This is a genomic window from Microbacterium sp. EB106-03-03-XG65 (assembly GCF_058791955.1).
On the sequence record NZ_JBYTEB010000001.1, the window covers coordinates 198560 to 310846 of the forward strand.

Consider the following 112287-nt stretch of genomic DNA (forward strand, 5'->3'; position numbering starts at 1 on the left):
ACAGCCCCTGCGGCTCTGCGGCGAGCAGCGCCGCCTTCTCTTCGAGGCTCGCGACGCGCACGGCCAGCACCGGCCCCTCGGGCCACTCGAGCCCGAGGTCGGCGAGCTGACGCAGATCGACCTTGCTGGGGCCGCGCACCCACGCGATCTGACCGCTCGGAAGCTGCCAGGAGGGTTCGCCCGTGTGACCGCCGACGCGCTCGGTCACACCGGGCAGCGCGAGAGCGATCTCACGGACATCGTCAACGGTCACCATCCGCCCATCGTCCTCCCACGGGGCGACCGCCACAATGGCGTCATCACCTCTGCGTCGCGGGGGCGCTCAGCGCACGATGCGCAGTGTTCGCACCTCGAACGGCCTCAGACGCAGCTCACCGCCGACGCGCGCTTCGTCGAGCACGTCTTCGATCAGCGAGACCTCGCGGATCTCCTGATGGTCGAAACCGGCTGCGAGCGATCCGACGACCCGACGCCCCAGGGCCTCGTAGAGGCGCACGATCACGTCGCCCGACCCGTCGTCGGCGAGCTTGATCCCCGACACCACGATGCCTTCGCCCTCGACGGTCACGAGCGGGGCGACCTCCCGAGCGCCGCGCACCATCGTCGGCAGCGAATTGAGTCGGATGCCCTCGGCAGTCGCGATCGCGGCATCCGCACCGATCACGAAGCCCACCTCGATCGCATGGTGACCATGGTCGGTGTCGGGGTCGGGGAACCGGGGCGCGCGCAGCAGCGAGAGCCGCACCGTGGTCGTGACCGCGTCGTCGGACACCTCGCGCGAGGTGTCGTAGCCGTAGATCGAATCGTTCACGAGCGCGACGCCGAAGTCCTGCTCGCGGACCAGCACGAACCGGTGCATCGAGGTCTCGAACTTCGCCGCTTCCCAGCTGGTGTTCGTGTGCGTCACCCGCGACTGGTAGCCGAACTGCGTCTCGGCGTCGGTGTGCGTGGCCTGGATGTCGAGCGGGAACGCGAGCTTGAGCAGCTTCTCGGTCTCGTGCCAGTCGATGTCGTTGCGCAACGCCACCGTGCGGGATCCGGGAGCGAGGATGATCGTCTGCTCGATCGTCGACTCCGAGAACGACCGGGTCACGACGACGGTCGCGGCGCCGTCGACGACGGATGCCGTGATCGAGTCGACGGCGGTGATGTCATCGACCCTGTTGCGGTAGTAGCGGTCGATGTCCCACGCATCCCACATGTTGGGGAAGTCCTGGTGCAGCTGGAACAGATTCGCCGCGCGCCCCTCGGCCACCGTCTCCCGACCGGTCGCCTTGTCGACGGCCGAGACGATGAGCCCCTCGGCAGAGATCAGCACCGAGACCAGCTCGTTCTCGAGCCGCCATCCCCCGTCTTCCCCGGAGAGGAGTACGGATGCCGGGGCAGGCGCCTCGACGAAATCGGCGCCCAGCGCGCGACCCGCGCCGCCGACCGACGTCGGCACGAACAGCAGCTCTCGGTCGCCGTCGCCCGCGAGCGACCGGCGGGCCGCATCCGCCAGATCCCGCGCATCCGAGAGCACCGCGGAGAGCCCCTCGACGGCCTCGCGGTGCACCCAGGCGATCGACGTGCCGGGAAGGATGTCGTGGAACTCATGCAGCAGCACGGTCTCCCACAGGCGATCGAACTCGGCCTGCGGGTAGGCGGCGCCGGTGCGCACGGCATCCGTCGCGGCCCACAGTTCGGCCTCGACCAGGGCGTGCTCGGCCCAGCGGTGCAGCGCCTTCGTCGCGTGCTGGCTGGTGAGGGTTCCGCGGTGGAGTTCGAGATAGAGCTCGCCGACCCAGACGGCCGGGTTCGTCAGCTCGGCGCGGGCGGCCTCGAAGAACGTGTCGGGGTGCTCCCAGACGACCCGTGCGCTGCCCTCGAGGTTCTCGAGTCGCCTGGCCTTGCCGGTCATCTCGCGGGTGGTCCCGCCGCCGCCGTCGCCCCACCCGACCGGGGCGATCGACCGCGAGGTCATGCGGTTCTCCTTGAACTGGCGCGCAGCCTTGGCGACCTCCATGCCGCTGAGCTGCGAGTTGTAGGTGTCCATCGACGGGAAGTGCGTGAACACCTGCGAGCCGTCGATGCCCTCCCAGAGGAAGCTGTGGTGCGGGAACACGTTCTGTTGGTTCCACGAGATCTTCTGCGTGAAGAACCATTCGAAGCCGGCTCGGCGCATGAGCTGCGGCAGAGCAGGCGAGTATCCGAAGCTGTCGGGCAGCCACACGCCCTTCGAGCGGATGCCGAACTCCCGCTCGAAGAATCGCTGCCCGTACGAGAACTGCCGCACGAGCGACTCGCCGGTCGGCATCACGGTGTCGGATTCGACCCACATGCCGCCGAGCGGCAGGAATCGGCCGTCCTCGACCGCGGCCTTGACCCGGGAGTAGACCTCGGGCCGGTGCTCCTTGAGCCAGGCGTACTGCTGGGCGCTCGACATGCCGTAGAGGAAGTCGGGCTGCTCGTCGATCAGGGTCGCCATCGACGACGTGGTGCGGGCGACCTTGCGGATCGTCTCGCGCACCGGCCACAGCCAGGCCGAGTCGATATGCGCGTGACCGATCGCCGAGATGCGGTGGGCGCTGGCTTCTGCGGGCGCGGCGAGCGCGGGCGCCAGTCGAGCACGGGCATCGGCGGCGGTCTCGACGATGTGCTGCAGGTCGAGCACGTCGAGGGCATCGTCCATCGCCTGCAGGATCTGCATCCGTCGGGGCGAGGTCGCGGGAAGCTCGGCCTGCAGCTCGAACAGCACCTCGAGGTCGAGGGAGAGCTCGAACACCTCCCGCTCGAACACCGCGAGGTCGATGCGCCGGGTGCGGTAGAGCGGCTCGCGCGAAGACGTCTGGATGTCTCCCTCCTGCGTGGGCAAGAAGGGGTGGTAGTCGAGCAGAACGGGGTTGGCGGCCGCCTCGAGGTAGAGCTCGACGGGCTCGTCGCCGTGTGCCTCCTCGGTGATCGGCAGCCACTGATTGCGCGGGTTGATGCTCTTCACCGGTGTTCCGTCCGGTCGGTAGACGAGCGCCTCGCACTGGAAGCCCGGCATGTTGATGTCGAACCCGAGGTCGATGACGGCCTCGACCCGACGGCCCGCCCAGTCGGCGGGCACGCTGCCGGTGATCTTGAACCAGGTGGTCGACCATGCCGGTCCCCACATGCTCGGCACGGATGCCGGGGCGAACTCGAGAGCGAGGCCATCGACCGGAGCGATCGGCTCACCCGGAAGCTCGTTCACCTCGATCGTCAGCGGCGCAGCCGCCGAGTGGATCGCCGGGCGGATGCGCTCGTCGAGCACGCGCTTGACGCGTCCGACGGTGAGCGAGGTGTCGTCATGCATGGGTGCGGTTCTCCGGGCTCGACGGTGAGGGACGTGTTTCGCGCCCGGGGAAGGGCGGCTGCCGTCAATGCTATCTGATTTACTAAAGCGATCTAGTACCGCTTTTCGCCGTGCATCATCCGGCTTCCGAGCTGCTAAACCGATCAAGTAGGGTGAGGGCCATGACAACCGGCAAGCGCGTGACGATCGCGGACATCGCGCGCATGGCCGGGGTCTCCCCGGGGGCCGTGTCCTTCGCCCTCAACGATCGCCCCGGCGTCAGCGACGAGACGCGTCAGCGGATCCTCTCGATCGTCGAGGAGAACGGCTGGCAGCCGAGTTCGGCCGCCAGGGCTCTCGTCGGCGCACGGGCCAACACCGTCGGCTTCGCCCTCGCCCGCCCCGCCCGCTCTCTCGGATCCGAGGCGTTCTTCACCGATCTCATCGCCGGAATCGAGTCCCGGCTCTCCGAGAGCAAGGTCAGCCTCCAGCTGCGACTGGTCTCCGACATCGCCGAAGAGATGGAAGTGCATCGGCAGTGGCGGTCGTCGAACCAGGTCGACGGCATCATCCTCATCGACCCCCGCGACGACGACCCCCGGAGCGACCGCATCGCCGCACTCGACGCCCGCGCCGTCATGATCGGATCGAAGCCCTCACCCGAAGGCACGGTCCCGAGCGTGTGGATCGCCGACGATGAGGTGGCCGAGACCCTGTTCTCATACCTCGCCGCCCTCGGCCACACGCGCATCGCCTACATCGCGGGGCCGGCCGAGCTCGAGCACACGCGGTTGCGCGCCGAGGTGCTGCGCAGCATGGCGTCGGACGGCATCAGCGGCGAGGTGATCTCGACCGACTTCTCACCCGCTCGGGCGTCGTCGGTGACACGGACCCAGCTGTCCGGTCGACTCCGGCCGACGGCGATCGTCTACGACAACGACGTGATGGCCGTGGCGGGACTCCGCGTCGCGCAGGAGATGGGCCGCTCCGTGCCGCGCGACGTGTCGATCGCCTCGTTCGACGATTCGGTGATCGCCGGCCTCATCAACCCGTCGATCACCGCGATGACCCGCGACACCTTCGAGCTCGGCGAGCAGGCGGCGACACTGCTGCTGCAGCAGATCATCGCCGGAGCCACTCTGTCGAGCGCCCAGGGGCCGACGCCGACTCTCACCGCACGCGAGAGTACGGCTCCCCCGGCATCCGGGTCCTGACGCCGGCCCAGCTCCGACGCCGCGTTCAGTCCCCGACGACGGTGTTGACCGAGCCGTAGGGGTCGACGGCACTCGCCGTGGCATCGGGACGGATCAGTCGACGGATGCCGCGCGCGGCCAGCGCCTCGTCGTCGCGAGCCGTGTGCGAGGTCACGAACGCGGGATCGAGACCCTCGGTGCACGCATCGACCCAGGCCTGGAAGATCGCACCGCCAGGGCTGAGCGCTGCCCGACTCACCGGCACCTCGCGCTCATCGACCTCGATCACGATCGCGGTGTCGCGCACGGGCACCGCGACGCGCTCGCGCAGTCCGGGGATCAGCTCGGCGAACCGGCGGCCGAGGGGCTTGGCCGCGCCGCTCTGGTCGATCAGGCCCAGCGAGTACTCCAGCTCGGGGAAGTCCGCCAGCTCGCGGCTCACATCGTGCGAGCACCACCACGTCACGCCCCAGAGATTCTCGGTGCGAAGAGCCGATCGCAGCGTCGCCTCGAGGAAGCCGGGCATCTCATCCGCGTCGAGGCAGTTCGACGGCGCACCGACCTCCTGCAGCCACACGGGTCGGTCCAGATCGGTCGCGAAGGCGCGGGACAGTTCGATGAGGTACTCCGCGTGCCGGTCGGAGGCGATCGAACGGCCTCCGTAGCGCTGCGCGGTGCCGTTGAAGATCCAGGAGTGGATCGTGGTCATCGCCCCCAGCCGTGAGGCGTGCGCAGGGGTGAAACCGTGGCCGTCCATGTACCAGACCGCGTCGTACTCGCTGTGCACATGCGGCAGACCTGGCGCCGCTCCCTCGGCGGCGCCGAGCAGTGACTCGATCCAGGTGCCTGCCTGATCGGTCGTGACAGGCCAAGGAGAGGGGTGGGTGTGCGCCGAGAACTGATTCGTCTCGTTGCCGAGAGTGAGCCCGAGGAAGTTCTCCGCGTCACCCAGCGCACCCGCGAGTGTCTTCACGAGCTCGACCTGCCCGCTGAGGGCCTTCGGGTCGGTGAACATGTTGCGGTCATGCCACGTGTACAGCCACGAGGGCACGAAATCGAAGCTCGAGAGATGCCCCTGGATCACGTCGACGCTGACGTCGAGACCGAATTCGGCGCCGATGTCGACCATCGCGCGCACGTCGTCGATCGCCTTCGTGCGGATCAGGGTGCGATTCGGCTGCAGCACCGTCCACAGGGGGAAGACCCTGACATGATCGAGCCCCAGTTCGGCGAGCGCCCCGAAGTCGCGCCGCACATCGTCGGGCGTGAAGTCGAGCCAGGAGTGCATCCAGTCCTTCGACGGCGTGTAGTTCGCCCCGAATCTCAGGCGAGCATCGAGAGCGCGGCGCTGCGTCATGTGTCCGGACCTTTCCGACAGAGCCCTCCGGCGAGGGCGATCGCATTACTATAACGCTTGAGCACAGTCGCGACTACGTAGATCCCATGCCGTGCATGGAAGAGCGGTTGCAGCCCTTGACAGGGGGAATATCGGATGGTTACATCTGCTAAAGCGTTGTAGTCCATCAGACGGACACCGCTGATCGCCCGCCTCGAGGAAGAAGCACGATGAAAGTTCCCGCACGCATTGTCGCTCTGGCAACATTCACGATCGGCGCCATGGCGCTCGCCGGCTGCACCGGAGGTGGTGCCACCGCGGGTGCCGACGGTCCGATCGACACGTCCGGTGAGCTGAGCGGAACCATCCAGTTCCAGACCTGGTCGCTGAAGAACGAGAAGTTCACCCCCTACTTTGAAGACCTGATCGATGCGTTCGAGAAGGAGCATCCGGATGTCACGGTCGAGTGGCTCGACCAGCCGGGCGACGGCTACCAGGAGAAGATCCTGAGCCAGGCGAACGCCGACACCCTGCCCGACGTGCTGAACCTGCCGCCGGACATCGCATACCCGCTCGTCGCCGCCGGCAAGCTGGTCGACCTCGAGACGGCCGACCCCGACCTGAAGTCGGCGTACAACACCGGGGCGTGGGACGCCTACAGCCAGTACCCCGGTGTCGAGGGCACGTACGGTCTGCCGTGGTACCTCTCCAGCGATGCGTCGTGGTGGAACCTCGCGCAGCTCGCCCCCTACGGGGTCACCGAAGACAACCTGCCCACGACGGTCGACGAGCTGCTCACCCTGGCGAAGGACGTCGCGACGGAGTCCGGCGGCAAGGTGCAGCTGCTGTCATCGATCCCCGCGCTCGACACGTTCACGTCGGCGGGCATGGAGGTCATCAACGCCGACGGCGAGTTCGACTTCAACACCGACGAAGCGGCGGCGATCATCGAGAAGTACGCCGACGCGTATGCGGCAGGGGCCATGCCGGCCGAGGCGCTGACCGGCGACTACGGCGGAAACGCCGAGGCCTACATCCAGGAGAAGGTCGCGTTCACCACCGGCGGCACGGGCTTCACGACCGACCTCGCCAAGGATGCGCCCGCACTGCTCGAGACCACGGTCGCCACGCAGCGACTGGGAATCCCGCCGCTCTACGTGCAGGGGCTGAACGTCTCGGCCGACTCCGACAACAAGGAGGCCGCCCTCGCGTTCGCCGAGTTCGCGACGAACGAAGAGAACCAGGTCGCGTTCTCGTCGCTCGCGGTCGGCACCGCGCCCGGCACCTCCGCGGGTGGCGACGCGGTCGTCGAGAACATCTCCTCGTCGATCACCGACGAGAAGCAGCTCTCCGCGATCGACACCGTGTTCACGGCCATGGAAGACGCCAAGGCGATCCCGTTCCAGTGGACCTCCGACATGGCGACGTACATGACCCAGCAGATCGCGCTCGCCGTCAACGGCGAGGCCGACGCGCAGGCGCAGCTCGACAAGATCGTCGAGTACGCCAACGCGAACCGCGTGGACCAGTAAGCCATGAGCGCGGACACCAGCATCCGGAGCCGGAGCCGGAGCCGGAAGACGACCATGCGATCGCACCGGTGGTTCACGCCCTGGCTGCTCCTCGGCCCTGCCGTCGTCTGGGTGCTGGTGTTCGCGCTCTGGCCGTTCCTCAACACCGTCTTCCTGAGCTTCACCGACGCGAAGCCGCTGCGGACTCCCGAGTTCGTCGGAGTCGCGAACTACGAGCGGATGTTCGGCGATGAGATGTTCTGGAACGCCCTCACCACGTGCATCATCTACGTGGTCGTCTGCGTGCCGCTGCTCACGATCCTCCCCCTGCTTCTGGCCCTGCTGGTGCAGAAGAAGCTGCCGGGCATCGCGTTCTTCCGCACCACGTTCTACTTCCCCGTCATCGCCTCGGTCGTCGTGGTCGCCCTGATCTGGACCTGGCTGTTCGACAGCCGCGGCATCATCAACCAGACGCTCGAGTTCCTCGGCCTCGTCGACAAGCCCATGGCGTTCCTCGTCGATCGGTGGCTGCTGCTCGGCTGCGCGATCCTGCTCACGGTGTGGAAGGGTCTCGGCTACTACATGGTCGTGTACCTCGCCGCGCTCGGCAACGTCGGCAAGGAGCTGCACGAGGCCGCCATGCTCGACGGCGCCGGCTCGTTCCGTCGCTTCCTGTCGGTGACGATCCCGTCGGTGCGCGGAGCGATGCTCCTGATCGCGGTGCTCATCGCGGTGTCGGCCATGAGAGTGTTCGCCGAGCTCGACGTGCTCTCCAAGAGCACGGGCGGTCCCGGTGGATACGACATGTCGCTGGTCATGCTGATCCGCCAGGTCGGCTCGGGCCTCAACGGCAACATCGGCTACGCCTCGGCGATCAGCGTCGCCCTGTTCCTCCTCACCCTCATCCCGCTGGCCGCGATCGCCTTCATGAATCGCGAGAAGAAGGCGAAGGTCTCCGCATGAGCACCCTCACTCCGCCCCGCATCGATCACGACCCTCGCCCCGACGATCAGCCGGCTCCGACCGCGCGCGAGCCGCTCTTCCGCCGCCGCGGCTCCGGCGACTTCAGCAAGCCGACGCTCGGCGGGCTCATCGGCCGCTATGCACTGCTTCTGTTCGTGCTGGTGATCGTCATCGGCCCCTTCCTCTGGCAGCTCTCGACCTCGTTCAAGGGTCCGCAGGAGAACATCTACTCGTTCCCGCCCGAGCTGATCCCCCGTGAGCCGACGCTGCAGAACTATGCCACGGTCGCCGAGGTCGTCCCGGTCTACCTCTACGCGTGGCACTCGCTGCTCGTCTCGGTCGGCACGGTCGTGAGCAACGTGGTGCTCGCGACGTTCGCGGGCTACGCCCTCGGATGCATGCGGTTCCGCGGCAAGTGGATCGTGATGGCGATCCTGCTCTCGACCCTGCTCTTCCCCGGCGAGGTCACGGTGACGAGCAACTTCCTCACCATCCGCTCGCTCGGCCTCGCCGACACCCTGTGGGGCGTGTTCCTGCCTGGGGCCATCAGCGCCATGAACGTGCTGCTCGTCGCCACCGCCTGCCGGATGATCCCGAAGGATGTGCTGGATGCCGCGACGGTCGACGGCGCCACGACCTGGCAGCGCATCCGTCACATCGTGTGGCCCAACATCCGCGGCATGGTCTCGGTGGTCGCGATCTTCGCCTTCATCGGCGCGTGGGACGACTACCTCTGGCCCCTCATCGTGCTCTCCGATCCGTCGAAGTACACGTTGACCGTCGGCATGGCCTACCTGAACAGCAGCTTCTCGGTCGACCCGCGACTGATCGCCGCCGGCACCATGATCGCCCTCGTGCCGATCGTCATCATGTTCTCTTTCACGCAGCGGTTCTTCTTCAAGGGCGTGCAGGAGGGCGCGGTCAAGGGGTGAGCGGTCAAGGGGTGAGCGGCGCGCACCTCACGCCCGCCGACGGACCGGCCGATCCTCCGTCGTCCCGCCCTCGCGCCGGCGTGCTGCGAGGCCAGGTGTTCGCCTACGCGTTCGATCCGTCGGCAGGCGAACAGCGGATCGACGTCCCCGGACTCGCGGACCTCGCGATCACCCCCGACACCGTGCTGCACTGGGCTTTCTATGCCGACGGTGACGCGGCCACCCTCGCCCCGCACGCGGCGCTGGCGGTCTCGGTCGACGTTCGCGGCGCCGACGGCACGCGGATCAGCGACATCGCCGCGGTGCGCGATCGATACGACTTTCCGATCACCGCAGAGGCGCAGTTCACCGCCCGCTGGAGCATGCCGGAACAGTGGAACGCCGATACGGTGTCGCTGGCCCCGCTCGCACCCGCGACAGAGTCTCCCGCCTCCGGCACCGTCGAGCTCGTGTTCGGAACCGGCATCCTGGTCGACGCGACGGACCTGCCCTCGCGGGTCACGGGTTTCGTTCAGGTCGTCGCCGAGGAGCGGGCAGCGAGCGACGGCGATGCGCTCTCTCCCGTCGACCGCGTCGACACCCGCCGCGGCACCCACTCCGGTCCGCGCTTCTCGCGCGGCAACACGATCCCTGCGGTGGCTGTTCCGCACGGCTTCACCTTCGTCACCCCCGCCACGGATGCCGCCGACACCCGCTGGCCGTATCGTGCCGGCATCCATGACGATCCACCCGGGCGACGCCTCGAGGCCCTGCAGTTCTCGCACCAGCCGAGCCCGTGGATCGGCGACCGCTCGGTGCTCCAGCTCATGCCGTTCGACCGACACCCGACGTCGTCGCGACCCGGACGGCGGCGCTGGATCACTCCCGGCACCGAGCGCGCACACCCCCACGAGTACGCGGTCGATCTCGGTGGCGGTCTGCGCGCCGAGATGACGGCGACCTCGCATACCGCGGCGTTCCGGGTACACGGCGACGGCCCCGACTCCGTCGTCGGGTTCGTGATCGATCAGCCGACCGACGAGGGACGACTCGTCTGGACGGACTCGGGAGGTTTCGAGGGCTGGATGCCGGAGGGCACTGAGGCCTGGGGCAACGCCCCGCGCTGCTATTTCGTCGGGATCGTGCGGCATCAGAACACCGGTGCGGGCGGCTCCCGGGGTGCTCTCGACGACGACGGACGAGGCCGCGTCGCGGGATACGTCACAGGGCTCGGGTCACTCGAGGTGCGGGTGGCGGTGTCGTTCCTCTCGATCGACCAGGCTCGGCACAGCCTCGAGCTCGAGGCACCGCAGGAGTCGACGTATGAGGAGCTGCGGGAAGCCTCCGCAGCATCCTGGAACCGGATGCTGGGTCGAGTGACCGTCCCGCCGCTTCCCGTCATCGAGGCACCGTACCGGCGCCTGGCCCATGACGAGAACCGCGATCGGATCGCCGCCGCGCTGTATCGGATGCACCTCTATCCGAACACCGCAGCCGAGAACGCCGGCACGACCGATGCTCCGGCACTCCGCTTCGCCGACGTGTTCGCGCCGCGCGAGCCGTTCGGCGAACGGGCGACGAAGGCGCCGTCCGTCGACGGCGAGCTCATCGTGAACAACGGCTACTGGGACACCTATCGCACCGAGTGGCCGGCACTCGCGCTGCTCGACCCGGCACTGACGGGCAGACTGCTCGACGGACAGCTCGAGCAGTATCGCCGCGGAGGCTGGATGGCCCGGTGGAGTGCGCCGGGGTACGTCGACAGCATGGTCGGCACGTCGAGCGACCAGATCTTCGCGGATGCCGCCCGCTGGGGTGTGGAGTTCGACCGCGCAGCGGCGTTCGAGAGCGGATGGCGCAATGCGTGCGAGGCCGGACCCGATGCGCTGCGCGGCCGCAAAGGGATCGCCCGAGGGCGGTTCACCGGGTACATCGCGTCCGAAGTGCCCGAGGGGATGAGCTGGACCATCGAGAACGCGGTGAGCGATGCCGCGCTGGGGCGCTTCGCCGCCCAGCTCGCCACGGATGCGGCACGGACCGATGATGCGCGGTCGCGGCACGATGCCGCCCGCTACCGCGCGTTCTCCCGATACTTCGCCAACCGCGCGCTGTCGTACCGAACGTTGTTCGATGCGGACTCCGGCTTCTTCCGCGGCAAGGACAACGCCGGGGACTTCGCTCCTGGCTTCGATATCGGCTTCGACCCGCGCACCTGGGGCGGCGACAACGTCGAGACCAACGCGTGGGGCATGTCGGTCGGCGCCGTGCACGACGGGGCGGGCCTCGCGGCGCTGCACGGCGGCAGCGGTGCCTTCGGCCGGCATCTCGACGCGCTCTTCGCCGAGGCCGAGACGGCCGACGAGCGATTCGGCGGGGCGTACGGCACAGTGATCCACGAGCAGCGCGAGGCGCGGGCGCTGCGCTCGGGCATGTGCGCGATATCGAACCAGCCCGCCCACCACATCCCCTTCATGTATGCGTTCAGCGATCGGCCGTGGCGCAGCGGCGAGATCATCCGAGAACTCGCGGGCCGCCTGTTCGCGGGCGCCCACATCGGGCAGGGCTTCCCCGGCGACGAGGACAACGGCGAGATGAGCGCCTGGTGGCTGTGGGCCGCCCTCGGTCTGTATCCGCTCGAACTGGCGTCGGGGGTGCTGCGGATCGGATCCCCCCTGCTCGACGACATCCGGGTCGATCGGGGCGAGGGCTCGTCGCTCCGCATCCGCTCCCGACGCAGCGAGCCGTCGGCTCATGTTCTGACGAGCGCCCGCCTCGACGGGATCGAGCTCGCCCGGGCAGAGCTGCCGATCTCCGCGCTCGTCGGCGACGCAGACCTGGAGCTGACCTTCGGCGCAGACCCCGCGCACGCTCTCGAGGCGGGCGCCCCTCCGGCACCGGACGTCAGAGAGTGGTGCCGCGATCTGACGGATGCCGGCGGCGACGTGATCGCGTCAGCATCCGTCATCGACCCCGGATGCGTCGTCGACGACGGCGATCCGAACGGGTCGGCCGGCGTCGCCCTGGCACCCGGGGAGTGGGTGGGATGGCGTTTCGCCGAGACTCGCGCCGTGTCGGACGTCACCGTGACGGTGGTCGGGGAGAGTGCGTCTTCGCGGCTTCGGTGGGAGATCATGGACGACCGCGGGGACTGGGCCGAGGCCCCCACCACGTACGCCACCGACCTCGCCGCGGATCGTACGACTCCGTTCACGCTGGCGTCACGGGTCGTGGCCAGGGCGATCCGCGTGAGGGCGCAGGCGCGGGTCACGATCCGTCAGATCGAGGTCTTCGACCTCGGTTGATCACGGCGAGGCGGCCCTGCCGAGGGCGACGGCCCGTTCAGTCGGCCAGCATCCGATCCCTCACCTGACGGCGGAGCACCTTGCCGATCAGGGAACGGGGCAGCTCGTCGACGACGGTGATGCGCTTCGGGACCTTGTAGGGAGTGAGCCGCATACGGCAGAAGTCACGCAGCGCGCCGGGATCGAGCGTGGCTCCCTCGCGCACCACGATCGCGGCGGCGATCTCCTCTCCCCCGCTCGCCCGCGGGAGGCCGACGACCGCGGCCGCCAGCACATCCGGATGCGCCTCGAGGGCGTCCTCGACCTCGCTCGGCGACACGTTGAAACCGCCGGTGATGATGAGCTCCTTGAGGCGATCGACGATCGTGACGAAGCCGTCGACCGAGACCTCGGCGATGTCGCCCGTGCGCAGCCACCCGTCCGCGAGCAGGACGTCGGCGGTGTCGCCGGCTCGACGCCAGTACCCGTGGAAGACCTGCGGACCGCGGATGAGCAGTTCACCGCGCTCGCCGACGGGGAGATCGACATCGGTGTCGGCGGGGTCGACGACACGGATCTCGGTGCTCGGGAAGGGCACCCCGACCGTGCCGGGACGCCGGCTCGTGCCGATTGGATTGCCGAGCGCGACAGGCGAGCTCTCGGTCATGCCGTATCCCTCGACGAGCAGACCGCCGGTGGCCTCCTCCCATCGCTGCACCGTCGCCACGGGAAGGCTCATGGCCCCGGAGATGGCGAAGCGGACGGTCGAGAGGTCGATGGCCCCCCGCGACGCCGCACGAGCGAGCTGGTCGTAGATCGGCGGGACCGCAGGCAGGAACGTGGGCGGACTGGTGCGGGCCGCCTTCGTGACGAGGCCGAGGTCGAACGTCGGGAACAGCACCAGCTTCGCGCCGATGCTCATCGCGAAAGTGAGACACAGTGTCATGCCGTAGGCGTGGAACAGCGGCAGGACGCCGTAGAACGTCTCCTCCCCGTCGACCAGACCCGGCACCCACGCCTGCCCCTGCATCGCATTCGCGCGCAGGTTCGCGTGCGTCAGGACAGCCCCCTTCGGCGTACCCGTGGTCCCGCTCGTGTACTGCAGCAGCGCCGTATCGCCGAGCGCGGGGCCCTCGACCTTGCGCGACAGAGCGCGATGGTCGACGAGCTTCTTCCAGGCCAGTGCGCGCCGCGTCTTCGGTGTGCCCGTCAGCTTCGCCCGAGCTGCGCGGGCCTTCGGGACGGGCAGCCGCAACAGCATCCGCTGAGAGGCCGGCATGGCCTCGGTGAGGTCGACGCTCACGATGTGCTCGACCCGCAGATCCGAGGGGAACTCGGCGATCGTGTCGACCGTCTTGTCCCAGACGATCGCGACCTTGGCTCCGTGGTCCTCGAACTGGTGGCGCAGCTCCCTCGCCGTGTAGAGCGGGTTGTGCTCGACGACGATCGCCCCGAGGCGCAGCGCGGCATAGAAGGCCACGACGTGCTGCGGGCAGTTGGGCAGCACGAGTGCCACCCTGTCACCCTTGTGCACGCCCAGACGCCGCAACCCCTCGGCGGCGCGGAGGATCTGCTCGCCGAGCTCGCGGTAGGTCGTGACCGCCCCGAAGAACTCGAGCGCAGGTCGACGCGCGAACGTCGCGATGCTCGCCGACATCATCTCGGGCAACGTCTGCGTCGGGGCGTCGATCTCGGCGGGCACGCCGTCGGCGTAGGAGTCGAGCCAGGGACGGGAAACGTACGGGGATTCGGACATGACTCCATCCTGCCCGGGTCACCTGTGCCGGTCATCGGGGTTGCGCGGATGCCGCTTCGCCCTCACGCCGTCGCCTTCTTCATCGCCTCCTGCACCACACGGCGGAGCTGTTCCGGGTACTCGTACATGATCGAGAAGCGCTTCTCAAGGATCGGCGTGAATCCACCGCGAGGGCCCTCGTTTCGTTCCGGCGTGATCGTGACTTCCGCGATGTCAGTGTTGTCGTACGACGCCCTCACACTCAGTGTGCGCACGCCTCTCATGTACTGCCCGTATGTGCGCAGTCCCAGCCACTCGAGGAGCTCGCGATCGGGGGGATCGATGCGGAGATTGCGGTTCGGAGGCGGCCTATGGTTGGAGGCATAAAGCGCCGCCACGATCGATGAACCCAGAACTTGCGCGTCAGCCGTACTCGCGATCACCGCGGGTAGCCCGTCCGCGATACTCGCTCCCTCGACCGTCTTCGAGTACGGCTGGACGAAAACACGTCCATCCCTTTGGTGCTCGACACTCACCGAGCGATCTCTCACTATCTCGCCTTCCTCATCGCCTCCTGCACCGCCCGACCGAGCTGCGCAGGATTCTCGTAAGCGACCGAGAAGCGCTCCTCGAGGATCGGCGTGAAACCTCCGCGGGGTCCCTCGTTACGCGACGGAGTGAGCTCCACCTCTCCGATGTGGTCATCGAAGAATGCGAGAACCCCGACATCACGAACCTTCCGCATGTACTGGCCGTACGAACGTAGGCCCAACCATGCCAAGAACTCCCTGTCTGGGGGATCGGTCCGCAGATTGCGGTCGGGCAGAGAGCGCCGATTCGATGCATGTAGCGCCGCCACCAGCGCCTCACCGAGGATCTCAGCATTCTCAAGACTCTCCACGACATCCGGAAGACCGTCCATGATCCTGAATCCCGACTGCGTGAGCGAGTACGGGTGCACGAAGACCCGACCGTCACGCTGAGCGGAAACTTGGAGCGAGTGTTCCCTCACCTGACGACCTCGACTTCAAGCGTTACTCCGGCGCGTTCTGCGTACTCAGCCATATTCGCGAACACTTGCTGCTGAGCTGGTGTTTCGTTGCGTGGTACGCCAATGAGGAGGGCGCGCTCGTGGATCTCCCAATCGAATATCCGGTAGCCGCTGAAGGTGTCGCCCTTGAACCCCGCCACCTTGTCGATGTACCTCTTCACCAAACTCTCCAATCTCGCCGGATTCTGATACGTCTTGGCCGCGAGATCCACCGTCTTGATGCTCGTGGCGATCCCGTCTTTCTTGGCCCATTTGTCGATCGTCGGGAACCCCGGCGGTAGATTTCCGCCCAGCCGGTCCTCGATCGCGAACCCGCGGGGCGAGGGAGGCAGGGGCCAGGGCGAGTTCGAGAGACGGTTCGCGAGGTCGTCGAGCGCCTTGAGCGTGCCGGCGACGGGCGTGACCTCCGCCGCCCGCGGTGTCAGGGTCAGGATCTTGCGCAGGTTGTCGCCGACCGCGTCCGCGCTCTTCCACACGAGCGATGAGCCGGTCAGCGTCGCCATGTTCAGCAGCCGCGAGATGATCAGCGACATGCGCGCGCCCGCTGTGAGCACAGCGCCGTAGGCGGCGCCCTGCATCGCCACTGCCCCGATGCCCGCAGTCGCCGCGGCGGCCAGCCCCGCCGCGACCTCGATCGCGATGATCGAGGCGAACATGAGGTTGACTTCGGTGATCAGCTCGGAGCGCGCCGAGTCGATATGACCGGCGAGGTCGTCGCAGGCGGTCCCGATCGCGCGGCACTGAGCCGCCAGCTCGCTCAGGGTCTCGCCGAGCAGACGGCACACACCGCGCGCGCTCTCGATCTCGGGCGAGTCCTGCTCGTCGAGCGCAGTGATGCCCTGTGAGACGAGCATCCATCCCGCGTCGAGGTCGTCGGCGGCGCGCGCCCACGCCGCACCCATCTCGCGCAGTCGGCCGGGGTCGCCGTCGGGCGAGATGAGCCCGCAGACGTCCTGCAGCCACTCCCATCCGGCGGGCGGATCCGCGATCGCGCCACCCTCGGCACTCGGCAGATCCACCGACATCGGCGCATCGGGCGCGAACGACAGGGTCTCGGGCGGCAGCGCACCGCCACCCGTGACATCGGAGTACGCCTCAGCCTTCGCATGATTGAAGCCCGCCTGCTGCAGCAGTGCGCCCACGCTGACGCTCGCGCGACTGAGCTGGTCGATCGCCTGCACCGTCTGGGGCGCGACGGCGTCGTATGAATCCGCCCAGGCCGTGCCCGCCGGGTCATGACCGGCGACCGCCCCCATGCCCGAGAGCGCGCCGGTGAGCCTCTCTGCCACACGGCGCACGTCGCTCGCCAGATGGTCTCCGAAGGTCTCGGCCGCCGAGGCGTAGGCCGCGGGGTCGACGCAGATCAGCATGCGCTCACCCCCACATCGCGAGGTTCACGGATGCCGCAGACGAATAGTTCGCGTGCGCGCCCTGAAGTACGCGGCGCATCTCGTCGAGGGCCTCGGCCATACGTCGCGCATCATCGCGCCAGTGCTCGTGCGCGCCACCGTGGGCATCCGCCGTCTCACCCGCCCACGCGATGCCCAACCTCGCGGCCGCCGCGTCGGCATCGTCGAGGGCAGCGACGAGGGCGGTGCTGGTGCGCAGGGTGTCGTCGAGCATCTGCTCGGGCCGCGCGACGTGGAACGCGAACATCAGCGAGCTCCCATCAGGCGTGCGAACACTGCACTGACGTCGGGCACCGCCGCGTCCGACACCTGCGCATTGGACTCCTCGGTCACGATGAGATCGTGGGTCGCACCCCTCATCGCCTCGACGAGATCGTGTAGCTCGGCAGCTCCGCCGGTCGCCGCGTCGAACCATCGCTCGAACGCCGCACGGAACTGCACGGCGGCGGACCCTGTCCAGCCGGATGCGAGGAAATCGTCCATATCCCGCTGCGCGCCCGCGAGACGCTCGTCGATACGGTCGGCGATGTCGTCGAGGCGGCCCGCCTCGCTGGCGAGAGCGCCGAAGTCCCCCCGGATGATCATGTGGTGACGCTAGCAGTCAGATCGTCGACGTATGACGACACACCTGATCGTATGCCGGTGTTCTCGTAGGGCGGCCTCCACGACCTTCCATCTGCTGAATGCGGGCCGCCTCGGAGCCTCTGCCAGCAGGCTTCCGTAGACTCGCCGGATGGCGCGGTCCGGATGGCGGGGTCCGGACGCCAGCATCCACGCGAAAGGATCCACACAGACGGAAGGGGATTGAGAGACGGTGAAGGCACGATCAGCGTTCGGCGTGCTGCGCCTGGTCACAGCCACCGTCTGCACCGTGGCTCTCGTCCACCGCCTGTTCTGGGGCCTGAGTTCGCGCACGATCGCGGGCGAGAACTTCTTCGCCTACCTGACCGTGCAGTCGAACTGCGCCCTCGTCGTCGTGCTGCTCATCGGCGCGGTGCTCGCGTTCATGCGCGCCACAGACCCGCGCTGGTTCACCGTCGCGCTCGCTCTGGTGCTCACCTGGACCATCACAGCGGGCCTGGCGTTCGCGCTGATCGTGTGGCAGGCGGGCTTGCGCGGCATCCGTGTCGACGTGCCGTGGTCCGATCAGGTGCTCCACTTCTGGCTGCCGGCCTGCACCGCTCTCGCCTGGGTGCTCACCCCGGGACACCGCGGAGTCCCCTGGTGGGTGGTTCCCACCGCACTCGCCTTCCCGCTCGCGTGGGGTGGCGTCACGCTGTGGCGAGGCCCGTCCGTGGGCTGGTACCCCTACTACTTCCTCGACCCGCGACAGGTGTCGGGTCCGCCGGAGTTCCTGATCACCAGCGGCATCGCCCTCGCGATCTTCGCGCTCGTCGCGACGGTGATCGTCCTCGTCAGCCGGATGCGACGGCGCGGCCGCTCACGCCCTGAGGTGTGACGCGATCGGCGCCGAGCGCCCGATCACCGCCGAGCGCGCGACTCAGTCGGAGGGTACTCGGAACGGCGCCAGCGAAGCGATCGCCGCCGCCAACGCCTTCTGATCGTCGAGCTCGGCGAAGTCTGCGGCGGCATCTCCCCCGACGATCCCGACGAGGATGTTCTCGCCCGTCGTGGGCGCCAGGTCGACCCACGTGCGGATCATCGCGTCGCCGCCGACGACGTGCCAGATCGACGGTTCGGGTGCAGTCTCTGCCTCACCGGTCTCCTCACCGCCGTCTCCGGCCTCGGGTTCCCCGGTGCCGGCGTCGGCATCAGCGTCCGCATCGGCCCCGGTGTCCGTCGCGGCGAACAACGGCTCCTCGAAGCGGAGCCACACGGTCTCGATGCGCCCCATGCCCAGTTCGGCGATCGCGCCACGATGACTGAAGGGCAGGGCGGGGGCGAACACGAGCCCCTCGCTCTTCAGCACGCCGAGCGGCACCGTGATCAGCACGCGGTCGAACGAGAGGGATTCGCCCGAGGCGATGCCGAGGCTCACCCCCGCCTCGTCATAGGCGACGCGGCTGACCGGCGACGACAGGCTCAGCCGTGCACCCTCGAGCATGCCCTCGATGACAGGGGTGAGATCGCCCAGGGTCGCGGTGACCTCGTCGGGCGGAAGCAGCGGGGGGAACCAGGTCGACACGTCTGCGGCATCGGCGCCGGACCATGCCGTGATCGTGGCGAGCAGGGCGGCGAGCCCCGGCTCGGACGGGTCGGCGCCCGCTGCGGTCAGCGCCTCCTGCAGCGAGGAATCGGTCAACCCCTGCTGGGCACCGGCGATCGCGGCTTCGACCGGCTCGGTCGTCACCGGTGCGACGTCGCCGTCTGCCGACCGCCAGAGCGCACCCGAGATCGGCGCCGTACGCACGTCGAGCCCGTCGAGCGCCTCGAGGAGCACCCCGTCCGACGTTCCGAGCAACCAGCCGCCCAGCTGTGCGGGAATCGGCCAGGTGCGGTCGTCGACCACCGAGTGAACGCGCCCGCCCACGCGATCCCGCGCCTCGAAGACCGTGACCTCCAGACCGTCGGAGACCAGACGCGACGCAGCGGCGGCACCTGCGAGCCCTGCTCCGATGACCGCGACACGCTCGCCGTCATCGGCTGCCCGGCGCAGCAGTTCCGCGGCGCGTTCTCCCGAGCGCAGCGCGGCGGCCATGGTTCCCGGAGTCTCGGCGTCGGTCGCCTCCCCCGCGATGAACAAGCGGTCGTCGACGGGTTCGGCGAGCGCATCGCGCGCCGCTGCCTGGATGCCGACCGGCGTGAAGCTCGCGGCCCCGAGCGAGAACGGGTCGTTCGACCAGGAGCTGCGCGCGAAGGCCGCGGGGGTGATGCTGTCGACGGTCGGCGTCGGCGCGGGCGAGCGGTCGGGCGTGGGCGACGGCGCCGGCTCGGGCGTGCAGGAGGCCAGAAGGACTCCCACGACACCGGCTCCGGCGCCGATCAGCAGTGTGCGACGCGTCATCCTCATCGTGTCGCAACGATACCGCGCGTGGATGGCCGACGGATGCGGCGACCTCTCCTGCACCGAAGCGGATCATGCGCCGACTGCCTTCGGTCCCGCGTGATTCTGTGCGTTCTCTCGACGGCCGATGGCGCAACACTGCCATTCTGGCGCGACGCGCACAGGATGGAGCCATGGCGATGAACGACCCTCAGATCTGGACACTCATCGGCGTATTCGGTGCCGCACTTCTGGGCGGGTTCTCGCTCGTGACGACGCACTTCGGCAGGGTGCTGCGGGCGGAGATCGGTCGTGTCGAGGGCACACTCTCCGGCAAGATCGAGGCCCTCGACGGCAGACTCAGCGGCAAGATCGAGGCACTCGACCACCGGCTCTCCGGCCAGATCGAGGCACTCGACCACCGACTCTCCGGCCAGATCGAGGCACTCGACGTGAAACTGTCCGGTCGCATCGACACCCTCGACGAAGAGGTCTCCGATATCGCGACCCGGTTCTTCGGCACGTCGTAGCGGGTTCGCCGAGGACCGGCGGCCGGGGGCGCTCAGCCCCGGCCGCTCCCCGGGCGCCAGAGCACGACCTCGGCCGATCTGCGAAGTCGGCGTCCCCCAGGCATCGGAATGACGCCGGCCGAACCTGCGGCGAAGACGCGGGCTCCTGGGCGGTTGTCTCGTTCGGCGCGCAGAGCGGCGTCGAGTTCGGCGACGCGGCGCTGCAGCATCCGGTTCTCGTCTTCGAGGTCGAGCAGACGCGCGATGGCCGGAAGGCTCATGCCCTCGGAGGAGAGCTGTGCGACCTCACGCAACTGCTCGATGTTGCGGGTGGAGTAGCGCCGCGAGCCACCGGAGGTGCGACCGGGTACCACCAGGCCGATGCGGTCGTACTGACGCAGCGTCTGCGGGTGCATCCCGGCGAGCTGCGCTGCGACCGCGATCGCGAACACCGGGGTGTCGGAGTCCATGTGCTGATCAGCCATGCCCCTCACCTCCGGTGTTCGCGGTCGTCGTCATCATCATCGTCACCGACGCGCTTTCGCCATCAGGTCGGCGCGCGGGTTCTCTGCAGGCTCGAGGGACTGGAACTTCTCCAGCGCCTCACGTGCCGCGTCATCGAGGTGCGCAGGCACCGCGATCTGCAGCTCGGCGAGCAGGTCGCCGGTGCCCTTCGAGGTGGTGACCCCACGCCCCTTGACGCGCAGGACGCGTCCGGACGGCGTGCCGGGCGCGACCCGGAGCTTGACCGTGTCGCCACTCAGTGTCGGCACTTCGATGGTCGCGCCGAGTGCCGCCTCGGTGAAGGTCACCGGCACGACCACTCGCAGATTCAGCCCTTCTCTGGTGAAGACCGGATGCGGTCGCACCGCGATCTGCACCACGACGTCTCCGCGCTCTCCTCCGTCGGGCGAGGGGCGCCCGCGTCCGCGGAGCCTGATCTTCTGACCGTCGGCGACACCGGCGGGGATCTTCACCTTGAACGGCTTGCCGTCGTCGCCTTGCAGGCTGATGGTCTCACCCTGCACGGCGGTGGCGAAGTCGAGCGTGGTGCGGGCCGTGACGTCGGCCCCCTTCTGTGGGCCGCCGAATCCGCGGAATCCGCCCGAGGTCTGCCCGAAGCGGCCGGAGCCGAACGAGCCGCCCTGTCCCTGGTTGAACATCGCGAAGATGTCCTCGAAGTCGGCGGACTGCTGCTGGCCGCGCCCCTGCTGCCCGAACCGGCTGAAGACGTCTTCGAAGCCGCCCGCGCCCGCGCCGCCCGCCGTGAAGCGAGCGCCTGAGCCCATCGCGCGGATCTCGTCGTACTCCTTGCGCTGTTCTGCGTCGGAGAGCACCGAGTAGGCCTCGCTGATCTCCTTGAACTTCGCCTCCGCCTTCTCGTCACCCTGATTTGAATCGGGGTGATACTTGCGAGCGAGCTTGCGGTACGTCTTCTTGAGATCGGCGTCGCTGACGTCCTTCGAGACCCCGAGGGTCTTGTAGAAGTCCTTGTCGAACCAGTCCTGGCTAGCCATCGATCACCTACTCTGCGGGTACGGCGACGACGACCTTCGCAGGACGCAGCTCGACATCACCGAGGCGGTAGCCCACCTCGACGACCTCGAGCACCGTGGTCTTGTCGACGCCCGGGGTGGGCTGCTGGAAGATCGCCTCATGGCGCTGCGGGTCGAATTCCTCGCCCTTCTCACCGTACGAGACGACGCCGAGGCGCTCCACCACCGTGCGCACCTTGCCTGCGATCACGGCGAAGGGAGTGCCCTCGACGAGGTCGCCGTGCTGCGCGGCGCGGTCGAGATCGTCGAGCACGGGGATGAGGCCCTTCGCGGCCTCGCCCTTCGCGCGCTCGATCTCGACCTGACGCTGCTCCTCGGTGCGGCGGCGGTAGTTGGCGTACTCGGCCTGGAGACGCTTGAGGTCGTTCAGCAGCGTCGACTCCAGGTCGGCGAGCACAGCATCCTCTGCTGCGGCCTCGCCGGTCTGGGTGGCGCCGAGAATGTCGTCGACCGTCAGATCGTCGGGGGCGCCGTCGACCGGCGTCTCGTCGGATCCTTCGGCGGCCGCGGCCTCGCGCGAGTCGGGGTTCTGCGGCGCGGGGCCGGATGCATGAGCATCCGACCCCTCGCTGCGAACCTCGTCGTCACCTTCGAAGTTCTTGTCCGTCATGATTACTTCTTCTCGTCCTCGTCGTCGACGACCTCGGCGTCGATGACGTCCTCGTCAGAGGAGGTGTCATCGGCCGGAGCCTCGCCCGCGGCGTCGGCGCTCGGGGCGCCCTCAGCCTGGGACTGTGCGTAGATGGCCTCGCCGATCTTGCCCTGCGACTGGTTCAGCTTGTCGAACGCGGTCTTCACGGCCTCGTCGTCTTCGCCGGCCAGAGCCGTCTTCAGAGCGTCGACGTCGGCCTTGACCTCGGTCTTGACGTCTTCGGGCAGCTTGTCGTCGTTCTCGGTGATCAGCTTGTCGATCGAGTACGCGAGCGTCTCGGCCTGGTTGCGGACCTCGGCGGCCTCGCGGCGTGCCTTGTCTTCGGCCGCGTGCTCCTCGGCCTCGCGCACCATGCGCTCGATGTCCTCCTTCGACAGCGACGAGCCGCCGGAGATGACGATCGACTTCTCGGTGCCCGTGCCCTTGTCCTTCGCGGACACGTGCACGATGCCGTTGGCGTCGATGTCGAACGTGACCTCGATCTGCGGGATGCCCCGGGGAGCCGGGGCGATTCCGGTGAGCTCGAAGGTTCCGAGCGGCTTGTTGTCGCGAGTGAAGTCGCGCTCGCCCTGGAAGACCTGGATCGCGACGGACGGCTGGTTGTCGTCTGCCGTGGTGAAGGTCTCGCTGCGCTTGGTCGGGATGGCCGTGTTGCGCTCGATGAGCTTGGTCATCATGCCACCCTTCGTCTCGATGCCGAGGCTGAGGGGCGTGACGTCGATGAGCAGCACGTCCTTGCGCTCACCCTTAAGGACACCGGCCTGGAGGGCTGCGCCCACGGCGACGACCTCATCGGGGTTGACGCCCTTGTTCGCTTCCTTGCCGGTCTCGCGCTTCACGAGCTCGGCGACGGCCGGCATACGGGTCGATCCACCCACGAGCACGATGTGATCGATGTCGGCGACCTTGATGCCGGCTTCGCGGATGACGTCCTCGAACGGCTTCTTGGTGCGGTCGAGCAGGTCCTTGGTGAGGTCCTCGAACTTCGCGCGGGTGATGGTCTCGGAGAGCGAGACGGGGCCCGACTCCGTCAGCGACAGGTAGGGCAGGTTGATGCTGGTCGAGGTCGAGGAGGAGAGCTCCTTCTTGGCCTGCTCCGCCGCCTCCTTGAGACGCTGCAGGGCGATCTTGTCACCCGAGACGTCGACGCCGGTGGTCTCCTTGAACTGCTTGATCAGGTGGTCGACGAGGCGCTGGTCCCAGTCATCACCGCCGAGGCGGTTGTCGCCCGCGGTGGAGCGCACCTGGATGGTCGAGAAGTCGTCGTCCTTGCCCACCTCGAGCAGCGAGACGTCGAACGTTCCGCCACCGAGGTCGAAGACCAGGATGAGCTCGTCTTCCTTGCCCTTGTCGAGGCCGTAGGCCAGAGCTGCGGCGGTGGGCTCGTTGATGATGCGCAGCACGTTGAGGCCCGCGATCTCACCGGCCTCCTTGGTGGCCTGACGCTCGGCGTCGTTGAAGTACGCGGGGACCGTGATGACGGCATCCGTCACCGTGTCGCCCAGGTAGGACTCGGCGTCGCGCTTGAGCTTCTGGAGGATGCGCGCGGAGATCTCCTGCGGCGTCCACTTCTTGCCGTCGACGTCGAACGTCCAGTCGGTGCCCATGTGGCGCTTGACGGATGCGATGGTGCGGTCGACGTTCGTGACGGCCTGGCGCTTCGCGGTCTCGCCGACGAGCACCTCGCCGTCCTTCGTGAACGCGACGACCGAGGGGGTCGTGCGGAAGCCCTCGGCATTGGCGATGACCTTCGGCTCGCCACCCTCGAGGACACTGACGACGGAGTTCGTCGTACCGAGGTCGATTCCAACAGCACGTGCCATGTGATTCTCCTTTGTTGCTGAGGTTGATGTGGGTCTGGAAATCCGGGGCGATCAGGGAAACCTGAGTCGCGATGACTCAACTGTACTCCGACCTCCGGATGCTGTCAAACAAAGTTGATATGAATCGGCTCAACTTTGGCCGACGGGGCTGAGCACGAATCCGCATCGCGCGCGTCGCGTCGTGACCGCCTGGTTAGGTGACCCTCACTCAAGACGTGGCACACTGGACTCAGCGGAGACCCGCTCGCCCGACGAGCGCCCGCCGGCGGCGTCGCCAGGATCGGCGCTTCCGCGTCGAGCGCACGGCCGACATCGCCCTTCGCCGAGGAGTGCGCATGACTGACACGGATGCCTACGACGTGCTCGTGATCGGGGGCGGCCCGGCAGGACTCTCGGCCGCTCTGAATCTGGGGCGGTCGCTCATGCGGGTGCTGGTGGTCGACGCCGATCGCCCCCGCAATGCGGCCACGCTCAACTCGCACGGCTTCCTGACACGAGACGGCGTCGCACCGCACGAGCTGCGTCGGATGGCACGCGACGAGCTCGCGGCCTACCCGAACATCGAGGTACGCACGCGCGTGCGGGTGCTCGAGCTCGCGCAGCAGGGCGCGGTCTTCACCGCGTCGATCGGGCGCAGAGAGCCGACAGACACGGTCACCGCCCGCTCGGTGCTGCTCGCGACAGGTCTGCGAGAGACGCTGCCCGAGGTGCCGAACCTCCGCGGCTTCTACGGCATCAGCCTGTTCAGCTGCGCGGCCTGCGATGCCTGGGAGATGCGCGGCCGCCGACTCGCGCTGATCGGCGAGACACCGGACATCACCGACCGCGCCCGGCTGATCTCACGCTGGACCGACGACCTCACGGTGTTCACGCTCGGGGCAGACGTCGTCTCGGCCGCAGACGAGGCCGAGCTCGCCGCCTCCGGTGTCGCTGTGCTGCGGCATGCGATCGCCGAACTCGTGGGCGATCGCGGGCACCTCGAGGCGATCCGTCTGATCGACGGCACCGAGGTCGAGGTCGAGGGCGGTTTCGTGCGGCCCGAGTGGCAGACCGATCTGTCGTTCCTGCGAGGCTTCGCCCCCTCCGTCGATGCAGACGGGCACCTCGTCACCGATCGCTCGGGACGCACCGACGTGCAGGGCCTCTACGCCGCGGGAGACGCGGCGATCCCCGGGCCGCAGCAGCTGATCGTCGCAGCCGGTGCGGGAGCACGGGTCGCGTCGGTGATGGTGCAGGATGCCGCCGGGGTCGCCACCGCCCACTGAGCGCCCACTGAGTAGGCTGACGCGCATGACGCGTGTACCGCAGGCCTCCCCGCTGCTCCGCATGACCGCCGTCGCGGTCGTCGCCCTCGCGATGCTCCCGCTGAGCGGATGCGTCTACGCGCAGATTCCGGCGAACGATCCGAGCGGCGACGGGCCGGCTCCGTCGCCCACCACCGGCGAGTCCGACATCCCGACGGACCAGCCCTCCGACGCCCCGGCCGGCGACCTGCCGTCGTCTCTCACCTTCGCCGATGGCGCCGCCCTGCCCTCCACCGCCTACATACAGTGGGGCGACGGCCTCCTCACCGACGAAGGGTGGAAAACCGTCTCGCCCGACGACGGCAACGGGGGCTGGACGTATGGCACCGTCGACGGCACCTGCACGGCGCGATTCTGGCAGGGACTGATCCCCGATGTGCCGACCGTGCCCGGCGACGACAGCGCGAGCTCCGACGCCATGCTCGCCGTCATCCTCGGCGAGACCGACGTCGCGGCCATCTCGACCGCGGCGACGACGAGCGCGTTCAGCTATCAGATCGACGGCAACACCGACGTCGAGAACCGCCGGCTGCTGGGCGAAGACGGGAGCGACCGACGGTGGATCATGGCAGCTCGCGCCTTCACGGCGACCGGCGTCGGGCTCTCCGTGATCGTCGACTGCACGGGCGGCGACGTCGAGGCCACCATGGCCGAGGTCGTCGAGAAGAACGCCGTCATCGTGCAGTGACGCGGCCGCACGGCATCCGCCGCCGACCGCAGTCCGCTCACTTTCCGCCGGGCGGACCCACCAGCAGCAGGATCACATACAGCGCGACGATGCCGACGATGAGCAGCAGAGCGAGCACCCACGGACGACGCAGGAACCATCGCATGAGCCGGTCGTACCAGCGAGCATCCCGCGGGTCCGCCGTCTGCTCGAGACGCCAGTCACCGGCGAGGCGACCGGTGCGGTGCAGCCAGATCTCCATCGGGATCGTCGCGTAGGGCACGATCGCGCTCGCCACTGCGAGAACCGCGACGCCGAGATGCCAGCGCTGATTGAGCGCGACGAGCACGGCGGTCGCCGCGTAGGCGAGGAACACGAACCCGTGGATGCCACCGCCCACCGTCACGACGACGCCCGGCGCGCCTGTGGCACGGGCGATGATCGCCGAGATCAGGATCGTCCAGGTGATCGCCTCGGCGATCGCGAGCACGCGGAACAGGCGGTCGGGTGTGCGGAACACGGGACTCCTCGGGTGGGGGTCCGTCCAGCGTATCCGGAATACCTTTGCACTCCCGGGCGTTGCCGAAGGCATGGTGACCGTCGACTCCGCAGCCCTCGGGCAGGTGCTCGACGCGGTCGACCTCCGCCTCGGCATCGCCCGACGTGTCGCCCTCGCCCCGGGCGGGATCGCGCCGATTCCCTCGGGCGCCGCCACACTCGTCTACATCGCCTCCGGTTCGGTGCACGGGCACCCCCCGCTGAGCACCGGATGCCGCCTCGACGTCGACCGCACGAGCCAACTCGTCGCGGTGGACGACCGACCACCGAGCGCCACCCTCGGCAGCGGTGATGCGTTCCTGACTCTCGGCCGCCGTTCGATCACCCTCGAAGCCGACGACGTGACCGATCTCGTCGTGGTCGACCTGGAGTTCTCCGACAGCGCCTCGATGATCGCCGCGCTTCTTCCCGATCCGATCACCGTCACCTCTTTCGCCGCTCTCGAGCCCGCCGCCGCCGCGCTCGCGGGCAGCATGGGCCCGACCGATCCGACCACGTGCCCGTCGCGTCTGGGCGACCCGCTGATCTGCCGGATGATGGCGAAGACCGTGCTGCTCAGCGTCATCCGCGCCTGGGCGGCGAACGGCTGCGCGCCCGCGGGCTGGCCCTCCGTCTCGAACGACCCGTTCCTCGACCGCGTCGTCGAGGCGATCCACGAGCAGCCGGGACGAGAGTGGACGGTCGAGCGCCTCGCGAGCATCGGAGCGATGTCGCGTTCCGTGTTCGCCGAACGCTTCCGCAGCGCGATCGGCCGCTCGCCCGCCGACTACGTCACCGAAGTGCGCGTCGACGCGGCCAAGCGCATGCTGAGCGCAGGCCGGTCCGTCAGCGCGACCTCCCGCGAGCTGGGCTACGCCTCGGACGAGGGGTTCAGCCGCGCCTTCCGCCGCCGCACGGGCATGACGCCGTCGGCCTGGCGGGCGTCGCAGCTCACCGCCGTCCCGGCCTGAGCCCGCAGCCCCCAGTCTGCAGCCTCCACTACCCCCCCCCCCCCGGCATCCCGCCGGGCACAACTTCGGAGCCCGAACCCGACACACCGCCCGCTGTCACTGCACAGTCGGCGTGTCGAAGGCTCGATCCGAAGCTGTGCCCGGCTGAGGTGAGAAGACGAGGCGACTCGGGCGGCTCAGAGCCGTGCCGCGGCAGTGCTCCGGCGGTTCGACATCCCGAAGAGCACGGCGCCGAGCAGCAGCGCGACGGCGCCCACGACGTAGACGACCTCGACGCTCAGCGTGTCGACCAGCAGTCCGCCCACACCGGCGGCGATCGTGATGGCTCCCTGGAACCCGACGACCACGAGGCTCCCGCCGGCCTCGAGGCGATCGGGCGTGCGGTGGCCGACCCAGGTGTTGATCACGAGCAGCCAGGAAGAGAAGAAGAAGCCCCACACGAGAACCACGACCGCGATGCCGAGCACCGACCCCGACAGGAAGATCATCGACAGCACCGACGCCGCGATCACGAGGGGCGCGAACACCGCGAAGAAGGCGAACGTGCGGTCGATGAAGAACCCGAGCCCGAGGTTGCCGGCGAGGCCGCCGACCCCGAAGAGCGCGAGCAGCAGGATGATCGTCGCCCCGTCGACGTCGGGGATGCGCTCGAGCGCGAGCCGCACGTACGTGTAGGCGAGGAAGTGCCCGAGCACGACGAGCACGTGGCCGATCATGCCGAGACCGATGCCGGGGCGACGCAGGGTGTCGACGAGCAGACGGATGCTCGACGCCTGCTCCGCCGGTACCTGAGGCAGCAGGAATCGCAGCGCCACCGCCAGCAGCACCATGAGCACACCCGCGATCGCGAACACCGTCTGCCAGTCGACGATCTCGCTGAGCATCACTCCGATGGGCACGCCCGCGACGGTCGCGAGCGAGACGCCCGCCGAGGTGAACATGACGCCGCGGCCGAGGTGCGCGGGGCCCGCGAGGCGAGCCGCGACCGTGATCGACATGGCCCAGAACGCGCTGATCGCGGCCCCGAGCAGGAACCGGGCGAGCAGCACGATGATGAGGTTGGGCGCGATCGCCACGATCAGGTTCGACACCGCTGCGGCGAGCGCCATCCAGACGAGCAGCGAGCGGCGGTCGAGGCGAGGGAACATGAGGCCGATCGTCGGGGCGACGATGAGCCCGACGAGAGCGGTGACGGTGACGGTCTGCCCCGCCTGACCCGGCGTCACGCCGAGCGTGTCGGCCATCTCGGTGAGCACGCCGTTGGGCAGGAACTCCGCCGTGACGAGCAGGAAGCCCATCAGCATGAGCACGATGAGCCCGCCGTAGCGGATGCTCTCGGTGCGGGCGGTCGTCACAGGTACGGGCGCGGTCGTCGTCATGATTCCACACTCGCAGCGTTGCGGCCCCTCCGCCCGACGCGGCGTCCACGGCATCCGACCATTCGTCCGGATCGGCTCCGACGTCGTCGCCGGGGGTCTGGACAGCATCCGGTGCGCGCTCTAGGCTCGACGACGCACCGGGGTTCTCCCGGAAGCACCCCGGGTTCCCCCGGAAGGCCAGAGCGAGAGGAGTGGATGACATGAACACCGTCTCTGTCGTGCCCCTCGCCGACATCCTTCCTCTCGAGGCCTCCCTCTCCTGATCTGCGGTGGCCTCCCTCTCTCGGAGCCACACCGTGTCTGATCTCTTCGCTTCTTCGGAAGCATCCTCTTCTCGTCTCTCGACCCGTTCGTCGTCCCCGTCGACCTTCGACGCCTCTCCTTTCGAATCCGTCCCGACCTTCGCCGAGGTCGAACCCCGCGAGGGCCAGCGCTGGACCACCTGGCCGGCGATCACACCGTCTGAGCGCGGGCCGCTGCCCTGGCCGGCGTGGGTGGTGACGGATGCCGGCGCGCTCGACACCGAACTCGGCATCCTGAAGACCGGCAAGGAGGCCGACGTGTTCCTGCTCGAGCGGGCCGTGCCGGATGACCCCTCTCAGCGCACACTGCTGGCCGCCAAGCGATACCGCGACACCGATCACAGCAGCTTCCGCCGCTCGGGCGTCTACACCGAGGGCCGCAGCACCAGGAACACCCGTGACACCCGGGCGCTGGCGAAGAAGAGCGAGTACGGTCGCGCGGTCGCCGCCCTGCAGTGGTCGTTCGCGGAGTTCGATGCGCTCTGCCGCATGTGGCAGCTCGGCGCGCCGGTGCCCTACCCCGTGCAGGTCAACGGCACCGAGCTGCTGATGGAGTTCATCGGCGACGAGTCGGGCGTCGCAGCTCCCCGGCTCGCGGCGGTGCGCAGCGACCGGGCCGAGCTCGCCGATCTGTACGACCAGATCGTCGACCTGATGCGCGTCTTCGCCGCGGCCGGCTTCGCCCACGGCGACCTCTCGGCCTACAACCTGCTCGTGCACGACGGCCGCGTGCGGGTGATCGACCTGCCGCAGATCGTCGACATCATCGCGAACCCGCAGGGCCTCGACCTGCTGCACCGCGACTGCGTCAACATCTGCGACTGGTTCACCCGCCGCCGCGTCGAGCGCGATGCCGAAGAGCTGTTCGCGGAGATGCTCGGAGCGTCGTATGCGTGAAGGGACGAGCGGAGCAGGAACATGCACCCGGCGCGTCGTCACCCTCCGTTCACCCCACGCCGCCAGACTTCGACCATGAGTGATTCCCCGCAGAGCGGCGCGGTTCCCGAGCCCGTGGTGCCCGAGCCCGCGGCGACGGCCAACAGCGGCGCGGTCGGCGTGATCGGCCTCGACCTGCGCGGCGAGACACCGGCCCCGAAGAAGCAGGTCTACTCGTGGGCGCTGTGGGACTGGGCGACGCAGCCCTTCAACACCGTCATCCTGACCTTCATCTTCACGGCGCTGTACCTCACGACCGAGGCGTTCCTGCCGGCGTCGATCGCCGGACTCGACGCGAAGGACCCGATCCGCGAAGCCGCCGAGGCCGACCTCGCCTCGGGCCTCGGACTCGGCTCGACGATCGCCGGGATCGCGATCCTCCTGATCGCCCCGGTGCTCGGCCAGCGAGCGGATGCCGCGGGGCGTCAGAAGCTCTGGCTCGGGATCGGCACCGGCGCGCTCATCGTCTGCATGTTCGGCCTGTGGTTCGTCGAGCCGACCCCGGCGCTGTTCTGGCTCGGCGTCGCTCTGATCTCGGCCGGATCCGTGTTCGGGGAGATCGCGGCGGTCAATTCGAACGCCATGCTCGTCGGCATCGCGAACCCGAAGACCGTCGGCCGCATCTCGGGGCTCGGATGGGGATTCGGCTACATCGGCGGCATCATCGCTCTCGTCCTGGTCGTCGTCTTCTACATGCTCGACTGGTTCGGCCTGCCCGAAGACGGCGGGCTGCCGTTCCGCATCATCGCCGTCGGCTGCGCGATCTGGGCGATCGTCTTCTCCATCCCGATCTTCCTCAACGTGCCGGAGCCGTCGCTCGGCCGTCCCGAGCGCAAGGTCGGGTTCTTCGCGTCGTACGGCCTGCTCGTGAAGGACGTCGCGGGCCTGTACCGCAACCCCGAAACACGTCAGACGTTCTGGTTCCTGCTATCGAGCGCCGTCTTCCGCGACGGGCTCGGCGGCGTCTTCGCCTTCGGAGCCGTCATCGCCAGCCAGGTGTTCGACTTCGCCTTCCTCGACCTGGTGATCTTCGGCATCGCCGCGAACCTCATCGCCGGAGTCTCGACGATCATCGCCGGACGCTACGACGACCGGTTCGGCCCGAAGCGGATCATCCTCGTCTCGCTCGCCTCGATGGTGATCGCCGGTCTCGCCGTGTTCTTCCTGGTGGATGCGGGCACGATCGTCTTCTGGATCGGCGGCCTGGTGCTCTGCGCGTTCGTCGGTCCCGCGCAGGCGGCGTCCCGCTCGTTCCTCGCCCGAATCACACCCGCCGGGCGCGAGGGCGAGATCTTCGGCCTGTATGCCACCACCGGGCGGGCGGCGAGCTGGATGGCCTCCGGCGCGTGGACCCTGCTGATCGTGCTCTCGGGCTCGACCGCCTACGGAATCGTGGGAATCGTGCTCGTGCTGGTCGCCGGGTTCCTGCTGCTGCTGCCGGTGACGGCCACGCAGCGCGCCTGATCGCGGTTCCTGCAGGAGTAGCCTGACCGCGTGACGGTCATCATCGCCTTCCTCGCCAACATCCTCGTCGCCATCGCCAAGACGATCGCCGCGGTGATCACCTCGTCGGCGTCGATGGTGGCGGAGGCCGCGCACTCGTGGGCGGATGCCGGCAACGAGGTGTTCCTGCTCATCGCCGATCGCCGCGGCGCTCGCGCGAAAGACGAGCGGCATCCGCTCGGCTACGGCCGTGCGGCGTTCGTGTGGTCGCTGATCGCCGCTTTCGGGATCTTCACCGCCGGTTCGATCGTGTCGATCATGCACGGGGTGCAGGAGCTCTCGGACACCGGACCGGTCGAAAGCCCCGGTGTCGCGTACACGGTGCTGGGCATCGCGTTCGTGCTCGAGGGCGCGTCGTTCACGCAGGCGATGGTGAAGTCGCGGCGACTCGCCCGTGAAAGGGGATCGTCGACGTGGGACTACGTGCTCGGGACGAGCGACACCACGTTGCGGGCGGTGTTCTTCGAGGACATGGCCGCCCTGATCGGACTCGCGATCGCCGCCGGAGCGATCGCCCTGCACCAGATCACGGGCGTCGCAGCGTGGGATGCGATCGGATCGATCCTCGTGGGTGTGCTGCTCGGTGTCGTGGCGATCATCCTGATCGGGCGCAACATCGCCTTCCTCGTCGGCTCGAACGCCTCTCCGGCGTTGCGCGACCGCGTGGGACGTGCGCTGCTCGGGTCGCCGCAGATCCAGAGGCTCACCTACCTGCACATCGAGTACGTGGGTCCGAACCGCTTGTTCATCGTCGCCGAGGTCGATCTGACGGGTGACGCCCGCGAACACGACGTCGCCCGCAGCCTGCGCGCGATCGAGCAGCAGATCGAGGCGCACCCGGTGGTCGAGACAGTCGTGCTCTCGCTGTCAGTCGACGACGAGGAATCCCTCGAGTTCGGGGTGGACGCAGAGCACCGCGCTGCCTCGGGCGCGCACCAGCCCTGAGTGCATCATCCTGCAGACGTGAAGACGGGCTGCGGTTGCGCGGGCGGTGTCGTGCGCACTGAACCACTCAGTCGCGGCGTATGCCAGTGCTGTTCGGGATCCCACCATCTCGGCCCCCGCACCTGTGGGACCCCGTCGTTCATGCGGATCTCCCAGCCGGATGCGCCGAGACTCCGGTGATGCCACCAGCACAACGGCACACCGTTGTCGGTGTGGGTCGGACCACCCCGCGCATGCTCGACGACATGGTGAATCTCGCACCACGACGCCGGGACATGACATCCGGGGATCAGGCACTCCTTGTCGCGGGCGACGATCGCCCGCCTCTGATGCACGGTGAACACCCGATCGGTGGTCGTGATGCCGATGATCCGCCCCTCATCGAAGAGGACCCGCTGGATGGTCCCCGAGCAGCCGACGTGCGCGGCCACACTCACAGGCAGCTGTTCCGCGGCACCGGAGACGCTCGCGCGGCCGGTGCCTTTCTCGAGGTCCTTGGCATCGACGTTCACCACCAGCACCGGAGCCGCACCCCCGAGCGTGGGCATGTCGCGGTGCCGGGCGGCGATCGCCAGTGCCGCGGCGAGAGCATCGTGCCGCTTCTGCGCGGCTGTGCGGCCGTCGACGACGTCGCGCGGATCCGAGTTGTACGGATCGTCGTGACCATCTCCCAGACCGGGAGCGCTCTCGTCGGCGGCGCCCTCGTCGGCGGCGCCCTCGTCGGCAGCACCGTCGTCGGCGGCACCATCGTCGGCGGCGCCGCCCGCAGGGGTGAACACCACGCCCGGCATCGGCGGGCCATCGCCCTTCGGGTTGTTCTGCGCGTCGAGGATCAGCTCCAGCTGCGCGGCGACGTCAGGCGTCAGATATCCCTTGATGGAACGCAGTCCGTCTCGCACGCGGCCGAGGGTGATGCCACGTCGACGCGCGGGCTCATCGCCCGGTTCGTCTCCGTCGGGGTCGAGCAGCGCAGCCAACGTCTCGGCGAGCAGCTTCAGCTCGTCGAGAGTGGGCGCCGGACCCTGGACCTCGTCTTCGGGGCCGCCGGCAAGGTCTGGTCTGAGTCCCCGCGCCGCCCGGGCGAGACACGCGTCGGCATCCAGCCGATCAGCGATGCCGATGCGATGCGACAACTTCTCGATCGGCTCGGTGGCCGCGAGCATCCCTGCGACTCCGATCGCGCCGTCGAACATCGCCTCGCGCAACGCCGGCCACCGCGCGGGCAGTCGATCGCCGGACACCAGATTCACGTTCCGTCGAACCAGGGTGACGACCTTCTCGACCCGCGTCGCCCCGCGCGCGTCTGTCAGAAGGGTGCGCTGCAGCAGTTCGTTCGACGTGCGGCACCCCGCGGAATGCGGGAAATCCACTGCATCCCCTGAGGCGATCGTCTCGACCACCACGGCCTCGACCCGCCGGAAGGCAGCGCCGGCCGTCTGCAGGACCTCGATCCGCTCCGCATCCGACAACCCGGCGAGCGCGTCGTCGGACAGCACCCGATCGAGGTCGGCGACGACCTGATCGACAAGGGCGCGAGTGCGGGATGACATGCCTCCATCCAACTCGGTGCCACCGACATTCGAGGGGCAGAAGCAGGCATGTTTACCCCAGATGAGAGGCGTATTCCGGAACACCGGCGCATCGTTCCGGAATGCCGATCGCGAAGGCCGGGACGCCGCCCGAGGGCTCAGCTCTCCCAGTTGTCGGCGAGCTTGTTCAGCAGTTTCGCGAGCTGCTCACGCTCGTCATCCGTGAACGCCGCGAGCGCCTTGCCGAGGGCTTCGCGCCGCTCGCCCCTCATACCGCGAGCGATCTTGCGACCGTCATCCGTCAGCGCGATGCGCGTGCGCCGCGCGTCGTCGGGATCCGCCTCGCGCCGCACGAAACCGTGCGCGACCCCCTGCTGCACGAGCCGCGAGGCGCGGGGCTGATCGACGCCGATCGCCGCGCCGAGGTCGCTCACACTCAGGGGCGAGGATGCTGCGGCGAGCGCTTCGAGCATCCGCATCCTGGCCGGCCCCCCGAAACGTCCGGACGGGTCATTCATCCACGGCGGCATGCCGGGATGCCCCGAGTGCCCATGCCCGTGGTCGCCCTGCTCGAAGTGGTCGGGGTGCGGTCCCCCATGCCAGCCGTGCGGTCCCCCCATTCCGCGGGGCCCGCGACCACGTTCGCCCGGGCGGCGCCCCCGCAGACGGGACAGGGCGCGGGCGATGGCCTCGGCGGGATCGTTCTCTGCGGCGCTCACCCTTCGATTTTACATGCGACTTGACATGCATCTGCACTGCATGTCACACTACATATACATGCATAGTGACAAGCACATGCTCCATGACATCTAAGGACTTACCCATGAACACCTCTGACACTCAGAACACAGACAGCACCTCACGCCCCTTCTGCTTCTGGATCAAGGCCATCGATCGCCTGATGGCGGCCGAGTTCGCCTCGGCCTTCGAGGGCGAGCACACGAGCCGCCGCGACTGGCGGATCCTCAACGCGATCGACGGCACGGTGCCCGCGCGCCGCCCGCTGAACGCCCACAAGCTGCACCATCTCGTCGAGCGCGGATGGGTCGTCGCCGATGGCGACGGCTGGACGCTCACCGACGACGGTCGCGCAGCGAAGGAACGCCTCGGTGCCATCGTCGACGGCATCCGCGCCAAGGTCACCGACGCCGTGAGCCCCGAAGACCTCGAGACCACCATGGCCTCGCTCGAGCAGATCGCCCGCGCGTTCGGCTGGGACGACCAGACACCGCTCCCCCGCGGACGCGGTCGTCGACACGGCTTCGGGCGGCACGGCTTCGGGCGGCACGGCTTCGGACCCGGCTTCGGCCGCGGGCACGGACCCGAGTTCGGCTTCGACCCCGAGGCCGCACACGACTTCGGTCCCGGACGCGGCTTCGGCCGACGGCACGGACACCCGTTCGGTCGCGGGCGCGGCGACGCACCCGCGTTCGATTCCGAGCACGTCGGCGGAACGGATGCCGAATTCGGCGGACATGAGCACGTCCGACACGGATCCCGCCACGCCGCGCACCGTGTCGCGCGGGCGACGCAGCACGCCTACGAGCGCGGCTTCGACGCCGGATTCTCCCGCGGCCGCGAGGCCTGAGGACCTCCCGCACTCGGCATCCCGGCGCCCTCGCCGTCCGAGTCGCACAGAACGCCCCGTTTCGCCTCCGCGGACGGGGCGTTCGCCATTCGGGGGGCGGCGCCCCGCGAACTACCGGAGGGCGGGGAGGACGACCTCGTCGACCAGCTGCACGACGGCCTCGGGTTCGAGTGCTCGCCGACGCAGGCTGACGCTGCCGAACGCAGCGGTCGGCACGAGACCCGCGATGAGCGCGACCGGAGCGTCTGCCCGCACCTCGCCCCGCTCGACCCACCGTTCGATCACTGCGGTCAGCGCGGCGACCGGCGGTCCGCCGATCACCCGGTACGCGACGTCGCGCAGCTCGTCGTCGCGCCCGATCTCGCTCAGGATGCTCGCGAGCACGCGGGCCGTCCGGTCGTCCGCTCTCGCGAAGTGCATGGCGGCGGCGAGCAGATCGCCTCGAAGAGTCCCCGTGTCCGGCACCTCGGCAGAGACCTGCACGGCTCCGACCGCCGCGACCACGAGCTCGGCCTTCGTCTCCCAGCGGCGGTAGATCGCCGAGCGCCCGCAGTGGGCGCGCTCCGCGACGGCGCCGATCGTCATGCCCGCGTAGCCGCTCTCGACGAGCAGATCCTGAACCGCCTCGAGGATCGACGCCTCGACGCCGGGGTCACGAGGACGCCCCGCCGGTCTGGCCATCGCATCGGTGCTCATCGAACCCATTGTACATTCCGGTATCAAGCAGTACCGTTAACATCCGGTACCGGTCGGTACCGGAAACGAGTCGTCACCCTGAGGAGTCGCCATGGTCACCACCGCCGCCCACGAGAACCCGCATGCGACCGCATCCCGAACACGCGCTGCCCTGCTGCTCGTCGGAGCCGTGGCCGTCGCGATCGCGGCGAACTCCGTCGTCGCCGCCATCGCCATCGCCGCCGGAGCGCCCGCGACGTACGGGCCCCTGACCTTCCCCGCCTACGCCCTGTTCACCACGCTGGGGATCGTCGTCGGGTGGATCGGGTGGTCACTCGTGCGCCGTCGCGCCCGCGACCCCCGCCGCACTCTCGCGATGCTCGTGCCGATCGTCACCGCGGTGTCGTTCGTTCCCGACATCCTGCTGCTCGTTCTGCGCTTCATTCCCGGGACGACAGTGAGCGCCGTGATCGGGCTGATGGTGATGCACCTGGTCGTCGTGGCCGTGGCGGTGCCGGCGTACGCCTGGGCATCACGCGGTCACTGACCGGCATCGACCTCGGGGTCGTATCGCAGCTCACCCGCGCCAGAGCGTCGCGGCGCCCGCAGCGCCCGCAGCGCCCGCAGCGATCGTCTCGGCGGGGTCGGTCGACAGGGCGAACGACACCGACGTGCCGAGGTAGATCGCCCCGGCGATGGCAGCCACGAGCAGAGCGATCAGGAACACGAAGATCATGGCCGACAGCACGCGGTACCCGCCGGATGTCGGAACCTCGGGCGCGACCGACGGCTGCGCCCAGTCGGGGGCCACCGATGCCGGTTGATCGCCCACGAGGATCGCCGGCTTCGGCCGCGACCTTCTCGTCTCGGGAAGCATCGCCTCAGGCGGAGGCGGAGGGATCACCGCGTTCGGAATCACGGACTCCGCGGATGACGGGATCAGGCCCTCCGGAACCGACGACTCGGGCGGGGGCGGCGGAATGACAGCATCCTCCGGCCGGATGTACGGGTCGTCGCTGTCACCGCTCATGTCAGCCCCCTACGGCTCCGACGTCGGTCGTGCCGACATCCGTCTTGTGGAAGTTCTGGAACGACCGGGATGCCGTCGGGCCGCGCTGCCCCTGGTATCGGTTGCCGTAGGGTCCCGAACCGTAGGGGTTCTCGGCGGGAGAGGTCAGCCGGAAGAAGCACAGCTGCCCGATCTTCATGCCCGGCCACAGCTTGATCGGCAGGGTCGCGACGTTCGCGAGCTCGAGCGTCACATGCCCCGTGAAGCCCGGGTCGATGAATCCGGCGGTCGAGTGCGTGATGAGCCCCAGACGCCCGAGAGACGACTTGCCCTCGAGGCGCGCCGCGATGTCGTCGGCCAGCGAGACCTGCTCGAAGGTGGCTCCGAGGGCGAACTCGCCCGGGTGCAGGATGAACGGCTCATCGGGATCGACCTCGATCAGCCGGGTGAGCTCGGGCTGATCGACCGACGGATCGATGAACGGATACTTGTGGTTGTCGAAGAGACGGAAATAGCGGTCGAGTCGCACGTCGATGCTCGACGGCTGGATCATCTCCGGCTCGTGCGGATCCAGGCCGATACGGCCGGAGGCGAGTTCTGCCCTGATGTCGCGGTCGCTGAGAAGCACGGCACCAGCCTAGTCACCACACGCCGCCGACACTTTTGACGTGACGGGCGAGGCGGGTAGGCTTGCGTTCACCCGCTCTTCGGATGCGGGTACGGGGCTGTAGTTCAATGGCAGAACTTCTGCTTCCCAAGCAGATAGCGCGGGTTCGATTCCCGTCAGCCCCTCCACAGTGACTTCGAAAGCTATTCCGGACATTCTGGAGCTACTTCAGACTGGGATTTCCGGGCTGGCTTGGCGCTATTCGCTGGTCGCGGCAACCTTCCGGCCACCGTACACAGTGATGGGCGACGAGAACTCGAACTCCTCCCGTGGACGCCCGGGTCTCCTCGCGACCGACTTGAGGATCTCGGTGTACTTCGGTGCGTTTCCAAGCTCTGTCCGCCGGAGCTGTCCAACACTGTCTTTCAGTTCGCGCAGTCTCACGAGCGTGCGCTCCACCCTCGCCTCCTCGGTAGCGATGACTTCCCGACTGCCGATGAGTCGCGCCAGGCTCAAGGCCTCGAGAGTATTGCGGTATGAAATCTGCAACGCGCGGATCACCCGGTCACCGCGTCGCGCCGATCGGATCAGCCATAACGAGACGGCGGCCGACTCGAAAGCAGTACGGATGAGTGCGTACCCCGCGTATGGAGACGCCATGACGCGCTTGCGGTGTTCGTCGACCATCAGGTCGAAAAGTCGGTAGTCGACAATCGGTCACGAAGGCGATGTAACAGCAGCATCGCCATCTCCACCTCTTCGGTGGCTACAGCCACTTCGCCGCGACATGGTCGGCAACGACGCGACGCACCGTGCCGGAGTGAGATCGAAGAACGATGCTTTCCGTTCGGATGCCTCGCCCTCGGCGCCGCACCCCCCTCACCAAATTGCCGTCGGTGACTCCTGTGGCGACGAACACCGTGTTGTCGCTGGTCACGAGTTCCGTTTCGTCGTAGACGTAGTCAAACTTCAGCCCGGCCGCTTCCCCACGCCGCCGCTCGTCATCGCCGCTGGGGGCGAGCCGAGCCTGCATGAACCCGTCCAGCGCGCGCACCGCGCACGCCGTGGCCACGCCTTCAGGGCTTCCACCCGTGCCGATGCAGAGGTCGAGGGCGCCGTCGAAAGAAGCCGCTTGGATACCACCTGCGACGTCTCCATCGAGCAGGAGTCGCGTCGCAGCGCCGGCCGCGCGGATCTCGTCGATGATCTGAGCGTGGCGGGGGCGGTCGAGGACCCCGACCTGAATCTCATCGGCCGGCTTGTCCAGCGCACGTGCGAGCGCTCGGATGTTGTCGGCGACGGATGCCGTCAGGTCGAGATGTCCGCGGGCCTCCGGTCCCGCAACCATCTTCTCCATGTAGAAGACGTGGGAGGCGTCCAGCATGCTGCCGCGGTCGGCGGCGGCAATCATGGAGATCGCATTACGCCGACCTGTCGCCGCGAGCGATGTGCCGTCGATGGGGTCTACGGCTATGTCGTACGCGGGGCCCTCGCCTGTTCCGACCTGTTCCCCGTTGAAGAGCATCGGCGCTTCGTCCTTCTCGCCTTCGCCGATCACCACGGTCCCGGCGAACTTCACCGTGCTGAGGAACTTGCGCATCGCGTCGACCGCGGCGCCGTCGGCGCCGTTTTTGTCGCCGCGGCCGACGAACGGAGACGCACGGATCGCCGCGGCCTCCGTCGCGCGGACCAGTTCCAACGCAAGGTTCCGGTCGGGGTGGTTGTAGAGCGGAGCGATCTCAGATCCGTCGGTGCGGTCGTGCAGGGTCACGCGACCACCTGAATCTTGATCTGGTCGGGGCTCGTCGCTGCCTGGAGCGCCTGGGCGTAGTCCTCGAGCGAGAAGGTCGCGGTCACCAGACTGGTCAGTTCTCCCTGCAGATCGACCATGCGCTCGGCAGACTCCTCGTACTTCTCGGCCAGCGAGTTCGAGCCGATGATGCTCAGCTCCTTCGCGAACACCTCGTATGGGCTGAGCGCGACAGTCGCCGTCGGTGATGCCACGCCCATCTGCACGAGCCGTCCTCGCATGCCGAGCGACTGGATGGCGGCGGTGATGGCGACGGGGTGCCCGCTGGCGTCGAGCGCGAGGTCGAATTCGCCACGGTCGAGCTCATCGGCGGAGGCGACGGCCTGCGCTGCGCCGAGCGCGAGCGCGGCCGCGCGACGTGCCGCGTTCGGCTCGACGACCCGCATGCCGGTTGCTCCCTCTGCGCGGGCGAGGATGATGGCCATGAGGCCGATAGATCCCGCTCCGAAGATCGCCATCTCCTGATCACGCCAGTCGGGGACGCGCTCGAGGGCATGCAGGACGCAGGCGAACGGCTCGATGAGAGGTGCGGCTCGATGGTCGATGCGACTGTCCAGCCGGAACACGATGCGGTCAGGCACAGCAACGAACTCCGCGACCGACCCATCGACGGCCACTCCGACGGGCAGGATGTTCACGCAGAGGTTGGTCGCTCCTCGAAGACACCACGTGCATTCGCCACAGGAGATGTTCGGGTTGACTCCGACGTAGTCACCCTCCTTGAACTTCGTCACACCCGGACCGACCTCGGTGACATACCCGGCGAATTCATGTCCGGGAACGACCGGGAAACGGCCATGCGGATAGTCACCCTGCACGAGATGCAGGTCGGTGCCGCACACGCCCGTTCCAACCGGAGCAATCACCACCCATCCCTCTTTCGCGATCGGGAGCGGCAGGTCGCGGATCTCGACCCCTCCGTTTCCGTCAGCGACAGCTGCGCGCATGGTGTTGGTCATTTCACGGCTCCAAACAGTAGGCCACGGACAAGGGACTTCTGAGCGATCCATCCGGCAATGACGACGGGGATGCTCACGATAGTTGCAACGGCTGCCACCTGCGCGGTGTAGAGCTCACCGAAGCTCAGGAACTTCTGCAGGAACAGCGGCAACGTGCTGTTCGAGTTGGTCAGGTTGGCGGCGAAAAAGTACTCGTTCCAACTGAACACGGCGCAGAGCAGCGCGGTCGATGCGATTCCTGGCCGCATGAGCGGAAGCACCACAGACCAACCGATTCGCCATCCGTTCGCGCCGTCCACCTGCGCTGCCTCGATGATCTCTAGCGGGATCTCCTGCATGAACGAACGCATCATCCAGATACCCAAAGGGAGGTTCATCCCGAGGTGCATGATGATGAGGATCTGCGTGGTGTTCAGCAGTTCGAGGTTCGTCGCGACCACGTAGATGGGGATGATTCCCGCGGCAATCGGCATCATCTTCGTCGAGATGAAGAAGAACAACGAGTCCTGCGGGTTCTGGATCGCGCGCACCGACAGTGCCCACGCGGCCGGAACTGCGAGAACGATGACCGCCAGGGTCGAGAGCCCCGTGACCAGCAGCGAGTTGAGGGCGTAGGGCCAGATGCCCTGCTGGAACGTCTCAACGTAGTGCTCGAGCGTCGGCGTGAAGAAGAACTGCGGGGTCGCGGATGCGGCGACTGTTTCCGTCTGAAAGCTCTTCATCACCATGTAAGCGACGGGGAAGAAGAGGATGAGGCTCGACAGCCAACCGAGCACACCCATCGTGATGCGTGTGGCGCGCCCCCGGGTGCGACGCGGTCGCGGCTCGGGTGTCCGCTTGCCGGTGACGACAGCGCGGGTGTTGAGCGAAGCCGTGGTGGTCATCGCCGGCCCTCCGTTCGGAAGATGCCCGACAGCAGTCGGAGCATCGGCAGGATCAACGCGATGGTCAGGATCAGCGAGACGATTCCGAGAGCGGAGGCCATGCCGAAGTCGAACGTGTTGAACGCCTTCAGGTAGATGTAATAGGTGATGTTGGTGGTGGCGTAGGCGGGGCCACCAGCGGTCAGCATGGCGATCTCACCGAATGTCTGGATGAGGTTCATCGCCAAAAGGAGTGCCGCGAGTTCGATGAACGGCCGCAGGTGCGGGAGTGTGACGTTCGTGAACCGGCGCCAGATGCCGGCACCATCCATCTGCGCGGCTTCCAGCTGATCCTGCGGTGCGGATTGCAGCCCGGCGACGAGGATGAGCATCGCGAACGGGACGAACCGCCACGTCAACAGGATGATCAGTGCGGCCATCGGGTGCTCCGACAGCCACGAGACGGGCGGGAGCCCCAGCGACCGGGCGATGAAGCCGAACAGACCGAAGCTCGGGTCGAACATCGCGGACTTCCAGAACAGGGTCACCGCGACCGGCATCACGAAGAACGGGGTAATGGCCAGGGTTCGAGCGATGCCACGTCCAGGGAAGGAGTGGTTCATGAAGATGGCGACCAGCAGACCGAGGACCAGGCAGGCCAGGGTCGTGCCCCCGGTCATGACGACCGTGTTTCCTACCGACTTCCAGAACACTTCGTCCTGAACCACGGCGACGTAGTTCTCGAGTCCGCGGAACTCGCTGTCGTTCCCGCTCAGGAGCAACCAACGCTGGGTGCTGAAGAAGAGAGTGAAGACGAACGGGATCTGGGTGAGCAGGAGGGTGAAGACGAGGGCCGGGAGGAGGGGGCCGCGACGCTTCCAGCGTTCGGCCCGCGGCATCAGCGGCGGTTTGGTGATGGCGGAGCGGGTTTTCGTAGCCATGGGTCTGCGCTTCTCGAAGCAGAGCTGCCCCCGGTTGCCCGGGGGCAGCTCTGGATGGGTCGATTACTTGAGGTAACCGGCGTCGGTTACGGCCTTGAGTGCGTACTCCTGGCTCTTCTCCATTGCCTCGTCGACGGTCTGGCTGCCGCTGATGGCACCGGCGATCTGCTGGGAGACGAAGTCGCCGATGTCGACGAACTCCGGGATCTGCACGTACTGCACACCGGTGTACGGGACGGGGTCCACGGTCGGCTGAAGCGGGTTGGCCGCTTCGATGGACTTCACGGTGAGGTCGGCGTAGCGGTCAGCCGCTTCGAGGTACTCAGGGATCTCGTACGTCGATGCGCGCGATCCGGGAGGGATGGAGTCCCAGCCCGCTTCTTCACCGGCGAGCTTGATGTAGTCCTCGCTGGTCACCCAGGAGATGAACTTCCACGCCGCGTCCTTGTTCTTGCTGGACTCGGTGATCCCGAGGCCCCAGGACCACAGCCACCCGGACGCGAGATCCGCCGGGCCGGTGGGTGCCATGGCGAAGGCGACGTTCGGCTCGACTTCGGGCGTCGCCTGGTCGAGGGCCGAGCCCGCGAAGACCGTGTCGTCGTACCAGATCGCGGTCTTGCCCTGGCTGAACTGCTGGAGGCAACCCTCCCACCCGTCCTTGGCCGCATCCGGCTGGCCGTAGTCGCGGAGGCTGTCGACGTAGAACTGAACGGCTTCCTTCGTCTCTGCGGTGTCGAGCTGCGGCTCCCAGTCCTCGTTGAACCAGCTGCCGCCGAAGGTGTTGATCACGGTGGTCACCGCGGCGAGGTTCTGGCCCCAGCCGGGAAGGCCACGGAGGCAGAGTCCGGAGATGCCTGCGGCGTCATCTTCCATCGCGGCCGCAGCTGCCTGGACTTCTTCCCAGGTGGGCGTCTCACTGATGGTGACTCCGGCCTTCTCCGCGAGATCCTTGCGGTAGAAGAGGAACGACGATGAGCCGTAGAACGGGGCGGCGTAGAGGACCTCGTCCTTCGACACGATGTTCTTGATGGGTTCAAGCAGGTCGGCTTCGTTCCATGCCGTGTCTTCCTCGGCGTAGTCGTCGAGCGGCACGATCCAGCCACGGTCGGCCCAGATCGGAACCTCGTAGCTGCCGATCATCGCGACGTCGAACTGACCAGCGTTCGTGGCGACGTCCTTCGTCACCGACGGCCGAAGTTCGTTCTCGGGCAGGGTCGTGAACTTGACCTTGATGCCCGGATTCTTCTCCTCGAAGTCAGAGATCAGCGACTCCGCTGTCTTCATCTGAGGGTTCGCGGCCAGCGCGACGTTGATGGTGACTTCCCCACCGTCGCCCTCGCCGCCGCTGTCTCCGCTGGAACATCCGGCGAGCAGGCCTGCTGTCACCGCTGCGACGCCGAGACCAGCGATGCCTCGCCTCCAATTGATGTGCGCCACGCGCAACCTCCTTGTTGTGTGCCGTGACCGCGCTCGTTCGGGTGTCCGAGCGCGATGCGCCTTTGCATTGGCGTGGACTCACGGTAGCGCAGCCTGTCCGGATTGTCTAGTCTGTACGTACAATAGGTGCAACAGGGCCGGAACGTGCAGGTTGTACGATGGCGCACGAAGGAGTGTGGCAGTGTCGCAAGCGATTGAGCGGATCTCACCGGTCCCGTACTACGAGCAGCTCTACGAAATCCTCAAGGAGCGGATCGTGAGGGGCGAGTTCCCTGTAGACGAACGCCTTCCTAGCGAGCTCGAGCTCTGCCGTGACTTCGGTCTCTCGCGGGCAACCGTGCGCCAAACACTGTCCAAGCTCGAAGCCGACGGATACGCGCGGCGGGTTGCCCGTCGGGGCGTGTTCGCCTCGACACCCGAAGCGTCGAGCGGATGGACGCTGCAGGACACAGAGGGGTTTCTGGAGTCTCAGCTCCGCCATGGACGCACGGGCATTCGCACCGAAGTAGTGGACGCCGGATACGTGGCACCGCCGGCGCACGTCGCCGAGGCGCTGCGCGTAAACGCCGATACCGAGGTATTCGCCCTCAAGCGCGTCCGGTATCTCGACGGCGAGGTCGCTCTGTTCAGCATCAACTGGCTACCCCGCAGCATCGGGGCGATTGTCGCGGATGCGGCAGACGTGCTCGACGGCTCCGAGTCGCTCAGCACGACTCTGCGCGACGCAGGGCACGTCCTCACCAGTGCACAGCGCGTGATCCATGCCCTCTCCGCTCCGGAAGAGGTGGCGAAGAACCTGGGGGTGTCAGACAATCGAGCCGTGCTGCGAATCCGCTCCCGGTCCTGGGACCAGAACGACGTGCTCTTCGACTTCTACGAGACGTGGGTGTTGACCGACGTCGTCCCGCTCGAGGTGAAGGTCGCGGCGACTACCTGACGCCCAGCGACAGATGCGGGTCCGGCGTCCACTCGAGAGCGGTCGCCGCGAGTAAGGCGGTGCCCACGGCGGTCACCTCCGGCTCCAGGATCGGGATTGTCGGATACGTGTTCACGGTCGTCTTGATGTCCAGCCATCCCTGCGACCGCACCCACCCTCCGGCGAGACGCACCTCGCTGGCTCGCCCTAAGCCTCCGAGTACGGCGTCGACGGCGTCGCGACCAGCGTGGGCAAGGGCGCCGAGCACAGCTGATGCTCGTGCGTGAGGCTCTTTCGGAGCGTTCAGCGCATACGACGGTGTCGCTCCACCGCGAGCGCCTGGAATGAAGTACTCCGAGTCGAGCACCGGTGCAGGCGCGCGCACGCCGTCGAGCAGTGCACGAAGAGCGATGGCGACCTCGGGGTCTTGCGCGGCCCAGTTGATGTTCCTGGATAGTTCTTCCACCCGGAGCAGGGTGGTGCCGGCGGACCTGATGCCCGGTGCGACTTCAATGTGGCTGGCACGGTTGATCCTGCCGTCGGGAGACTGCGCGACGATGACCTCGGCCGTGCCCATGGAATCCAGTACGGCGCCGGGCGTGAGCTGATCCGCGGCCCACCCCCCGATGGGGTGGTCATGGCCACCGGCCACGACGATAGCCTCGGGGCTGAGTACCCCCGCAGCTCGAAGGGCCGGGGAATTCATGAGGCCCACGATGCTGCCCGAGCGGACGACTGGAGGGAGCAGCTCTATAGAGCCAAGTGTGCGCTGCACACGGTCCGCGGCCCACTGACGGTCCCCGGATCGCCATGCTCCCGTCCGAGAGGCCAGCGTGTCGCTCATGAAGGCCTTCCCGGCCCACAGCGCTCCGGGGATGTCGGCGATAGCCACCCAGTTTCGCGCTTCTCCTTCGATGGACTGCATTCGAGCCCATGCCCAGCCGACGAGCGTACGCACCGCGTCGCTCTCTGCGTCGAAGTTCTCATCAGCCCCGAGATCAGGGTGAAGCCCGCGGAAGATGCGCTGACGGCGGGGATCGAACCAGGCAAGGGCCTGAGTCAAGGGACGCAGGTGTTGGTCGACCAGTACCCCGTCTTCGCCGATTCCTGCGCAGCTCACCGCATGCACGATGAACGCGTTACCGCAGACCTCCGCCAGCATCTCTTCGATGGATGCGAAGAGCACCCCCGCATCAATGGACAGCTGCTCCGCATCACGCGGTGTCGGGCGGCTCGCGCGGGCGACGATGCGCCCAGAGGGATCGATGGCGATGATCTTGACGTTGGTGCTGCCGATGTCCACGCCACACGCGACGGGGAGCCGAGGAGTGAGCGCGTTCATGGGTGTCGCCTCCTCGGGTGAGCGAAACCGACAGGGCAGACGGTCACTTCTTACGATAGTCACCGCGGTCGATTGTTCCGACCGAGGTGATCGCGCTACGCAGACGCTTCCACGGGCGTGGCGTATCCCATCGCATTCATCGCCGCAGTGTGCTGCTCCTTGATCTGGGATTCACGCGTATTCTGAGGCAGCTCTGTCACCGCCACGGCCCATTCCGGGAAGGCGCCGTCGATGGCCGCGGCAGCCTGCATCGCGGCTCCCTTGGTGACGTATTCGTCCAGCTCGGGGATGACGACCGGCATCTCGACCATCTGCGTCAGCACGGTCTGCGCGGCAGCGCTCTGAGCGGCTCCTCCGATGAGGAGAATCCGTTCGGCAGCAATGCCGCATGCGGCGAGGGCATCGAGCATCGCGACCTGCGTCGCCAAGGTTCCTTCGATGACCGCGCGGGCGAAGTTCGGCCGAGTGAAGTTGGCCAGGGACGCCTGATGGAGCGATGCTCGAGCGTGCGGGAGATCCGGGGTTCGTTCGCCTTCGAAGAACGGCAGCAGAGTGAGGCCCTCAGCTCCTGGCGGTGCTTGCAGGGCGAGGTCGGACAGCTCGTCGTAGGTGCAACCGAGGAGCCCCGCACCGATGTCGAAATTTCTGGCCGCGTTGAGGGTGGCCACAAGGGGCAGATGGTCGCCGGTGGCGTCCGCGTAGCTGCAGACGTACCCGGCGAAGTCATGCACCGGGTCCGCCGTTCGCGTGTAGACGACGCCGGACGTGCCGAGCGAGAGAACGACGTCACCGTGGCCGATGCCGAGCGCGATGGCGGCGGCGGCGTTGTCGCCGCTGCCGACTCCGATGGGTATCCCCGCGGGGATTCCCGGGATCCCCGACGCAGTCAGGCCGGCCCGGTCGTGCGGTCCGAGGACCTGAGGAAGAACGGCTCGCTTCCCGAGCGCATGCTCGAACAGATCCTCGGTGTATGCCTCTGTCTCGCCCGACCAGTACCCGGTTCCGCTGGCTTCTGAACGGTCGGTCGTCAGGCGTTCGATGCCCCCGACGCCCGGTCCGAATCCCATGAGCCGCCAGGTCAGCCAGTCGTGAACGACGGCGACAGCCGCGGTGCGTTGCGCAGACTCGGGATCGGTGTCTCGGAGCCAACGGAGCTTGGTGACCGTGTCCGACAGGGTGAGCGGGAGTCCCGTCCGGCGGATCCATTCGTCGCGCCCGAGTTCGCGGTTCAGGTCCAACATGTGCGAGTGAGAGCCGAGATCATTCCAGAGCGGACTCGTGCGCACGACGGCGCCGTGCGCATCCAGAAAGATCGGGGTGTGCTGCTGCCCGCTCACGGAGATCGCCGCGACGTCGTCGAGGCCTCCCGCGCGGCGCACGGCGGTGAGGAGAGCTGTCCACCAGGCCTCCGGGCCGACGATGGTGTCAGACGGGTGCGATGCTTTGCCCTCACGCAGTTGCGCACCGGTCCGGAGATCGCGGACGGTGACCTTGCAGCTCTGCGTGGAGGAGTCGATGCCGGCGACGAGTGTCACGGTCAGATCTCCTCTCGAGGTCGAATGTCGATAGTCATGTGGGAAGCCCCTTCGCGTAATTCCACTGAGGGCGGATCTCATGCGCCCAGCGCTGAAGAGTCTCCGAGCGGCTTCGTTCCGGTTCCACCGTGAAAGGTCTCGTTTCTGCCCACCCACCGGAACGTTGAGACGCCAGAGCCTGAGCGCCTCGCGACACGACCTCTGGGAAGGTGGATGCGCTCAGCGGCGTCGAGAGAAGGTCGGCTTTCAGTTGCAGCCACAAGGCGTTCTTGCTGGCCGGACCGATGACTTTTACCTCTCGGGCGGTCGCCGGGAAGAGGCCGAGGACGTCCTGGTACTGCAGAACCATGCCGAGGAACGTTCCGAAGACGATCTCCGTCAGCTCCGTATCTGCCCGGAGCCCCGAGATCACGCCGCGTGCCCGGGAGTCCTTGGTGGGCGGCGGCGCTCCACGGAACTGCGGAAGGATGAGGGGAATCCGTTCGAGGTCGATGTCGCCGGAGAGGTATCGCTTGTGGAGAGCGTCGAGATGCAGGGAGAGCTGCTCACCGTCGAGACCGAGCATGGTCTGCAATGTCGCGAAGGCCGAGCCGCCGGTCGGGATGGACGCGAAGAGCGTGTACCCCCGACCTCCGCAAGCGATTCCGTTGGCGAGCTTGGCCTGCGCAGCCTCGCGAATGAGGTATGGCGCGTCGAGCGTGAACAGCAGCCCCTCGGTCGTTCCCGTCGAGTTCAGGAGCTCTCCGTCAGCAAGTTCCGCGCCCACGCCACCGACCATGTGGTCGTGGCCGGCGACGTGAACGTGAACGTCCGCCGAGAGCCCTACCTCCGACGCGAAGTCCGCAGACACAAGCACACCCTCGCTTGCCGAACGGAGGTCCGGAAAGACCGACGTCGGGACGCTGAGGAGGGCACAGACCTCGTCGGACCACTCGCCCGTCGTGAGGTCGAGCGCCATCGTGCGGCTGGCGAGAGTGTGCTCGGACCAGCGCTGTCCGGTCATGAGCGCCGCGATGTATTCGGCGATGTTGAGCCAGCGAACATCGCGGCGACCACCTGCCCGACCCAGCGCCCATGCGACCTTGGACAGCCCGTAGTTCGCATTGACCGGGAGTCCTGTGATCTCGTAGACGCGCGCGCGTTGCTCGGGCGACAGACCCGTGAGGAGTGAGGCCCCGCGGTGGTCGTGCCAGAGGATCATCGGGGACGCGAGAGCAAGGTCCGCGCCCACGAGCCCACCGGACTCTCCGACTCCGGTGATGGCGATTCTCTTGACGATGGATCGCTGCCAGCGCTCGAGCTGGCCGATGAATCCGGCAATGAGGCCAGTGAGCTCTTCCGTGTCGTAGATTTCACCGTCCGAGTCACGGCGCACGGGAGTGGGCTGCCGCGCGGACGCGAGAAGGCGCGTCTCGTCATCGAAGAGGCACAGCTTGACGCTGGTCGTCCCGATGTCGACGGTGATTGTCGGAAGCACGACGGTCCCTGAAATCAGATCGAAAGGTTGAACTGGCGGATCCGGAGCTCGACGACGTCCGCGATGGCTGCGACCGCCTTGCGAGAGACCTTGATGAGCGAGTGCTCGTTGGGGTTGGCGACGTAGGCTTCACCGAAGGTCCGGATCATGGCGTTGCGCAGGTCGCTGGCGATGTTGACCTTGACGACGCCGTACTCGTAGAGCTTCCCGAACTGCTCGACGGGAAGACCTGAACCACCGTGGATGACGAGCGGCACGCTGCTCTCCTCCTGGACGCGGCGCAGGAGGTCGAAGTCGATGCGGGCGTCGGGCGCGTAGCCGTGAACGTTGCCGACGGACACCGCGAGCATGTCGCAGCCGGTCCGGGTGACGAACTCCGCGACCTGACCGGGGTCAGTGCCGGAGGCCTCATCAGGTCCGATCTCGTCTTCCTTGCCTCCGATGGCGCCGAGCTCGGCCTCGACGGAGATGGTGAGCGCGGCGATCTCGCGGGCCTTTGCAGACAGGCGGACGTTGTCCTCGAATGTCTCCTCTGCGGTGTCGATCATGACGGAGGTGAAGTCGGCAGCGAGGGCATCCTCGACGGCCTGGAGGTTCTTTCCGTGGTCGAGGTGGAGTGCGACGGGCACGTTGGTGTTCGCAATTCGGCGGGACACCATGTCGTAGATGTACTCGTACCCGGAGAGCGCGACGTTCGTAGGAGCGACCTGGATGAATGTGGGGACGCCGGTGCGCTCAATGGCGTCGACGATCCCCATCGTTGTCTCGATGTTGGTCGTATTGAACGCGCCCGCGACGAGTCCGCGCGAGGTGCACTCTTCAATGACGTCGAAGCCGCTTACGAGTGGCATGTAAGTGTCCTTTCGTGCCGGCATCCCGGCTGGTATGGATAGATCCGTCCGTCCGTACCAAGACCGGTACGAGGATGCCCGATAAACGCGATTTGTTCAGTTCTTGGTGATTCGCTGGGCCGCTGTGTGCATTGACGTCAGCCCGTCGAGCGTGCCTCCCTCTGCGACGACGCGCTGCGCCTCATCGGGTACGCGGAGCCACCGGACAGAGATGCCAGCGAGGATGTACAGCGCGGCGAAGATGATGGTGACACCGCCCGCGCCGAGCGGCGCGAGGAACAGAGCCACGATGAGGGGTCCGACGAAAGTCGCCGCGCCGGCGCCGAGGTTCAGCACCGCGATGGAGTTACCCTTCTGCCCCGGGGCCATCAGAGACATGAGGACCGAGATCGGCGTGAACCCCGCGAGACTGACACCGAAGAGCGCCGCGCAGACTGCGGATACCCAGTACTGGTCGGAGACGTACTGCGGAATGAAGTAGAACGCGAGCACACTGACGGCGGACCCGATGCATCCGAACCAGCGGAGCGTGCGGTGCCAGCCGAGGCGGTCACTGAGAACACCAAAGAAGAGGTTCGCGAAGATGTTCGCCGCTCCCAGGATGAAGACGAGCTGCAGCCAGCCGGCAGTTCCGAAGCCGAGCTCTACGGCGAACACGGTCGGGAAGAACACGAACAGTCCGAACTGGGGCGCGGTGTTCACGACGCGCACGAGGCATCCGAGGCCGATGCGCGGGTTCGTGAATGCGATGGCCACACTGTTGATGAGGCTGCGGCCGGTTGTGACGTCGGGCGCCGCGAGACGCCCACCACCCTTGGCCTTGCGGAGGCCGACGAGCGAGACGATTCCACCGAGAATGACGAGTCCGAGTGACACCCAGAATGTCATGTACTCACCGATGAGGGGCTGCGTGCCGCTGGCGACGAGCGAGCCCAATGTTGGCAGACCGCCGGTGAACGCGAAGTAGAACCATCCGACGGCCGAGCCGAGCCGGTTTGCCGGGCTCGCGCCGAGCACCCAGACCAGGAATCCGTAGGCGAAGAACGGGTAGGCGATGCCGCGGAGACCGTAGATGACAAGCATGAGTGTGAAGTTCTCGGTGGGCAGAGCGACGCCGAGGAAGAGCACCTGGAGCACAGACCAAAGGATCAGGCCGAGGATCATCACCCGACGCGGGCCCCACACGTCGGACAGCGCGCCGGACAGCCAGGAGCCGAGGGTCACCATGAGTCCGTACACGGAGATGATGACAGCGGCGTTGGTCTCGGACCCTGCGCCATGCGCGGCAAGGTAGGGGGCGATGTAACCGGACTCGACCCCGTCGCCGATCATGAAGAGCAGCAGCCCCACAAAGCCCCAGATGAGTGGCTTGGGGAGTCCGAGCTTGTCGATGAAGCCATGTGCTTCCGATCCACCGGAGCGGATCGCCGTCGTCGCTGACATCTTGGTCCTTAACTGTAGCTGGAGGAACTGCATTGTTCGTCTTGTACGTACAGACAGTACCAGATGTTGATGGGTCGTGCACGATGACACTGTCCGGCGCCGCACTTGCTTGGGGTCAGGTTTCGCTGCCTCCGCTTGGGAGGCGCGTACTCGCCTGAGCACTATTGGGTCGAAGCGGCTCCTCGCACGCGCACGCCCGTCCTTCCGGACGTACGCTGGTGCCATGCAGCCCACGAGGATGACGCAGACTCCCGGAGCCGTTCCCCGTGCATGACGTGATCGTGATCGGCGCGGGGCTCGCGGGACTCCGCTGCGCCGGAGTGCTCGCCGCACACGGACTCGACGTCGCTGTGATCGAGGCCGCGGATGCCGTCGGAGGGCGTCAGCGCACCGACAACGTCGACGGGTTCCGGCTGGACCGCGGATTCCAGGTGCTGAATCCCGCCTACCCCGCGCTCCGACGCAGCGTCGACCTCGACGCCCTGGCGCTGGGGAGCTTCCCCGTGGGCGTCCAGGTGCGCACGGCGCAGGGTATGGCCGAGCTGCGGCATCCGCTCCGGCACCCGCTGTCGATCGCTGCATCGTTGCGGAGCGGACTGGTGAACAGGCAGGATGCCGTCGCACTGGCGCGCTGGGCCGCGCCGGCGCTGGTGCGGCCCCTCTCCGACCTCGCGCGGTACGACATCCCCCTGCGCGACGGATGGGATGCCGCAGGGCTGCACGGACCGCTGCGGACCGCCGTGCTCGAGCCGTTCCTCGCCGGAGTGCTGGCAGAAGACCGCGGCGAGACGTCGAACGCGTTCGCCCGACTGCTCGTGCGGTACTTCGCACTCGGCCGCCCCGGCCTGCCCGCTCAGGGGATCGCCGCCGTGCCGGAGCAGCTCGCCGCGCATGCCCGCGCCGACGGTGCCGCCATACATCTGGGCGTCGTCGCCGAGCGCATCTCAGACGTCGGCAGCGCTGTCGAGGTCGGCGTGATCGACGGCGATCCCCTCCGTGCGGCACGAGCGGTCGTCGCGGTAGGGCCGGATGCCGTGGCCGACCTCACCGGGGTTCCCGCGCCCTCGACGAACGGGCTCCAGACCTGGTGGTTCGCCGCCGTCGAGCCACCCACCGGTTCGGCACTGCTCGCGGTCGACGGACGAGGGCGAGGGCGAGGCCCTGTGGTGAACACCGTCGTGATGACGCACACCGTGCCCTCGTACGCTCCCGCCGGACACCACCTCGTCGCCGCGACCTGCCTGCTGCCGCACGGGGCCGCTGCCGCCGAGGAGGTCGACGTCCGGCGCCACCTCGGGGACATCTGGGGCACCGACGTCAGCGCTTGGAGGCTGATCCGTCGCGACGACATCGTCGACGCCCTCCCCGCTCAACCCGCGCCCCTCAGCCCCGCTCGACCACCGCGCCGCGCCGAGCGCCTGTACCTCGCGGGCGATCATCGCGACACCGCGTCGATCCAAGGGGCTCTCGCGTCCGGCGAGCGCGCCGCGCGCGCGATCCTGATCGACGCGGGCGTGCAGGCGCCGCGCGGCTGAGCAGTCCTACCGCCACGCCGCGCCCATCCGATTCGTCCAGGGCTCCGAACAGGAGATGATGGCACTGCATGCGCGCGCCCGCATGCTCCTTTCGTCCGTTCTAGCGAGGATCGCCGTCACGTCGTGAGCTCCCCCGCTCGATAGAGAGGACCCCCCGATGATCGAATCGTCGACCCCGCCGCTGGCCGACCTCGACGGGTATCGCAACGTCACCGATCTGCTGATCGCGCGCGCCACGGCAGCTCCCGACCATGTCGCGTTCGAGGTCGAGGCGACGAGCCGCGAGGGCGTGGATGCCGGAGCCCCCTGGCGTCCCGTCACGACCCGCGAGTTCGCGGATCAGGTGCGCGCGCTCGCGAAGGGCTTCATCGCCCAGGGAATCCAGACCGGAGACCCCATCGCGATCATGGCCCCGACCCGGTACGAATGGGCGGTCGCCGACCTCGCGGCCTGGTTCGCCGGCGCGGTGGTCGTGCCGATCTACGAGACCTCGTCGCCCTCCCAGGTCGACGCGATCATCGCCGACGCCGGGGTGCGTCTGGCCATCGGCGGCACGGCAGAGCACGCGGCGCTGCTTCGGGCGGCGCTGGCACAGACAGACGTCGCGAGCTTCGGTGCATGGACGATGGATGCCGCGGCATCCGGCACTCTCTCCGACCTGACAGCGAGCGGCATCGAGGTCACCGACGAGGAGCTCGAGGCGCGCAGGGCCGCGGCGACGCAGGACGACCCTGCCACGATCGTCTACACCTCCGGCACCACGGGCGAGCCGAAGGGCGTGGTGCTCACGCATCGGAACTTCCTCGGACAGGTGCTCAACATCGCGGCCGCGTACCGCGAGATCGTCAACGAAGACGGCAACACCGTGATCTTCCTGCCCCTCGCGCACGTGCTGGCGCGGGGCCTGCAGCTGATCTGCCTGGCGAGCGGCATGCGCATCGCGCACCTCTCCGACCCGTCGCGCGTCGTCGCCACCCTCGACACCCTGCGTCCGACGTTCCTGGTCGTGGTGCCGCGCGTACTGCAGAAGATCCAGGCCGCTGCCGCCGACAAGGCCGCCGCCAAGGGGCTGAGCGCCGTCTGGGCGAAGGCCCGGTCGACCGCGCTCGCCTGGGGGCGCCGGGAGGAGCAGCTCGACGCCGGCCGCACGCCCGCGCGAGACCTGCGGCTCGTCGCACGGCACCGCTTCTTCGACGCTCTCTTCTACAAGCGCCTGCGCACGGTCATGGGCGGTCGCGTGGGGTACATCCTCTCGGGCGGAGCGGCGTTGGATGCCGACCTCTCGCTCTTCTTCCGCGGAATCGGCGTGCCCGTCATCGAAGGCTACGGACTGACCGAGACGACGGCACCCTTGACCGGCAATCTTCCCGGTCGCATCGCCTCGGGAACCGTCGGTCCGCCCCTGCCCGGGCTCACGGTGCGCATCAGCGATGACGGCGAGGTGCTGGCGCGGGGCGTCGGCGTGTTCAGCGGATACCGCAATCCCGCCCACGACGAGGGCGCGTTCATCGACGGCTTCTTCCGCACCGGCGACCTCGGGCGGCTCGATGAGCGCGGACGACTGGTGCTCGAGGGCCGACTCAAAGAAGTGATCGTGACCTCGAACGGCAAGACGATCGTGCCGACCCGCTGGGAGAGCGCTGTCGAAGCGGACCCGCTCGTGTCGCACGCGGTCATGGTCGGCGAGGGCAAGCCGTACCTGTCCGCGCTTCTCGTGCTCGACCCCGAGCAGGCGCTGGCGTGGGCGGATGCCGAAGGCGTCAGCATCCCTCTGATCGTCGAGACCGACATCCGCGCCGTGACAGACCCGACGCTGCATGCCCACCTGCAGCGCGCCGTCGACTCCGCCAATGCTCTCGTCGCCCGCAGCGAGCAGGTGCGCCGCTTCAGCGTGGTCTTCGCCGACCTCGATGATCGCGGCCTGGTCACTCCGACCATGAAGCTCAAGCGCAGCGTCGTGCTGGACCGCGCGGCCGTCACCGTCGAAGACCTGTACCTCTGAGAACCGGAAAGAACGACATGTCCTCCCCCACCTCCTCCACACCGAAGTCCTCACGTTCCTCGCTGATCGCGATCATCGTCGCCCTCGTCATCGGCGCTCTCGTCGCACTCGCCGGCAGCCAGGGCGGTGCGACCGTCGGCGGCATCCCGCTGTTCGCGATCGCCGTGGCCGCGGCGTACGCGATCCAGATCCTCGCGTTCATCCCGGCGATGATCCTGCGCACGGAGCGGTTCTTCGACCTCACCGGCAGCCTCACGTTCCTCGCGATCTCCGCGGCGCTCGTGCTGCTGACGCCCATGCCCGACGCCCGCAGCTGGATCCTCGCGGCGATGGTGATCCTGTGGGCCGCACGCCTCGGATCCTTCCTGGCGATGCGCGTGCACAAAGCCGGGTCCGACGGGCGCTTCGACGAGATCAAGGGCTCTCCCGTGCGGTTCCTGCAGGTCTGGGTGATCCAGGGCGCGTGGGTGTCGATCACCGCGGCAGCCGCCTGGATCGCGATCAGCACGGATGCCGCCTCGCGGGCGCCCATCGGGTGGCTGACCGTTGTGGGAATCGTCGTGTGGGTGCTCGGGATGACGATCGAGATCATCGCCGACGCCCAGAAGTCGGCCTTCCGCGCCGACCCGAGCAACAAGCACGAGTTCATCCGCACCGGACTGTGGTCGCGCTCGCGCCACCCCAACTACTTCGGCGAGATCGTGATCTGGGTGGGCGTGTTCCTCACGGCTGCACCGGTGCTCGCGGGATGGCAGTGGGTCGCGATCCTGTCGCCGCTGTTCGTCATCCTGCTGCTGACCCGGGTCAGCGGCATCCCGCTGCTCGAGGCCCGCGCCGAGAAGAAGTGGGGCGACCGCGCCGACTACATCGAGTACCGCGACAGCACGCCCTCGCTGATCCCGCGGCTCACGCGGCCCGCCGTGCGGGAGCGCGCGGCGTAGCTGCCGGCCGGGCTACCCGCCGGGGCAGTCGCACGTGCTGCCGCTGTAGCACTGGCAGACGGGCGGCGGGTAGTCGTCTTGCGTGACCACCAGCCGCGGGTGCAGTTCTGCGAGCGCGATCACCTCGTCGTCCTCCGCGAGCTGTGGGATGTCGGGACACGTGGCCGGCTCCGTGACGATCGACTTCTCCGACGTCGAGAAGACGAGGTCGACGCACACGGCGGCGTCGCGCTGCGTGTACCACCACCCGCCGCCGGTCACGGCACTCCCCGAGGCGAGCAGCGTCAGGGTCGCACGGTCGTCGGCGGCGTCGAGACCCAGCAGTGTGTACGAGGCATTGCCCTCCGACTCGTCGATCCCGTCGCGATAGTCGGAGACGAAGGAGAGCTCGGGGATCGCCGTCTCGGGATCATCCGCGATGCGGTCTCGATACTCCCAGAGGGAGTCCTGCGCGCGCTCGATCGCATCCTCGAGGCTTCGGTCGACCTGCGCCTCGATGCTCGGGGAGCACCCGGTGAGCGACGACACAGCCACCACGGCGACGATCGCAAGGGCACCCGGCACCGCAGAACGTCTGTGCCGGGTGCGGGGTCGGAGCGTCATGAGACCGACGCTACCCCGCCGCCGTCGCCTTCGCCGCGCGCTTGGCCTCCTGGAAGACCCGGATCGCCTCGTACCTCTCGGCCGAGCGGGCCTGTCTCTTGTCGCGCTGCTCGTCGCGGTCCTTCGGCGGCGCGGTCGTCACGAGACCGTCGAGCAGCTGTCGCACGGAGTGCTCGATCTCTGCGACGGCTCGGTCGAAGACCTCTCTGTTCGCACGCGAGGGGGCGTTCGAACCCGAGATCTTCCGCACGAACTGCACGGCGGCCTCGTGGCACTCGTCGTCGGTGGCCGGCGGCTCGAGGTTGTTCAGCGGAATGATGTTGCGGCACATGCCTGCAACGCTAGATCGCTGAGCGCGGGAGTCAAGAGGGGTACACCTCCGAGACAGGAAGAAGCCCCCGCATGCATCGCATGCGGGGGCTTCGCCGGTCTCGGGGGAAGAGCAGCGGGGACTACTTCGAGACCAGCTCTGAGGGGAGATCATCGGCCGTGTTGACCGCGCGATGCTGCCGCACGGTCATGGTGAGGATCGCGCCGATGATCATGATGGCGCCCGTGATGTACAGCGCGATCGTCGCGACACCGGTGGTGTCCTTCACGAAGCCGATGAGGTACGGCGCCGCGAACCCGGCGAGGTTTCCCGTGGAGTTGATCAGCGCGATGCCGCCGGCGAGGGCTGTTCCTGCGAGCATCGACGTCTGGAAGCTCCAGAAGATCGCAGGGATCGACAGCGCGCCGGCATTCGCCAGGCAGAGTCCGATGATGCCCCAGACCGGATCGGTGCCCGCGATGATGCAGATCGCGAATCCGGTGGCGCTGAGCAGGAATGCCGCGGCGATGAACTTCCGACGCTCCCCCGCGCGGTCCGACAGGAACCCGAAGGTCACCATCGACACGATCGCGGCGAGGCTGGGCAAGGCGCTGAGGAATCCGATCTGCACGGTGTCGGTGATGCCGAGGTCGCCGATCAGGGTCGGCAGCCAGAAGCTGATGCCGTAGAGGGCGAAGTTGTAGGAGAAGTAGACCGCGGTGAGCAGCCAGATCAGCTTGCTCGTGAAGACCTTGCGCAGCGGGGTCTCGGCCTCGTCGACGCGCTCAGCCGCGAGCAGAGTGCCGAGGCGGGCGCGCTCGGGCTCGGTGAGCCAGGTGACGGTGCGGTAGTCCTCCTGCAGGCAGAACAGGATGACGATGCCCAGCAGCACGGTCGGGATCGCCTCGATGACGAACAGCCACTGCCAGCCCGCGTGTCCCCAGACGCCGTCCATGCCGCTGAGGATGTACCCGGAGACGGGGCCGCCGATCAGACCGGACGATGCGAGCGCGATGTAGAAGATCCCCCAGGCGCGACCGCGACGGCTGGCCGGGAACCAGTGCGCCATGTAGAAGAGGATGCCGGGGATGAATCCGGCCTCGGCGACACCGAGCAGGAAGCGCAGCAGGTAGAACATCCACTCGCTGTCGACGATGAACATGAGACCCGAGATGAGGCCCCAGGTGATCATGATCCGCGCGATCCATCGGCGCGCGCCGACCTTGGCGAGGATGAGGTTCGAGGGGATCTCGAAGATGAAGTATCCGATGAAGAAGAGCCCCGCGCCGAGGCCGTAGACCACGTTCGAGAAGCCGAGGTCGGCGCTCATGGTCGCCTGCGCGTATCCGATGTTCACGCGGTCGAGGTAGGAGAGGAAGAAGCCGAGCATCGCGAGCGGGAGCACGCGCAGCATCACCTTCCGGAAGAGCTTGTCGTCGTTGACGTTCATGGGGGTCCTTGGTCGTTGGTCAGGAGATCGGGTCGATGAGGGGTTCGGGGTCGTACACGCGCTGGGCCGTGTCGTGGAAGACCGCACGCTGGGCATCCGCGTCGAAGGCGGCGAGGATCTCGCGGTACCCGTCGACGAGTCCGCGGAAGTCGATGAACATGCCGTCGACGGGGAAGTTGCTGCCGAACATGACCCGCTCTGCGCCGAAGATCCGCACGAGATCCTCGATCGGGGCGCGGTTCGACTCGACGGTCCACGGCGTACCGGCGACGCAGAGCCCGGATGCCTTGATGACGACGTTCGGCGCCTGAGAGATCCGCTCGAGCGCCGCGCGCCAGGCGGCCACCGTCTCGGCGTCTCGGGAGGCGAGCACGCCCGCGTGATCGACCACCAGGGTCGTCTCGGGAAAGTCGACGGCCAGACGGTGCGCCTCGTCGAGGTTCCACCACGGCGTCTGCAGGTCGAAGTGCAGGCCGCGCTCGGCGAGATGCGCATAACCCCCACGCCACGTGTCGTCGCTCAGCAGCGATCGCACCCCCGCGCCGACCTCGGCGGCCGACGCGGCACCGCCGGGCTTGTGCCGCACGCTCTTGACGGCAGGCACGGCGGCCAGCTCGCTCAGGCGCTGTGCGGCATCCGGTGCGTCGAGCCAGGCCTGCGCGACCATCGAGCCCGGCACTCCCGACTCCTCGCGATAGCGCTCGACCGTGCGCACCTCGGCCATCCCGTCGCCGGGAACCCACTCGGCCTCCATGTAGACCGAGGCGACGACGCCCGTCGCCGCGATGTCCGCGAGATAGTCCGCCGGCAGGTAGTCGCGCTTGATGGGCTCGTAATCGCCGTATCGGTGGGCGACTCTCGCCCCCGGGGCGAGCCAGGGATGCCGCGCCAGACCCAGGTCCCACACGTGGTGGTGGGCGTCGATGATCGGCCCGTCGTACAGGTCAGGCATGCACGGCCGCCTTGCGCACGCCACGTCCCTCGAAGTCGATCGAGAGCGAGCCGACGAGATAGATCGCGGCGCAGACCGCGAGGTAGATGAGCACCGCGGTGTAGCCGCCGGTGAACTGCACCAGCAGGCCCGCGACGATCGGCACGACGATGCCCGCCGAAGTGCCGGCGAAGTTCATCACGCCGCCGACGACGCCCACCCGCTCGGGCTTGGCCAGGCGGCCGGGGATCGTCCAGTACAGCCCGCCGAACAGGTTGAAGAAGACTCCGACGCACAGCAGGGTGACAGCGGTCGTGGCGTCGCTCACGAACGGCAGCGCCGCGAGGGCGAGCAGGCTCAGCGCGCCGGATCCGCCGAACAGCAGCTTGAATGCCCGGTTCGGCGACATGCGCTTCTGCAGGGTGTCGGCGAGGATGCCGCTGAGGATCTCGCCGAACGCTCCGCACAGGAAGATGAGGAACGTCGCGAATCCCATGGCGGCGAGGTCGAGGCCCCGCGCCTGCGAGAGATAGGTCGGGCCCCAGGTGACGAGCCCCCAGAAGACCATCGCCCAGCCGATGCGGCCGACGACCATCCAGAAGACGGTCGCCCGGCTCATGCCCGGCGGCTCCTCGTCCACACGCTCCTCGACGCCGCCCGAGCGGATCAGCTCCTCCTCGGCACGATTGACGAGCGGATGCTCCGACGGGTGGTTGCGGATGAACAGCGCCACACCGATGCCGATCACGACGGTCGCGAGGCCGATGATGATGAACGACCAGCGCCAGGATCCCGTGGCGGTGATGAGTCCCGTGACGACCAGGGCGCCGAAGGCCGAGCCCAGAGGTGCACCGGAGTCGATGAGCGTGACACCGGTGGCGCGGTGCTTCGCCGGCAGCCAGCGGGTGACGAGCTTGTTGGCCGACGGCATGTACGGCGCCTCGAAGGCGCCCAGGCCGAGGCGGCTGAGCACGAGCATCACCGCGTTGACGGCGAGGCCCGCGAGCGCGGTGAAGGAGCCCCAGATCACTGCGGCGATGCCGATGACTCGGCGCGGTCCGAACTTGTCGGCCGCGGCTCCGCCGGGGATCTGGAACAGGCAGTACGTCCAGAAGAACGCCGAGAGGATGAGGCCCTGCACGGCGGGCTCGAGCAGGAACTCGGCGCTGATGGTCGGCAGGGCGACCGAGAGCGACGCCCGGTCGATGCAGTTGATCGTGTAGAAGACGAACAGCACGACGATGACCCACCAGCGGATCTTCGTGGGGCGTGCGGTGCGGGCGGCGGTGCCCTGGTCGACGGTGGTCATCAGTGATCCTCGGTGGGTGCGGCGGTCGGGAGGTCGGGGAGGGACGAGAGGTCGAGTCGGTAGACGCGGGCGGCCGTACCGTGGAACAGCGCATCCAGGCCGTCCGCGTCGAGTCCCGCGGCGCCGGCGAGGATCGTGTCCATGACCTCGTCGAAGTCGGGGGCGGTGAGCGTCGCGACGGGCAGGTTCGAGGCGAAGAGCGCGCGGTCGGCGCCGAAGATCGAGAGAGTGTCCCGGACGACGACCTCGTTGGAGGGGCGATCCCAGCGGTTGCGGTACAGCCCCAGCTCCGAGACCTTCACGGCGGTGCGCGGCAACGCGGCGAGGCGCTCCATGCCGTCGCGCCACAGACGCAGCCCGTCGTCGGAGCGATCGAGCGGCAGACCGCAGTGGTTCACGACCACGGCCAGCTCCGGGAAGTCGGCGAGCACCTCAGCGGCCTCGGCCAGGTGGTAGTACGGAACGCGCAGGTCCCACGAGAATCCGTGTGCCCCGAGAGCGGCGATCCCCTCGACCCACTCCGGGTCATGCAGCGTGCCCGGGCCGCTCGTGCGCTCACCGGCTCGCGTCGCGATGACGGGCTTCGACCGGATGCCGCGGACGATCGAGCGCTGCGCATGGGCGGCCAGCACTTCGTCTCGATCGGGCTGCCGGAATCCGACGTGCGCGACGGCCGCGAGCGGGAACCGCCCACCGGTGGCATCGCTGAGCCGCTGGAGGAAGTCGTCTTCCGCGACCTGCTCGTCACGGCTGCGCTCCGCCTCGCAGTGCACCGTGCCGACGATGTCCCAGCCGGCGGTCTCGGCGAGGTACTCGCGAGGCAGGAAGGTGCGACGCATGGCGTTGTAGTCGCCGAGGAAGAAGTCCTCGTTGTACTCGTCCTGGATCCAGGGCCAGCGCCCGTCGCCGTCGAGGTCCCAGAAGTGATGGTGGGCGTCGACGATCCGCAGCTCGTACCCCTCGGGAAGGCGCTCCCGGCGGATGCGGCGAGCAGCCTCGGCGGTCACAGCCGCACACCCTCCACGAACGCGGCGCGCACGTCGTCCGCGACGCCCTCGAGGTCGGAGATGCGGATAAGCTCGCCCTCGGAGACGTCACGCACGAGTCGCGCACCCGAGAGCAGGTAGTACGCCGCGGCGAGAGCATCGTCGGAGTCGCTCAGGGCGTCGTCGCGGTCGATGATCACGGGGCGCACGCCGTCGATCTCGTGGTGGTGGCCGCGCACCTCGAAGGTCGCTCCCGCGGCGAGCGCCCGCGACGAGCGGGCGGCGAGCACGGTGTGGTGGCGCGGCTGGTCGAACAACTGTGCGCCCGCGACCACGGCGTCGATGGTGAGCGGTGTCTCGACGCCCATGAAGTGGTAGGGCCAGTAGATGCAGGCGTACTCGCCCGAGCGCGAGACGATGTGCCCCTTGCCTGCGAGCAGCTCCCACACCTCGTCGTCGCCCGTCGTGACGATCGTGAAGACGCCGCCCGCGAAGCTCGTCTCGCCGGGAAGGCGCAGGGCCGAGAAGACGTCGACCGCGCGGTCGGTGTCGATGAGTCCGCCGTCGGAGCGGCGGGCATAGATGTCGGCGAGCTCGCTGGGGCGCGCGACGGGGTAGTGCATGCGCTCGGTGTCGGCGGTGGCGCCGGAGTAGAGCGAGACGACGGCCATCTCGCACGAGTCTGCGGCCGCGGCGCGCTTGAGCGGAGCGACGATCTCGGCGCGAGCGGCGAGCGTCTCGTGGATGTCGTCACCGAGGAACAGGAGGTCGCTGAGGCCCGCAGCATCGATGCGCTCGCCCTGCTGGTCGAGCACTCCGGTGGCGGGATCGAACACGAGGTCGTACTCGCCGGACTTGCCGAGGGCGACCACGTGCAGGCCGACCTTCTCGACCCAGTCGAGCAGCCGCAGCAGGTTCGCGGGCTGGTCGCCGTCGCCGGGCAGGTAGCCGACGCCGCGTTCGCGAGCGGCCTTGGCGAGCGAGACGCCCGCGACGCTCTCGATCTCCTTGCTCACCATCACGACGTGGATGCCGCGACTGATCGCCTCCGCGGCATACCGGTAGCCGGCCTCGACGCGACCGGAGGCTTCGACGAGCACGTCGATCTCGTCCCAGCGGACGTCGTCGTGCCCGGGGATCGGCTCAGCGTCGGGAAGATCGCCGAGGTCTGCGATGAGGGTGCGCACTCCGTCGACATCGGGGTCGATGAGCTGCGTCGCCGTCATCCGATCGATCGATCGGAGGTGGGCGAGGAAGGTGCGGCCGAAGCCTCCACGTGCGCCGGTGAGAGCGACGCGGATAGGAGCGCGGGTCATCGGTGGTCCCCTCTGCACGGGACGTTCCGTGCGGTCATGCGGTGCCTGAGGAGCGGGTTCTCCCGTGGGCGTCGATCACTTTTCCACAGTCGTACAGAATTATCAAATTTGTTCACATGGATTCACACGTGGTCAAATGGTGTCACCTATCCCGAGGAGGACGCGTGATCGATATCGGCGCAGTCGCAGACGACTTCACCGGCGCGACGGATCTCGCCATCGCGCTGCGCGAGCGCGGCTACCGCGCGGTGGTGTCGATCGAGGACGCGCCTCTCGACCCCCGGGAGCTGGGCGACGCGGATGCCGTCGTCGTCGCGCTGAAGACACGCACCGCCCCGGTCGCCGATGCGGTCGCCCAGAGCGTCCGGGCGGTGAAAGCTCTCGAGGCCGTCGACGCGCAGCGCTTCTACGTGAAGTACTGCTCGACCTTCGACTCCACGCCCGAGGGCAACATCGGCCCGATCCTCGACGCCGTGATGGACGAACTCGACGAACAGCGCACGATCGTCGTGCCCTCGTTCCCCGACAACGGCCGCACGGTGTACCGCGGCCATCTCTTCGTGGGCGACGATCTGCTCGAGCAGTCCCCCATGCGCCATCACCCCCTCACACCGATGACGCAGTCTCGACTCCGCGACATCCTCGCGCCGCAGACCACGCGCGAGATCCACGAGATCTCCGCTCCGACCGTCTGGGGCGGCCCGAAGGCTCTACGCGATGCCCTGGCCGCAGAACCCGCGGGCTACACCGTCGTGGATGCGATCACGGATGCCGATCTCGAGACCATCGCGACGGCGGTGTCGGACTGGCGCGTCGTGAGCGGTGGGGCGGGGCTCGCACTCGGCATGACCGGCCCGCGCCCCGGCACCCTCTCGCAGATCGAGCAGACGCCCGGGCGACGCCTGATCGTGTGCGGCAGCGCCTCGTCGAAGACCCGCACGCAGATCGCGCATGCCGCCGAGACGCTGCCGACCCGCAAGCTCGACATCGAGGCGGTCACGGCCGACCCCGAACACGTCGTCGCCGAGACCGTGTCGTGGCTGCAGGGTCTCGCCGACGACGAGATCCCGGTCGTGTACTCGGTCGGCTCGCTCGACGACATCCGCCGCGGATCCGCGGGCAACACGGTCGCCGGTCGCATCGAAGAGGTGCTCTCGGAGATCGTGTCCCGGGCTGTCGAGGATCTGGGCGTCACCCAGGTGATCGTCGCCGGCGGCGAGACCTCGGGGGCGGTCGTGCACCGCCTCGGCATCCAGCGCCTGCACATCGGACCTCGCATCGCACCGGGCGTCTGCTGGAGCGCCGCGGACTCCGCGCACGGCGCACTCACCATCGCACTCAAGTCGGGGAACTTCGGTTCCGACGACATGTTCACCACCGCCTGGAGGGCGCTCGATGACCTCACCGATTGACGACCTGATCGCCGCGGGCGGCCGAGTGGCCGCCGCCGGGATCAGCCCCGGCAGCAGCGGCAACGTCAGCATCCTCACCGACGGCCTCGTCTACATGACGGGGACCGGCACCGACCTCGGCCGGCTCTCACCCCAGGACATCGCCGTCGTCACCCTCGACGGCGAGTTCGTGCGCGGCGCGAAGCCCTCGAAGGAACTGGCTCTGCACCTGGCGTTCTACACGAAGAACCGCGCACATTCAGCGGTCGTGCACCTGCATTCCCCGTTCGCGGTGGCGGCCAGCTGCCTCGAGCCCTGGTCCGAGACGAGTGCGATCCCGCCGCTCACTCCGTACTTCGTGATGCGCGTCGGCCAGAGTCCACTCGTCCCCTTCCGCGTTCCGGGCGATCCCGACCTCGCCGCACAGCTGCTGGCGCTGCCCCATCCGTTCCAGGGCGCCCTGCTCGCCAACCACGGGCAGATCGTCTCGGCGACCGGTCTGGATGCCGCGATCGAAGCCGCGATCGAGCTCGAAGAGGCGTGCCGCATCACGCTGCTGACCGATGGAAAGCCCAGACGACTGCTGCCCGCCGACGACGTGGCAGCGCTGGCCAGCCGATGGGGCACCCCCTGGACCGAGACCGCCACCCTCGTTCGCTAGGCTGACCACGACATGACGAAGCCCGCCTCTGCCGCATCGACGCCGCTCATCCCCGAGCAGCGCCGCGAGCTGATCGTCAAGCACCTGCGCCGCGAAGGCGTGCTGAGCTACCGCCAGCTGACCGACCTGCTCGGGGTCAGCCACATGACGATCCGACGCGACATCTCGGTGCTCGAAGAAGCCGGCCGCGTCCTGGCGACGCCCGGTGGCGCGAAGATCGCGTCGCGGCTGGTCGCCGAGCCGACGCGCTTCGAGAAGGCCCGCCAGGACGTCGCCGAGAAGGATGCGATGGCCCGCCATGCGGCATCCCTCGTCACGGAGTCGATGACGATCTACCTCGACGCCGGCACGACGATCCAGGCGATGCGGCCGCACCTCGAGAGCATCCGCGACCTGACCGTCGTGACGAACGACCTCGCGATCATCGCCGCATTCCTCGACCATCCCACGGCCGACATCATCGCGATCGGCGGCCGCGTCGAGAAGGCGAACCAGTCGACGACCGGCCGTCTCGCAGCCCTCACCCTGCATGAGCTGTCGATCGACATCGCGTTCCTCTCGTCGTCGTCGTGGGATCTGCGCCGGGGCGTCACCACGCCGACCGAGTCGAAGATCGCCCCCAAGACGGCGGCTCTCGAGAGCGCCAGCGAGACGGTGCTCGTCGCCGGCAGCTCGAAGTACGGCACCTTCGGCCGTTACCGCGTGCTCGACCTCACAGACCTCGACCTCATCGTCACGGACGCCGGTCTCAGCGATGCCACCGCGGCGGGAATCGAAGAGCTCGGCGTCGCCGTCGTGCGCACCTAGGCGCGCTCACGTCAGCGGGTCACGATGATCTCGCCGTGGGCGTTGAGGTGCTGCATCATCTGCGCGACCCGCTCCGCATCGATCGGAGCCGGCTTCGGGTCGTCGAAGGCGATCACGAGCGGGATGCTCGGATGGATCCAGGCCGTCTTGCGGGCGGGCCCCGAATCGCCCGGCGCCCAGGTCATCATGAAGCTCTCCTGTCGGCGGAGCTTGGTGCCGATGACGATCTTCAGGTGCGCGAGAGTGACATCGTCGATCTCTATCGCCGGGTGAGAGCTGTTGTACTCGAGGGTTCCCATTCTGCGAGGCTAGCCGAGTCCGCTGTCGAGGAAGACACCGATGCGATCGCCGTCGAGCACGAACTGCACCGCCTCGGCAGAGGGATGCCGCGCGAGCATCTCCTCGGGGGCGCTCCCGCCGAGGGGCAGCTCCACGGTCGCAGGGAACACGCCCACGTCACAGGCCGAGTAGAAGTCGCCGCCGTAGCCCCAGTCATTCGGGTCGAAACCCTCCACGGGCGGAATCGCATCGGTGCGCACCACGCCGATGCAGTTCGGCTGATCGCCGCCCTCAGACCGCGCATCGCCCCAGTTCGAGATCGCGAACACCGTGAACCCGAGGAAGTCGGCGGCCAGTGTGTCGCTTCCCGCACCGAACCACCCTTCGGGGATCCGATCCGAGGCCCCGGTCAGCCGGAGGGTCTCGATCTGCGGTGCTCCCGATGAGGCCGAGACGGGCGGTGTGGATGCCAGCGTGAACGTCACGACGGCGGCGAGCGCGGCGGAGCCCACGACGGATGCCGCCCACCATGTCGCACGCCGACTGCGGCGACGATCATCGCTGCGAACGGCAGCGGCCTCGGCATCGTCGGCGTCGGAGTCGTCGTCGACCGCGCGTTCGATCGATCGCAGGCCGTCGACGTCGTGCGGCGTGGGCGGCGACTCGAGGGGCGGAGCGGTCGGGGCGGCCACGGCCCGCGCCTCTGCGCGCGTCCTCGCCTCCGCAACCGGAGCCGGAGCCGGAGCCGGAGCCGGAGCGGCACCCTCCGAGGCGACAGGAACGCCACGCGCGGATTCGAGTTCATGCAGACGGCGCACCGCCGCGGCATCCATCGCGATGTCGGCATCGCGGCCATAGGCGCGCGCACGAAGCTCACGCAGTTCTCTCTCGGCAGCGGCGTCCATCTGTGGCATCGTCTCACGTCGGTGTCTGCGGCGACGGCAACGGGCGGGTGGGGCGTGACACCGCTCCACCCGCCCGCGCCGGGGGTCTCACTCCTTGAACGCGTCCTTGACGTTCTCGCCGGCCTTCTTCGCGTCGGCCTTGACCTGGTCGGCCTTGCCTTCGGCGGCGAGCTTGTCGTTGTCGGTCGCGTTGCCGATCGCTTCCTTCGCCTTTCCGGCGATGTCCTGCGCGGCGTTCTTGATCTTGTCATCGAGTCCCATGAGGAGCTCCTTTCGTGAGGGTGATCGTGACGACGGGAGGATTCCCGGCGTCTTATCGCCGTTGCTCTGCGCGACCGACGATAAGTCTGGGGGCGGGTGTCAGCGGCGCACCCTGTCGAGGTTCAGGACAGTCGTCGCTGATCGTGGGCGAGTCTCGCGCGCAGTCCGGTGTGGATCGAGACGTACGTGTCTGTCTCCCGGCCGGTCAGCGTCGCGAGATTGGTGAGCAGACGGTCGACGAGATCGACGAGTTCTCGGGGGTCGGTGTTCTGCCGCGGCGTGACAGCCACGTGCAGCACGGGCTGACGCCGCACATCGTTCGCGGTGACCTGCGTCGAGAGGATCTCGTCACGCGTGGCGAGCGAGTTCTTCACCGCATCCGACACGAACGACTCGGTGACGGTGACGCGCCCCAGCGGGTTCTGCTCCCCCGTCGAACGGAAGGCGGTCTTGGAGCGGCGGCCCGCGATGCTGATCAGAGCGACGACGAGCAGCACGATCACGACGACGAGCGCCGCCACAGCGCCGATGCCGATCCACGAGAGGCTGCCTCCGGCGATCGCGGTCGCCGCGATCGCCTGGTCGAGCCACGAACGGGCACCTTGTGCAGCCGATCGCCAGATGTCGGATGCCGTCGGCCAGCTCATGATCGCGATGCCCAGCGCCCCGAGTCCGAGGAACAGCAGCCCGATGATGAACAGCAGGGTGCGGTTCAACGCGCGGTTGGTGTTGTTCACAGCTCGTCCTCCTCGTCGGTGTCGCGCTCGATGCGCACGCGGGTGCGCACGGCACGGCTCAATCGGTAGTTCTGCAGCTGCGCTTCGGCGGCGGACTGCACGGCGCTCGACTCGAGCGGAACACCGGCGCCGGGCCGCATCGTGATGTCGACGCTGCGGTGCCCGACGCCGACCGTGACGTTCTCGCGAGCGAGTCCCGTCTCGTCGGCGAGGTGCTGGGCGAGCGCGCTCGCGATCACGCCGTTGTCGACGACGACCGCTCGCTCACCGGCCTGCAGCGTGTGCTTCGAGAGCCGGCCCGGCGTGACGGCGAGGACGATGAAGACCAGGCCGATCAGGGCGAGCACGATGCTGCCGGCGATCACGAGTCCGGCCGGCTGCGCCGTGGGCAGACCCACCAGCCAGCCACCGGCCGCAGCGGGTCCGAGCAGTAGAGCGGGCTGTGCCGCGAGGCTCAGCACGATCTCGAGCCCGATGTAGGCGAGGGCCAGGATGAGCAGGACGACCGCGACGAACATCGCGACGGTGCGCGGTGAATGCGTCTCGCGCCTGACGACGCGGCGCAGGACCGGGGTGGTCATCGCACTCTTCTCCTTTCGGGGACGGTGGCACCGGTGATGGTGAGGGTGATGCGGGTGACGTCTCGCCCGAGGACTCCCGAGAGATCGCGCTGCAACTGCTCCTGCAGCTGGCGGGCTCGCTCGAGCACGGGGACGCTCTGGGAGATCGCGACGGTGTCGTCGAGATCGGGAACGGGAAGCGGGGTCGCGATGCGCACGCTGAGTCCGCGGAGATGCTCCGCGACGTCGACCTTCACGTCACCGCGGGGCACACCGATCAGGGTTGCGGACGCCTGCTCGGTGACCGTGCGGTACACGCGCTCCTTCACGTCGACGCGACCCGGAACGGCAGCCTCCCCGGTGGCGACCCCCGAGGGGCCGCCACCGGCGGCGATGTGCTGGTCGGCGCTCATCAGGAGGTTCGCCGCCCCGTGAAGGCGTCTGCGAGCCCGCGGACGTCGATCTTGCCGGACACGATCCGGCCGATGATCGCGCCGACACCGGCGAACAGTGCCATGAGCAGGAATCCCCAGAAGCCGAACAGGAGTGCGGCCAGGGCCAGGAGCGCACCGATCAGTGCGCCGGTGGTGGTCGGTGTCATGAGACTCGCGACTCCTCGTTCTCGTTGCTGTCGTCACCGGGCACGTGCACGTCGTTGACCTCGACGTTGACCTCGACGACCTCGAGTCCGACCAGGCGGGTGATGGCTCCCGCGACGGCGGCGCGCACGTTGTTGGCGACCTCCTGGATGGGGGCCGGGTACTCGACGACGATCGTGATGTCGGCGGCGGCCTGGGTCTCGCCCACCTCGACCTTGACGCCCTGCGCCAGATCGGTGGCGTTGATCACGTCGCGGATCGCCCCGAAGGCGCGTGCCCCGCCGCCACCGAGTGCGAAGACGCCCGGCACCTCGCGCGCAGCGATTCCGGCGACCTTGGCGACCACGCCGTCGGCGATGACGGTCTTGCCCGCAGCATCCGCATCAGCGGGGATGCGCGACGACGAGAACGCCGACGAGCGGTCCACCCGCGAGGACGAGCCGGCCGCCTTCGGCGCAGCGGCGGTCTGAGCCAGCTCCTTCTCGGCGGGAGCGGCAGAGGTGTTCTGATCCTGAGTTGCCATGACGAGTCCTTCATCTCACGTAGTGCCGGATGCGAAGCCTGCTGGCCGCACCGGGAGCGTTTCGGTCGCTCACAGATAGGACGTGCGCGGGTGCGAATTCGTCACATATCGGTTCGAGGAGATTTCGACGGAGCTGTTCCGGATGGCGGAGAACGTGCGAGACATGGCCGCGCACGCCCTGTCGCGAACGGCCCGTCGGACCGACGATGAACAGATGCACACTGCTCCCGCCACCGCACTTCTGGTCATCGATGCACAGGAATCGTTCCGTCAGCGCACCGACGAATGGGCGGCCACCGCCAATCCGGATGCCGTGGGCAACATCGCGCGCCTCGTCGAGCATGCGCGCCGGGTCGGTGACCCCGTCGCCTGGGTCACGCACTCGGAGCCGGGCAGCGGAGGGGTCTTCGATCCCACGCTGGGCTTCGTGCGGGTGTTCGACGAGCTCGATCCGCGCGACGACGAGATCGCCGTCACCAAGGTCACGGTCAACGCCTTCACCTCGACCGATCTCGAGCAGCGGCTTCGCGACCTCGGCGTCGCGAAAGTGGTCGTCTGCGGCATCCGCACCGAGCAGTGCTGCGAGACGACCGCCCGCATGGCGAGCGACCTGGGGTTCGAGGTCGAGTTCGTGACCGATGCCACGACGACCTCGGCCATCGAGGCGAGCGGTCCGCTCGCGGCCGTCTCCGGCGACGAGATCATGCGCCGCACCGAGAGCATCCTCGCGGCTCGCGGGTTCGCGACCGTGATCCGCACGGCGGATCGTACAGGCGCCCGCGCCTGAGCCGGGGCAGGCTTCAGCGCCTAGGTTGGAGGACATGCCCCTCTCTGCGCGCACCCTCCCCCGCCTCGACGGCCGCACGGTGCTCGTCACCGGGGCGAATGCGGGCATCGGCTACTGGTGTGCCGAGATCCTCGCCGCGCACGGGGCACGGGTGCTGCTCGGATGCCGATCGACTGAGCGCGCCGACGTCGCGGCATCCTCGATCCGCGCACACGCACCGGGCGCCGATCTCGGTGTCGTGCAGGTCGACCTCGGGTCTCTCCCGAGCATCGCATCGGCGGCGGCATCGGTCGACGAGCGCGTGGATGCCGTCATCTGCAACGCCGGCGTGAAGGCGGCCGACCGCACGGCCCGCACCGCGGACGGCCTGGATCTGATGGTCGGCACGAACGCGCTGGGTCATTTCGCGCTGCTCGCGCAGCTCGGCCACGTGCTCGCCGACGACGCCAGGGTCGTGGCCGTCGGATCGCTGGCGCACCGCTTCGCAGAGATCGACCCTGCGACGCTCGCGCAGCCCTGGACCGGACCGTCTCTGCGTCAGTACGGCCGGTCGAAGGCAGCGCTCATGGCGCTCACGTTCGAGCTCGACCGCCGGTGGCGCGGCACTGCGCGGTCGGCGCTGTGCGCGCATCCGGGCTATGCGGTCGACCCGCTCACGCCGCACCGCGATGGGCTCGCCGAGGTGCCGCGCGCGGTGCGTGCTCTCGCGGCGCTCAGCCGCCCGCTGGTGCAGGGGAAGGATGCCGGCGCCGCGCCCATCGTGCACGCGGCCGTCGCGGCGGATGCCACGGGCGGCGACTACTGGGGGCCCGGAGGGCTGCTCGAGTTCCGCGGTGCGCCGACCAGGGTCCGCGCGAGCGAGCAGGTGCGGTCGGCCGAGGTCGGCTCCGAGCTGTGGACGGTCGCCGAAGAGCTGACCGGCGTGCGCCACTCCGGCTGAGGGCTCAGTCGCGAGCCCCTCGACTTCTCGGGGTCCAGCGCGACGACACGACGCGATCGACGCGGATCACGGAACCGAGGCGGCCCGCCGTGTCGACCCGCGCTCGCACAGACGCGTCGAGATCGATCACGCTGTGCGCGGCGATCGGCGCGACATGCACCGTGAGGTCCACGGCGGGTGAGAGGTCGGTGATGTCGATGCGCCAGCTCCGGCCGTCCCAGAAACGGTCGTTGATCACCACGCCATCGGCGCGCAGCTGCGCCACATCGCCCTCCCACTCGACCACGAGCTCGACGAGATCGCCGGGCGCGCACTCGTGCGGCGCGGGTGACCGCAGCCGCCAGACACCCGCGACCTCGTCGAACTGCGCGGCATCCGGCGCGGCCGAACGCCCCATCGACTCGCCGTAGCGCGCGGGTGGCTGGCCGGCGGGCCGCAGCTCGTCGAGCACCAGCCGGGTGCGCCCCGGGTACCCGTCGGTGCGCAGGCGCCACGGCACGAAGCCGCCGTCACGCCAGACCAGACTCGCGGGCGCGCTCTCCGCGCGCACCACGAGGCCGTCTGCTTCCCGCCACACAGCATCCGCCGAATCGATCAGGTCCGGGCCGAGGTACCACAGCCGCTCGGCCTGTGTCTCGTCGACGACGAGGATGCGCAGCGCGTCGTCGACCACGGCGACATCGCCCGGCACCAGGTCGAGCGGGACATCGGCATCCGTCGCGACGCCACCGAGCCGTGCGCGCGAGCCCGCCCCGAGCTGCAGCCGTGCCGCGACGTCGTCATGGGCTCGCAGCACCAGCGTCGGCAGATCGCCGGGCGCACCCGCCACGAGGCCCGAGGCCGACGCGGTCGCCCACTCGATCCGCACGCCCTCGACGTCGAGCCGCAGCGGCCACCGCCCGATCACGCCGCTCGGGATGTCGATCGCCCGGTCGGGGAACACCATCTCGCCCTCGTCGAACGGGATGCGGAACTGCACCCCGGTCGAACCCGACAGCGGCTCGTGCGGCTGATGCGTGCTGACGAAGAGGAACCCGCCCGTGCCATCACCGCGCACCGCCCAGCGCAGCGAGTCGAGGTCATGCACGTCGACCGGAGCGTCGTCGGGGAGCGAGCTGAACGTGTCGGCGAGCCCCGGGCCGAAGGCGGCGAGGAACGCGTTGTGGTCGCGCAGCACGCCCAGGCTCGGGCCGGGACGCCCGGTCGCCCCGAGCGCCGCCTGGAAGTCGTAGTCGAACCGCGGCAGATCGTTCGGGTACCCCGTGGCCAGGCTCTCCTGCAGGCCGTCGCCGGGGTTCACGCCGCCCGCGTACATGTAGAAGCCCTGCCAGGCCGAGCCGTTTCCGATCTTCACATTCGCGAGGGCGGCGATGTCGCGGCCTCGAGCGATCGGACGCCGGTGGTACGCCGTCGCCATGCCCCCGCCCAGCTCGCAGGTCGACGGCGGGAACTCCGGGTCGACCGGACGCACGACGATCTCCGCGCCCGCTTCGCGGAAGTCCCCGCCCACGCCCGGGTCGTCCCACACGTGCGTGAACCGGAAGTGGTCGCGGAAGCTGTCATCCCACGTGGAGCCCTGGCCCGCCCAGAAGCCGTCGGCGTATCCGCTGTACAGCGGGAAGACGTCATGCGCGGGCAGGATCGCGCCGCCCCAGCCGGTCGCCGTCCACAGCGGGGCCGAGAGACCGACCTCTCGGGCGATTTCTTTCAGGGCGGCGATGTGATCGGGACGGTCGTGCAGCTCGTTCTCGAGCTGGATGCCGACGATCGGCCGATCCGGCCCGCAGAACGACCGCACCTGCCCGGCGATGCGCCCGAACCAGTCGCGCACCAGCGCGAGGTACTCGGGATCATTCGTGCGTGCCCGCTCTCCGAGGGCCGCGACGACCCAATCCGGATGCCCTCCGCCTCGCACCTCTCCGTGGCACCACGGTCCGATGCGCAGGATCACGTCGATGCCGACCCGCTCGGCGGTCTCGAGGAAGGCCGCGATGTCGAGGTCGCCGTCGAACCGCACCTGCCCGCGCTCGCGCTCGTGGTGGATCCAGAACACGTAGGTCGACACCGACGTGAGCCCCGAGGCGACGAGGAGCCGCAGCTGCTCCTCCCACCGCCTGTGCGGGATGCGACTGAAGTGCATCTCACCGGTCACCGGGATCGTCGGCGTGCCGTCCACCTCGATCCACCGGCTCGTCAGACGCAGTCTCTCGTGCCGCTCCTCACTGTTGCTCATGGCGGGCTCGGTGAGCGGGGGCCTGCCGTCGCGCAGGGTGAGAGTGCGCAGGGTGAGAGTGCGCAGGGTCGACGTCGCGGTCATGGTTCTCCTTCGAAGGAACGGTCGCGCACCCGGCGCCTCGCACCTAGGCGAGCGGGATGCCCCTCGCCGGCTCCGGGCGATGGATGCCGCGCGGGCGGTATCCGAGCGCGTCGGACTCGCCGAGCAGATCGGCGAGGAGCCAGACGATCGAGAGCCACATCTCGGTGCCCTGGAGGCCCGGCGCCGAGGGGCCGGTGAGCCCGCTCGCCGGCGACGGGGCGCGGAAGCCGAACCCTTCGCCGTCGACCCAGTTGCCCAGAGCGGTGTCGAGAAGGTTCGCGGCGAGCGCGCGGATCTCGTCCGCCCGATACGCTCCGGTCTGCGGGCGCAGCAGCCAGAGCGGATGCGCGACATCGAGGACGTTGCAGGCGTCGAGGCTCTGGGGCTCGAAGAACCGTGCGTCCCGTGTGTGCGCGAGCACCGTGTCGACCGCACGCTCGGCGTACGGCAGCGGAACCCCGAACTGCGCGAAGCTTCCGCGCGTCAGTCGGTAGTAGCCGTTCACGATCTGCAGCAGACCGTCTTCGGCTCGCGGCTGCCCCCACATGCCTGTCGCCGGGTCGACGTGGGTGACCAGCCAGCCGAAGTACGCCTCGAATGCTCCGCGCTCCCCGTGGTCGAGGTTCCACAGCAGTGCGGTTCCGAGAGCATCGACGTCGTGGCCTGCGCCCCATGCCCTGGCCTGCCACGATCGGCTGCCGAGGAAGCGGATCACGTCGTCGCCCGACATCTCCGCGACCGCGTGGATGCGGTGCGGGAATCGAGCGCCGAGCAGGTCGAGCGCGTACCCGACGCATTCGACGTGATACGCCGCCTCGCCGTCGTTCAGGTCGAGTCCGGGCGCGACGGTCTCGATCAGGCCGTCCGCTCCCAGACTCGGCACGAGGCCCGTCTCGGGGTCCTGATACGACTGCAGCCGGGCGATCTGCGCGTCGACGGGAAGCTGATCCGGTGCGCGTCCGAGCAGCAGCGAGCTGATCTCGATCGCGTCGCACTGCGCACGCACGGTCGGGGCGGCATCCGGCTTGTCGGAGAAGAGCCCCTCGGCGAGCCGCGGATTCCAGGAGCGGGCGAGGATGCCGGGGGCCTGCTGTCGTGCGACGTTCGCGAAGCGCGCCAGTCGGGCCGACAGCACCTCGGGCTCCGCCGCGACGGGACGCGGCGTCTCGTGCGGCTCGTGCGTCTCGTGCGTCGTCGGGGCGAACCGCGAGCGGATGACCCGCGCCGGGTTGCCGCCGACGATCGCCCCGGCCGGCACATCCTTCGTGACGACCGCACCCGCGGCGAGGATGGACTTCTCGCCGACCGTGATGCCGTCGAGGATCGTCACGTGCGATCCGATCCACACGTCGTCGCCGATCACGATGCCCCTGCTCGTGAGCGGCTGGCGGAAGATCTCGATCTCGGTGTCGGCGAAGCCGTGGTTGAAGCCGATGATCGAGGCGAAGGCACCGATCCGCACGGCGTCCCCCATCGTGACATCGCCTCTGACGATGGCCGACGGATTGATCGTGCAGTCGCGTCCGGCGCGCACCGTGCCGGTGACATAGGCGTTCGCGGCGATGTAGGTGCGGTCCCCGAGCTCGAGGCTGTCGGCCTGCACCACCGCGATCTCCGAGATGAAGACCTGCTCGCCCAGAACGTGATCCGGCCGGGCGCCGACGAGGGCCCGTTGCAGGGCGAGCTGTCGCTGCCGCTGCTCGTCGGAGGCCTCGGTCCAGAACGACCACGGCGAGTAGTCGAAGTGGGTCCGGTCGAACGGAAGGCCCACGTCGGGTGCGATCGTCATGTCAGCCTCTCCGCTCACGTGATGCGGCCTCCCTGACGGGAAAGCGCTTACTTGGCAATCTACGCCACCCGCGTCGAGCGGGCAATGGGCGCTCGACGCGGGTGCGAAGGCTGCGCCGGGAGTTAGGCGGCGGCCCCCTGGTGCGCGGGGATCTCGTCGATCGACCGATACACGGGGAGCCCGCGCTCGAGAGCGATCTCGACATCCTTGTCGGCGCCGGCCGACTCACCGGGCAGGCGCAGCACGGCATCGCAATGCTGCAGCAGCCGGTGCGCGGTCTCGTACATGACGTCGCCGCCCGCGGCATCCGTGTCGCGCATCCCGCGCAGGATCGGCAGCGCGACCCATTCGCCGATCATCGGCACATGGCCGAGGCGATGGATGGGGGCGGCGGCCTCTTCGAGGCGCTCCAGGTTGCGGGCGATCAGGGCGGGGTCTCCGCCGGTGCCCGAGCGGTAGGGGCCGGCGATCAGAATCAGGAGTGGAGCCTTCATGGAAGAGACTGTAACGTTAACCGTGCAAGAACGTGCAACTTCGTGAAAGATCGAGTTCGGAAGGAATCGGATGCTGGGCGCACAGCGCAAGGACCATCTGCGGGAGATCCTGCACCGCGACGGCCGGGTCGTCGCGAAGGACGTGGCGCGCGCGCTCGGGCTGTCTGAAGATTCGATCCGTCGCGATCTGCGCGAGCTCGCCGAAGCGGGTGAACTCGTGCGCGTGTACGGCGGCGCGCTGCCGGTGCCCCCGGCCGACCGGCCTGTGGAGCAGCGACTCGCGCTGTCGAGCGAGAGCAAACAGCGGGTCGCCCGGCGGGCCGTCGAACTGATCGCTCCGGCATCCACGATCGTGCTCGAGGCCGGCACCACCACGCTCGCCATGGCGCGGATGCTGCCGCACGGCGCCGACCTGACCGTGATCACGCCGAGCCCCGCCGTCGCCCTCGCGGTCGCAGAGCACTCCGAGGCGCGCATCGTGATGATCGGCGGCGAGCTCGCCCGTTTCTCGATGGTCGCGAGCGGACCTCTGGCGATGGAGGCGGTGCAGCACCTCACGGCCGACATGTTCTTCGTCGGGGTGACCGGCATCGATCCGAACCACGGCCTGACCACGGGCGATCTCGCCGACGCCGTCACCAAGCGGGCGATCGCCGCGCGCTGCGCGCAGACCTTCGTTCTCGGCAGCGAAGAGAAGATCGGGGCGGTCTCGCGCTTCCCCGTGCTCGACCTCGATGCGGTCACCGGTGTCGTGATCGACCCTCGGGGCGCGAGCGCGGTGATCGACGAGCTCGCGGAGCGCGTGCTCGTGCTGCGCTGAGAGACGTCAGGTGATGGTGGCGGCCACGATCGTCGGCGTCATGATCGCGACCATCGCGGCCGTGATCGCATCGTTGACGGCTCTCGCGACGGCATCGCCCGCGGCAGAGCCCGCGGTGAGCTGTTCGATCCGCTTCTTGAGGTCGCGCGACGAGACTCCCCCGCACTCGTCGCGCAGGATCGCATGCGCGGCGTTGAGGTTCTGCAGGATCGAGAGCAGGGCGAGATCGGCCTGGGTCGGCGCGAGGGTTCCCGCGAGCACGGCGGCGAGCCTGGCGCGTAGAGTCTGCTCGGGCGTGGCGTCGGATTCGGGCGTGCGGGCAGCACCCCAGCCGAAGAAGCCGCGCTCTCCCCGCACGAGCACGCCCTGCACGACGAGCGACTCCACGACGACCTCGAGCGGGTCGAGCTTCGGCCGCGTGACGAGGGACTGCAGCCGCTTGCCACGCAGGGGCACGAGGCGCTCGAGCGTGCTGTCGAGGATCGGATTGCCCGTGGGCTGAGTCGAGACGATGTCGACCACGGGGTTCTTCTCATTCGACACCGAGATGCGGCCGTGCAGCGCGAGATCGACGATCACGGCGGCGACCTCGCCGTACAGGCGGTTGACGCTCACCGAGCTCTCGACGCGGCCGTCCGGCCGAAGCAGCAGCATGTGGAGTTCTTCGACGATCAGCATGCTCCCACGCTATGACGCGCGCCGAGACGACGGCATCCTCCGCACGGATGACTTCCCTCTGCGTCAGGCCCCGATCGTCTTGGCGTCGTCGGTGTTGAGCAGGCGGAAGAGCAGGGCGGCGATGACGCCACCGACTACGGGGGCCACGATGTAGAGCCACAGCGCGGCCCCGTCGAAGTAGCCGCCCACCGAGAGGCCGAGGGCCACGGCGGGGTTGAAGCCGCCGCCCGAGATCGAGCCGACGGTGGCGGCGCCGACGAACACCGTTCCGCCGATCGCGAGGCCGTAGAACGAGTTGCCCTCGGTGCCCTTCGACGTCGCGGTGTTGAGCACCACCCAGACGAGGATCAGCGTGAACAGAGCCTCGACGAAGAACGCGGGTCCGACGTCGATGACCATGGCCTCTCCCCCGGCGGGCCACACGGCGCGACTCGCCAGTGCGGCGAGCGCCCCGCCGACGAACTGCGCCACGAGATAGGCGACGAGCTCGGCCACGCCGAGGCCGCCGCGCAGGAAGACGCCGACCGAGACGGCCGGGTTGAGGTGCGCGCCCGAGATGTGGCCGGTCGAGTAGACGAGCACGGCGAGCGTGAAGCCGATGGCGAGCGGCGTCAGCGGGCTCTCGCTGTTCACCGCCGCGATGATGCTGAGAACGAAGAGGAAGGTCGCGAGCCCTTCGGCGAGCGCTCTACGTGGAATTCCGGTCATGCGTGCCCCCTGTTTTCTGGATGTCGACGGAGGGCGGCGATCGCCCCGGAAACGCACACCCCGCGCCCCGCTCCCCCCAGTGCGAGCCCGAATCTAGCCCCGTGGCGCGCGGCGCCTTCGGTCGACGCACCGCGCCAGGATGCGGGATGCCGGTATGCCGTGTGGGACTGCGCGGACGGACTGCGCTCAGACCCGATGTCAACCCCGTCGTCACGGCGCAGTCCCGTTTGTAGCGTGCCGGGATGACGTCCGACACCGCCTCCGCGCAGGATTCCCCCACTCGCCTCCGCCGCGCGATCACCGGACCGCTCCTGTTCGCCTTCATCCTCGGCGATGTGCTGGGTGCCGGAATCTACGCGCTGATGGGCGTGCTGTCCGAGAAGGTCGGCGGGATGCTGTGGGCGCCGCTGCTGCTCGCACTGCTCCTCGCCCTGCTCACCGCGGGCTCCTACGCCGAGCTCGTCACGAAGTACCCGCGGGCGGGTGGAGCATCCGTCTACGCCGAACGCGCGTTCCGGAGTCCGCTCGTGTCCTTCCTGGTCGGTTTCAGCATGCTCGCGGCCGGGGTCACGAGCGCCGCCGGTCTGGCGATCGCCTTCGCCGGCGACTACTTCGGCACCTTCTTCGACGTGCCCGCGACTCCCGTCGCCATCGTCTTCCTCGCCATCGTCGCGGCGTTGAACGCCCGCGGCATCCGCGAGTCGATGGGCGCCAACCTCGTCATGACCGCGATCGAGCTGAGCGGTCTCGTGATCGTGATCGCGGTCGTGGGGGTCTTCGTGGCGGGTGGCGGAGGAGACGCCTCCCGACTGACCGAGACCCCGGACGGCACCCCCGCCGCCATGGCCGTGCTCGCGGGTGCGGTCGTCGCGTACTACTCGTTCGTGGGATTCGAGACCTCGGCCAACATGATCGAAGAGGTCAAGAACCCGCGGCGCACCTACCCTCGCGCTCTGTTCGGCGCGCTGTTCACAGCCGGCGCGGTCTACGTGCTGGTCGGCGTCGCGAGCTCGATCACGCTCGCGCCCGCCGAGCTGCAGGAGTCCAGCGGACCGCTGCTCGCGGTGGTCGAAGCCACCGGCGCCGGCATCCCGTCGTGGCTGTTCAGCCTGATCGCCCTGGTCGCGGTCGCCAACGGTGCGCTGCTGACCATGATCATGGTGAGTCGCCTCACGTACGGCATGGCCGATCAGCACCTGCTGCCCTCGGTGCTGGGTCGGGTGCTGCCGAATCGACGCACGCCCTGGGTCGCCATCCTCACCACCACGCTCGTCGCGATGGGGCTCACGCTGGTCGGAGATCTGGCGACGCTCGCCGAGACCGTCGTGCTGCTGCTGCTCTTCGTCTTCCTCAGCGTGAACATCTCGGTGCTCGTGCTCCGACGCGACCGGGTCGAGCACGATCACTTCCGCATCTGGACCGTGATCCCCATCCTCGGCATCGGCTCCTGCATCCTGCTGCTCACCCAGCAGCGCCCGCAGGTGTGGCTGTTCGCCGCAGCGCTGCTGGCTGTCGGGGTGATCCTGTATCTGCTCGCCCGATGGACCCGCCGTCGCTCCGAGGGGCACGCCCACGAGTCCACCGCCGAGACGTCCCGTACCGACCCGCCCCAGAAGGAGAACCATGAGCACGCCTGACCCGTCCACCGATTCGACCGACACCACCGACACCACCGACACCACCGACACCGCCGAGGCGATGACGAGCGACGAGAAGCGCCACGATCAGCTGACTGCGGCTCCCGACGCCACCGAAGCCGACGCGGCGCCGCGCATCGACGTGTCGGAGCATGACGGCAACACGCGCATCGACATCCGCCCGGATGCTGCGGTGCGACCGGGCCCCGGTCCGGGCGTCGAGACCGACGACGCCGAGGAGAGCGCGCGCTGACGCGTCGCCTCGGGGTGACGGCGAGCAGCACCGCCCTCGTCGTCACCCCGACCCGCCCCTCGCCGCAGTCTCAGGACACCGCGTGACGGAACTAGTTGCGGGTCGTCGCGCTCCCGGCTGTTCCTCGCGATAGATTCCCTGTGTGACCACGACGATCGACGACGGTTCGCCCCCGCGCCGCAATGCGACGCCCGGGCCCGAACGCGGCGGCGGGCCGACACTGGCCGAGGTCGCCGAGGCGGCCGGCGTCTCGCGCGCGACCGCCTCTCGGGTGCTGGCCGGACGCGCCGCGGGCAAGTCGGCGAGCCACGCCCGAGTGCTCGCCGCCGCCGAAGAGCTCGGCTACGTCGTGAACGGTCTCGCCCGTTCGATGATGGGCGTCGGTCGACGCAGCATCGCGTTCGTGTCGAGCATCATGGTCGGCCCCACGTTCGCCTCGATGGCCGGCGGGGCCGAGGACATCGCGACAGCCAACGGCCACCTCTTCACGATGTGCACGACCGGCGGCGACGCCGCTCGCGAAGCCGCCCTGATCGAGACGCTGAGCGAGCAGCGGGTGGCGGCAGTGCTGCTCGTGGGCTCGACCCCCGCGACCGAGGAGTTCGAGGCCCGCGCGCAGCGATACTCCGCCACGCTGGCGCGGGTCGGGGCGCAGCTGATCCTGTGCGGTCGCGCGGCCCTCCCGCACCATCCCCACATCGCCTCGATCGACTACGACCACCGCGGCGGAGTGCGCGCGGCGGTCGAGCATCTGGTCTCGCTCGGTCACCGACGCATCGCGTTCCTCGGCTCGCTCGACGACATGACGACTCCGCACCAGCGCTTCCTCGGCTATCAGGACGGCCTCGACGAGGCGGGGATCGCGTTCGACCCCGCCCTCGCCCAGCGCAGCAGCAACACCTCGGACGATGCCGCCGCCGCCACTGTCGACCTGCTCGCCGGCGACCCCGAGGTCACCGCGATCGTGTGCCAGACCGACATCATGGCCGTGGGCGTCTGCCGTGCGCTGCACGCCGAGGGCATCGCGATCCCCGAACGGGTCTCGGTCGTCGGCTTCGACGACATGCAGCTCGTCGCCGATCTGACACCCTCGCTGACCACAGTGCGCGCGCCGTTCCACGACGTCGGAGAGCTGGCCGGTCGCATCGCCGTCGGAGGCGCCTACGACGGTCCGGTGGTGCTGCCGAGCGAGCTGATCGTGCGCGGCTCGACGGGGCCCGTACGCGCGCTCTGAGCCCCCGCGTGAAGAGGAGGCGGCCCGACCGGAGCCCCGGCCGCACCGCCCCCTCTCGACGATCAGAACGCTCCGAGGTCCTGCCAGGGGCCGTTCGGATCGCCGGGCTCCTGATCGCGTGTCCACCATCGCGCCCGGAACGTGTGCCCCTCGTGGGCGATCACCTCTCCGCCCGTGAAGACGAACGACGCGGTCCACGCCCGTACGCCGTCTCCGGCCGCCGGCACGAGCGCTCCCTGCTGCATCCACGAGCCCGTCGCCGTGCTGCCGGGAGCGACGCCGCGCGTCCACCACTGCGCGGTGTAAAGGGCACCCTCGTGCGAGACCTCGTCGCCCGCGTCGTAGACCGCTGTCGGGTCCCACGCCGCGACGGCAGGAGCCGTCGTCACGGTCCCGAAGACGATCAGCTCGGCGACGTTGAGGATCTGACCGTTGACCAGGCGCACGTACCGGAAGGCGGTGTCGTCGGTCACCGACCACGCCTGCCAATCGAGGGTCTTCGCGGGCGCCGACGGCGTGAGACGCGACCACGTCGTCAGATCGTTCGACCCCTCCAGGCGCATGTCCGCGATGCGAGACGTGCCGTAGCCGTCCTGCCGCACGAGCAGTTCGGCGCCGGTCAGAGAGACGGTCGTGTGGGGACCGAAGTCCCAGACGTTGCCATAGAGACCCGAATTGAGCCGGGTGTCCGAATGCGTCGCGGGGTCGCCGTCGAGCATCCGCGCCGTGTACTGAGTCCAGGCGGCGTCGGCCACCCCATCGGGTCGCAGCACCGTGGCGTCGCGGAACGCCTCGTCGATGCGTCCGTCATCGCTCGACAGGTACAGCGCCGAGCCGTCGGTCGTGGCGTGGATCGTGTCGGCGGGGCGGCCGTCGGCGGTGGCGAAGTCGACGGTGAACCCGACCCGGCCGGGCTGAGCAGCACCCGCGGGGATCATCGCGTTCGCGATCCACGTTCCGGGCGACGGCGAGACGACGTCGGCCGGAGCCCCGAGAACGGTGACCGTGACATCCGTGTTGTCGGCGGGACCCGTCAGAGTCAGCTCGACGCTGTCGCCTGCGACCACTCGGCCCGCCACCGCATCGGGCGACGCCATCGTGACCGCGTCCATCGACCCGACGGCCTCGCTCCTGGTGCCGTCGATGCGCAGCTCGGCGATGCTCCAGATCCCCGGATACGCGGGATCCGACGGCACTCCCGGCTCATCGACCTGCAGTTTCAGGAACCGGAACGTCGAGTCGCGCACCTCGCCGCGCACGTCGATCCACTCGACCGCGGCGTCGGTACCCGCGTTCGGATGCTCGGTCAGCAGCGTCCAGGCCACTCCGTCGTTCGAGCCGTAGACGTTCGTGCCCTCGGCGCGGTTGGCGAAGGTGTCTCTCGCCTGCAGCCCGAATCGCTCGGCGTGGACGCGGAAGCCCGAACCGAAGTCGAACACGATGCTCGGAACCCTCTGGTCACCCCAGGTCGACTGGTTGTCGCCGTCGGTGAGCGCGGTCAGCTGGGCTGCCGTGAGGGGCGGAGCCGACACGAGTGAGCGGTAGTCGAGCGTGCCGTCGGGCAGCACGGGGGTGAGCGTCACCAGGCTCGACACCGCGTCACCGAGCGCCTCGAGCAGCCCGGCGAACGCCGCGGCATCCGCATCCGCCACGCCGTCGTCGGCGGCACTGCGCGCAGCGGTCACACTCGCCCAGCTGGCCGCGGTGTACTGAGTGCTCTCACCGACACGGTCGACGAGAGCCTCGATCGCCGCCGCCCTGTTCTCGGCGACCGTGATCGTCACGGGCAGCGCGGTGACGGTCGTGCCGTCAGAGGCGGCGAGTGTCATCATGGCCTGGCCCGCCTGGTCGGGCGACCAGCGGAGTTCGCTCCCCTGCAGCACCGCACCCGCGGGCGCGTCGTGCAGTGCGAGAACGACGGTCTCGCCCGCGGCATCGGTCGTCGGGATGCTGCGCGTCCACGGCTCTCCCGCGACCAGCACGACGTCGAGCGCGGGCGCATCCGTGAACTGCGGCGGCGTGAGCACGCCGTTCGCCTGCGCCAGGAGCCCCGCCACGTCGACCTGGGCGCCCGAGCCGGTCGCGCGAAGGAACAGGATGTTCTCACCCACCGCACCGGGGGTCTTCGCGAGGGCCAGGTCGAACCACGCGTAGCGCCACTCGCCTCCGGTGTCGGGAACCACGATCTCGGTGAACGGAGCCTCGTCCGCCGTGCGGGAGGCCTGCAGACGCACAGTGCCGTCGCTGCGCACCTTCACCCCCACCAGCGACTGCGAGGCACGGTCTCCCCAGATGGCGCGGCGGATCGCGAGATTCGCACCGTCCGCACCGGCATCGAGACGGATGAAGGAGGTGCCGTCGGCATCGGCGTCACGCACAGCACCCGCACCGAGCGGCGTTCCGAAGGTCTCGACCGCGAGCTCGGCGCTCGGCGCGAGCGGCGCGACCGCGTCCGGCACCTCGGCGAGCTCGTTCGGGAACGCGACCCAGTACTCGGCGCCCGTGTAGTCGGAGCCGCGGTCGTTCCAGAAGTTCTGCACGCCGCCGCCGTAGTAGTAGAGCGGGCCGTCGCGCTGCTCGTAGAGCTCGGCGACATGGGGTGCTTCGGCGGCGACGTCCACCTCGGCGACGTAGCGGTATTGCAGATACGCCTCGCTCAGCGGATCCTGCAGCCGGCCGCGGTAGGCCTGCGAGATCGAGCCCCCTTCGTTCGCCGGAACGAAGGGCACCTCCTCGCCCATCATGAAGGCGTAGAACGTGTCGGCGCCGTCGAGGATGCGGTCGTCGAGGAACCGGTAGGGCGAGACCGCATCCGCTGCCTCCGAGACGGTTCCTGCGACCGGGTCGAGTCTGGTCCCCTGAGCGTCGAGAATGCGGGCGAGCGCCACGAAGATATCGACGTCGCCCTGGCCGTGCGCCTGGTCGCGCAGCATCTCCATGTGCTGTACGAACGGCTGACCGGTCGTGTTGCCAGGCGCATCGGCCGGGATCTGCCGGAACAGCTGCGCGAGCGATCCGTTCACGTTGCCGCCGTACAGGTCGTGCTCGCTCTCGTATCCCGCGTTGACAGTGAACCACTCGACGCGCTCGGCATAGAGGTCGGCGTCATCGAGGAAGATCGCCGCAGACACCATGCCGATCACGCCGTACAGGTGCTGGTTCCACAGCCGATTGTTCGATGCGAGGAAGGTGTCGAGCACCGGTCGGATCAGGTTGCCCTCGATGCGCTGCTCGTCGACATCGGTCCAGCGCAGATCGTATCCGTCGAGGGTCTCGTCCGCAGGCTCGGTGCTGCGGATCACCTCGGCCGCGATGAGCATGTAGTACAGCGGCACGCCCGTGTGGATGTGCGCGTCGCCGAAGTACGCGTACTTCGCCGGGTCGAGGCTGCTCCAGGTGCGCAGCACGTGCAGTGCGTTCGCACGGTACTGCTCGTCGCCGGTCACCGCGTACTCGAGCGCCTGCGTCATCGCTCCGATGCTGTCGCGCAGAGCCATCGACCGCATGCCGGCGCTCGCATACGCGTCGTTCTTGGGCGTGTCGGTGCCCGGCTGGGCGTTCTCGGCGCGGAAGTCACGGGCGGCGTAGCGGGTCTCGACCATCGCGTCGTAATAGCTCGCCCACGGGTCGACACCGGCCCGCACCTGGGTGCGCATGTTCTCGAGGTGGTCGGCGGTAAACCCGACGCCCGGATGCGCGAATCCGGCTTCGCTGACGGTCTGCACGATCTCGGGCGGAGGCCCCTGCACCGCGGCCTGGAGAGGCGCGGAGACAGTCGGGCCGGATGCGGTGGCGGGCGGTGCGACCAGGAGCGCGCCGCTGAGCGCGATCGCTCCGGCGGTCAGCGCACCGATCGTACGGCGGATGGTGCGGTGTTCGATCTTCATCGATCTCTCTTCCGTGATTGACCTTCATCGTGATCCGTGTACCGCAGCGAGGCTTCGGCGAAATCGGCCGACCAGCCGCGGCCGTCGAGGTCGTCGGCGCGGATGCCGAAGAACATGCCGGTGAACCGCAGGCGGTCGCCGTGGTCGTCGGACAGCGTCCACGCGGGGTGCACGCCGGGCACCTCGGTCCACTGCACATCGTCGACCGCAGCGACCGCGAAGCGCAGATCGGGACCGTCGAGGGTCATCCGCATCCGCACGGGTCCCGGCGCCACCGCGATCGGCGCAGACCGCATGGTGCGCGAACCGTCGCGGCTGATGACGCGCACGTGCCGACCGTTGTCGGCATCCCCGGTCGTCTGCAGCGCGATCCACCCGTTGCGGTCGTACCAGGCGATCAGCCCCGCGAGTTCACGCGTGCTCGTCGGCTCGGCATCGACTGTGGTCTCGAAGACCGCCCGGTGCTCTTCGACCCGGGTCAGGATCATCGACTGGTCGAAGACGGATGCCGGCGAGTGCCCGCCGCGCAGTCGCAGCCATCCCGGTCGCACGGCGGTGTCGACGGCGCCGGGGCCGAGCGCCGCCCGCAGGGTCGACCAGCGGCGGCTGTCGAGGTGCGGCGCATCGAATCGGTCGACGAACCCGTTCGCGACCGGGTGGCCGACCTGCGCGCCGCCGACCTCGACGTCGAGAGCGGCGTGATGCCCGCCCTGGGCCAGTCGCAACCAGCCGTCGCCGTCGAAGACCACACGCTGCAGGCAGGTCTCGCGCCCGAGGGTGCTGTAGCGCTCGCCGAGATGCAGTGTGGGGCGGCTGGCCAGGTGCACCATCATCCAGTCGCCGTCCGGCGTCTGCACGAGTTCCCCGTGGCCGGCCTTCTGCAGCGACATGCCCGGGGCGTCGCGGCTCGTCAGCACGAACGGCTGCGCGTCGCGCTCATACGGCCCGAAGCGGTCGCGAGACCGGGCGATGGCGACGGCGTGGTTCCAGCCCGTGCCGCCCGCCGCGATCAGCAGGTGGTACCAGTCGCCGATGCGATAGAGGTTCGGGCCCTCGACGAGGGTCGGCTCCTGGTGGATCACGCGCGCCTCGCCCGAGGTGCGCTGCTCGTCAGGCAGGTACTGCTCGAGGACGAGGCCTGCGAACGACGGATGCTCGGGGCGCTGGTCCCACTGAACGCCGACGATCCAGTGCGTGCCGTCGGCGTCATGGAAGAACGAGAAGTCGAAGCCCCGCGATCCCAGATGCACGGGTTCGCTCCACGGGCCGTCGATGCTCTCGGCGGTGACGAGGTAGTTGTCGATGTCCTTGTCGTCGCCGTCCATCGACCGCACGATCGAGTAAGCGAGCCAGAACAGCCCGTCGGCGTGCGACAGGCTGGGTGCCCACACGCCGCCGGAATCCGGGATGCCGCGCAGGTCGAAGCCGTCGCCGAGCGCATGGCCGCGCACGGTCCAGTGCACGAGATCCGTGGAGTGGTGGAGGCGCACCGCGGGGTGCAGCTCGAACGTGCTCGTGGCGATGAAGTAGTCGTCGCCGACCCGCACGATCGACGGGTCGGGGTTGAATCCGCGCAGGATCGGATTGCGCACCACGCCCATCACACGACCCCCGCCACCCGCTCGAAGCCGACGAAGGCGTCACCCGCCACATATCGTGCGACCTCATCGATCACGTCACGCCCCAGGCGGTGCAGCTCATTGCCGGTGGCCCCCGCGATGTGCGGAGTGAGCGTCACGTTGGGCAGCGTCCACAGCTCGTCGTCGGCGTCGAGCGGCTCGGGCTCGGTCACATCGAGGATCGCATCCACCCTTCCCGCGCGCAGATGCCGGCGCAGCGCCTCGTGGTCGATCAGCGAGCCCCGTGCCGTGTTGATCAGCACGGCGCCGTCGCGCAGGAGCGCGAGCTCGCGCGTCCCGATCATCTGCTCGGTCTCGGCCGTCGCCGGGGCGTGCAGCGACACGATGTCCGAGGCGGCGAGCAGGTCGTCGAGCTCGACCTTGATCCCGCCGAGAGAGACGATCTCCTCCTCTGAGGCGTACGGGTCGTAGATCAGCACCCGCAGATCGGTCGCGAGCAGCAGCTGCGCCACCCGACGGCCGATGCGCGAAGCCCCGACGAGTCCCACCGTGCGCCCGAAGTTCCCGGTGTCGGCCAGCTCGACCTCGCGATCGACGAACGCCCGCCCTGTGCGATAGATCTGCTCGGCGTAGCGGGCGCGCTTGCCGGCGAGCACGATCGTCGCGGCCGTGTACTCGGCGACCGCCTGCGCGTTGCCCTCCCCGGCGTTGGTGAAGACGATGCCACGCCGTGCGGCCTCGACCGTGTCGAGCACCGCGCTCGCGGTGCCTCCGGCGAACACCACGGCGCGCAGGTTCGGCATCCGGTCGAGCGTCTCGCGGTCGACCCGGGGGCAGCCCCATCCGGCCAGAAGGACCTCGACCTCGCCGATCAGGCGGGCCGCGTCGTCGCTCTCGAACTCCGTGAGCACGTCGGCGGGCACATCGACGAGCTCCGCCAATCGGGCACGGTGCGGACCGAACAGGTTCTCGGCGAGCGCCGGCGGGTTCATCGCGACGATCGCGCGTGGTCGGGCGTTCACTTCTTCAGCTCCTCGATGCTCCATTCGTCGCGCCAGATCAGTTCGGCGCGACCCTCCTCGATGCGCAGAGGCAGCCAGACCGGAGCGGATGCCGCCAGGTCGTGGCGCGCCCAGCGATCACCGATGTAGACGTGCCCGTCGCCGATCGGCAGCACCACGCTCACCTGCGAGTCGTAGGTGCGGGTGCCCACCGGGGCGAAGTCCTGCCACGGCGACCACGGTCCCTCGAGCGCCGGAGCGGTCGCGTACTTGTTGTCGTTGAGATCCCACCCCGTGAGGTCGGAGCCGAACAGGTAGTAGAGCCCGTCGTGGCGGACGAGCGTCGGCGACTCGTAGCCGATCTCCGGGCGATCCTGCTGGCGCAGCGTCGCGACGATCGAGGCGACACCGCAGTAGTCGTCGCGCAGCCGATAGATGTGGAGCCCCTTGTCGCGGTCCTCGGACAGCAGGTAGCCGACGCCGCCCTCCTGGTAGACCCCGATGTCACGACTGAGATTGCCGAGCGGGCGCTCGCTCCCCAGGTACTCGTAGGGGCCCTGCGGGTCGTCGGCGATCGCATATCCGACCCTGGCATCCGCGTAGTCGGCACTCTCGATGTGCAGGAACAGCACCCAGCGTCCGTCCGGTCGGCGCAGCGCTTTGGGCCTCTCGACGATGCGGTCGGGTGCGAGGTCTCCCTCGCCCACGGCGAGCGCATCGCCGACGTACTCCCAGTGCGCGAGGTCGGTCGAGCGGTAGCACGCGACTGCCGTGAAGCGGTCTCCCGCGGTCTTGTCCTCGCCCCACGCGTACCAGTGGCGGCCGACCTGCTGGATGCCGATTCCGTGCAACTGTGCGGTGGTGCCGCGGTCGTCGACCAGCAGCTCGCCCGTGCGGATCCGGCCGCTCATGCGGCGCCCTCGCCGACGCGGAGCACGCGCGCACCGATGCCGTGGGTCGTCTCGATGCGGATGCCGTCTGCGACATCGCCGACACTCCACGACGCCTCCGCGACTGCGTCCGATTCCGTCGACGACCCCGCCGCCGCCGGGAAAATCGTCTCGGCGCCGTGGACGCCGGGGATCGTGAACGAGCGCGGCTCGTCAGAGCGATCCCAGACGAAGAGCAGTGTCCGGCCCTCGGCGCGCAGGCCCAGGCAGACGATGTCGTCGTCCCAGCCCGGCAGACCGAGCGGCCAGAAGGGCTCCGTCGCCGCGAGCTGCGTGCGCAGAGTCGTGTGCAGCGCCACCGCCTCGGCGACGAGCGCCCGCTGCGATTCGCGCAGCTCGCCCAGGAAGCCCGAGAGGTACAGGCGTCCGCTGAGGCCGGTCACGAGTGTGAACGCCGTCTCGGCATCCGACATCCCGACCGCCGGATACGCCCAGTTCCCCGCCTGCTCGGGGAGGATCGACGCCGGGGCGGATGCCGCGATCGGCGGGTAGAGGCGGAAGTCCTGCTGGTCGCTCGTGGACTGCAGGTGGGTGCGCGACAGCAGCGCGTAGTCGGCGCGCATGGCCCCCGACGCGCAGTTTTCGATCAGGAGCGCCGGATGCCGTCGCTGCACGTCGTCGAGCCAGTCGCCGACGGCGCGGATGTGGCCGAGCAGACCGTCTCCGGCGGCCGTCGCCTGCCACTCGGTGCCGGCACCGGGATTGATGTTGTAGTCGAGCTTCAGATAGCTCACGCCGTACTCGCGCACGATGCGGTCGACGGCCTCGTCGAGGTGGGCGCGCGCCGCGGGGTGCCGGAAGTCGAGGTGATAGCGGTCGTGCTCGCGCACGCGCGCCCCGAAGCGGCGGAAGAACGCGTCGTCCGGCAGCGCCGCGGCCACGGGGCTCCGGACCCCCACGACCTCGGGCTCGAGCCACAGTCCCGAGCGCATCCCCGCGGCGTGGATCTCGTCGATGAGGCCGCGCAGCCCCGCCTCGTCGAACCGGCTCGGGGCCTCCTGCCACTCGCCCACCGTGTCCCACCAGTCGCCGATGGCGGGGTCGGCGAACCAGCCGGCGTCGATGCAGAACACCTCGGCGCCCGCGCGTGCGGCCGCCTGGATCAGCGGGCGCAGCGCCTCTGACGACGGCTGCCCCATGAGCGTGTTCATGAAGTCGTTGTAGACGATCGGCAGGTCGGGCCCGTCGACGCGTCGGATCGCACGACGGTGAGAGGTGAGGTCGGCGAGGGCCGCATCGACTCCGTCCGCCGACGCGGCGAGCGCGACCGGCACGGTCGTGAACTCGTCGCCCTGTCGGAGCGTGTGGGCGAACTGATGCTCGAGATCGGTGGGTCCCAGCAGCGACAGCGTCAGGCCGTCGAGCCCCTGGCTCAGGTCGACGTGCCAGCCGGCCCCGCTCTCGATCTGCCAGGCCAGGGCGGCGCCGCCGCGGTGCACCAGTGCGCCGACGGGAAGATGCTCGCCGCTCGACCACGCGCCGTGGCTGGTCAGGGTCGCGTGACCGCGGCCGTCCTGCGCGTGTATCGGCAGCGACAGCGGGGGCAGCTCGTCGGACAGGGCACGACGGTGCCAGCGGTTCTCCGCCAGCCATTCGCTGCGTGCGGTGAGCAGGTCGTACTCCGCACCGGCGTGGGGACCGGTGCCGAGGCCCACGCTCGCCGAGCCGACGGCAGTCAGCACGACGGGTTGCGCGTCGGTGCCGCGCACCGTGTGCTGCACGCGCAGCGCGGAGCCCGAGAGCGCGAGCACGCTCGTGACCACGAGGCCCGTGTGCGGGTCACGCTGCACGAGTGTGACGGCGTCGCTCGCCGCATCCGCTCGTTCCAGGCGCAGGCGCGCACCCGTGGCCGAGCGCACATACGCCTGGCTGGTGCGTGCACGCTGCTCGGCTGCGGTGAAGATCTCGACGAGAGCCGCCGGATGCCCGCCGTCCACGGCCAGCGTCGCCGGTGCGTCGTCGCGCCACTCGATCGTGAAGCCTGCGATGCGGGCGATCATGCGCCGACCCGCTCGCGCGCACCGGCGAAGCCGAGGGTGCGATTGCAGATGGTCGCGGCGACCGCGGCGAGCGCGGGAGCGGAGAGCCAGCCGACCGCACCGACCACCGGCAGAGTGGTCGTCAGCGCAGCCGCCGCACCCAGCAGCAGCCAGACCAGTGCGACGTGCGGGCGCTGCAGCACGATGCGTGCGGAGGCGACCGCGAAGGCGATCCCGCGCAGCGGCGAGTCCGTCAGGAATGCGCCCGCCACGACGACCATCGCGACGACCGCCGCCACGGCGACCGCGCCGAGCAGCACGCCGGCATCCGCGCCGAGCAGAGCCACGTCGTACCCGAGCACCAGCACCGCACTGCTGAGCACGATCGCCGAGACCCAGCGGTGGCGTACCGCGTCGACGAACCCCACCCAGAAGACGCGGCCCACGTGCGGCTCTGCGTCGAGCAGCCCGGCCGCCGCCTGCGTCAGACCGTGGAGGGCGGGACCGACCGTCAGCACGGCTGCAGCGCCCAGCCACAGGGCGATGTGGGTCGCCTGCCACCCGACCAGCGCCTGGAACGCCAGCAACGGCACGAGGCAGGAGACGAACGAGAGCGAGACGACGAAGTACCGGAAGGCACCCAGCAGCAGCGTGGCGATGATGCCGTCGTAGCCGAGCAGGCGTTCGAGGCGAGAGGGGGCGACCGCGCTCATCCCTTGACCGCCCCGACCGACATGCCCTTGATGAAGTAGCGCTGGAAGGCCGCGAAGATCGCGACCGACGGCACGATCGCCAGGATCGCCCCGGTGTAGATCAGCTGCCACTGCGAGGTGAGCAGACCCACCATGCGGTTGATCGCCACGTTGATGGTTCCCGCCGACGAGGAGTCGAGGAACACCAGCGGGATGAAGAAGTCGTTCCAGAGCCCGAGCGCCTGGATGATCACGAAGGCCGAGGTCACCGGCAGCAGCATCGGGAAGACGATGAGCCAGAAGGTGCGCAGACGCCCGGCGCCGTCGACGTGCGCGGCCTCTTCGACCTCGATCGGGATGCCCTTGATGAAGCTGCAGTAGAGCAGGATGCCGAAGCTCGCGGCCCCGCCCAGATGCACGAGGATCACCGACAGCAGCGTGCTGTAGAGGCCCACGTCGTCGAATCCCTTGACCAGGGGGATCATGCGCACCTGGAACGGGATCATGAGTCCGGCGATGAACAGCACGTACAGGAAGCGGGAGGTGCGTCCGCCGATGCGCTCGATGCCGTAGGCGGCCATCGGCACGATGATGATGAGCATCACGACGGTCCCCACCGTGATGATGAGGGTGTTCAGCACCGCCTCGAGGAAGTCGGTCTGCTGGAACAGGGCGACGTAGTTGTCGAACGCGAAGGAGGTGGGAAGGCCCATCGGGTCCTTCGTGATCTCGGCGTACGAGCGGAACGAGTTCAGCAGGGCGTAGATCACCGGCGACGCGACGATCAGCACCAGGATGCTGAGCACCGCCATGACGACGATCTCACCCACCGACCATTTCTTCTTCTCGCGCCGCACACGGGGTGCACGCGGGATGCGGGCGATCCCCGCCGGGCGAGCATCCGGCTCGATCTTCATGGTGACCTGCGTCATCGTCTCGGTCATGCCTGGATCTCCCTCTTGCGCATGTAGGCGTTCGCGGCGACGGTGCTGACGATCACCACGAGGAAGAGCACGACGGCGGCTGCCGACCCGAACCCTGCCCGGTACTCGCCGAAGCCGACCTTGTAGATGAAGAACGCCATGGTCTCGCTCACGAACCCGGGGCCGCCCGAGGTGAGCACGAGCACCTGATCGAAGATCACCCAGCCCGCGATCATCGCGAGTGTCATGTTCACGGTGACGGCGCCCGCGATCATCGGCCACGTCACGTTCCAGAAGACCTTCACGCCGCTCGCGCCGTCGATGCGGGCGGCCTCGATGAGCTCCTGCGGCACGGACTGCAGGTTGGCGAGATAGATGAGCGTGGTGTTGCCGCCCAGGGTGAAGCAGGTGATGAAGAGGATCACCCAGATCACGATGCTGCTGTCGCCCAGCCAGTCGCGGGCCCACTCGGGCATGCCCATGTCTCGGAGCACGGTGTTCACCGAGCCGAAGTTGTAGTTCAGCAGGTACTTCCAGATCGTCGCCATGATGAAGGCGCTGACCAAGGCCGGCAGGTAGACCGCCGTGCGGAAGAAGCCCTGCGCATGGTTGAGCTTGTCGAGCATGAGCGCCACGGCGAGCGAGATCACGTTGATGATCACGGCAGAACCGAGCCCGAGGATCAGGGTGTTGCGCACCGCGTTCCAGAAACGACCGCTCGCGACGATGTCCTCGTAGTTCTTGATGCCCACGTAGTCGTAGCCGTCGCTGATGCCGTCCCAGTCGGTCAGGCTCAGCTGCAGCGTCTGCAGCGAGGGGACGATCACCATCAGGAGGTAGATCACCAGGGCCGGGACGACGAAGCCCAGCATGGCCAGACGCCCTCGTCCGAATCGTGGCCGCACGCGGACCTCGGTATGTGCACTCATGTTCTCTCCTTGATCGATCACCGCTCGCCGGATGCCGAGGGCGCGGTCGGGTCCGCACCCTCGGGTCCGGATCAACCGGCTGCGGCGACCTGTGCGTCGAGTTCCGCCTGGACCTTCGCGATCGTCTCGTCGATCGTGGTCTGGCCGTCCTGCATCTCGATGCGCGACTGCCGGAAGAAGGTGTTGACCGAGCTGAAGGTGCTCAGCGTCGGGGCGTTCTCGTACCAGACGAGGTTCGGGTTCTCCAGCAGACCGAAGAAGTCGTCGGCACCGGGAATCGTGTCATTGCGGGTGACCTCGTCGCCCTTGAGGATGTTGGGCGAGATCCAACCGCTCTCCTCCATGAGGTTCGCGGCGTCGACCGAGTAGAAGTAGGTCAGGAACTCGACCGCCGAGGCGTACTCGTCGTCGTTCTCCGCAGCCTGCGACGAGATCGCCAGGCCGCCTGCCGTGTCGCCGACGACGCTGTTCTTCAGGACGTTGAGGTTGCCGTCCTCGTCGGGGATGATGAACAGCCCCGCGTCGAACTCCGGATCGACCTTGTTGATGTCCATCAGACGGCCGAGTCCCGCCGACGAGGTCGCCATGACGGCCTGCTCGTTGACGAGCAGGGTCGTGGTCTGCGCGTCGGCGGTGGACTGCCACCCCTCGAGCACGTAGTTGTCCATGATGCTCTTGAGTTCTTCGAGCGGGGCCTTGAGGTCGGCGACCGAGGCCTCTCCCGCGGCCGCAGCGTTCCAGAAGCCGCCCTCGTCGCTGTACTCGGCGAAGGTGGGGGCAGCCAGCGGCTTCCACAGCTGGTCGGAGGGCCAGACCTCGGCGGCCGCGGTGGCGAGCGGCACGTCGCCGTTGGCCTTGATCTCGTCGAGCAGGTCGATGAAGTCGCTGTAGGTCTCGGGAACCTCGAGGTCGTGCTCTTCGAAGTAGGCCTTGTTGTAGACGATGTTCATGCCGAGCTCGCCGTTGAGCGCGCTGTACGGCACGGTGTAGACGTTGCCGTCCTCCGCCGGCGCGAAGGCGTCGGGCTCGAGCAGCGCCGTGACCTCCTCGGGCACGGGGGCGAGCTTGCCCGCGTTGACGTAGGTGAGGGTGTCGCGCATGTCGACGACCGCCGGCCAGTTGCCCGTGGCATCGACGGTCTTGAGCGCGGTGGCATAGTCGGAGCCCGCGGGCAGCGGGTCGAGCTTGACCTCGGTCGTCTCGCTCTGCTCGTTGAATGCCGTGACGACCTTGTCGACGACCGCGTTCCAGGTCTCGTCGCCGGTCGCGTAGAGGAACCGGATCGTGGTGGTCTCTGCCGAGGCGTCGGTGTCGCCCGAGCCGCCCGCGCATCCGGCGAGTGCGAGAGCAGAGGTCGCAAGGCCGGCGGTCACCAGCAGGAGGCGGCTTCGTGCCGTGCGCGTCATTGCGTTGTGCATGTGATCTCCCTTGATTCGTGCCGGATTCTCGTCGGCTACACCGACGGTAGCCGACGGGATAGCGGTTTCCAAGCACTTTCTGTAACTAGTTGCACTTTATCTGAGAAATCGCGAGAATCGACCGGGGCGACGTTCGGCGCGCCCGCGATCAGACGGCTACAGCCAGCCCTTGCGCTTGAAAGCCCAATACAGGCCGAAGCCCATCCCCACCATCAGCGCGACCGCCATCGGGTATCCGAACGCCCAGTGCAGTTCGGGCATGTGATCGAAGTTCATGCCGTACACGGTGCCGACGAGGGTCGGCGCGAACAGGATCGCCGCCCAGCCCGAGATCTTCTTGACCTCGTCGTTCTGACGGATGCTGAGTTCCGTCATGCGTCGCATCTCTTCGTTCTGCCGCCGGGCGACGATCGTCGACTCCACCGTCAGAGCGTTGTCGAGCACCGTGCGGAATGTGTTCGCGCGCTCCGAGACGCGCAGGGTGTGATCGAGCACGTCGCGCAGGTACCGCTGCAGCTCTTCGTCGACCTGATACTTCGCCGAGCCGCGCAGCAGCGCGTCGAGCATGCCCGCGAGCGGCTGCACCGCCCGCTGGAAGTCGATCACCTCACGGCCGAGTGCGTAGATGCGCTGCGTGGCGTCCACACCGTCTTCGAAGAGCTGGCTCTCGATCTCGTCGATGTCGTTCTCGAGGCCCGCCAGAACCGGGGCGTACTCGTCGACGACCTCGTCGAGGATCGCATAGAGCACGGCCTCGGGGCCGAGCGTGAGCAGCGCGGGGTCGCCCTCGAGTCGACGGCGCACTCGAGCGAGATCCGGCGATTCCGCGTGCCGGATGGTCACGACGAAGTCCTTGCCGACCAGCACATGGATCTCGCCGAACTCGACCTCTTCGGTCGCATCGAGATAGCGTGCCGAGCGCAGCACCATGAACAGCACGTCGTCGTAGCGTTCGAGCTTGGATCGCTGATGCCCCGACAGCGCGTCTTCGACGACCAGCGCATGAATGCCGAACTCGTCGGCCACTTCGCGGATCTCGTCCTCACTGGGACGGTACATGCCGATCCAGCTCAGGCCGCCCCGCTCGCGCAGCACCTCGAAGGTCTCGCTCAGGCTGCGCGGATTCTCGGTGCGGACACCGTCGACGTAGATCGCGTTGTCGATGATCGCCATCGCTGCCCCCTCGTGAGTGTCAGCCGAACGGGCGATCGACTGAGCGGCTGATCAGCCCTCGACGGGCGCGGGGGCGACGCACGGGATGGCGGCGTCGGTGATGGCCTGGTGGTACTGCTCCGCCGTGAACGGCAGGCCGAACTCGGGAGCGGTCTGCCCCTCGGCGGCAGGAGCCTTCGACGCGATGGCCGCGAGCTCCCAGGCGAGGTTGCCGATGATGTTCCCGCCCGTGGTCGAGTTGTTCAGCGACACCGCGACGGTGAATCCGGTGGCCGGATCCGCGTAGGCCGCCGTGACGTAGCCGGGCGTCCATCCCTGCTGACCGATGAGCGAGCCCACCATGAGTGCGCCTCCGGTGGCCTGCAGCCACGACGGTGCGCCCTCGTACGCGGGGAGCGGAGCGCCATAGCGGGCGGGCTCCTCCTGCGTGCGCAGGACCTGCGCAGCCTCGGCCTGCGCGTAGCGACCGAGATCCTCGATCGTCGAGACGACGCCCGAGTCGGTGTAGCCGGTGCTCGACGAGAGCGTCGTGATGTCGACCGGGGCATCGCACGTGTAGCCGCCCTCGACCTCCAGCAGGTAGTGGCCGTTCATGACGGGTCCGGTCGACGGAGGCGCCGCGGTGACCCGCGGCAGCGACGTCGAGCCGAGGCCGAGCGGTTCGGTGACGTACTGCGAGATCAGCTCGGGTGCGGTGAGGCCGGTCGCGTGCTCGAGCGCCATGCCGAGCAGCAGGTAGTTCACGTCGGATCCGCGGTACGTCGTGTGCGGTGTCGTGCGCTCGGCACCCAGACCGTACGACGCGAGTTCCAGCGGAGCCCAGACCCGCTCGGGGGTGGTGCGCCAGGCCGGGTGTGCGATCTCCTCCGACGAGCCGATGCCGCTCGTGCCGTTGCACAGGTCGAGCAGGGTGATGTCCTTGAGGTCGGGGACTCCCGACACGTAGTCGGGCACCTTGTCGTCGAGCTCGACGATGTCCTCATCGACCAGGGCGTAGAGCACGTCGCAGGTCATCAGACGGGTCACGTCACCGATGCGGAAGGCCATGTCGGTGCTGATCTCGCCGCCTTCGCCGCCGGGATCCTGCGTGCCGACGCCGGTGACCCAGCTGCCGCTCCACGGCACCCAGACCCCGACGACCGCACCCGATGAGCCGGAGGCGGCGATCGCGTTGTTGACGGCATCCGTCATGGCGGCGACGGTGTCGTCGGGGAGCTCCCCGTCGACCTGCGCCTTCGGCGTGTAACTGAACGTGGTGTCGCTCGTGCATCCGGTCAGGAAGAGCCCGAGCACGACGACGCTGGCTGCTGCTGCGCGGAACCTGCGCGACGAGAGAAGCTGCATGAAAGGGTACCCCCGGAAGACGTGTCTCCCGAGTCTAGAACGCCGATCCTGAAAGTCGGCATCGGAGCCCCGCCCGTAGGGTGATCACCATGCCTCACATCTTCGACGACGAGGTCGTCTCGGCGATCCTGCGCCACATGAACGGCGACCACACCGACGACAATCTGCTCATCGCGCGGGCCTTCTCGCCCGGGGGTGCCGAGATCACGGATGCCGTGATGACGGGCCTCGACGGCGAGGCCGGGGTCTGGCGCGTGACCCGTGACGGAGAGGTGTCGGAGCTCCGCGTCGAGTGGCCCGGCGGCGCGATCTCGGAGCGCCCCGCGGTGCGGCGCGAGGTCGTCGCGCTGTACGACCTCGCCTGCGAGCGGCTCGGCGTCGAGCCGCGCCCGCACGCGTAGGCGCCGCACAGCGCGAGCGGACTCCGTCGGAAACAGGGGTTCCGTGAAAGTTAGGTCACCCTTACACTGGGGTCATGTCCGAGATCCTCTCCTTCTCCGCCGCGCTCCGCGAGCGGTCCTCGAGCTCGCACTCCCGCAGCGAGGGCGCGGGCTTCATGTCCGACCTGCTGAAGGGCGAGGGCTCGCGCGACGACTACATCTCGCTCGTGGCGCAGCACTATTTCATCTACGACGCTCTCGAGTCGGTCGGTGAGCGCATGCGGCACGACCCGGTGGCCTCGGTCTTCCTCAGCGACAAGCTGACTCGCCTGCCCGCACTCGAAGCCGACCTCGAGTTCCTGCTCGGCACCGACTGGCGCGAGCGCATCGTCGCCCTGCCCACCACGCAGCGGTACGTCGAGCGCATCCGTCAGGTGGGTGCGACCTGGCCGGGCGGCTTCGTCGCGCACCACTACACGCGCTATCTCGGCGACCTCTCGGGCGGCGTCTTCATCGGCCGGGTCATGGCCCGCCGCTTCGGCTTCGAGACGAACGGCATCGGCTTCTACCTGTTCGACGACATCGCCGACCCGGCAGCCTTCAAAGACGTCTACCGCGAGCAGCTCGATGCGGCTCCGTGGGACGACGCCGAGCGCGAGCGCGTGATCGGCGAGGTGCTGCTCGCCTACCGCTTCAACACCGAGCTCTTCGAAGACCTCGACCGCGCCCGCTCAGTCGCCGTCGCCTGACCCCCGGTCGCCCCCCCCGGTCGTTGAGCGAGGCCGACGAAGTCGACCGAGACGAAACGCCCCCCGATGTCCGTGTCCCGGCGTAGCGTCCGGGCATGGGTTATGTCTACATCCTCCGATGCGCTGACGGCACGCTGTACATCGGCAGCACGCGCGATCTCCACCGCCGACTCGTGCAGCACGAGGAGGGCATGGGCAGCGCGTATACGAAGCGGCGCCTCCCGGTGGAACTCATCTGGAGCGGCGAGTTCGCACGCATCGACGAGGCTTTCGCGTGGGAGAAGCGGCTTCAGGGATGGAGCCATGCGAAGCGGCTGGCGTTCATCGAGGGCGGAGTGGATGCCGTGCGGCAGTGGAGCGTGAACGACAGGCTCCGTCGGGCCGCCGCTCGCTGACCGCACCGCGTTTCGACTCGGGCCGCTCCGCGGGCCTCGCTCAACGACCTGAAGCGGGAGCCGCTCCGCGGTCCTCGCTCAACGACCTGAAGCAGGGGCCGCTCCGCGGTCCTCGCTCAACGACCTGACGCGGAGGCCCCTCACCGCGCCCCGTCAGGACTGCGCGGCGAGCCACGCGGCGCGCATGAAGCGGCGCACGTCCTCGTCGACGCGGATATCGCTGGGCCGCAGGGCCCTCGACAGGTACAGTCCGTCGATCGAGGTCAGCCGCGACAACGCGACGTAGGTCTGCCCGGGGGCGAAAGCGCCGGAGCCCAGGTCGATGATGGCCCGATCGTAGGTCTTGCCCTGCGACTTGTGGATCGTCACGGCCCAGGCCAGGCGCAACGGGAACTGGGTGAACTCGGCCACCACGTCGCGGCTGAGCTTCTTCGTCGCGGGTTCGTACGAGTAGCGGAATCGCTCCCAGACCGCGGGCTCCACGTCGACCTCGTCGCCGTCGATCTCGACGCGGACGGTCTCGCCGAGAATCCGCACGACCGTGCCGATCGTGCCGTTCACCCAGCGGGGAGGCTCGCCCGACATCGAGGTGTCGTTGCGCAGGAACATCACCTGCGCGCCGATCTTGAGTTTGAGCTCGGGCTCGGCGGGCAGCGACGCCTCGCCACGGCCGAACTCGCCGCTCACCTCGGCCTTCGCCGTCTGCTCCTTGCCCGGCAGGGCTGCGAGATGCCTGCTGTTGATGCTGTTCACGATGTCGTTGCGCGTGGCGAGCGTGATCATCGGCACCTCGCCGGGCTCGGGATCCGGGGGCGTTCTGGCGCCGTGCGTGTTGAGCACGCCGGCGATCTCCGCCGTCACCCGGCCGTAGCGCACGGCGTTCAGCATCGCCTTGAAGCCGTCGTCCGACTGGCGGTGGATGTGCACCAGCTCCCGCACATGCAGCTCGGCGCGGGTGTCGACGACGAACAGACCGTCGCCCTCATGAGCATCCGGGTCGTCGTCCTTCCACGGGCCCGTCCACACCTTGGCGTCGAAGAACCAGAACGAGCGGTAGTGATCCTTCACGTATCGCAGCTCGTCGCCCCGGGGCGGCACGGGTGCGAGCTGGTACGGATCGCCGAACATGACGATCTGCACGCCCCCGAACGGGATGCCGCGCTTGCCGCGCGCCTGGCGCAGCGAGCGGTCGATCGCGTCCATGAGGTCGGCGTTGACCATCGAGATCTCGTCGATCACGAGAGTCTCGATCGCGTTGAGGATGCGGCGGGTGTTGTCGTTCTGGTCGATGTCGGAATCGCCGATCAGACCGATCGGCAGTCGGAACAGCGAATGGATCGTCTGCCCCTCGACATTCAGCGCCGCGACGCCGGTCGGCGCACAGATCGCGATCTGCTTCTTCGTGTTCCACGAGAAGTACTGCAGCAGGGTGGACTTGCCGGTGCCGGCGCGGCCGGTGATGAAGACGTGCTCGCTCGTGTCCTCGATCAGCCGGAACAGCTCGTGCTGTTCGTCTGAGAGGGCGGGAAGCGACACGTCTCCATGCTACGTGGCGCTCGGCGTCGTCCCAGGACGCACTCCTAGACTGACGCCATGCAGCGAGTCGAGTCGAACGCGCCGCGGCGCTCGCGGCTCATCGCCGACCTTGCGATGCTGTGCGTCGTCGGCATCGTGCTCGTGGCCGCTCTGGCCGCCGGTGGCGCCACTCTGTACCAGCAGTTCTACGGGCCTTCGGCCTTCGTCGTGCGCTACCTCGACCTGCTGTCCGAGGGGCGCGCCGCCGACGCGCTGCGCGTGCCCGGCGTCGCCGTCGACCGCGAGACGCTCGAGGTCTCCGGCATCGACCCCACGGCATCCGAGGCGATGCTGCGCCACGCCGCACTCGCCCCGCTGACCGACGTGGAGGTCGTGTCCGAGAAGCCCGATGGCGACACGACCGCCGTCACCGTCTCGTACAGGGCGGGCGGCAACGCAGGTCGCACGACCTTCACCGTCGCTCAGGACGGCTGGGCAGGGGTGACCCCCAACTGGCGTTTCACCGCCAGCCCGCTCGCCGTGGTCGAGCTCACGCTGCGTGGCGCCGATCAGTTCGCCGTCAACGGTTTCGAGGTCGACCGTCGCCAGATCTCGGTGGCCGGCATCGACGCCGCTCCCCTCGAGCCGCTGCCGATGCTCGTGTTCACGCCGGGCCTGTACTCGGTGACCGTCGACACCCCCATCTCGCAGTCATCCGGAGTGGGCGTGCTCGCCGACTCGCCGCTCGCCACGACCCCTGTCGACCTGCAGACAGATCCGACCGAAGAGTTCGTCGCCGTCGTGCAGCAGCGCGTCGAAGAGTTCCTGCTGGCCTGCACCGAGCAGGAGGTTCTGCAGCCCACCGCCTGCCCGTTCGGGCTCGAAGTGTCGAACCGTCTCGCGTCGCTGCCGCAGTGGTCGATCGCCGCGCAGCCGAAGGTCACCGTCACCCCCGACGGCGGCCACTGGCAGATCCCCCCGACCGATGCCGTGGCGCATGTCGAGGTCGAGATCCGCTCGCTGTTCGACGGCAAGGTGCAGGCGATCGCCGAGGATGTGCCCTTCCAGGTGAACGGGTCGGTCACGATCCTTCCTGACGGGTCGGCCTCGATCCGCGTCGGCTCGCCCGATCAGGCTCCGCCCGAGGGCTGACGCACAGCGTGCCCGGCGCGCACCGGGTGCCGGGTGCACACCGGCGCGCGGTGCGCACCGCGACGGGCGGCCGTCTCGGCGCAGGGCGGCCCTGCACGTCGGGATCCTCCGCCCCACACGGAGAAGGCCGCCCCACGGGAGGCGAGCCCGACGCGAGGCGAGCCCGACGCGAGGCGAACCCACGCGAGGCGAGGTCACCGCGTCTGGCGCTCGGCCTCTCGCTCGGCCTCGCGGCGGTCGCGATCGGCGAGGGCGGCCAGCTTCGCGTTGTACTCCTCGAGCTCGGCCTCGCCGGTGCGATCGGCGTGTCGATCGCGGCGCTTCTGCAGCTTGGTGTCGCTGCGGCTCCACTGGATCGCGACCGTGATGGCGAGGATGAGCGTCGGGATCTCGCCGATCGACCACGCGATGCCGCCGCCGATGTACTGGTCGTCCATCGGCGCGGGGCCCCACGTGCGCCCCATCGACCCGAACCAGTCGGCGACCATCAGGCCCTCCTGCATCATGATCGCGACGCCGAAGAACGCGTGCATGGCCATGATGGCGATCAGTGTGATCAGTCGGCCGGGGTAGGGCAGTCGGTACGGAACCGGATCGGCGCCGACGAGGCTCATCACGAACAGGTAGCCCGAGATCAGGAAGTGCGCGACCATCCACTCGTGGCCGAGGTGCTCGTACATCGACCAGCGCACCAGGTCGGTGAAATAGAAGGCCCACAGCGACAGGATGAAGATTCCCGCGGCGACGAACGGATGCGTCACGACGCGCGAGAACGGCGAGTGCACCGCCCACATGATCCACTCTCGGCCGCCCCGCGTGCCGTCGTCGCGCTTGTGGATCGCGCGCAGCGCCAGCGTGATCGGCGCTCCCGAGACGAGCAGCAGCGGAATCGCCATCGACAGCATCATGTGCCCGAGCATGTGCACGCTGAACAGGTACTCCTGGTACGCGTTGATCGGTCCGCAGGTCACCCAGACGAGCAGCAGCATGCCGAGCACCCAGAAGATCGTGCGGTGGATCGGCCAGCGGTCGCCGCGTCTGCGGAGCCTGCGCGCACCGGCGAGATACAGGAACAGCCCGAAACCGGCGGCGACGAGCCACAGGATGTCGATGTCCCAGCTCGTGAACCAGCGGTCGATCGTGAACTCGGGAGGCAACGCCGAGCGGGTGAGGTTCTCGGCCGGCGTCTGCACGAACGCAGCCTCCTCGCCCGTCGGCGGAGGCGTGCGGGCCAGAGCCGCCGCCGCGCCCGAAGCGAGGCCCATCAGCGCGACCTCGCACAGCACCAGCATCCAGAACCAGCGCGACGCATCCGCACCGTCGAGACGGGGGATCAGGCGGATGCGGTACCAGGCGCCGAGCAGCCCCATGCCCACGAGCAGCACGGCCTTCGCGATCAGGATGCCGCCATACGGCGTCAGCAGGTCGGTGACGTCGCCGAGAGCGACCACCGACCGGGCGAGGCCCGAGACGGCGACCACCGCGAAGGCCGCGATCGCGAGGCTCGAGTACCGGCTGACGAGGGCCGCGGTGCCGACGCCCGAGCGGTCGCGCAGGATCACCACGAGCATGAGCCCACCGAGCCAGACCGCGGCGCCGATCGTGTGCAGCAGGATCGAGTTCACCGCGACGGTGTGGCCGGCGAGGTCACCCGAGTGCCCCTGTGTCGCCAGCGGCAGGAAGGATGCGGCGGCGAGCAGAGCCGTGATCAGGGTCGGCGTCCACGTGCGCCACGCGAATGCCAGCACCGTGATGACGGAGCCCATGATCGTCGTGATCAACCAGGATTGGCCGAGCGCCGTCTGCAGCAGGAAGAACCCGAGCTGCTCACCGAACTGCCGGTCGGCACTGACCTGCGGATTGAAGGCGGCGACCAGCGCGAGGAACGCGCTCACGCCGGCCGTCACCGTGAAGGTCGCGGCCGCGATCGAGGCGGTGTTCAGGGCGATGTCGAACGACTTCTGCTCACTGCGCAGAGCGAACAGCGCGAGCACGAGCGAGCCGAGCATCGCGGCCCCCGAGATGTTCATCGCCAGCTTGACGACCGGGATCGCCCAGCGCACGGCGGGACCGGGGTCGCCCAGAAGCAGCGGTGCCGCCCCACCACCGAGTGCGAGGGCGACGATCGCGCCGATCACGCCGGCGCCCGCCAGGATCGCGAGCCCGATCACGCGATATGCGGGGCTCGTGCGGGTCTGCCGGGCGGAGGAGGTCACCCCTCAAGCCTATGCCGCGGTGGCTGACCGCTCGCCCGTTCGGCCGCCCCTTCGCTGTCGCGTCCTGAGATCGCGGCGGGCACGCACGAAGGCCGCCCCCGACATGTCGGAAGCGGCCTTCGAAGAGGTGCGGTCTTACTTGACGGCAGCCTTGAGCTTGGAACCAGCGGTCACCTTGACGCGCTTGCCGGCCGGGATCTTGATCTCGGCGCCGGTCTGGGGGTTGCGGCCCGTGCGAGCTGCGGTGTCGACCTGCTCGAACGAGATCCAGCCCGGGATCGAGACCTTGCTGCCCTTGGCAACAGCGTCGGAGACCGAGGAGAACAGCGCGTCGAGGACACCCGAGACGGTGGCCTGGCTCTGGCCGGTGGCAGAAGCGATGCTCGCGACGAGCTCGGTCTTGGTGATGGACTTGTCAGCCATGTCATCCTCCAGCGACGAGGATACCGTCGCATCGTTGTGGTGCGGAGGGCGACTGCCCTCCGTTGGTCGAGTGACCGCCTCGAATGTATCAACGCTGACCGACATTTCCGCGTCATTTCGCGGGTTTTGGGCTATTCCATGGCGTGTCGTGGTGCAGATGTGACGAAAGTGGCGTCTGAGGCGTCAATGAGGACGAGCTGATCTCGCGAAATCAAGGAGATCTCGCGCAACGAAGGGCTGCACTCAGCATCCGATCCTTCGTCGTGAGAGATGCCCTGCGCTGCGAGTGCACCGGTCGGCGGGGTGCCCCCGTGCGCGTTCGAGCCGACCTCAGCGCGGACGGTGAGCGGCGACCACCGCGCGCGCAGTGCGCTCGAAGGCGGGTGTGACCCGCTCATCTCCGTCGAGGTACCCGCCCACGAGCGCGGCGTCGCGCAGCAGCACGAGGGATGCCGCGACATCCGCAGGACTCTCGAGGCCGGCCTGCTCGGCGACGGCCTGCAGGGTCGAGCGGAACCACTCGCGGTGCTCATCGATCAGCAGACGGACGGCACCGTCAGCATCCGGATACTCGGCGGCGGCGTTGATGACCGCCGCGACCCGTCGGCGCTCAAGGGAATCGGCCTGAAGCAGATCGCCGACCACTACGAGCGCATCATCCGCGCACTGCCCGTGAAGCCGATCATCATGGGCCACTCGTTCGGCGGTGTGCTCACCCAGATGCTCGCCGACCGCGGGCTCGGTGCCGCCTACGTGGGAGTCGCCCCCGGACAGACAGCCGGGGTCACCGCGCTCCCGCTCTCGACGTTGTGGACCGGCACCCCGATCCTCTCGAATCCGTTCGCGCGCAATGGCGCCAAGCCGCTGTCGAAGCGCCACTTCCGCTTCACGTTCGGCAACGACCTGTCGCGCTCAGCATCCGATGCACTGTGGGAGGAGTACGCGGTCAACTCCTACAACCGGGTCTTCTTCGAGGGAGTGACCTCGGTGCTGAACGAGAAGGGCGGCGTCACACACGTCGACTACGGTCGCACCGATCGCGCACCGCTGCTGCTGATCGCCGGAGAGATCGACCACGTGGTGCCGCCGGCCATCGTCCGCGCGATCGAGAAGAAGTACCGCTCCACCGGCAGCCCCGCCGTGGTCGAGCGGATCGAGTACGCGGGCCGCACCCACCGCCTGGTCAGCCAGGACGGCTGGGAGGAGATCGCCGACTACGCCCTCGCCTGGGCCGAGTCGCACGCCTCGGCATCCGTCGCCTGATGCCCGGGGCTCTCCCCCTCCCCCCTCTCTCCCCCTCCGCCCCTCTCCCTTCGTCGGCATCGTGTCGGGCGGAGAACTCCCTGTCGGGCGGAGGATGCGGCCGCAAAAGACCGCCCGATACGGGAGTGGCCGCCCGACCCGGTGCTCATCGTTCAGCCAGGTGGAGGCGCTGTGCGATCGCGGCGAGGATCAGGTTCTGCACAGCGCCCCAGTTGTTCATCAGCTGCTCGTAGCCGATGCGAATCACGTGATAGCCGCGAAGCATCAACTCGGCATCGTGCGCGATGTCGCTGCTGCGCTGCGCTCCCACATGATGGCCTCCGTCGATCTGCACGACCAGACGCTCGCCGATCAGCACGTCCACGCGATGACCGAGAATCCACACCTGTGGCGTGAGAGGCAAGTCCAGCCAGCGAAGTCTTGTCTGGAAGATCGTCTCGGTCCCTGAGTCGGCGAAGGGGCGGGCCTCAGCCAGCAGCTCTCGAGCGGCCGGAGGCAATGCCGCCCGAGTGAGCACACCGGGGTCGACGACCTTCATGCGCAATGCGGATTCCCAAGTCGCCAGAGCCTCCTCGCGCGGCTGGCACCGGGCGACGAGGATCAGCGCGTTCTCGATCGAATCCTCGAGCGCGTCGGGGTCTCGCGGAAAGATCGGCCGGTTCCAATGGACGACGCCGCGAACGGATCCCGCATGGCCGGAATTGGTCGGCGCCGCGACATGCGGCTCCGGGGCCGAAGTCACCCACAGGTCTCGCCGACTCGCGAGCGTCACGCAGCTCAGGACCACACCTCGCTTGGCCGCCGCGACGAGCATCGGATCGGCTCCGCGAAGTGCTACCCACCCGCGGCACACCGACGTGACCCGGCCGCTTCTCACCGCCGACCGCAGCGTGTGCTCCGTCACCCCCAGCCGACGCAGCGTCGCTACTCGCGCGACGCCCTGCCTCGCGGTCAGCATCCCTTCGACATCCATCCGCCGATGATGCATGCCACGCATGGTCCGCAGCCGCTGCCGTGCCGAGTCTTGTGCAGGCGCGGGTCGAACCGCGGGATGTGCAGGAGACACCTTCAGGCGGCGAACACCCTGTGGGGCGGAGGGTGTCCGCGCAAGACACCGCCTCACACCGAGAAGGCCTCCCGACGAGGAGTGAAGAACGGCCTCACGCCCCGGCCCGACCCCCTCACGCCCCGGGGATACGCAAGAGGGGCGAGGATCCGAAGATCCTCGCCCCTCTGTCAGCTGAGACTTACCAGCTCGACTTGGTGACACCCGGCAGCTCGCCACGGTGTGCCATGTCACGGAAGCGGACACGCGAGATGCCGAACTTCGTGAGGACACCGCGGGGGCGGCCGTCGATGACGTCGCGCGAACGCACGCGAGCCGGCGACGCGTTGCGCGGCAGCTTCTGCAGGCCGACGCGTGCGGCCTCGCGGGCCTCGTCGGTGGCGTTCGGGTCGACCAGGGTCTTCTTCAGCTCGGCGCGACGCTCTGCGTAACGCTCGACGATGACCTTGCGCTGCTCGTTGCGAGCGATCTTGCTCTTCTTAGCCATTGATCAACGCTCCTCTCGGAATTCGACGTGCTGACGGATGACCGGGTCGTACTTCTTGAGCACGAGGCGGTCAGGGGTGTTGCGGCGGTTCTTCTTGGTCACGTACGTGTAACCCGTACCTGCCGTCGAACGCAGCTTGATGATCGGACGGATGTCCTGAGCCTTCTTGGCCATTAGAGCTTCACACCCTTCGCCTGGAGGTCCTTGACCACGTTCTCGATGCCGCGGACGTCGATCACCTTGATGCCCTTGGCGGACACGTTGAGCGTGATCTTACGACCGAGCGAAGCGACGTAATAGGTCTTCTTCTGCACGTTCGGGTCGAAGCGGCGCTTCGTCCGGCGGTGCGAGTGCGAGACGTTGTGACCGAAACCGGGAACAGCTCCGGTCACCTGGCACACTGCTGCCATGATGGTGACTCCTTCTATACCGTGAGACCGGACGGCCTCACCCAAGATCCCTTGTCTGCGCGCCACCCCACACGACCAATCACTCGGCAGAAGGAGGGGGAGCACACGAACTACGCACAGGAGTGTGCGCAGACAAGGAGTCAGTTTAGCACGGCGAGGACCGCGGCCCGACCATGACGGCGTGCGTGCGCGTTTCGTCTCGCTCGGCTGCGCCGGGCTCGCTCAACGACCGGACGACATCCCGCGTCAGACCCGAACGGCCTCGAGCAGCAGGGCCGCTCCCGGTGCCAGCAACGGCAGCGGCACCCCGACCGTCTCGAAGAAGGCACCCGTCGCCTCGAGACCGGCATCCAGCCAGGCGGGGTCCGAGACCTGGTGCCTCATCACAGCGCCCAGGTCTTCCCGCACTCGCAGCCGGTACCGCTCCTCTGCCTGCAGCCCCGGAATGCGGGTGCGCGGCGTGAACCCGTCGACCGAGGCGTCCAGCCGCACCCACGCGTACACGCCCCGCGAGCCGTCGAGCGCCACGACCCCGTGCAGCAGCGTCTCCTCGTCGACCTCATCCGACCGCACCGTCACGCCGCCGTGCAGCAACGGCCGCAGCTCGCGATACAGCGCCGTCCACCGCCCCAGCGCCGCGCGCTCCTCCGTCGTGCACCCGGTGATGTCCCACTCGATGCCGGCGTGCCCGAACAGCGCGGTCGTCATGCGGAACGGCAAGGATGCCGCACGGTGCGTCGTCTCGGCGATCTGCGGGCCGACGTGCGAGCCGACGACCTCCGGCGGCACGAGCGTGCCCGTCCAGCGCTGGATGCGCTGGCGCTCGACAGGGTCGTTCGAGTCCGAGGCCCACACACGCTGCGTGCGCTGCAGCACACCGAGGTCGACGCGGGCTCCTCCGCTGGCGCAGGATTCGATCTCCAGCGACGGATGCCGCTCGTGCAGCGCATCGAGCAGATCGTAGAAGGCGATGGTCTGAGCGTGCACCGACGCGCGACCGGTGTGCGGCGACACCGCCGCATGCAGGTCGCGGTTGTGGTCCCACTTGATGAAGTCGATGCCGACCTCCGAGACCAGGGCGTCGAGGCGTGCGAGCAGGTAGGCCGCGGCATCCGGGTTCGCGAGATCGAGCACCTTCTGGTGCCGCCAGGTGGGTGAGTCGGGGGACGCCTGCAGCACCCAGTCCGGATGCTGTGCGGCGAGGTCGGACACCGGGTTGACCATCTCGGGCTCGAACCAGAGCCCGAACTGCATCCCGAGTCCGTGCACGTGCTCGGCGAGCGGCCGCAGCCCCTCGGGCCACTTGGTGTCGTCGATGTACCAGTCGCCGAGTCCCGACCGATCGTCGGGGCGTCCGCGGAACCAGCCGTCGTCGAGCACGAACCGCTCGACGCCCACGGATGCCGCGGCCTCGGCGAGCTCTGCGATCTTCGCCGGATCGTGGTCGAAGTACACCGCCTCCCACGTGTTGAGCACGAGCGGGCGCGGCGCCGTGGGGTGCGCGGAGAACGCACGAACGGTCTGATGCAGGCGGGCGGACACCGAGTCGAGTCCGCTCTCTCCGTAGGTGAGGAACACCCGCGGGGAGAGGTAGGTCTCACCGGCCGCGAGCCGGATCTCGCCCGGCAGCAGCAGCTCTCCCCCGCCGAGCACCGCGCCGTGCACCCCGGCGCCCTCGGGCAGCCGCTCGACGCCGACCTCGAGGTCGCCGCTCCACGCGACGTGAGCGGTCCACAGCTCGCCGCGACGGAAGCCGAACCCCTCGGTGCCGACGACGGTCAGATACGGCGCGTCGTGTCCTCCGCGACCTCGGCGCACCTGACGGAGGTGCGCACCGTGACGCAGGGTGCCGCGCTGCGGGTGCCGCTCACCGGTCCAGCGCCCGGTGTGGTCGAGCACCTCGGTCGCGTGCGCGGGAATCGGCAGCAGGATGCGGGCGGCGAGCAGGTCGAGCGGTTCGACGCCGTCACCGGTGCTCGTCACCGACACCTGTGCGGTGAGCACGCCGACGGCATCCAGATCGAACTCGACGACCACGGAGGCACCGGCCGCGGCATCCGCGAACTCCGCGCGCAGCGACGTGGCGGTCGCCTCCCATCCGATCGACCGCAGCAGCGGCGCACTGTGCAGCCCGCCGCGATGCCAGGCCAGAGCGGGTGCACCCGACCATCCGTCGGCCTCGACGGCCAGCAGCGGGAAGGTGCGCGGCGCATCGAACGAGCTGAACGTCACGGATCCGGTCGACGAGGCGGCGAGCGCTTCGAGCTCGGCGGGGTCGAGCGCCGCGCCCCAGTGCAGCAGGCGCGCACTCGTCGTGTCGATGACGACGCTCACGCCGGCCGAGGTCAGGTGGACGAGTTCGCTCATTGCCGCTCCAGACGGGTCGCAGACGAAAAGGGAGGCCCGCCCGTCGGGTACGGGCGGGCCTCCACGGGGGTGTTACTCCTTGACGGGGATCGACGCAGCCTTCATGGCGTCCACCGTGGCCGTCTGACCCTTCTCGATCGCGTCGAGCAGGGTGCCGCTGCCCGAGACCGCGGCCTTGAACCCGTCGGACACGTCCGCGTAGGTCTGGGTCATGGTCGGGCCCCACGCGAAGTCGGGCGAGACCTGGGTCGCGGCGTCGGCGAAGACGTCGTAGATCTTCTGTCCGCCGTAGAACTCCACGCCCTCGGCGTAGACCGGCAGCTCGAGACCCGCGGTGGTGGCCGGGTAGAGGTTGGCGGCCTCGGCGAGCGCGGTCAGCGCCTCATCCGACGTGTTGAGCCACAGCGCGAACTTCGTCGCCTCGTAGACGTGGTCGCTGCCCTTGAGGACGGCGGTCGACGAGCCACCCCAGTTGCCGGCGGCGGATCCGCCCTCTTCCCACTGCGGGAGGGCTGCGACGGCCCAGTTGCCGGCGGTGTCGGGCGCGCCGCTCGAGATCGAGTTGGCACCCCAGACGGCCGAGTTCCAGGTCCAGACCTGACCCGAGTTGTAGGCGTTGTTCCACTCGTCGGTCCACGCGGGAACCGTCGCGACGAGGTCGTCGTCGAGCATGCTCTGCCAGAAGTCGGCGACCGTAGTGGTGGCGTCATCGGCCATCGAGACCGTCCAGCCCTCGTCGTCGCTGGAGAACCACTGCGCGCCGTCCTGCCACGCGAAGCCGGCGAACTGGTTGATGTCGGACTGCGAGAAGTTGGTGATGTAACCGCCGAGGTCGCGGATCTTCACGGCGGCCTCGCGGTACTCGTCCCACGTCGTGGGGATCGCGATGCCGTTCTGCTCGAACAGGTCGGCGCGGTAGAACAGCGCCATGGGGCCGGTGTCCTGCGGGATGCCGTAGACGCTGTCGGTGCCGAGCGTGACCTGGCCCCAGGCCCAGTCCACGAAGTCGCCCTCCGCTGCCACGACGTCTTCGCACGCGCTGAGGTCTTCGACGCCGTCCTGCACGAGGAAGTTCGGCAGCGCGTCGTACTCGATCTGGCCGAGGTCGGGGGCGTCGCCCGCCTTGATCTGGTTGAAGAAGTTCTGGTACGTGCCGCCGTTGCCGTTCGGGCCGGTCTGCACGTCGACCTGGATCTCGGGGTTCTCGTCGTTCCAGATCTTCACGACGTCTTCGATGCCGGGGATCCAGGAGGTGAACTCGAGCGTGACGTCGCCGTCGGCCGGGGTGCACGCGGCTGCGGCGTCGCCGCCTCCGGAGCTGTCTGCGCCGGATGCCGAGCAACCGGCGAGCGCGAACGCCGAGATGGCGATGACAGCGGCTGCCTTCATCTTCGAATGCTGCATTTCGATCCCTTTCGTGGATGCGATGTGGTGCGGGTGTGGGGGGTGTTGCGTGGTGCGGGTGGTGATGCGCCGACCGGTCGGTCCGGGCGGCTGCCTGCTCACTTCAGGGCGCCGGCGCCCAGTCCGTTGCGCCAGAAGCGCTGGAGCAGGAGGAAGGTGACGATCAGCGGGATGACCGACAGCAGAGCGCCGATCAGCACGAGACCGCGGAGTTCGGGCAGCTGGTTCAGCTGGTTGTTCCAGTTGTAGAGACCGAAGACCACCGGGAAGAGTTCCTCACTGCGCAGCATGATCATCGGCAGGAAGAAGTTGTTCCAGATGGCGACGAACTGGAACAGGAACATCGTCACCAGCGCCGGGGTCATCAGACGGATGCTGACGGTGAAGAACGTGCGGATCTCGCCCGCGCCGTCGAGCCGGCTCGCCTCGAGCAGTTCGTCGGGCACCGAGGATGCAGCGAAGATGCGCGCGAGGTAGACGCCGAACGGGCTCACGATCGAGGGCAGGAACACCGACCAGAACGTGTTCGTGAGCTGCGCCTGACTGAAGATCAGGAAGAGCGGCAGCGCGAGCGCGGTCGCCGGCACGAGCACTCCGCCGAGCACGATGTCGAACATCAGGTCGCGGCCCGGGAATCGGTACTTCGCCAGGGCGTAGCCGGCCATGGCCGCCAGCAGCGTGGCGATGGCTCCACCCACGGCGGCGTAGAGCACCGAGTTCAGCAGCCAGCGGAGGTACACGCCATCGCGGTAGGTGAAGAGCTCGGCGATGTTGTCGAACAGGTGGAAGTCGGCGAACCACAGCGGCGCGGTGGTCAGGATGTCGCCGGTCTCTTTGCTCGACGCGACGAGCAGCCACCAGAGCGGCAGCAGGAAGTAGACCGTGAACACGGCCATGATCAGCATGGCGCCCGTGCGGGAGATGCCGGATTCGCGAGAGCCGCGTCCGCGCGAGCCGGTGCCACGCGAGCCCGAGCCCCGCGACGTGCGGCCGGGGGCGACGATCGACATGGTGCTCATGCGTTCTGCTCCTTGCGCTGCATGTACTTCATGAAGCCGAACGACAGCACGAAGGTCGTGACGGCGAGCACGACCGAGAAGGCGGCTGCCAGGTTGGTGTTCGG

General features: G+C 68.5%; 107 protein-coding genes, 1 tRNA gene and 1 pseudogene (2 of these 109 only partly in view). 34 read left to right on the forward strand and 75 right to left on the reverse strand.

The annotated features are described in order from the left end of the window. Positions 1 to 256, reverse strand: the 5' portion of a protein-coding gene (locus AC3WS6_RS00910; protein WP_492499205.1) for an MmcQ/YjbR family DNA-binding protein. 155 nt of this gene lie to the left of the window's left edge; the window shows 256 of its 411 coding nt (coding positions 1–256); it begins with the start codon at positions 254 to 256; its stop codon lies off the left edge, out of view. 66 nt (positions 257 to 322) lie between these two features. Next, positions 323 to 3319 carry an alpha-mannosidase gene (locus tag AC3WS6_RS00915; RefSeq protein WP_492499206.1) on the reverse strand — a complete coding sequence of 999 codons (2997 nt, stop codon included), beginning with the start codon at positions 3317 to 3319 and terminating at the stop codon, positions 323 to 325. A gap of 161 nt (positions 3320 to 3480) precedes the next feature. Here AC3WS6_RS00915 and AC3WS6_RS00920 point away from each other — a divergent pair, with 161 nt between their 5' ends. Continuing rightward, positions 3481 to 4512: a LacI family DNA-binding transcriptional regulator gene (locus tag AC3WS6_RS00920; protein ID WP_492499207.1), complete on the forward strand. Its 1032-nt coding sequence runs from the start codon at positions 3481 to 3483 to the stop codon at positions 4510 to 4512. 25 nt (positions 4513 to 4537) lie between these two features. On the opposite strand, the gene AC3WS6_RS00925 is transcribed toward AC3WS6_RS00920, so the two are convergent. Further along, the gene (locus AC3WS6_RS00925; RefSeq protein WP_492499208.1) at positions 4538 to 5848 is read right to left on the reverse strand and encodes a glycoside hydrolase 5 family protein; all 1311 of its coding nucleotides are present in this window, start codon (positions 5846 to 5848) and stop codon (positions 4538 to 4540) included. 209 nt (positions 5849 to 6057) lie between these two features. Between AC3WS6_RS00925 and AC3WS6_RS00930 the strand changes: the two genes are divergently transcribed. From AC3WS6_RS00930 to AC3WS6_RS00945, 4 genes are read left to right on the forward strand one after another with little or no spacing between them, the layout of a single operon-like run. Continuing rightward, positions 6058 to 7359 (forward strand): ABC transporter substrate-binding protein, encoded by a 1302-nt coding sequence (locus AC3WS6_RS00930; RefSeq protein ID WP_492499209.1) that lies wholly within the window; start codon positions 6058 to 6060, stop codon positions 7357 to 7359. 54 nt (positions 7360 to 7413) lie between these two features. Next, on the forward strand, positions 7414 to 8301 hold the full coding sequence (locus AC3WS6_RS00935; protein WP_492499210.1) for a carbohydrate ABC transporter permease: 888 nt from the start codon (positions 7414 to 7416) through the stop codon (positions 8299 to 8301). Then, positions 8298 to 9233, forward strand: coding sequence for a carbohydrate ABC transporter permease (locus AC3WS6_RS00940; RefSeq protein ID WP_492499211.1), 936 nt, complete (start codon positions 8298 to 8300; stop codon positions 9231 to 9233). The genes AC3WS6_RS00935 and AC3WS6_RS00940 overlap by 4 nt, the downstream gene beginning before the upstream one ends. Positions 9234 to 9244: 11 nt before the next feature. After that, positions 9245 to 12514 (forward strand): GH92 family glycosyl hydrolase, encoded by a 3270-nt coding sequence (locus AC3WS6_RS00945; protein WP_492499212.1) that lies wholly within the window; start codon positions 9245 to 9247, stop codon positions 12512 to 12514. A 37-nt stretch (positions 12515 to 12551) separates the two neighbouring features. On the opposite strand, the gene AC3WS6_RS00950 is transcribed toward AC3WS6_RS00945, so the two are convergent. From AC3WS6_RS00950 to AC3WS6_RS00975, 6 genes are all read right to left on the reverse strand, one after another. Then, positions 12552 to 14249: a long-chain-fatty-acid--CoA ligase gene (locus AC3WS6_RS00950; RefSeq protein ID WP_492499213.1), complete on the reverse strand. Its 1698-nt coding sequence runs from the start codon at positions 14247 to 14249 to the stop codon at positions 12552 to 12554. A gap of 62 nt (positions 14250 to 14311) precedes the next feature. Continuing rightward, complete coding sequence (locus AC3WS6_RS00955; protein ID WP_492499214.1) at positions 14312 to 14764, reverse strand: hypothetical protein; 453 nt, start codon at positions 14762 to 14764, stop codon at positions 14312 to 14314. A gap of 14 nt (positions 14765 to 14778) precedes the next feature. Then, a complete protein-coding gene (locus AC3WS6_RS00960; RefSeq protein WP_492499215.1) occupies positions 14779 to 15150 on the reverse strand; it encodes a hypothetical protein in 372 nt (123 codons plus the stop codon). A gap of 86 nt (positions 15151 to 15236) precedes the next feature. Continuing rightward, entirely contained in the window at positions 15237 to 16649 is a 1413-nt protein-coding gene (locus AC3WS6_RS00965) for an endonuclease toxin domain-containing protein (RefSeq protein WP_492499216.1), read from the reverse strand. 4 nt (positions 16650 to 16653) lie between these two features. Then, positions 16654 to 16935, reverse strand: coding sequence for a WXG100 family type VII secretion target (locus AC3WS6_RS00970; protein WP_492499217.1), 282 nt, complete (start codon positions 16933 to 16935; stop codon positions 16654 to 16656). Then, a complete protein-coding gene (locus tag AC3WS6_RS00975; protein WP_492499218.1) occupies positions 16935 to 17273 on the reverse strand; it encodes a WXG100 family type VII secretion target in 339 nt (112 codons plus the stop codon). Before AC3WS6_RS00975 ends, AC3WS6_RS00970 begins: the two co-directional genes overlap by 1 nt. A 229-nt stretch (positions 17274 to 17502) precedes the next feature. Between AC3WS6_RS00975 and AC3WS6_RS00980 the strand changes: the two genes are divergently transcribed. After that, positions 17503 to 18147: a Pr6Pr family membrane protein gene (locus AC3WS6_RS00980; protein WP_492499219.1), complete on the forward strand. Its 645-nt coding sequence runs from the start codon at positions 17503 to 17505 to the stop codon at positions 18145 to 18147. A 42-nt stretch (positions 18148 to 18189) separates the two neighbouring features. On the opposite strand, the gene AC3WS6_RS00985 is transcribed toward AC3WS6_RS00980, so the two are convergent. Then, entirely contained in the window at positions 18190 to 19653 is a 1464-nt protein-coding gene (locus AC3WS6_RS00985) for a flavin monoamine oxidase family protein (RefSeq protein ID WP_492499220.1), read from the reverse strand. Between the two features lie 173 nt (positions 19654 to 19826). Here AC3WS6_RS00985 and AC3WS6_RS00990 point away from each other — a divergent pair, with 173 nt between their 5' ends. Further along, positions 19827 to 20162, forward strand: a complete 336-nt coding sequence (locus AC3WS6_RS00990; RefSeq protein WP_492499221.1) for a hypothetical protein — start codon at positions 19827 to 19829, stop codon at positions 20160 to 20162. 32 nt (positions 20163 to 20194) lie between these two features. Here AC3WS6_RS00990 and AC3WS6_RS00995 read toward each other — a convergent pair whose 3' ends face one another. The 4 genes from AC3WS6_RS00995 to dnaK are packed head-to-tail and all read right to left on the reverse strand — an operon-like array spanning position 20195 to position 24172. Further along, positions 20195 to 20626 (reverse strand): heat shock protein transcriptional repressor HspR, encoded by a 432-nt coding sequence (locus AC3WS6_RS00995; RefSeq protein ID WP_492499222.1) that lies wholly within the window; start codon positions 20624 to 20626, stop codon positions 20195 to 20197. Positions 20627 to 20668: 42 nt separating this feature from the next. Then, positions 20669 to 21658 (reverse strand): DnaJ C-terminal domain-containing protein, encoded by a 990-nt coding sequence (locus AC3WS6_RS01000; protein ID WP_492499223.1) that lies wholly within the window; start codon positions 21656 to 21658, stop codon positions 20669 to 20671. A gap of 7 nt (positions 21659 to 21665) precedes the next feature. Continuing rightward, positions 21666 to 22307 carry a nucleotide exchange factor GrpE gene (locus AC3WS6_RS01005; RefSeq protein WP_492499224.1) on the reverse strand — a complete coding sequence of 214 codons (642 nt, stop codon included), beginning with the start codon at positions 22305 to 22307 and terminating at the stop codon, positions 21666 to 21668. 2 nt (positions 22308 to 22309) lie between these two features. Then, complete coding sequence (dnaK, locus tag AC3WS6_RS01010; protein ID WP_492499225.1) at positions 22310 to 24172, reverse strand: molecular chaperone DnaK; 1863 nt, start codon at positions 24170 to 24172, stop codon at positions 22310 to 22312. A gap of 335 nt (positions 24173 to 24507) precedes the next feature. On the opposite strand from dnaK, the gene AC3WS6_RS01015 reads away from it, so the two are divergent. Beyond that, a complete protein-coding gene (locus AC3WS6_RS01015) occupies positions 24508 to 25437 on the forward strand; it encodes an NAD(P)/FAD-dependent oxidoreductase (RefSeq protein ID WP_492499226.1) in 930 nt (309 codons plus the stop codon). Between the two features lie 25 nt (positions 25438 to 25462). After that, a complete protein-coding gene (locus AC3WS6_RS01020) occupies positions 25463 to 26164 on the forward strand; it encodes a hypothetical protein (RefSeq protein WP_492499227.1) in 702 nt (233 codons plus the stop codon). Positions 26165 to 26201: 37 nt separating this feature from the next. Here the strand turns inward: AC3WS6_RS01020 and AC3WS6_RS01025 are convergent, their stop codons facing one another. After that, positions 26202 to 26663: a DUF3817 domain-containing protein gene (locus AC3WS6_RS01025; RefSeq protein WP_492499228.1), complete on the reverse strand. Its 462-nt coding sequence runs from the start codon at positions 26661 to 26663 to the stop codon at positions 26202 to 26204. A gap of 70 nt (positions 26664 to 26733) precedes the next feature. Here AC3WS6_RS01025 and AC3WS6_RS01030 point away from each other — a divergent pair, with 70 nt between their 5' ends. After that, positions 26734 to 27651 (forward strand): helix-turn-helix domain-containing protein, encoded by a 918-nt coding sequence (locus tag AC3WS6_RS01030; protein WP_492499229.1) that lies wholly within the window; start codon positions 26734 to 26736, stop codon positions 27649 to 27651. A gap of 176 nt (positions 27652 to 27827) precedes the next feature. On the opposite strand, the gene AC3WS6_RS01035 is transcribed toward AC3WS6_RS01030, so the two are convergent. Further along, on the reverse strand, positions 27828 to 29030 hold the full coding sequence (locus AC3WS6_RS01035; RefSeq protein WP_492499230.1) for an MFS transporter: 1203 nt from the start codon (positions 29028 to 29030) through the stop codon (positions 27828 to 27830). A gap of 296 nt (positions 29031 to 29326) precedes the next feature. On the opposite strand from AC3WS6_RS01035, the gene AC3WS6_RS01040 reads away from it, so the two are divergent. From AC3WS6_RS01040 to AC3WS6_RS01050, 3 genes are all read left to right on the forward strand, one after another. Further along, the gene (locus AC3WS6_RS01040) at positions 29327 to 30229 is read left to right on the forward strand and encodes a serine protein kinase RIO (protein WP_492499231.1); all 903 of its coding nucleotides are present in this window, start codon (positions 29327 to 29329) and stop codon (positions 30227 to 30229) included. A gap of 75 nt (positions 30230 to 30304) precedes the next feature. After that, complete coding sequence (locus AC3WS6_RS01045) at positions 30305 to 31732, forward strand: MFS transporter (protein ID WP_492499232.1); 1428 nt, start codon at positions 30305 to 30307, stop codon at positions 31730 to 31732. A 30-nt stretch (positions 31733 to 31762) separates the two neighbouring features. Continuing rightward, the gene (locus AC3WS6_RS01050) at positions 31763 to 32716 is read left to right on the forward strand and encodes a cation diffusion facilitator family transporter (RefSeq protein WP_492499233.1); all 954 of its coding nucleotides are present in this window, start codon (positions 31763 to 31765) and stop codon (positions 32714 to 32716) included. A 5-nt stretch (positions 32717 to 32721) separates the two neighbouring features. On the opposite strand, the gene AC3WS6_RS01055 is transcribed toward AC3WS6_RS01050, so the two are convergent. Together AC3WS6_RS01055 and AC3WS6_RS01060 are read right to left on the reverse strand one after the other, a co-directional pair. Next, on the reverse strand, positions 32722 to 34266 hold the full coding sequence (locus tag AC3WS6_RS01055; RefSeq protein ID WP_492499234.1) for an HNH endonuclease signature motif containing protein: 1545 nt from the start codon (positions 34264 to 34266) through the stop codon (positions 32722 to 32724). A gap of 137 nt (positions 34267 to 34403) precedes the next feature. Further along, entirely contained in the window at positions 34404 to 34964 is a 561-nt protein-coding gene (locus AC3WS6_RS01060) for a MarR family winged helix-turn-helix transcriptional regulator (protein WP_492499235.1), read from the reverse strand. Between the two features lie 104 nt (positions 34965 to 35068). Between AC3WS6_RS01060 and AC3WS6_RS01065 the strand changes: the two genes are divergently transcribed. Beyond that, the gene (locus AC3WS6_RS01065; RefSeq protein ID WP_492499236.1) at positions 35069 to 35833 is read left to right on the forward strand and encodes a MarR family winged helix-turn-helix transcriptional regulator; all 765 of its coding nucleotides are present in this window, start codon (positions 35069 to 35071) and stop codon (positions 35831 to 35833) included. A gap of 111 nt (positions 35834 to 35944) precedes the next feature. On the opposite strand, the gene AC3WS6_RS01070 is transcribed toward AC3WS6_RS01065, so the two are convergent. Further along, positions 35945 to 36529: a TetR/AcrR family transcriptional regulator gene (locus AC3WS6_RS01070; protein WP_492499237.1), complete on the reverse strand. Its 585-nt coding sequence runs from the start codon at positions 36527 to 36529 to the stop codon at positions 35945 to 35947. Positions 36530 to 36620: 91 nt separating this feature from the next. Here AC3WS6_RS01070 and AC3WS6_RS01075 point away from each other — a divergent pair, with 91 nt between their 5' ends. Beyond that, the gene (locus AC3WS6_RS01075) at positions 36621 to 37055 is read left to right on the forward strand and encodes a DUF6069 family protein (RefSeq protein WP_492499238.1); all 435 of its coding nucleotides are present in this window, start codon (positions 36621 to 36623) and stop codon (positions 37053 to 37055) included. Between the two features lie 30 nt (positions 37056 to 37085). On the opposite strand, the gene AC3WS6_RS01080 is transcribed toward AC3WS6_RS01075, so the two are convergent. After that, positions 37086 to 37538 carry a hypothetical protein gene (locus AC3WS6_RS01080; RefSeq protein WP_492499239.1) on the reverse strand — a complete coding sequence of 151 codons (453 nt, stop codon included), beginning with the start codon at positions 37536 to 37538 and terminating at the stop codon, positions 37086 to 37088. Between the two features lies 1 nt (position 37539). Then, positions 37540 to 38145 carry a dCTP deaminase gene (gene dcd / locus AC3WS6_RS01085; protein ID WP_194762356.1) on the reverse strand — a complete coding sequence of 202 codons (606 nt, stop codon included), beginning with the start codon at positions 38143 to 38145 and terminating at the stop codon, positions 37540 to 37542. Between the two features lie 93 nt (positions 38146 to 38238). Between dcd and AC3WS6_RS01090 the strand changes: the two genes are divergently transcribed. Then, positions 38239 to 38312 (forward strand) — tRNA-Gly (locus AC3WS6_RS01090). A 70-nt stretch (positions 38313 to 38382) separates the two neighbouring features. On the opposite strand, the gene AC3WS6_RS01095 is transcribed toward AC3WS6_RS01090, so the two are convergent. The 6 genes from AC3WS6_RS01095 to AC3WS6_RS01120 form a co-directional block, all read right to left on the reverse strand. Continuing rightward, positions 38383 to 38811, reverse strand: coding sequence for a hypothetical protein (locus AC3WS6_RS01095; RefSeq protein ID WP_492499240.1), 429 nt, complete (start codon positions 38809 to 38811; stop codon positions 38383 to 38385). Positions 38812 to 38890: 79 nt separating this feature from the next. Next, on the reverse strand, positions 38891 to 39895 hold the full coding sequence (glpX, locus tag AC3WS6_RS01100) for a class II fructose-bisphosphatase (RefSeq protein WP_492499241.1): 1005 nt from the start codon (positions 39893 to 39895) through the stop codon (positions 38891 to 38893). Beyond that, the gene (locus tag AC3WS6_RS01105; protein WP_492499242.1) at positions 39892 to 40893 is read right to left on the reverse strand and encodes an alcohol dehydrogenase catalytic domain-containing protein; all 1002 of its coding nucleotides are present in this window, start codon (positions 40891 to 40893) and stop codon (positions 39892 to 39894) included. Before AC3WS6_RS01105 ends, glpX begins: the two co-directional genes overlap by 4 nt. Then, positions 40890 to 41777: a carbohydrate ABC transporter permease gene (locus AC3WS6_RS01110; protein ID WP_492499243.1), complete on the reverse strand. Its 888-nt coding sequence runs from the start codon at positions 41775 to 41777 to the stop codon at positions 40890 to 40892. The genes AC3WS6_RS01105 and AC3WS6_RS01110 overlap by 4 nt, the downstream gene beginning before the upstream one ends. After that, positions 41774 to 42697 carry a carbohydrate ABC transporter permease gene (locus AC3WS6_RS01115; RefSeq protein ID WP_492499244.1) on the reverse strand — a complete coding sequence of 308 codons (924 nt, stop codon included), beginning with the start codon at positions 42695 to 42697 and terminating at the stop codon, positions 41774 to 41776. The genes AC3WS6_RS01110 and AC3WS6_RS01115 overlap by 4 nt, the downstream gene beginning before the upstream one ends. 63 nt (positions 42698 to 42760) lie before the next feature. Beyond that, positions 42761 to 44134, reverse strand: coding sequence for an ABC transporter substrate-binding protein (locus AC3WS6_RS01120; RefSeq protein ID WP_492499245.1), 1374 nt, complete (start codon positions 44132 to 44134; stop codon positions 42761 to 42763). 181 nt (positions 44135 to 44315) lie between these two features. On the opposite strand from AC3WS6_RS01120, the gene AC3WS6_RS01125 reads away from it, so the two are divergent. Then, complete coding sequence (locus AC3WS6_RS01125) at positions 44316 to 45071, forward strand: GntR family transcriptional regulator (RefSeq protein ID WP_492499246.1); 756 nt, start codon at positions 44316 to 44318, stop codon at positions 45069 to 45071. On the opposite strand, the gene AC3WS6_RS01130 is transcribed toward AC3WS6_RS01125, so the two are convergent. The 5 genes from AC3WS6_RS01130 to AC3WS6_RS01150 form a co-directional block, all read right to left on the reverse strand. Further along, the gene (locus tag AC3WS6_RS01130; RefSeq protein ID WP_492499247.1) at positions 45064 to 46392 is read right to left on the reverse strand and encodes an FGGY-family carbohydrate kinase; all 1329 of its coding nucleotides are present in this window, start codon (positions 46390 to 46392) and stop codon (positions 45064 to 45066) included. The two genes, AC3WS6_RS01125 and AC3WS6_RS01130, sit on opposite strands and share 8 nt — an antisense overlap. Positions 46393 to 46487: 95 nt before the next feature. Next, positions 46488 to 47927, reverse strand: coding sequence for an FGGY family carbohydrate kinase (locus tag AC3WS6_RS01135; RefSeq protein WP_492499248.1), 1440 nt, complete (start codon positions 47925 to 47927; stop codon positions 46488 to 46490). A 34-nt stretch (positions 47928 to 47961) separates the two neighbouring features. Further along, a complete protein-coding gene (locus tag AC3WS6_RS01140) occupies positions 47962 to 49404 on the reverse strand; it encodes an FGGY-family carbohydrate kinase (protein ID WP_492499249.1) in 1443 nt (480 codons plus the stop codon). 14 nt (positions 49405 to 49418) lie between these two features. Continuing rightward, positions 49419 to 50255: a class II fructose-bisphosphate aldolase gene (locus tag AC3WS6_RS01145; RefSeq protein WP_492499250.1), complete on the reverse strand. Its 837-nt coding sequence runs from the start codon at positions 50253 to 50255 to the stop codon at positions 49419 to 49421. Between the two features lie 96 nt (positions 50256 to 50351). Further along, the gene (locus AC3WS6_RS01150; protein WP_492499251.1) at positions 50352 to 51698 is read right to left on the reverse strand and encodes an MFS transporter; all 1347 of its coding nucleotides are present in this window, start codon (positions 51696 to 51698) and stop codon (positions 50352 to 50354) included. A gap of 266 nt (positions 51699 to 51964) precedes the next feature. On the opposite strand from AC3WS6_RS01150, the gene AC3WS6_RS01155 reads away from it, so the two are divergent. The 3 genes from AC3WS6_RS01155 to AC3WS6_RS01165 all read left to right on the forward strand — a co-directional run bounded on the left by AC3WS6_RS01155 (position 51965) and on the right by AC3WS6_RS01165 (position 56176). Continuing rightward, the gene (locus AC3WS6_RS01155; protein ID WP_492499252.1) at positions 51965 to 53233 is read left to right on the forward strand and encodes an FAD-dependent oxidoreductase; all 1269 of its coding nucleotides are present in this window, start codon (positions 51965 to 51967) and stop codon (positions 53231 to 53233) included. A gap of 157 nt (positions 53234 to 53390) precedes the next feature. Then, positions 53391 to 55235: an AMP-dependent synthetase/ligase gene (locus AC3WS6_RS01160; RefSeq protein ID WP_492499253.1), complete on the forward strand. Its 1845-nt coding sequence runs from the start codon at positions 53391 to 53393 to the stop codon at positions 55233 to 55235. 17 nt (positions 55236 to 55252) lie between these two features. Next, complete coding sequence (locus AC3WS6_RS01165) at positions 55253 to 56176, forward strand: DUF1295 domain-containing protein (protein ID WP_492499254.1); 924 nt, start codon at positions 55253 to 55255, stop codon at positions 56174 to 56176. Positions 56177 to 56188: 12 nt separating this feature from the next. On the opposite strand, the gene AC3WS6_RS01170 is transcribed toward AC3WS6_RS01165, so the two are convergent. The 7 genes from AC3WS6_RS01170 to AC3WS6_RS01200 all read right to left on the reverse strand — a co-directional run bounded on the left by AC3WS6_RS01170 (position 56189) and on the right by AC3WS6_RS01200 (position 63081). Further along, positions 56189 to 56779, reverse strand: coding sequence for a hypothetical protein (locus AC3WS6_RS01170; RefSeq protein ID WP_492499255.1), 591 nt, complete (start codon positions 56777 to 56779; stop codon positions 56189 to 56191). Between the two features lie 10 nt (positions 56780 to 56789). Then, entirely contained in the window at positions 56790 to 57110 is a 321-nt protein-coding gene (locus AC3WS6_RS01175) for a DUF2277 domain-containing protein (RefSeq protein WP_492499256.1), read from the reverse strand. Positions 57111 to 57231: 121 nt separating this feature from the next. Next, the gene (locus AC3WS6_RS01180) at positions 57232 to 58539 is read right to left on the reverse strand and encodes an MFS transporter (protein WP_492499257.1); all 1308 of its coding nucleotides are present in this window, start codon (positions 58537 to 58539) and stop codon (positions 57232 to 57234) included. Positions 58540 to 58558: 19 nt separating this feature from the next. Continuing rightward, the gene (locus AC3WS6_RS01185; protein WP_492499258.1) at positions 58559 to 59491 is read right to left on the reverse strand and encodes an amidohydrolase family protein; all 933 of its coding nucleotides are present in this window, start codon (positions 59489 to 59491) and stop codon (positions 58559 to 58561) included. Next, positions 59484 to 60779, reverse strand: coding sequence for an MFS transporter (locus AC3WS6_RS01190; protein WP_492499259.1), 1296 nt, complete (start codon positions 60777 to 60779; stop codon positions 59484 to 59486). The genes AC3WS6_RS01185 and AC3WS6_RS01190 overlap by 8 nt, the downstream gene beginning before the upstream one ends. Continuing rightward, on the reverse strand, positions 60779 to 61786 hold the full coding sequence (locus AC3WS6_RS01195) for an amidohydrolase family protein (RefSeq protein ID WP_492499260.1): 1008 nt from the start codon (positions 61784 to 61786) through the stop codon (positions 60779 to 60781). The genes AC3WS6_RS01190 and AC3WS6_RS01195 overlap by 1 nt, the downstream gene beginning before the upstream one ends. Then, positions 61783 to 63081, reverse strand: coding sequence for a homoserine dehydrogenase (locus AC3WS6_RS01200; RefSeq protein WP_492499261.1), 1299 nt, complete (start codon positions 63079 to 63081; stop codon positions 61783 to 61785). Before AC3WS6_RS01200 ends, AC3WS6_RS01195 begins: the two co-directional genes overlap by 4 nt. Positions 63082 to 63245: 164 nt before the next feature. Between AC3WS6_RS01200 and otnK the strand changes: the two genes are divergently transcribed. Genes otnK through AC3WS6_RS01215 form a run of 3 tightly spaced genes read left to right on the forward strand, consistent with a single transcriptional unit; the run spans position 63246 to position 65940 of the window. Beyond that, positions 63246 to 64493: a 3-oxo-tetronate kinase gene (gene otnK / locus AC3WS6_RS01205; RefSeq protein WP_492499262.1), complete on the forward strand. Its 1248-nt coding sequence runs from the start codon at positions 63246 to 63248 to the stop codon at positions 64491 to 64493. Further along, on the forward strand, positions 64477 to 65133 hold the full coding sequence (locus AC3WS6_RS01210; protein ID WP_492499263.1) for a class II aldolase/adducin family protein: 657 nt from the start codon (positions 64477 to 64479) through the stop codon (positions 65131 to 65133). The genes otnK and AC3WS6_RS01210 overlap by 17 nt, the downstream gene beginning before the upstream one ends. Positions 65134 to 65145: 12 nt before the next feature. Further along, positions 65146 to 65940 carry a DeoR/GlpR family DNA-binding transcription regulator gene (locus AC3WS6_RS01215; protein ID WP_492499264.1) on the forward strand — a complete coding sequence of 265 codons (795 nt, stop codon included), beginning with the start codon at positions 65146 to 65148 and terminating at the stop codon, positions 65938 to 65940. An 11-nt stretch (positions 65941 to 65951) separates the two neighbouring features. Here the strand turns inward: AC3WS6_RS01215 and AC3WS6_RS01220 are convergent, their stop codons facing one another. The 8 genes from AC3WS6_RS01220 to AC3WS6_RS01255 form a co-directional block, all read right to left on the reverse strand. Beyond that, positions 65952 to 66239 (reverse strand): DUF7882 family protein, encoded by a 288-nt coding sequence (locus tag AC3WS6_RS01220; RefSeq protein WP_492499265.1) that lies wholly within the window; start codon positions 66237 to 66239, stop codon positions 65952 to 65954. Between the two features lie 9 nt (positions 66240 to 66248). Next, positions 66249 to 67124: a hypothetical protein gene (locus AC3WS6_RS01225; RefSeq protein ID WP_492499266.1), complete on the reverse strand. Its 876-nt coding sequence runs from the start codon at positions 67122 to 67124 to the stop codon at positions 66249 to 66251. Between the two features lie 87 nt (positions 67125 to 67211). Continuing rightward, entirely contained in the window at positions 67212 to 67385 is a 174-nt protein-coding gene (locus tag AC3WS6_RS01230) for a CsbD family protein (RefSeq protein ID WP_492499267.1), read from the reverse strand. A gap of 122 nt (positions 67386 to 67507) precedes the next feature. Then, on the reverse strand, positions 67508 to 68122 hold the full coding sequence (locus AC3WS6_RS01235) for a hypothetical protein (protein WP_492499268.1): 615 nt from the start codon (positions 68120 to 68122) through the stop codon (positions 67508 to 67510). Then, complete coding sequence (locus AC3WS6_RS01240; RefSeq protein WP_492499269.1) at positions 68119 to 68703, reverse strand: DUF6286 domain-containing protein; 585 nt, start codon at positions 68701 to 68703, stop codon at positions 68119 to 68121. Before AC3WS6_RS01240 ends, AC3WS6_RS01235 begins: the two co-directional genes overlap by 4 nt. Beyond that, entirely contained in the window at positions 68700 to 69095 is a 396-nt protein-coding gene (locus AC3WS6_RS01245) for a hypothetical protein (protein WP_492499270.1), read from the reverse strand. The genes AC3WS6_RS01240 and AC3WS6_RS01245 overlap by 4 nt, the downstream gene beginning before the upstream one ends. Next, positions 69095 to 69283 carry a DUF2273 domain-containing protein gene (locus tag AC3WS6_RS01250; protein WP_492499271.1) on the reverse strand — a complete coding sequence of 63 codons (189 nt, stop codon included), beginning with the start codon at positions 69281 to 69283 and terminating at the stop codon, positions 69095 to 69097. Before AC3WS6_RS01250 ends, AC3WS6_RS01245 begins: the two co-directional genes overlap by 1 nt. Further along, positions 69280 to 69804, reverse strand: coding sequence for an Asp23/Gls24 family envelope stress response protein (locus AC3WS6_RS01255; protein ID WP_492499272.1), 525 nt, complete (start codon positions 69802 to 69804; stop codon positions 69280 to 69282). The genes AC3WS6_RS01250 and AC3WS6_RS01255 overlap by 4 nt, the downstream gene beginning before the upstream one ends. A gap of 214 nt (positions 69805 to 70018) precedes the next feature. On the opposite strand from AC3WS6_RS01255, the gene AC3WS6_RS01260 reads away from it, so the two are divergent. Together AC3WS6_RS01260 and AC3WS6_RS01265 are read left to right on the forward strand one after the other, a co-directional pair. Next, positions 70019 to 70591 carry an isochorismatase family protein gene (locus AC3WS6_RS01260; protein ID WP_492499273.1) on the forward strand — a complete coding sequence of 191 codons (573 nt, stop codon included), beginning with the start codon at positions 70019 to 70021 and terminating at the stop codon, positions 70589 to 70591. A 34-nt stretch (positions 70592 to 70625) separates the two neighbouring features. Further along, positions 70626 to 71531: an SDR family NAD(P)-dependent oxidoreductase gene (locus AC3WS6_RS01265; RefSeq protein ID WP_492499274.1), complete on the forward strand. Its 906-nt coding sequence runs from the start codon at positions 70626 to 70628 to the stop codon at positions 71529 to 71531. 4 nt (positions 71532 to 71535) lie between these two features. On the opposite strand, the gene AC3WS6_RS01270 is transcribed toward AC3WS6_RS01265, so the two are convergent. The 3 genes and pseudogenes from AC3WS6_RS01270 to AC3WS6_RS01280 form a co-directional block, all read right to left on the reverse strand. Beyond that, positions 71536 to 73848, reverse strand: coding sequence for a beta-galactosidase (locus AC3WS6_RS01270; RefSeq protein WP_492499275.1), 2313 nt, complete (start codon positions 73846 to 73848; stop codon positions 71536 to 71538). Between the two features lie 1201 nt (positions 73849 to 75049). Further along, a pseudogene (locus tag AC3WS6_RS01275) lies at positions 75050 to 75211 on the reverse strand (DapH/DapD/GlmU-related protein); the annotation flags it as partial. A 548-nt stretch (positions 75212 to 75759) separates the two neighbouring features. Continuing rightward, positions 75760 to 76131 (reverse strand): DUF4406 domain-containing protein, encoded by a 372-nt coding sequence (locus tag AC3WS6_RS01280; protein WP_492499276.1) that lies wholly within the window; start codon positions 76129 to 76131, stop codon positions 75760 to 75762. Positions 76132 to 76201: 70 nt separating this feature from the next. Between AC3WS6_RS01280 and AC3WS6_RS01285 the strand changes: the two genes are divergently transcribed. Further along, positions 76202 to 76951 carry a DeoR/GlpR family DNA-binding transcription regulator gene (locus tag AC3WS6_RS01285; protein WP_492499277.1) on the forward strand — a complete coding sequence of 250 codons (750 nt, stop codon included), beginning with the start codon at positions 76202 to 76204 and terminating at the stop codon, positions 76949 to 76951. A gap of 6 nt (positions 76952 to 76957) precedes the next feature. Here the strand turns inward: AC3WS6_RS01285 and AC3WS6_RS01290 are convergent, their stop codons facing one another. Continuing rightward, on the reverse strand, positions 76958 to 77629 hold the full coding sequence (locus AC3WS6_RS01290) for a GOLPH3/VPS74 family protein (RefSeq protein WP_492499278.1): 672 nt from the start codon (positions 77627 to 77629) through the stop codon (positions 76958 to 76960). A 63-nt stretch (positions 77630 to 77692) separates the two neighbouring features. Then, positions 77693 to 78337, reverse strand: coding sequence for an MIP/aquaporin family protein (locus tag AC3WS6_RS01295; RefSeq protein WP_492499279.1), 645 nt, complete (start codon positions 78335 to 78337; stop codon positions 77693 to 77695). A 242-nt stretch (positions 78338 to 78579) separates the two neighbouring features. Between AC3WS6_RS01295 and AC3WS6_RS01300 the strand changes: the two genes are divergently transcribed. The 3 genes from AC3WS6_RS01300 to AC3WS6_RS01310 all read left to right on the forward strand — a co-directional run bounded on the left by AC3WS6_RS01300 (position 78580) and on the right by AC3WS6_RS01310 (position 81461). Next, positions 78580 to 79974: an APC family permease gene (locus tag AC3WS6_RS01300; RefSeq protein WP_492499280.1), complete on the forward strand. Its 1395-nt coding sequence runs from the start codon at positions 78580 to 78582 to the stop codon at positions 79972 to 79974. Further along, entirely contained in the window at positions 79961 to 80227 is a 267-nt protein-coding gene (locus AC3WS6_RS01305) for a multidrug transporter (protein WP_492499281.1), read from the forward strand. Before AC3WS6_RS01300 ends, AC3WS6_RS01305 begins: the two co-directional genes overlap by 14 nt. Before the next feature lie 142 nt (positions 80228 to 80369). Beyond that, complete coding sequence (locus AC3WS6_RS01310) at positions 80370 to 81461, forward strand: LacI family DNA-binding transcriptional regulator (RefSeq protein WP_492499282.1); 1092 nt, start codon at positions 80370 to 80372, stop codon at positions 81459 to 81461. 62 nt (positions 81462 to 81523) lie between these two features. Here AC3WS6_RS01310 and AC3WS6_RS01315 read toward each other — a convergent pair whose 3' ends face one another. From AC3WS6_RS01315 to AC3WS6_RS01365, 11 genes are all read right to left on the reverse strand, one after another. Then, a complete protein-coding gene (locus AC3WS6_RS01315; protein WP_492499283.1) occupies positions 81524 to 85348 on the reverse strand; it encodes a carbohydrate-binding protein in 3825 nt (1274 codons plus the stop codon). Beyond that, the gene (locus AC3WS6_RS01320; RefSeq protein WP_492499284.1) at positions 85345 to 86949 is read right to left on the reverse strand and encodes a glycoside hydrolase family 43 protein; all 1605 of its coding nucleotides are present in this window, start codon (positions 86947 to 86949) and stop codon (positions 85345 to 85347) included. The genes AC3WS6_RS01315 and AC3WS6_RS01320 overlap by 4 nt, the downstream gene beginning before the upstream one ends. Then, the gene (locus tag AC3WS6_RS01325) at positions 86949 to 87950 is read right to left on the reverse strand and encodes a hydroxyacid dehydrogenase (protein ID WP_492499285.1); all 1002 of its coding nucleotides are present in this window, start codon (positions 87948 to 87950) and stop codon (positions 86949 to 86951) included. The genes AC3WS6_RS01320 and AC3WS6_RS01325 overlap by 1 nt, the downstream gene beginning before the upstream one ends. Further along, positions 87947 to 88840: a family 43 glycosylhydrolase gene (locus AC3WS6_RS01330; protein WP_492499286.1), complete on the reverse strand. Its 894-nt coding sequence runs from the start codon at positions 88838 to 88840 to the stop codon at positions 87947 to 87949. Before AC3WS6_RS01330 ends, AC3WS6_RS01325 begins: the two co-directional genes overlap by 4 nt. Beyond that, positions 88837 to 90879 carry a glycoside hydrolase family 36 protein gene (locus tag AC3WS6_RS01335; RefSeq protein ID WP_492499287.1) on the reverse strand — a complete coding sequence of 681 codons (2043 nt, stop codon included), beginning with the start codon at positions 90877 to 90879 and terminating at the stop codon, positions 88837 to 88839. The genes AC3WS6_RS01330 and AC3WS6_RS01335 overlap by 4 nt, the downstream gene beginning before the upstream one ends. Further along, complete coding sequence (locus tag AC3WS6_RS01340; RefSeq protein WP_492499288.1) at positions 90876 to 91571, reverse strand: hypothetical protein; 696 nt, start codon at positions 91569 to 91571, stop codon at positions 90876 to 90878. Before AC3WS6_RS01340 ends, AC3WS6_RS01335 begins: the two co-directional genes overlap by 4 nt. Next, complete coding sequence (locus tag AC3WS6_RS01345) at positions 91568 to 92494, reverse strand: carbohydrate ABC transporter permease (protein ID WP_492499289.1); 927 nt, start codon at positions 92492 to 92494, stop codon at positions 91568 to 91570. Before AC3WS6_RS01345 ends, AC3WS6_RS01340 begins: the two co-directional genes overlap by 4 nt. Further along, on the reverse strand, positions 92491 to 93402 hold the full coding sequence (locus tag AC3WS6_RS01350) for a carbohydrate ABC transporter permease (protein WP_201470690.1): 912 nt from the start codon (positions 93400 to 93402) through the stop codon (positions 92491 to 92493). The genes AC3WS6_RS01345 and AC3WS6_RS01350 overlap by 4 nt, the downstream gene beginning before the upstream one ends. A 71-nt stretch (positions 93403 to 93473) precedes the next feature. Next, entirely contained in the window at positions 93474 to 94820 is a 1347-nt protein-coding gene (locus AC3WS6_RS01355) for an ABC transporter substrate-binding protein (RefSeq protein WP_492499290.1), read from the reverse strand. A 156-nt stretch (positions 94821 to 94976) separates the two neighbouring features. Continuing rightward, positions 94977 to 95993: a magnesium/cobalt transporter CorA gene (gene corA, locus AC3WS6_RS01360; RefSeq protein WP_492499291.1), complete on the reverse strand. Its 1017-nt coding sequence runs from the start codon at positions 95991 to 95993 to the stop codon at positions 94977 to 94979. Between the two features lie 51 nt (positions 95994 to 96044). Beyond that, positions 96045 to 97337: a serine hydrolase domain-containing protein gene (locus AC3WS6_RS01365; protein WP_492499292.1), complete on the reverse strand. Its 1293-nt coding sequence runs from the start codon at positions 97335 to 97337 to the stop codon at positions 96045 to 96047. A gap of 89 nt (positions 97338 to 97426) precedes the next feature. Here AC3WS6_RS01365 and AC3WS6_RS01370 point away from each other — a divergent pair, with 89 nt between their 5' ends. From AC3WS6_RS01370 to AC3WS6_RS01380, 3 genes are all read left to right on the forward strand, one after another. Further along, a complete protein-coding gene (locus AC3WS6_RS01370; RefSeq protein ID WP_492499293.1) occupies positions 97427 to 97738 on the forward strand; it encodes a DUF2470 domain-containing protein in 312 nt (103 codons plus the stop codon). A gap of 74 nt (positions 97739 to 97812) precedes the next feature. Further along, entirely contained in the window at positions 97813 to 98466 is a 654-nt protein-coding gene (locus AC3WS6_RS01375; RefSeq protein ID WP_492499294.1) for a biliverdin-producing heme oxygenase, read from the forward strand. A 95-nt stretch (positions 98467 to 98561) separates the two neighbouring features. Continuing rightward, positions 98562 to 98861, forward strand: coding sequence for a GIY-YIG nuclease family protein (locus AC3WS6_RS01380; RefSeq protein ID WP_492499295.1), 300 nt, complete (start codon positions 98562 to 98564; stop codon positions 98859 to 98861). 153 nt (positions 98862 to 99014) lie between these two features. Here AC3WS6_RS01380 and AC3WS6_RS01385 read toward each other — a convergent pair whose 3' ends face one another. Next, a complete protein-coding gene (locus tag AC3WS6_RS01385; RefSeq protein ID WP_492499296.1) occupies positions 99015 to 100397 on the reverse strand; it encodes an ATP-dependent DNA helicase in 1383 nt (460 codons plus the stop codon). A 57-nt stretch (positions 100398 to 100454) separates the two neighbouring features. On the opposite strand from AC3WS6_RS01385, the gene AC3WS6_RS01390 reads away from it, so the two are divergent. Continuing rightward, positions 100455 to 101528: a hypothetical protein gene (locus AC3WS6_RS01390; protein WP_492499297.1), complete on the forward strand. Its 1074-nt coding sequence runs from the start codon at positions 100455 to 100457 to the stop codon at positions 101526 to 101528. Between the two features lie 194 nt (positions 101529 to 101722). Here the strand turns inward: AC3WS6_RS01390 and AC3WS6_RS01395 are convergent, their stop codons facing one another. From AC3WS6_RS01395 to AC3WS6_RS01405, 3 genes are all read right to left on the reverse strand, one after another. Beyond that, positions 101723 to 103744: a bifunctional copper resistance protein CopD/cytochrome c oxidase assembly protein gene (locus AC3WS6_RS01395; protein WP_492499298.1), complete on the reverse strand. Its 2022-nt coding sequence runs from the start codon at positions 103742 to 103744 to the stop codon at positions 101723 to 101725. 135 nt (positions 103745 to 103879) lie between these two features. Next, complete coding sequence (locus AC3WS6_RS01400) at positions 103880 to 104167, reverse strand: HU family DNA-binding protein (RefSeq protein ID WP_120230127.1); 288 nt, start codon at positions 104165 to 104167, stop codon at positions 103880 to 103882. Between the two features lie 330 nt (positions 104168 to 104497). Continuing rightward, a complete protein-coding gene (locus AC3WS6_RS01405; RefSeq protein ID WP_492499299.1) occupies positions 104498 to 104812 on the reverse strand; it encodes a hypothetical protein in 315 nt (104 codons plus the stop codon). Positions 104813 to 104839: 27 nt separating this feature from the next. Here AC3WS6_RS01405 and AC3WS6_RS01410 point away from each other — a divergent pair, with 27 nt between their 5' ends. Next, a complete protein-coding gene (locus tag AC3WS6_RS01410; protein ID WP_492499300.1) occupies positions 104840 to 105430 on the forward strand; it encodes an alpha/beta fold hydrolase in 591 nt (196 codons plus the stop codon). 145 nt (positions 105431 to 105575) lie between these two features. On the opposite strand, the gene AC3WS6_RS01415 is transcribed toward AC3WS6_RS01410, so the two are convergent. The 8 genes from AC3WS6_RS01415 to AC3WS6_RS01450 form a co-directional block, all read right to left on the reverse strand. After that, on the reverse strand, positions 105576 to 106403 hold the full coding sequence (locus AC3WS6_RS01415; RefSeq protein WP_492499301.1) for an endonuclease domain-containing protein: 828 nt from the start codon (positions 106401 to 106403) through the stop codon (positions 105576 to 105578). Between the two features lie 274 nt (positions 106404 to 106677). Continuing rightward, positions 106678 to 106983, reverse strand: a complete 306-nt coding sequence (gene rpsN, locus AC3WS6_RS01420) for a 30S ribosomal protein S14 (RefSeq protein ID WP_017829734.1) — start codon at positions 106981 to 106983, stop codon at positions 106678 to 106680. A gap of 3 nt (positions 106984 to 106986) precedes the next feature. Further along, positions 106987 to 107157, reverse strand: coding sequence for a 50S ribosomal protein L33 (gene rpmG, locus AC3WS6_RS01425; protein WP_045257250.1), 171 nt, complete (start codon positions 107155 to 107157; stop codon positions 106987 to 106989). Next, positions 107157 to 107393: a 50S ribosomal protein L28 gene (gene rpmB, locus AC3WS6_RS01430; protein ID WP_194762288.1), complete on the reverse strand. Its 237-nt coding sequence runs from the start codon at positions 107391 to 107393 to the stop codon at positions 107157 to 107159. Before rpmB ends, rpmG begins: the two co-directional genes overlap by 1 nt. Positions 107394 to 107639: 246 nt before the next feature. Beyond that, positions 107640 to 109760, reverse strand: coding sequence for an alpha-galactosidase (locus tag AC3WS6_RS01435; protein WP_492499302.1), 2121 nt, complete (start codon positions 109758 to 109760; stop codon positions 107640 to 107642). A gap of 72 nt (positions 109761 to 109832) precedes the next feature. Next, on the reverse strand, positions 109833 to 111164 hold the full coding sequence (locus AC3WS6_RS01440) for an ABC transporter substrate-binding protein (protein ID WP_492499303.1): 1332 nt from the start codon (positions 111162 to 111164) through the stop codon (positions 109833 to 109835). Positions 111165 to 111262: 98 nt separating this feature from the next. Continuing rightward, entirely contained in the window at positions 111263 to 112183 is a 921-nt protein-coding gene (locus AC3WS6_RS01445; protein ID WP_492499304.1) for a carbohydrate ABC transporter permease, read from the reverse strand. Continuing rightward, positions 112180 to 112287 carry the 3' portion of a carbohydrate ABC transporter permease gene (locus AC3WS6_RS01450; protein ID WP_492499305.1) on the reverse strand. The gene runs 822 nt beyond the window's last position, so 108 of the gene's 930 nt are visible here — the last part of the coding sequence; the start codon falls outside the window, past its right edge; the stop codon is at positions 112180 to 112182. Before AC3WS6_RS01450 ends, AC3WS6_RS01445 begins: the two co-directional genes overlap by 4 nt.

What these genes read in the sequence shown, in the direction of transcription:
- AC3WS6_RS00915 (WP_492499206.1), bottom strand. Translation starts at nt 3,319, where the DNA reads ATGCATGACGACACCTCGCTCACCGTCGGACGCGTCAAGCGCGTGCTC.
- AC3WS6_RS00920 (WP_492499207.1), top strand. Translation starts at nt 3,481, where the DNA reads ATGACAACCGGCAAGCGCGTGACGATCGCGGACATCGCGCGCATGGCC.
- AC3WS6_RS00925 (WP_492499208.1), bottom strand. Translation starts at nt 5,848, where the DNA reads ATGACGCAGCGCCGCGCTCTCGATGCTCGCCTGAGATTCGGGGCGAAC.
- AC3WS6_RS00930 (WP_492499209.1), top strand. Translation starts at nt 6,058, where the DNA reads ATGAAAGTTCCCGCACGCATTGTCGCTCTGGCAACATTCACGATCGGC.
- AC3WS6_RS00935 (WP_492499210.1), top strand. Translation starts at nt 7,414, where the DNA reads ATGCGATCGCACCGGTGGTTCACGCCCTGGCTGCTCCTCGGCCCTGCC.
- AC3WS6_RS00940 (WP_492499211.1), top strand. Translation starts at nt 8,298, where the DNA reads ATGAGCACCCTCACTCCGCCCCGCATCGATCACGACCCTCGCCCCGAC.
- AC3WS6_RS00950 (WP_492499213.1), bottom strand. Translation starts at nt 14,249, where the DNA reads ATGTCCGAATCCCCGTACGTTTCCCGTCCCTGGCTCGACTCCTACGCC.
- AC3WS6_RS00960 (WP_492499215.1), bottom strand. Translation starts at nt 15,150, where the DNA reads ATGGACGGTCTTCCGGATGTCGTGGAGAGTCTTGAGAATGCTGAGATC.
- AC3WS6_RS00965 (WP_492499216.1), bottom strand. Translation starts at nt 16,649, where the DNA reads ATGCTGATCTGCGTCGACCCCGCGGCCTACGCCTCGGCGGCCGAGACC.
- AC3WS6_RS00970 (WP_492499217.1), bottom strand. Translation starts at nt 16,935, where the DNA reads ATGTTCGCGTTCCACGTCGCGCGGCCCGAGCAGATGCTCGACGACACC.
- AC3WS6_RS00975 (WP_492499218.1), bottom strand. Translation starts at nt 17,273, where the DNA reads ATGATCATCCGGGGGGACTTCGGCGCTCTCGCCAGCGAGGCGGGCCGC.
- AC3WS6_RS00985 (WP_492499220.1), bottom strand. Translation starts at nt 19,653, where the DNA reads ATGACGCGTCGCACACTGCTGATCGGCGCCGGAGCCGGTGTCGTGGGA.
- AC3WS6_RS00990 (WP_492499221.1), top strand. Translation starts at nt 19,827, where the DNA reads ATGGCGATGAACGACCCTCAGATCTGGACACTCATCGGCGTATTCGGT.
- AC3WS6_RS00995 (WP_492499222.1), bottom strand. Translation starts at nt 20,626, where the DNA reads ATGGCTGATCAGCACATGGACTCCGACACCCCGGTGTTCGCGATCGCG.
- AC3WS6_RS01000 (WP_492499223.1), bottom strand. Translation starts at nt 21,658, where the DNA reads ATGGCTAGCCAGGACTGGTTCGACAAGGACTTCTACAAGACCCTCGGG.
- AC3WS6_RS01005 (WP_492499224.1), bottom strand. Translation starts at nt 22,307, where the DNA reads ATGACGGACAAGAACTTCGAAGGTGACGACGAGGTTCGCAGCGAGGGG.
- dnaK (WP_492499225.1), bottom strand. Translation starts at nt 24,172, where the DNA reads ATGGCACGTGCTGTTGGAATCGACCTCGGTACGACGAACTCCGTCGTC.
- AC3WS6_RS01015 (WP_492499226.1), top strand. Translation starts at nt 24,508, where the DNA reads ATGACTGACACGGATGCCTACGACGTGCTCGTGATCGGGGGCGGCCCG.
- AC3WS6_RS01020 (WP_492499227.1), top strand. Translation starts at nt 25,463, where the DNA reads ATGACGCGTGTACCGCAGGCCTCCCCGCTGCTCCGCATGACCGCCGTC.
- AC3WS6_RS01030 (WP_492499229.1), top strand. Translation starts at nt 26,734, where the DNA reads ATGGTGACCGTCGACTCCGCAGCCCTCGGGCAGGTGCTCGACGCGGTC.
- AC3WS6_RS01035 (WP_492499230.1), bottom strand. Translation starts at nt 29,030, where the DNA reads ATGACGACGACCGCGCCCGTACCTGTGACGACCGCCCGCACCGAGAGC.
- AC3WS6_RS01045 (WP_492499232.1), top strand. Translation starts at nt 30,305, where the DNA reads ATGAGTGATTCCCCGCAGAGCGGCGCGGTTCCCGAGCCCGTGGTGCCC.
- AC3WS6_RS01055 (WP_492499234.1), bottom strand. Translation starts at nt 34,266, where the DNA reads ATGTCATCCCGCACTCGCGCCCTTGTCGATCAGGTCGTCGCCGACCTC.
- AC3WS6_RS01065 (WP_492499236.1), top strand. Translation starts at nt 35,069, where the DNA reads ATGAACACCTCTGACACTCAGAACACAGACAGCACCTCACGCCCCTTC.
- AC3WS6_RS01070 (WP_492499237.1), bottom strand. Translation starts at nt 36,529, where the DNA reads ATGAGCACCGATGCGATGGCCAGACCGGCGGGGCGTCCTCGTGACCCC.
- AC3WS6_RS01075 (WP_492499238.1), top strand. Translation starts at nt 36,621, where the DNA reads ATGGTCACCACCGCCGCCCACGAGAACCCGCATGCGACCGCATCCCGA.
- AC3WS6_RS01080 (WP_492499239.1), bottom strand. Translation starts at nt 37,538, where the DNA reads ATGAGCGGTGACAGCGACGACCCGTACATCCGGCCGGAGGATGCTGTC.
- AC3WS6_RS01095 (WP_492499240.1), bottom strand. Translation starts at nt 38,811, where the DNA reads ATGGTCGACGAACACCGCAAGCGCGTCATGGCGTCTCCATACGCGGGG.
- AC3WS6_RS01105 (WP_492499242.1), bottom strand. Translation starts at nt 40,893, where the DNA reads ATGACCAACACCATGCGCGCAGCTGTCGCTGACGGAAACGGAGGGGTC.
- AC3WS6_RS01110 (WP_492499243.1), bottom strand. Translation starts at nt 41,777, where the DNA reads ATGACCACCACGGCTTCGCTCAACACCCGCGCTGTCGTCACCGGCAAG.
- AC3WS6_RS01115 (WP_492499244.1), bottom strand. Translation starts at nt 42,697, where the DNA reads ATGGCTACGAAAACCCGCTCCGCCATCACCAAACCGCCGCTGATGCCG.
- AC3WS6_RS01130 (WP_492499247.1), bottom strand. Translation starts at nt 46,392, where the DNA reads ATGAACGCGCTCACTCCTCGGCTCCCCGTCGCGTGTGGCGTGGACATC.
- AC3WS6_RS01145 (WP_492499250.1), bottom strand. Translation starts at nt 50,255, where the DNA reads ATGCCACTCGTAAGCGGCTTCGACGTCATTGAAGAGTGCACCTCGCGC.
- AC3WS6_RS01150 (WP_492499251.1), bottom strand. Translation starts at nt 51,698, where the DNA reads ATGTCAGCGACGACGGCGATCCGCTCCGGTGGATCGGAAGCACATGGC.
- AC3WS6_RS01160 (WP_492499253.1), top strand. Translation starts at nt 53,391, where the DNA reads ATGATCGAATCGTCGACCCCGCCGCTGGCCGACCTCGACGGGTATCGC.
- AC3WS6_RS01165 (WP_492499254.1), top strand. Translation starts at nt 55,253, where the DNA reads ATGTCCTCCCCCACCTCCTCCACACCGAAGTCCTCACGTTCCTCGCTG.
- AC3WS6_RS01170 (WP_492499255.1), bottom strand. Translation starts at nt 56,779, where the DNA reads ATGACGCTCCGACCCCGCACCCGGCACAGACGTTCTGCGGTGCCGGGT.
- AC3WS6_RS01175 (WP_492499256.1), bottom strand. Translation starts at nt 57,110, where the DNA reads ATGTGCCGCAACATCATTCCGCTGAACAACCTCGAGCCGCCGGCCACC.
- AC3WS6_RS01180 (WP_492499257.1), bottom strand. Translation starts at nt 58,539, where the DNA reads ATGAACGTCAACGACGACAAGCTCTTCCGGAAGGTGATGCTGCGCGTG.
- AC3WS6_RS01185 (WP_492499258.1), bottom strand. Translation starts at nt 59,491, where the DNA reads ATGCCTGACCTGTACGACGGGCCGATCATCGACGCCCACCACCACGTG.
- AC3WS6_RS01190 (WP_492499259.1), bottom strand. Translation starts at nt 60,779, where the DNA reads ATGACCACCGTCGACCAGGGCACCGCCGCCCGCACCGCACGCCCCACG.
- AC3WS6_RS01200 (WP_492499261.1), bottom strand. Translation starts at nt 63,081, where the DNA reads ATGACCCGCGCTCCTATCCGCGTCGCTCTCACCGGCGCACGTGGAGGC.
- AC3WS6_RS01210 (WP_492499263.1), top strand. Translation starts at nt 64,477, where the DNA reads ATGACCTCACCGATTGACGACCTGATCGCCGCGGGCGGCCGAGTGGCC.
- AC3WS6_RS01215 (WP_492499264.1), top strand. Translation starts at nt 65,146, where the DNA reads ATGACGAAGCCCGCCTCTGCCGCATCGACGCCGCTCATCCCCGAGCAG.
- AC3WS6_RS01220 (WP_492499265.1), bottom strand. Translation starts at nt 66,239, where the DNA reads ATGGGAACCCTCGAGTACAACAGCTCTCACCCGGCGATAGAGATCGAC.
- AC3WS6_RS01225 (WP_492499266.1), bottom strand. Translation starts at nt 67,124, where the DNA reads ATGGACGCCGCTGCCGAGAGAGAACTGCGTGAGCTTCGTGCGCGCGCC.
- AC3WS6_RS01230 (WP_492499267.1), bottom strand. Translation starts at nt 67,385, where the DNA reads ATGGGACTCGATGACAAGATCAAGAACGCCGCGCAGGACATCGCCGGA.
- AC3WS6_RS01240 (WP_492499269.1), bottom strand. Translation starts at nt 68,703, where the DNA reads ATGACCACCCCGGTCCTGCGCCGCGTCGTCAGGCGCGAGACGCATTCA.
- AC3WS6_RS01245 (WP_492499270.1), bottom strand. Translation starts at nt 69,095, where the DNA reads ATGAGCGCCGACCAGCACATCGCCGCCGGTGGCGGCCCCTCGGGGGTC.
- AC3WS6_RS01250 (WP_492499271.1), bottom strand. Translation starts at nt 69,283, where the DNA reads ATGACACCGACCACCACCGGCGCACTGATCGGTGCGCTCCTGGCCCTG.
- AC3WS6_RS01255 (WP_492499272.1), bottom strand. Translation starts at nt 69,804, where the DNA reads ATGGCAACTCAGGATCAGAACACCTCTGCCGCTCCCGCCGAGAAGGAG.
- AC3WS6_RS01260 (WP_492499273.1), top strand. Translation starts at nt 70,019, where the DNA reads ATGCACACTGCTCCCGCCACCGCACTTCTGGTCATCGATGCACAGGAA.
- AC3WS6_RS01265 (WP_492499274.1), top strand. Translation starts at nt 70,626, where the DNA reads ATGCCCCTCTCTGCGCGCACCCTCCCCCGCCTCGACGGCCGCACGGTG.
- AC3WS6_RS01270 (WP_492499275.1), bottom strand. Translation starts at nt 73,848, where the DNA reads ATGACCGCGACGTCGACCCTGCGCACTCTCACCCTGCGCACTCTCACC.
- AC3WS6_RS01280 (WP_492499276.1), bottom strand. Translation starts at nt 76,131, where the DNA reads ATGAAGGCTCCACTCCTGATTCTGATCGCCGGCCCCTACCGCTCGGGC.
- AC3WS6_RS01285 (WP_492499277.1), top strand. Translation starts at nt 76,202, where the DNA reads ATGCTGGGCGCACAGCGCAAGGACCATCTGCGGGAGATCCTGCACCGC.
- AC3WS6_RS01290 (WP_492499278.1), bottom strand. Translation starts at nt 77,629, where the DNA reads ATGCTGATCGTCGAAGAACTCCACATGCTGCTGCTTCGGCCGGACGGC.
- AC3WS6_RS01295 (WP_492499279.1), bottom strand. Translation starts at nt 78,337, where the DNA reads ATGACCGGAATTCCACGTAGAGCGCTCGCCGAAGGGCTCGCGACCTTC.
- AC3WS6_RS01300 (WP_492499280.1), top strand. Translation starts at nt 78,580, where the DNA reads ATGACGTCCGACACCGCCTCCGCGCAGGATTCCCCCACTCGCCTCCGC.
- AC3WS6_RS01305 (WP_492499281.1), top strand. Translation starts at nt 79,961, where the DNA reads ATGAGCACGCCTGACCCGTCCACCGATTCGACCGACACCACCGACACC.
- AC3WS6_RS01315 (WP_492499283.1), bottom strand. Translation starts at nt 85,348, where the DNA reads ATGAAGATCGAACACCGCACCATCCGCCGTACGATCGGTGCGCTGACC.
- AC3WS6_RS01320 (WP_492499284.1), bottom strand. Translation starts at nt 86,949, where the DNA reads ATGGGCGTGGTGCGCAATCCGATCCTGCGCGGATTCAACCCCGACCCG.
- AC3WS6_RS01330 (WP_492499286.1), bottom strand. Translation starts at nt 88,840, where the DNA reads ATGAGCGGCCGGATCCGCACGGGCGAGCTGCTGGTCGACGACCGCGGC.
- AC3WS6_RS01335 (WP_492499287.1), bottom strand. Translation starts at nt 90,879, where the DNA reads ATGATCGCCCGCATCGCAGGCTTCACGATCGAGTGGCGCGACGACGCA.
- AC3WS6_RS01340 (WP_492499288.1), bottom strand. Translation starts at nt 91,571, where the DNA reads ATGAGCGCGGTCGCCCCCTCTCGCCTCGAACGCCTGCTCGGCTACGAC.
- AC3WS6_RS01345 (WP_492499289.1), bottom strand. Translation starts at nt 92,494, where the DNA reads ATGACCGAGACGATGACGCAGGTCACCATGAAGATCGAGCCGGATGCT.
- AC3WS6_RS01350 (WP_201470690.1), bottom strand. Translation starts at nt 93,402, where the DNA reads ATGAGTGCACATACCGAGGTCCGCGTGCGGCCACGATTCGGACGAGGG.
- AC3WS6_RS01355 (WP_492499290.1), bottom strand. Translation starts at nt 94,820, where the DNA reads ATGCACAACGCAATGACGCGCACGGCACGAAGCCGCCTCCTGCTGGTG.
- corA (WP_492499291.1), bottom strand. Translation starts at nt 95,993, where the DNA reads ATGGCGATCATCGACAACGCGATCTACGTCGACGGTGTCCGCACCGAG.
- AC3WS6_RS01365 (WP_492499292.1), bottom strand. Translation starts at nt 97,337, where the DNA reads ATGCAGCTTCTCTCGTCGCGCAGGTTCCGCGCAGCAGCAGCCAGCGTC.
- AC3WS6_RS01370 (WP_492499293.1), top strand. Translation starts at nt 97,427, where the DNA reads ATGCCTCACATCTTCGACGACGAGGTCGTCTCGGCGATCCTGCGCCAC.
- AC3WS6_RS01375 (WP_492499294.1), top strand. Translation starts at nt 97,813, where the DNA reads ATGTCCGAGATCCTCTCCTTCTCCGCCGCGCTCCGCGAGCGGTCCTCG.
- AC3WS6_RS01380 (WP_492499295.1), top strand. Translation starts at nt 98,562, where the DNA reads ATGGGTTATGTCTACATCCTCCGATGCGCTGACGGCACGCTGTACATC.
- AC3WS6_RS01390 (WP_492499297.1), top strand. Translation starts at nt 100,455, where the DNA reads ATGCAGCGAGTCGAGTCGAACGCGCCGCGGCGCTCGCGGCTCATCGCC.
- AC3WS6_RS01400 (WP_120230127.1), bottom strand. Translation starts at nt 104,167, where the DNA reads ATGGCTGACAAGTCCATCACCAAGACCGAGCTCGTCGCGAGCATCGCT.
- AC3WS6_RS01415 (WP_492499301.1), bottom strand. Translation starts at nt 106,403, where the DNA reads ATGGATGTCGAAGGGATGCTGACCGCGAGGCAGGGCGTCGCGCGAGTA.
- rpsN (WP_017829734.1), bottom strand. Translation starts at nt 106,983, where the DNA reads ATGGCTAAGAAGAGCAAGATCGCTCGCAACGAGCAGCGCAAGGTCATC.
- rpmG (WP_045257250.1), bottom strand. Translation starts at nt 107,157, where the DNA reads ATGGCCAAGAAGGCTCAGGACATCCGTCCGATCATCAAGCTGCGTTCG.
- rpmB (WP_194762288.1), bottom strand. Translation starts at nt 107,393, where the DNA reads ATGGCAGCAGTGTGCCAGGTGACCGGAGCTGTTCCCGGTTTCGGTCAC.
- AC3WS6_RS01435 (WP_492499302.1), bottom strand. Translation starts at nt 109,760, where the DNA reads ATGAGCGAACTCGTCCACCTGACCTCGGCCGGCGTGAGCGTCGTCATC.
- AC3WS6_RS01440 (WP_492499303.1), bottom strand. Translation starts at nt 111,164, where the DNA reads ATGCAGCATTCGAAGATGAAGGCAGCCGCTGTCATCGCCATCTCGGCG.
- AC3WS6_RS01445 (WP_492499304.1), bottom strand. Translation starts at nt 112,183, where the DNA reads ATGAGCACCATGTCGATCGTCGCCCCCGGCCGCACGTCGCGGGGCTCG.